Annotated in this window: 104 protein-coding genes, 1 other RNA gene and 1 pseudogene (1 of these 106 only partly in view); 52 read left to right on the forward strand and 54 right to left on the reverse strand. The window is 64.0% G+C overall.

The features are described 5' to 3' along the window. From AAEO60_RS03050 to AAEO60_RS03075, 6 genes and pseudogenes are all read left to right on the forward strand, one after another. Positions 1-2,536 (forward strand): annotated as a pseudogene (locus tag AAEO60_RS03050) (hypothetical protein); the annotation flags it as partial. Between the two features lie 15 nt (positions 2,537-2,551). Then, positions 2,552-3,286 carry an OmpA family protein gene (locus AAEO60_RS03055; protein WP_341672175.1) on the forward strand — a complete coding sequence of 245 codons (735 nt, stop codon included), beginning with the start codon at positions 2,552-2,554 and terminating at the stop codon, positions 3,284-3,286. Positions 3,287-3,301: 15 nt separating this feature from the next. After that, positions 3,302-4,699 (forward strand): TolC family protein, encoded by a 1,398-nt coding sequence (locus AAEO60_RS03060; protein WP_341672176.1) that lies wholly within the window; start codon positions 3,302-3,304, stop codon positions 4,697-4,699. Between the two features lie 29 nt (positions 4,700-4,728). Next, on the forward strand, positions 4,729-6,864 hold the full coding sequence (locus tag AAEO60_RS03065; protein WP_341672177.1) for a type I secretion system permease/ATPase: 2,136 nt from the start codon (positions 4,729-4,731) through the stop codon (positions 6,862-6,864). 4 nt (positions 6,865-6,868) lie between these two features. Continuing rightward, complete coding sequence (locus AAEO60_RS03070; RefSeq protein ID WP_341672178.1) at positions 6,869-7,894, forward strand: cell wall hydrolase; 1,026 nt, start codon at positions 6,869-6,871, stop codon at positions 7,892-7,894. Next, a complete protein-coding gene (locus AAEO60_RS03075) occupies positions 7,891-9,156 on the forward strand; it encodes an HlyD family type I secretion periplasmic adaptor subunit (protein ID WP_341672179.1) in 1,266 nt (421 codons plus the stop codon). The genes AAEO60_RS03070 and AAEO60_RS03075 overlap by 4 nt, the downstream gene beginning before the upstream one ends. Here the strand turns inward: AAEO60_RS03075 and AAEO60_RS03080 are convergent. Continuing rightward, positions 9,102-10,142, reverse strand: a complete 1,041-nt coding sequence (locus tag AAEO60_RS03080; protein ID WP_341672180.1) for a transglutaminase-like cysteine peptidase — start codon at positions 10,140-10,142, stop codon at positions 9,102-9,104. The genes AAEO60_RS03075 and AAEO60_RS03080 overlap by 55 nt on opposite strands. 245 nt (positions 10,143-10,387) lie before the next feature. Here AAEO60_RS03080 and AAEO60_RS03085 point away from each other — a divergent pair, with 245 nt between their 5' ends. The 18 genes from AAEO60_RS03085 to AAEO60_RS03170 all read left to right on the forward strand — a co-directional run bounded on the left by AAEO60_RS03085 (position 10,388) and on the right by AAEO60_RS03170 (position 34,138). After that, complete coding sequence (locus tag AAEO60_RS03085; RefSeq protein ID WP_341672181.1) at positions 10,388-10,960, forward strand: hypothetical protein; 573 nt, start codon at positions 10,388-10,390, stop codon at positions 10,958-10,960. A gap of 211 nt (positions 10,961-11,171) precedes the next feature. Then, a complete protein-coding gene (locus tag AAEO60_RS03090; protein ID WP_423970072.1) occupies positions 11,172-11,393 on the forward strand; it encodes a DUF411 domain-containing protein in 222 nt (73 codons plus the stop codon). 18 nt (positions 11,394-11,411) lie between these two features. Beyond that, positions 11,412-11,810, forward strand: a complete 399-nt coding sequence (locus AAEO60_RS03095; RefSeq protein WP_341672182.1) for a hypothetical protein — start codon at positions 11,412-11,414, stop codon at positions 11,808-11,810. A gap of 124 nt (positions 11,811-11,934) precedes the next feature. Beyond that, positions 11,935-12,207: a DUF5676 family membrane protein gene (locus tag AAEO60_RS03100; protein ID WP_341672183.1), complete on the forward strand. Its 273-nt coding sequence runs from the start codon at positions 11,935-11,937 to the stop codon at positions 12,205-12,207. A gap of 29 nt (positions 12,208-12,236) precedes the next feature. Next, on the forward strand, positions 12,237-14,456 hold the full coding sequence (locus AAEO60_RS03105) for a copper-transporting P-type ATPase (protein ID WP_423970073.1): 2,220 nt from the start codon (positions 12,237-12,239) through the stop codon (positions 14,454-14,456). A gap of 89 nt (positions 14,457-14,545) precedes the next feature. Further along, on the forward strand, positions 14,546-15,805 hold the full coding sequence (locus AAEO60_RS03110; protein ID WP_341673535.1) for an APC family permease: 1,260 nt from the start codon (positions 14,546-14,548) through the stop codon (positions 15,803-15,805). 81 nt (positions 15,806-15,886) lie between these two features. Next, positions 15,887-16,288, forward strand: a complete 402-nt coding sequence (locus AAEO60_RS03115) for a hypothetical protein (RefSeq protein ID WP_341672184.1) — start codon at positions 15,887-15,889, stop codon at positions 16,286-16,288. Between the two features lie 230 nt (positions 16,289-16,518). Next, on the forward strand, positions 16,519-16,914 hold the full coding sequence (locus tag AAEO60_RS03120; RefSeq protein ID WP_341672185.1) for a DUF302 domain-containing protein: 396 nt from the start codon (positions 16,519-16,521) through the stop codon (positions 16,912-16,914). A 253-nt stretch (positions 16,915-17,167) separates the two neighbouring features. Then, complete coding sequence (locus AAEO60_RS03125) at positions 17,168-17,911, forward strand: ABC transporter ATP-binding protein (protein ID WP_341672186.1); 744 nt, start codon at positions 17,168-17,170, stop codon at positions 17,909-17,911. Next, the gene (locus tag AAEO60_RS03130; protein WP_341672187.1) at positions 17,908-20,271 is read left to right on the forward strand and encodes an ABC transporter permease; all 2,364 of its coding nucleotides are present in this window, start codon (positions 17,908-17,910) and stop codon (positions 20,269-20,271) included. The genes AAEO60_RS03125 and AAEO60_RS03130 overlap by 4 nt, the downstream gene beginning before the upstream one ends. Further along, positions 20,268-21,425, forward strand: a complete 1,158-nt coding sequence (locus AAEO60_RS03135) for an efflux RND transporter periplasmic adaptor subunit (protein ID WP_341672188.1) — start codon at positions 20,268-20,270, stop codon at positions 21,423-21,425. Before AAEO60_RS03130 ends, AAEO60_RS03135 begins: the two co-directional genes overlap by 4 nt. 164 nt (positions 21,426-21,589) lie before the next feature. Beyond that, a complete protein-coding gene (locus AAEO60_RS03140) occupies positions 21,590-23,122 on the forward strand; it encodes an acyl-CoA carboxylase subunit beta (RefSeq protein WP_341672189.1) in 1,533 nt (510 codons plus the stop codon). Then, the gene (scpA, locus tag AAEO60_RS03145) at positions 23,119-25,365 is read left to right on the forward strand and encodes a methylmalonyl-CoA mutase (RefSeq protein WP_341672190.1); all 2,247 of its coding nucleotides are present in this window, start codon (positions 23,119-23,121) and stop codon (positions 25,363-25,365) included. Before AAEO60_RS03140 ends, scpA begins: the two co-directional genes overlap by 4 nt. Positions 25,366-25,367: 2 nt before the next feature. Further along, on the forward strand, positions 25,368-27,401 hold the full coding sequence (locus tag AAEO60_RS03150) for an ATP-binding protein (RefSeq protein WP_341672191.1): 2,034 nt from the start codon (positions 25,368-25,370) through the stop codon (positions 27,399-27,401). Between the two features lie 83 nt (positions 27,402-27,484). Next, positions 27,485-28,099: a CerR family C-terminal domain-containing protein gene (locus tag AAEO60_RS03155; RefSeq protein WP_341672192.1), complete on the forward strand. Its 615-nt coding sequence runs from the start codon at positions 27,485-27,487 to the stop codon at positions 28,097-28,099. Positions 28,100-28,125: 26 nt separating this feature from the next. After that, a complete protein-coding gene (locus AAEO60_RS03160) occupies positions 28,126-29,562 on the forward strand; it encodes an efflux transporter outer membrane subunit (protein WP_341672193.1) in 1,437 nt (478 codons plus the stop codon). Further along, complete coding sequence (locus AAEO60_RS03165; RefSeq protein WP_341672194.1) at positions 29,559-30,857, forward strand: efflux RND transporter periplasmic adaptor subunit; 1,299 nt, start codon at positions 29,559-29,561, stop codon at positions 30,855-30,857. The genes AAEO60_RS03160 and AAEO60_RS03165 overlap by 4 nt, the downstream gene beginning before the upstream one ends. Beyond that, on the forward strand, positions 30,854-34,138 hold the full coding sequence (locus tag AAEO60_RS03170; RefSeq protein WP_341672195.1) for an efflux RND transporter permease subunit: 3,285 nt from the start codon (positions 30,854-30,856) through the stop codon (positions 34,136-34,138). The genes AAEO60_RS03165 and AAEO60_RS03170 overlap by 4 nt, the downstream gene beginning before the upstream one ends. A 32-nt stretch (positions 34,139-34,170) precedes the next feature. Here AAEO60_RS03170 and AAEO60_RS03175 read toward each other — a convergent pair whose 3' ends face one another. Genes AAEO60_RS03175 through AAEO60_RS03185 form a run of 3 tightly spaced genes read right to left on the reverse strand, consistent with a single transcriptional unit; the run spans position 34,171 to position 38,410 of the window. Further along, positions 34,171-34,770 (reverse strand): nuclear transport factor 2 family protein, encoded by a 600-nt coding sequence (locus AAEO60_RS03175; protein ID WP_341672196.1) that lies wholly within the window; start codon positions 34,768-34,770, stop codon positions 34,171-34,173. Further along, complete coding sequence (locus AAEO60_RS03180; protein ID WP_341672197.1) at positions 34,770-36,839, reverse strand: PQQ-dependent dehydrogenase, methanol/ethanol family; 2,070 nt, start codon at positions 36,837-36,839, stop codon at positions 34,770-34,772. Before AAEO60_RS03180 ends, AAEO60_RS03175 begins: the two co-directional genes overlap by 1 nt. Next, positions 36,836-38,410, reverse strand: coding sequence for a carotenoid oxygenase family protein (locus AAEO60_RS03185; protein ID WP_341672198.1), 1,575 nt, complete (start codon positions 38,408-38,410; stop codon positions 36,836-36,838). The genes AAEO60_RS03180 and AAEO60_RS03185 overlap by 4 nt, the downstream gene beginning before the upstream one ends. Positions 38,411-38,561: 151 nt before the next feature. Between AAEO60_RS03185 and AAEO60_RS03190 the strand changes: the two genes are divergently transcribed. From AAEO60_RS03190 to AAEO60_RS03200, 3 genes are read left to right on the forward strand one after another with little or no spacing between them, the layout of a single operon-like run. Beyond that, entirely contained in the window at positions 38,562-38,951 is a 390-nt protein-coding gene (locus AAEO60_RS03190; RefSeq protein ID WP_341672199.1) for a protocatechuate 4,5-dioxygenase subunit alpha, read from the forward strand. Further along, positions 38,948-39,802, forward strand: a complete 855-nt coding sequence (locus AAEO60_RS03195) for a class III extradiol dioxygenase family protein (RefSeq protein WP_341672200.1) — start codon at positions 38,948-38,950, stop codon at positions 39,800-39,802. Before AAEO60_RS03190 ends, AAEO60_RS03195 begins: the two co-directional genes overlap by 4 nt. A gap of 15 nt (positions 39,803-39,817) precedes the next feature. After that, entirely contained in the window at positions 39,818-41,278 is a 1,461-nt protein-coding gene (locus tag AAEO60_RS03200) for a lignostilbene-alpha,beta-dioxygenase (RefSeq protein ID WP_341672201.1), read from the forward strand. 121 nt (positions 41,279-41,399) lie between these two features. On the opposite strand, the gene hemN is transcribed toward AAEO60_RS03200, so the two are convergent. From hemN to ccoN, 10 genes are read right to left on the reverse strand one after another with little or no spacing between them, the layout of a single operon-like run. Then, positions 41,400-42,713 carry an oxygen-independent coproporphyrinogen III oxidase gene (hemN, locus tag AAEO60_RS03205; RefSeq protein ID WP_341672202.1) on the reverse strand — a complete coding sequence of 438 codons (1,314 nt, stop codon included), beginning with the start codon at positions 42,711-42,713 and terminating at the stop codon, positions 41,400-41,402. Positions 42,714-42,745: 32 nt separating this feature from the next. Beyond that, positions 42,746-42,982, reverse strand: coding sequence for a hypothetical protein (locus AAEO60_RS03210; protein WP_341672203.1), 237 nt, complete (start codon positions 42,980-42,982; stop codon positions 42,746-42,748). After that, positions 42,979-43,137 carry a cbb3-type cytochrome oxidase assembly protein CcoS gene (gene ccoS / locus AAEO60_RS03215; RefSeq protein ID WP_341672204.1) on the reverse strand — a complete coding sequence of 53 codons (159 nt, stop codon included), beginning with the start codon at positions 43,135-43,137 and terminating at the stop codon, positions 42,979-42,981. The genes AAEO60_RS03210 and ccoS overlap by 4 nt, the downstream gene beginning before the upstream one ends. Further along, positions 43,134-45,242, reverse strand: a complete 2,109-nt coding sequence (locus AAEO60_RS03220; RefSeq protein WP_341672205.1) for a heavy metal translocating P-type ATPase — start codon at positions 45,240-45,242, stop codon at positions 43,134-43,136. Before AAEO60_RS03220 ends, ccoS begins: the two co-directional genes overlap by 4 nt. Next, the gene (locus AAEO60_RS03225) at positions 45,242-45,685 is read right to left on the reverse strand and encodes a FixH family protein (protein WP_341672206.1); all 444 of its coding nucleotides are present in this window, start codon (positions 45,683-45,685) and stop codon (positions 45,242-45,244) included. The genes AAEO60_RS03220 and AAEO60_RS03225 overlap by 1 nt, the downstream gene beginning before the upstream one ends. Next, the gene (ccoG, locus tag AAEO60_RS03230; RefSeq protein ID WP_341672207.1) at positions 45,685-47,139 is read right to left on the reverse strand and encodes a cytochrome c oxidase accessory protein CcoG; all 1,455 of its coding nucleotides are present in this window, start codon (positions 47,137-47,139) and stop codon (positions 45,685-45,687) included. Before ccoG ends, AAEO60_RS03225 begins: the two co-directional genes overlap by 1 nt. After that, positions 47,126-48,037 carry a cytochrome-c oxidase, cbb3-type subunit III gene (ccoP, locus tag AAEO60_RS03235; RefSeq protein ID WP_341672208.1) on the reverse strand — a complete coding sequence of 304 codons (912 nt, stop codon included), beginning with the start codon at positions 48,035-48,037 and terminating at the stop codon, positions 47,126-47,128. The genes ccoG and ccoP overlap by 14 nt, the downstream gene beginning before the upstream one ends. Then, positions 48,030-48,200, reverse strand: a complete 171-nt coding sequence (locus AAEO60_RS03240; protein ID WP_341672209.1) for a cbb3-type cytochrome c oxidase subunit 3 — start codon at positions 48,198-48,200, stop codon at positions 48,030-48,032. The genes ccoP and AAEO60_RS03240 overlap by 8 nt, the downstream gene beginning before the upstream one ends. Further along, on the reverse strand, positions 48,197-48,961 hold the full coding sequence (ccoO, locus tag AAEO60_RS03245) for a cytochrome-c oxidase, cbb3-type subunit II (RefSeq protein WP_341672210.1): 765 nt from the start codon (positions 48,959-48,961) through the stop codon (positions 48,197-48,199). The genes AAEO60_RS03240 and ccoO overlap by 4 nt, the downstream gene beginning before the upstream one ends. Before the next feature lie 11 nt (positions 48,962-48,972). Continuing rightward, positions 48,973-50,631 (reverse strand): cytochrome-c oxidase, cbb3-type subunit I, encoded by a 1,659-nt coding sequence (gene ccoN, locus AAEO60_RS03250; protein ID WP_341672211.1) that lies wholly within the window; start codon positions 50,629-50,631, stop codon positions 48,973-48,975. Between the two features lie 250 nt (positions 50,632-50,881). Between ccoN and AAEO60_RS03255 the strand changes: the two genes are divergently transcribed. The 4 genes from AAEO60_RS03255 to AAEO60_RS03270 all read left to right on the forward strand — a co-directional run bounded on the left by AAEO60_RS03255 (position 50,882) and on the right by AAEO60_RS03270 (position 55,586). Continuing rightward, positions 50,882-51,526, forward strand: a complete 645-nt coding sequence (locus AAEO60_RS03255) for an OmpW/AlkL family protein (protein ID WP_341672212.1) — start codon at positions 50,882-50,884, stop codon at positions 51,524-51,526. Between the two features lie 29 nt (positions 51,527-51,555). Further along, positions 51,556-51,918 (forward strand): carboxymuconolactone decarboxylase family protein, encoded by a 363-nt coding sequence (locus tag AAEO60_RS03260; protein ID WP_341672213.1) that lies wholly within the window; start codon positions 51,556-51,558, stop codon positions 51,916-51,918. Positions 51,919-52,040: 122 nt separating this feature from the next. After that, positions 52,041-53,297 (forward strand): gallate dioxygenase, encoded by a 1,257-nt coding sequence (locus tag AAEO60_RS03265; protein WP_341672214.1) that lies wholly within the window; start codon positions 52,041-52,043, stop codon positions 53,295-53,297. 51 nt (positions 53,298-53,348) lie between these two features. Then, positions 53,349-55,586: a CHASE2 domain-containing protein gene (locus tag AAEO60_RS03270; RefSeq protein ID WP_341672215.1), complete on the forward strand. Its 2,238-nt coding sequence runs from the start codon at positions 53,349-53,351 to the stop codon at positions 55,584-55,586. Between the two features lie 7 nt (positions 55,587-55,593). Here AAEO60_RS03270 and AAEO60_RS03275 read toward each other — a convergent pair whose 3' ends face one another. Further along, positions 55,594-56,538: a FecR domain-containing protein gene (locus AAEO60_RS03275; RefSeq protein WP_341672216.1), complete on the reverse strand. Its 945-nt coding sequence runs from the start codon at positions 56,536-56,538 to the stop codon at positions 55,594-55,596. A gap of 3 nt (positions 56,539-56,541) precedes the next feature. After that, positions 56,542-57,168, reverse strand: coding sequence for a hypothetical protein (locus AAEO60_RS03280; RefSeq protein WP_341672217.1), 627 nt, complete (start codon positions 57,166-57,168; stop codon positions 56,542-56,544). A 41-nt stretch (positions 57,169-57,209) separates the two neighbouring features. On the opposite strand from AAEO60_RS03280, the gene AAEO60_RS03285 reads away from it, so the two are divergent. Together AAEO60_RS03285 and AAEO60_RS03290 are read left to right on the forward strand one after the other, a co-directional pair. Then, positions 57,210-57,383 carry a hypothetical protein gene (locus tag AAEO60_RS03285; protein WP_341672218.1) on the forward strand — a complete coding sequence of 58 codons (174 nt, stop codon included), beginning with the start codon at positions 57,210-57,212 and terminating at the stop codon, positions 57,381-57,383. A gap of 51 nt (positions 57,384-57,434) precedes the next feature. Then, positions 57,435-58,046 carry a LuxR C-terminal-related transcriptional regulator gene (locus AAEO60_RS03290; RefSeq protein ID WP_341673536.1) on the forward strand — a complete coding sequence of 204 codons (612 nt, stop codon included), beginning with the start codon at positions 57,435-57,437 and terminating at the stop codon, positions 58,044-58,046. 242 nt (positions 58,047-58,288) lie between these two features. Here AAEO60_RS03290 and AAEO60_RS03295 read toward each other — a convergent pair whose 3' ends face one another. The 3 genes from AAEO60_RS03295 to AAEO60_RS03305 form a co-directional block, all read right to left on the reverse strand. Beyond that, complete coding sequence (locus AAEO60_RS03295; RefSeq protein ID WP_269101627.1) at positions 58,289-58,714, reverse strand: DUF6152 family protein; 426 nt, start codon at positions 58,712-58,714, stop codon at positions 58,289-58,291. A gap of 86 nt (positions 58,715-58,800) precedes the next feature. Beyond that, entirely contained in the window at positions 58,801-59,667 is an 867-nt protein-coding gene (locus tag AAEO60_RS03300) for a hypothetical protein (protein ID WP_341672219.1), read from the reverse strand. Between the two features lie 21 nt (positions 59,668-59,688). Next, positions 59,689-61,638: an outer membrane protein assembly factor BamB family protein gene (locus AAEO60_RS03305; protein WP_341672220.1), complete on the reverse strand. Its 1,950-nt coding sequence runs from the start codon at positions 61,636-61,638 to the stop codon at positions 59,689-59,691. 383 nt (positions 61,639-62,021) lie between these two features. On the opposite strand from AAEO60_RS03305, the gene AAEO60_RS03310 reads away from it, so the two are divergent. Together AAEO60_RS03310 and AAEO60_RS03315 are read left to right on the forward strand one after the other, a co-directional pair. Next, on the forward strand, positions 62,022-62,558 hold the full coding sequence (locus AAEO60_RS03310) for a DUF6644 family protein (RefSeq protein ID WP_341672221.1): 537 nt from the start codon (positions 62,022-62,024) through the stop codon (positions 62,556-62,558). 13 nt (positions 62,559-62,571) lie between these two features. Next, positions 62,572-63,087: a DUF6644 family protein gene (locus AAEO60_RS03315; RefSeq protein WP_341672222.1), complete on the forward strand. Its 516-nt coding sequence runs from the start codon at positions 62,572-62,574 to the stop codon at positions 63,085-63,087. A gap of 304 nt (positions 63,088-63,391) precedes the next feature. On the opposite strand, the gene AAEO60_RS03320 is transcribed toward AAEO60_RS03315, so the two are convergent. The 9 genes from AAEO60_RS03320 to AAEO60_RS03360 all read right to left on the reverse strand — a co-directional run bounded on the left by AAEO60_RS03320 (position 63,392) and on the right by AAEO60_RS03360 (position 74,433). Next, on the reverse strand, positions 63,392-65,470 hold the full coding sequence (locus AAEO60_RS03320) for an outer membrane protein assembly factor BamB family protein (protein ID WP_341672223.1): 2,079 nt from the start codon (positions 65,468-65,470) through the stop codon (positions 63,392-63,394). A 37-nt stretch (positions 65,471-65,507) separates the two neighbouring features. Further along, on the reverse strand, positions 65,508-67,172 hold the full coding sequence (locus AAEO60_RS03325) for a carboxylesterase/lipase family protein (RefSeq protein WP_341672224.1): 1,665 nt from the start codon (positions 67,170-67,172) through the stop codon (positions 65,508-65,510). Positions 67,173-67,176: 4 nt separating this feature from the next. Next, complete coding sequence (locus tag AAEO60_RS03330; protein ID WP_341672225.1) at positions 67,177-68,283, reverse strand: hypothetical protein; 1,107 nt, start codon at positions 68,281-68,283, stop codon at positions 67,177-67,179. Next, the gene (locus tag AAEO60_RS03335; RefSeq protein ID WP_341672226.1) at positions 68,283-69,410 is read right to left on the reverse strand and encodes a hypothetical protein; all 1,128 of its coding nucleotides are present in this window, start codon (positions 69,408-69,410) and stop codon (positions 68,283-68,285) included. The genes AAEO60_RS03330 and AAEO60_RS03335 overlap by 1 nt, the downstream gene beginning before the upstream one ends. Then, the gene (locus AAEO60_RS03340; RefSeq protein WP_341672227.1) at positions 69,407-70,441 is read right to left on the reverse strand and encodes a hypothetical protein; all 1,035 of its coding nucleotides are present in this window, start codon (positions 70,439-70,441) and stop codon (positions 69,407-69,409) included. Before AAEO60_RS03340 ends, AAEO60_RS03335 begins: the two co-directional genes overlap by 4 nt. Then, complete coding sequence (locus AAEO60_RS03345) at positions 70,441-72,399, reverse strand: outer membrane protein assembly factor BamB family protein (RefSeq protein WP_341672228.1); 1,959 nt, start codon at positions 72,397-72,399, stop codon at positions 70,441-70,443. Before AAEO60_RS03345 ends, AAEO60_RS03340 begins: the two co-directional genes overlap by 1 nt. Positions 72,400-72,537: 138 nt before the next feature. Further along, positions 72,538-73,191, reverse strand: coding sequence for a hypothetical protein (locus AAEO60_RS03350; protein WP_341672229.1), 654 nt, complete (start codon positions 73,189-73,191; stop codon positions 72,538-72,540). Beyond that, on the reverse strand, positions 73,188-73,889 hold the full coding sequence (locus AAEO60_RS03355) for a HupE/UreJ family protein (RefSeq protein WP_341672230.1): 702 nt from the start codon (positions 73,887-73,889) through the stop codon (positions 73,188-73,190). Before AAEO60_RS03355 ends, AAEO60_RS03350 begins: the two co-directional genes overlap by 4 nt. Positions 73,890-73,893: 4 nt before the next feature. Continuing rightward, complete coding sequence (locus AAEO60_RS03360) at positions 73,894-74,433, reverse strand: hypothetical protein (protein ID WP_341672231.1); 540 nt, start codon at positions 74,431-74,433, stop codon at positions 73,894-73,896. Positions 74,434-74,648: 215 nt separating this feature from the next. Between AAEO60_RS03360 and AAEO60_RS03365 the strand changes: the two genes are divergently transcribed. Then, positions 74,649-75,029, forward strand: a complete 381-nt coding sequence (locus AAEO60_RS03365) for a c-type cytochrome (protein WP_341672232.1) — start codon at positions 74,649-74,651, stop codon at positions 75,027-75,029. A 53-nt stretch (positions 75,030-75,082) separates the two neighbouring features. Here AAEO60_RS03365 and AAEO60_RS03370 read toward each other — a convergent pair whose 3' ends face one another. The 7 genes from AAEO60_RS03370 to AAEO60_RS03400 are packed head-to-tail and all read right to left on the reverse strand — an operon-like array spanning position 75,083 to position 84,099. Continuing rightward, positions 75,083-76,066 carry a VOC family protein gene (locus AAEO60_RS03370; protein WP_341672233.1) on the reverse strand — a complete coding sequence of 328 codons (984 nt, stop codon included), beginning with the start codon at positions 76,064-76,066 and terminating at the stop codon, positions 75,083-75,085. Between the two features lie 5 nt (positions 76,067-76,071). Then, complete coding sequence (locus AAEO60_RS03375) at positions 76,072-78,006, reverse strand: outer membrane protein assembly factor BamB family protein (protein WP_341672234.1); 1,935 nt, start codon at positions 78,004-78,006, stop codon at positions 76,072-76,074. Between the two features lie 14 nt (positions 78,007-78,020). Further along, positions 78,021-79,262 carry an FAD-dependent oxidoreductase gene (locus AAEO60_RS03380; protein WP_341672235.1) on the reverse strand — a complete coding sequence of 414 codons (1,242 nt, stop codon included), beginning with the start codon at positions 79,260-79,262 and terminating at the stop codon, positions 78,021-78,023. Further along, positions 79,262-81,379, reverse strand: a complete 2,118-nt coding sequence (locus AAEO60_RS03385; RefSeq protein ID WP_341672236.1) for a PQQ-dependent dehydrogenase, methanol/ethanol family — start codon at positions 81,377-81,379, stop codon at positions 79,262-79,264. Before AAEO60_RS03385 ends, AAEO60_RS03380 begins: the two co-directional genes overlap by 1 nt. Before the next feature lie 60 nt (positions 81,380-81,439). Continuing rightward, a complete protein-coding gene (locus AAEO60_RS03390) occupies positions 81,440-82,297 on the reverse strand; it encodes a kinase (RefSeq protein WP_341672237.1) in 858 nt (285 codons plus the stop codon). Continuing rightward, complete coding sequence (locus AAEO60_RS03395) at positions 82,294-83,259, reverse strand: 2-hydroxyacid dehydrogenase (RefSeq protein ID WP_341672238.1); 966 nt, start codon at positions 83,257-83,259, stop codon at positions 82,294-82,296. Before AAEO60_RS03395 ends, AAEO60_RS03390 begins: the two co-directional genes overlap by 4 nt. 6 nt (positions 83,260-83,265) lie before the next feature. Next, positions 83,266-84,099 carry a beta-etherase gene (locus AAEO60_RS03400; protein ID WP_341672239.1) on the reverse strand — a complete coding sequence of 278 codons (834 nt, stop codon included), beginning with the start codon at positions 84,097-84,099 and terminating at the stop codon, positions 83,266-83,268. A gap of 156 nt (positions 84,100-84,255) precedes the next feature. On the opposite strand from AAEO60_RS03400, the gene AAEO60_RS03405 reads away from it, so the two are divergent. Further along, positions 84,256-85,332: an alkaline phosphatase D family protein gene (locus AAEO60_RS03405; protein WP_341672240.1), complete on the forward strand. Its 1,077-nt coding sequence runs from the start codon at positions 84,256-84,258 to the stop codon at positions 85,330-85,332. A 10-nt stretch (positions 85,333-85,342) separates the two neighbouring features. Here AAEO60_RS03405 and AAEO60_RS03410 read toward each other — a convergent pair whose 3' ends face one another. Genes AAEO60_RS03410 through AAEO60_RS03430 form a run of 5 tightly spaced genes read right to left on the reverse strand, consistent with a single transcriptional unit; the run spans position 85,343 to position 88,980 of the window. Continuing rightward, entirely contained in the window at positions 85,343-86,266 is a 924-nt protein-coding gene (locus AAEO60_RS03410; RefSeq protein WP_341672241.1) for a ketopantoate reductase family protein, read from the reverse strand. Next, positions 86,263-86,799: an NUDIX hydrolase gene (locus tag AAEO60_RS03415; RefSeq protein WP_341672242.1), complete on the reverse strand. Its 537-nt coding sequence runs from the start codon at positions 86,797-86,799 to the stop codon at positions 86,263-86,265. The genes AAEO60_RS03410 and AAEO60_RS03415 overlap by 4 nt, the downstream gene beginning before the upstream one ends. A gap of 21 nt (positions 86,800-86,820) precedes the next feature. Further along, positions 86,821-87,498 (reverse strand): TPM domain-containing protein, encoded by a 678-nt coding sequence (locus AAEO60_RS03420; protein ID WP_341672243.1) that lies wholly within the window; start codon positions 87,496-87,498, stop codon positions 86,821-86,823. Position 87,499: 1 nt separating this feature from the next. Then, positions 87,500-88,357, reverse strand: coding sequence for a TPM domain-containing protein (locus AAEO60_RS03425; RefSeq protein WP_341672244.1), 858 nt, complete (start codon positions 88,355-88,357; stop codon positions 87,500-87,502). Positions 88,358-88,371: 14 nt separating this feature from the next. Further along, complete coding sequence (locus AAEO60_RS03430) at positions 88,372-88,980, reverse strand: LemA family protein (protein ID WP_341672245.1); 609 nt, start codon at positions 88,978-88,980, stop codon at positions 88,372-88,374. A 150-nt stretch (positions 88,981-89,130) separates the two neighbouring features. Between AAEO60_RS03430 and mscL the strand changes: the two genes are divergently transcribed. Then, positions 89,131-89,568: a large conductance mechanosensitive channel protein MscL gene (mscL, locus tag AAEO60_RS03435; RefSeq protein WP_341672246.1), complete on the forward strand. Its 438-nt coding sequence runs from the start codon at positions 89,131-89,133 to the stop codon at positions 89,566-89,568. 126 nt (positions 89,569-89,694) lie between these two features. Then, positions 89,695-90,040, forward strand: a transfer-messenger RNA (tmRNA) gene (gene ssrA / locus AAEO60_RS03440). A gap of 50 nt (positions 90,041-90,090) precedes the next feature. On the opposite strand, the gene AAEO60_RS03445 is transcribed toward ssrA, so the two are convergent. The 4 genes from AAEO60_RS03445 to AAEO60_RS03460 all read right to left on the reverse strand — a co-directional run bounded on the left by AAEO60_RS03445 (position 90,091) and on the right by AAEO60_RS03460 (position 93,918). Then, a complete protein-coding gene (locus tag AAEO60_RS03445; RefSeq protein WP_341672247.1) occupies positions 90,091-90,342 on the reverse strand; it encodes a hypothetical protein in 252 nt (83 codons plus the stop codon). Positions 90,343-90,449: 107 nt separating this feature from the next. Further along, entirely contained in the window at positions 90,450-91,700 is a 1,251-nt protein-coding gene (locus tag AAEO60_RS03450; RefSeq protein WP_341672248.1) for an N-succinylarginine dihydrolase, read from the reverse strand. Then, the gene (locus AAEO60_RS03455; RefSeq protein WP_341672249.1) at positions 91,697-92,710 is read right to left on the reverse strand and encodes an arginine N-succinyltransferase; all 1,014 of its coding nucleotides are present in this window, start codon (positions 92,708-92,710) and stop codon (positions 91,697-91,699) included. Before AAEO60_RS03455 ends, AAEO60_RS03450 begins: the two co-directional genes overlap by 4 nt. Further along, positions 92,707-93,918: a hydrolase gene (locus AAEO60_RS03460; protein ID WP_341672250.1), complete on the reverse strand. Its 1,212-nt coding sequence runs from the start codon at positions 93,916-93,918 to the stop codon at positions 92,707-92,709. The genes AAEO60_RS03455 and AAEO60_RS03460 overlap by 4 nt, the downstream gene beginning before the upstream one ends. Positions 93,919-94,028: 110 nt before the next feature. Between AAEO60_RS03460 and AAEO60_RS03465 the strand changes: the two genes are divergently transcribed. Beyond that, entirely contained in the window at positions 94,029-94,208 is a 180-nt protein-coding gene (locus tag AAEO60_RS03465) for a hypothetical protein (RefSeq protein ID WP_341672251.1), read from the forward strand. Here the strand turns inward: AAEO60_RS03465 and rsmA are convergent. From rsmA to AAEO60_RS03485, 4 genes are all read right to left on the reverse strand, one after another. Then, the gene (gene rsmA / locus AAEO60_RS03470) at positions 94,198-95,037 is read right to left on the reverse strand and encodes a 16S rRNA (adenine(1518)-N(6)/adenine(1519)-N(6))-dimethyltransferase RsmA (RefSeq protein WP_341672252.1); all 840 of its coding nucleotides are present in this window, start codon (positions 95,035-95,037) and stop codon (positions 94,198-94,200) included. The two genes, AAEO60_RS03465 and rsmA, sit on opposite strands and share 11 nt — an antisense overlap. After that, a complete protein-coding gene (gene pdxA, locus AAEO60_RS03475; RefSeq protein WP_341672253.1) occupies positions 95,034-95,927 on the reverse strand; it encodes a 4-hydroxythreonine-4-phosphate dehydrogenase PdxA in 894 nt (297 codons plus the stop codon). Before pdxA ends, rsmA begins: the two co-directional genes overlap by 4 nt. Positions 95,928-95,931: 4 nt before the next feature. Then, positions 95,932-97,293 (reverse strand): peptidylprolyl isomerase, encoded by a 1,362-nt coding sequence (locus AAEO60_RS03480; RefSeq protein WP_341672254.1) that lies wholly within the window; start codon positions 97,291-97,293, stop codon positions 95,932-95,934. Between the two features lie 153 nt (positions 97,294-97,446). After that, the gene (locus tag AAEO60_RS03485; protein ID WP_341672255.1) at positions 97,447-99,702 is read right to left on the reverse strand and encodes an LPS-assembly protein LptD; all 2,256 of its coding nucleotides are present in this window, start codon (positions 99,700-99,702) and stop codon (positions 97,447-97,449) included. Positions 99,703-99,800: 98 nt separating this feature from the next. Between AAEO60_RS03485 and AAEO60_RS03490 the strand changes: the two genes are divergently transcribed. The 4 genes from AAEO60_RS03490 (at position 99,801) to ndk (ending at position 102,802) form a co-directional block, all read left to right on the forward strand. Next, a complete protein-coding gene (locus tag AAEO60_RS03490; protein ID WP_341672256.1) occupies positions 99,801-101,264 on the forward strand; it encodes a leucyl aminopeptidase in 1,464 nt (487 codons plus the stop codon). A gap of 59 nt (positions 101,265-101,323) precedes the next feature. Next, a complete protein-coding gene (locus AAEO60_RS03495; RefSeq protein WP_341672257.1) occupies positions 101,324-101,761 on the forward strand; it encodes a DNA polymerase III subunit chi in 438 nt (145 codons plus the stop codon). Positions 101,762-101,778: 17 nt separating this feature from the next. Beyond that, positions 101,779-102,273 (forward strand): hypothetical protein, encoded by a 495-nt coding sequence (locus tag AAEO60_RS03500; protein ID WP_341672258.1) that lies wholly within the window; start codon positions 101,779-101,781, stop codon positions 102,271-102,273. A gap of 106 nt (positions 102,274-102,379) precedes the next feature. After that, the gene (gene ndk, locus AAEO60_RS03505) at positions 102,380-102,802 is read left to right on the forward strand and encodes a nucleoside-diphosphate kinase (protein WP_341672259.1); all 423 of its coding nucleotides are present in this window, start codon (positions 102,380-102,382) and stop codon (positions 102,800-102,802) included. 13 nt (positions 102,803-102,815) lie between these two features. On the opposite strand, the gene AAEO60_RS03510 is transcribed toward ndk, so the two are convergent. The 3 genes from AAEO60_RS03510 to purM are packed head-to-tail and all read right to left on the reverse strand — an operon-like array spanning position 102,816 to position 106,080. After that, complete coding sequence (locus AAEO60_RS03510) at positions 102,816-104,012, reverse strand: sulfotransferase family protein (protein WP_341672260.1); 1,197 nt, start codon at positions 104,010-104,012, stop codon at positions 102,816-102,818. Between the two features lie 3 nt (positions 104,013-104,015). Continuing rightward, a complete protein-coding gene (purN, locus tag AAEO60_RS03515; RefSeq protein WP_341673537.1) occupies positions 104,016-104,981 on the reverse strand; it encodes a phosphoribosylglycinamide formyltransferase in 966 nt (321 codons plus the stop codon). Position 104,982: 1 nt separating this feature from the next. Then, on the reverse strand, positions 104,983-106,080 hold the full coding sequence (gene purM, locus AAEO60_RS03520; protein WP_341672261.1) for a phosphoribosylformylglycinamidine cyclo-ligase: 1,098 nt from the start codon (positions 106,078-106,080) through the stop codon (positions 104,983-104,985). A 68-nt stretch (positions 106,081-106,148) separates the two neighbouring features. Between purM and AAEO60_RS03525 the strand changes: the two genes are divergently transcribed. From AAEO60_RS03525 to AAEO60_RS03540, 4 genes are read left to right on the forward strand one after another with little or no spacing between them, the layout of a single operon-like run. Continuing rightward, positions 106,149-107,432 carry a heavy-metal-associated domain-containing protein gene (locus tag AAEO60_RS03525; protein WP_341672262.1) on the forward strand — a complete coding sequence of 428 codons (1,284 nt, stop codon included), beginning with the start codon at positions 106,149-106,151 and terminating at the stop codon, positions 107,430-107,432. Between the two features lie 22 nt (positions 107,433-107,454). Beyond that, on the forward strand, positions 107,455-108,063 hold the full coding sequence (locus tag AAEO60_RS03530; RefSeq protein ID WP_341672263.1) for an HdaA/DnaA family protein: 609 nt from the start codon (positions 107,455-107,457) through the stop codon (positions 108,061-108,063). Positions 108,064-108,093: 30 nt separating this feature from the next. Then, the gene (epsC, locus tag AAEO60_RS03535; RefSeq protein WP_341672264.1) at positions 108,094-108,828 is read left to right on the forward strand and encodes a serine O-acetyltransferase EpsC; all 735 of its coding nucleotides are present in this window, start codon (positions 108,094-108,096) and stop codon (positions 108,826-108,828) included. After that, positions 108,828-109,187 (forward strand): DUF2794 domain-containing protein, encoded by a 360-nt coding sequence (locus tag AAEO60_RS03540; protein ID WP_341672265.1) that lies wholly within the window; start codon positions 108,828-108,830, stop codon positions 109,185-109,187. Before epsC ends, AAEO60_RS03540 begins: the two co-directional genes overlap by 1 nt. 17 nt (positions 109,188-109,204) lie before the next feature. Here the strand turns inward: AAEO60_RS03540 and AAEO60_RS03545 are convergent, their stop codons facing one another. From AAEO60_RS03545 to AAEO60_RS03555, 3 genes are all read right to left on the reverse strand, one after another. Continuing rightward, the gene (locus tag AAEO60_RS03545) at positions 109,205-109,867 is read right to left on the reverse strand and encodes a DUF4328 domain-containing protein (protein WP_341672266.1); all 663 of its coding nucleotides are present in this window, start codon (positions 109,865-109,867) and stop codon (positions 109,205-109,207) included. A 102-nt stretch (positions 109,868-109,969) separates the two neighbouring features. Then, positions 109,970-111,025: a hypothetical protein gene (locus AAEO60_RS03550; protein ID WP_341672267.1), complete on the reverse strand. Its 1,056-nt coding sequence runs from the start codon at positions 111,023-111,025 to the stop codon at positions 109,970-109,972. Between the two features lie 69 nt (positions 111,026-111,094). Then, a complete protein-coding gene (locus AAEO60_RS03555; protein WP_341672268.1) occupies positions 111,095-111,766 on the reverse strand; it encodes an HAD-IA family hydrolase in 672 nt (223 codons plus the stop codon). Positions 111,767-111,828: 62 nt separating this feature from the next. Between AAEO60_RS03555 and glmU the strand changes: the two genes are divergently transcribed. From glmU to glmS, 4 genes are all read left to right on the forward strand, one after another. After that, positions 111,829-113,184, forward strand: coding sequence for a bifunctional UDP-N-acetylglucosamine diphosphorylase/glucosamine-1-phosphate N-acetyltransferase GlmU (gene glmU / locus AAEO60_RS03560; protein WP_341672269.1), 1,356 nt, complete (start codon positions 111,829-111,831; stop codon positions 113,182-113,184). Beyond that, positions 113,181-113,492 carry a hypothetical protein gene (locus AAEO60_RS03565; RefSeq protein ID WP_341672270.1) on the forward strand — a complete coding sequence of 104 codons (312 nt, stop codon included), beginning with the start codon at positions 113,181-113,183 and terminating at the stop codon, positions 113,490-113,492. The genes glmU and AAEO60_RS03565 overlap by 4 nt, the downstream gene beginning before the upstream one ends. Positions 113,493-113,509: 17 nt before the next feature. Continuing rightward, a complete protein-coding gene (locus AAEO60_RS03570; RefSeq protein ID WP_341672271.1) occupies positions 113,510-113,959 on the forward strand; it encodes a hypothetical protein in 450 nt (149 codons plus the stop codon). A gap of 115 nt (positions 113,960-114,074) precedes the next feature. Next, positions 114,075-114,208 carry the 5' portion of a glutamine--fructose-6-phosphate transaminase (isomerizing) gene (gene glmS / locus AAEO60_RS03575; protein WP_341672272.1) on the forward strand. It continues 1,705 nt past the right edge of the window, so only the first 134 of its 1,839 coding nucleotides appear in the window; it begins with the start codon at positions 114,075-114,077; its stop codon lies off the right edge, out of view.

The raw sequence follows: 114,208 nt of genomic DNA on the forward strand, positions 1-114,208 counted from the left end.
TACGGGTCAGGGCGAGGTGAACCCGCTGTCTGACACGATCACGATGGCGATCACCGACGATACGGCGGACAGCGATGCGACGCCGGGCCAGATCGTGATCTCGATCGTGGACGACATCCCGGTGCCTGTGGTCGCGGATTCGGCCAGTCTTGCCAACGTGCTAGGTGCGATTGGCACGTTCGATCTCGATGTCGATGATAATGTCGACGACAATCTTGGTGCCGATGGTCGCGGAGGGGTGATCTTCTACAGTGACGGGACGCTGACGGACGACACGATCGATATCCTCGAAGCGCAGAACCTCACTTCGGGCCTGGCGCCGCTTGAATATGACATCCAGAATGGCGGGACCTTGCTCATTGCCACGAAGTCGACCGATAACTCGGAAGTCTTCCGGATCGAACTCGAGCCGACGGGCAATGAAGACCAGTATGTCGTAACGGTCAGCCAAAAGGTGGATGCGACGACTGATGTCGACTTCAACGATGGCGGATACAACTTCGTAGGTGGCAACACTTCGTGGGCGGGTTTCACTGTCCCGGGCGACAATGACAGCCAGGACCTCCTGCTATCGCCGGTAAACGGCGGTTCCGTGAATACGAATGCCAATGAAGGCGGCGTTGACAACAACAACGTCGGAAGCGGCGAAGCCATGCGGGTTGATTATGTCATCGACCTAGTCGGTACTCCCGTATCCGGCGGTGATTTCTATGGAGGAGACGACACCCAGAACTTCGATGGTCACTACACCATCAACGGCGGCTCGGCCTACTTCACCCAGATCACCAGTTCCACAACGGTGACAATCGCTGCGTTCGACGATGACGACAGTGGGACTGTGAAGGACGTCGGTGACGGCGCGCCTGACGCCATCACTGCAATTGCAATTTCTTTCAATAGCGTGACCAGCGCTCAGATCGTCGCGGACGGCACATACAATGTCGGTGGCAACAACTTCACGGTGACCTTCAACGGCGATGGGACTGTCAACGTGGCGGGTGTTCCCTCGGACACGCGGATCGCTGCCTATACTGTGGACGGCTACAATAGCGTCGAATGGGGCCATGGTGGTGGCAACACATTCAAGATCGGCGATTTTGGCGCTTCGGTCGTCACCGATGATCCGATCAGCTTCGACGTGCCGATCTATGTTGTCGATGGTGATGGTGACAGGGTTTCCTCTGGCAATCTGGCAATCACGCTAAATCCGATCGAGCCTGTTGTTGCGCTTGATCTGGATGGTGATGGTGTCGAGTTCCTGGGGACCGATGCAGGTATCATGTACGACCTGAACGGTGATGCGGTTGTCGAAAACGTGGCCTGGGTCGGCCCGGACGACGGCTTCCTGGTGATCGACGCCAACTCTAACGGCGCGGTGGATTCAGCGAGCGAGATCGTCTTCGACAATGGCTCCAACAATGCGTTCGAGTTCCTGGCGGCGCTGGCTGCGAGCGGGGATGCCAATGCGCTTGATCCGGCAGACGCCATCTGGCTCCAATTGGGCGTGTGGCAGGATGCCGACAGCGACGGGGTCTTCGACGCTGGCGAGTTCTTCACCATGGCAGATCTTGGCATTACCTCGATCTCCATCGTGGACGACAGCGTTCGCTTTGCCGACGCCAATGGAGAAGTCGTTGTACACGGTTCGGCCGAGTTCGTGACTGACGGATCCGGCACGCTCGCAGCCGGCTCTTTTGATGTCGTCAACGCTCAGGTCGATCCGGTCAATCAGGCGTCGAATGACAATCCTGCGAATGACGAAGATGCCGTCATGGCCATGCTCTCCCACGGTACGGGACAGTTCGACGGCCGGCCTGTGTCAATCCTGGAAAGCCGCCTGTCGGATAGCTTCATTGTGTCTGCTGCGATGGCAGGCTTCATGGCTGGCATGCCAGTACAGGGTGTGGCGGCTGCCAGTTCTACCCAGTTCATCAGTTCGATGTCGTCGTTCACTCCGCCTTCGCTCGCAGGCGTCGATATGCCTGCGCTGATCGAGAGCTACGGCATGGTCGCCGGTGATGGCAATCTGTTGGGGGTGAGCTCGCTTTCGGCATGGGCTTCGGGCGACGCCCACACGACAAACTTCCGGTCGGCGATCGAGCAGGGACTATCCAATCCCCTCAGCCACTCAAATGGCGAGTCTTCGATCTCTGCCAGCGAACTGGCAGCCGCCGAGCCCGCAATAGAGGCCGCAGCCATATCCTTCGATGGCCAGGACATGGTGGGATCAAGCTTGATGGAAGCCCTTTTGATCATGGGAGGGGCCGACGGTCCGACGAGGCAGTCCGATGCGATGGACCTACTCGCCGCCGAAGAAGTGATGGCAGACGTGCTGGCAGAACGCATGGTTGATGCACTTGTCGAGCAATTCGCTGACCATTCGGCTGCCGGCCATGCCGATGCAGCTGAAGCGGTTGTGGAGCAAATGTCAGCATTCCTCGGGTTCGATGTAACGGGAACGGCAGGTCTGATGACATTCGGAGTAAATGACGTTTCGGTGGACGATGGTGCGGACCATGTATTATTGCATGGTTAAATTGGGGGGAATCTGATGCTTGGAATTCGTTCGTTAACCGCATGGTCTGCTTGTGGTGTAGTTGGTGTAGCGCTGACTGCATCGGCGGCACTGGCGCAGTCGGAAGATTATTCGGAGCTGATGGCTCTTGGTGATTCTGCCTTGGTGGACGAACTGGACAGGCGCTATCAGGCCGGTCTGGCTGCTTCACTCGACAACGCCCTTATCGCCGCGGATGACCCACGCTACCTGTGGGCGCTCGAAACCAAGACCCAATGCGCCATTGCGCTGGGTTTCATGGAATCGTCCACCCGCGATGCGACCAGCATCGCCAATTGTGTCGAGGCGTCCAATCGGATGACCGAAGTGCCGGCGCCGCCTGCCGTGACAGTCATCCCACCCCCACAACCTCCACAGCAACGCCCCGCCTCTTGCGATGACGCGATTGTCGGAATGGTGTTTTTCGATTTCGATTCCGCAGAGTTGCGCCCAGACTCGACTGCAGCGCTTAATTCCGTGGCGGATAACATTTCGGTTTGCGGTTGGAGCGCACTGAGTGTGGTCGGTCACACCGACCAGGCTGGCACAGATGCCTACAACATCGGCCTGTCGCAGGAACGCGCCAATGCCGTGGCAGCAGCCTTGCGCAGCAGAAGCATCGGCGGTGTTCGAATTGAAGTGGCTGCAAGGGGGGAAAGCGAACCTCGGGTCCCATTGGCCGATGGAACGCGAAGCCCGCAGAATCGCCGCGTCGAGATTTCGGCTGACTAGTTGGGGGATGATAAGATGAATGCTTTTTGCAAAATCGCAATCGCCGTCGCCATGACAACCTGCTCGCCGGCAGCTCTGGCGCAGAGTGATGGTGGTGTGCTCTCGATGCGCGAAGTTATCGAAACCGCAATTTCCTCGAATCCCGAGGTGATACAGGCGCAGATGAACACGGAGGCGATCCAGTTTGAGCGTGAGCAGGCGCAATCGCTCTATTTTCCCACGATTGACGTGGAGGCATCTGCCGGACTGCGGAGGCTGGAGAACAACACCCGGCGCACGTTGAATATTTCAGATGACTGGTTGAACCCGCTTGAAGCAAGGGCAAGGGTCGACTGGACGATTGTCGATTTTGGACGCCGTCGGGGCGAACTTCTGCGCCAAGCCGCACGTGTCGATGGGGCATCGCTGCGTGTGGTCGAACGCTCTGAATTCATTGCCTTGCAGGTAGCACGGCAATATCTCAACATCCTGCTGCAGGAACGTATCGTTGCGGCGGCAACCGACAACGTGGTCTTCCACCAGCAGATGGTGGGCAGCCTGTCGGACGGCGTGCAGCAAGGATCCATCAGCGTGGCTGATTTGCAGCAGGCGGAAGAGCGTCTGCAGGCGGCAACGGTCCTTCATGCCGAGGCTGAAGAGGACCTGCAGAACGCGCGCACTTCGCTTCGCCGCCTGACGGGGCTCGATATTGCGCGTGTCGCCTTGCCTGAGACAATGGTGGCAATGTTGCCGGCTAGCAAAGAGGCCGCAATTGGGATGGCCCGCACCGACAACCCGCTTGTTCGCGAGGCGCAGGCAGATGTCGATGCGGCAAATGCCATGGTTACTTCGGCACGAGGCGAGCTTGCGCCGGAAATCGGCATCGATCTTACCGGGCGGATTGGCGAGGATATTGACGGCTTCCAAGGCGAAACCAACGATGTCCAGGGGCGTGTCTATGTTCGCTGGCAGTTGTTCGATGGCGGGCGGCGTTCGGCCCAGGTGCAGGAAATGGTCCGGCGATCGAGCGAGGCGCGCTACCGCCTGCATGATCGGGTGCGAGAAGCCGAAGAGGATGTCACCAATGCCTGGACCGCGATGACGACACAGCAGACGATCGGTTCGGCGCTCGAGCGCCAGTCGCAGGTGAGCGACGATCTGCTGCTGTCCTACCGCAGCCAGTTCAACATCGGGCGACGTTCTTTGCTTGACGTCCTCGATGCGCAGAATACACGGTTCAACACGCAGGTGCGTCGCGAGACTTCGCGCTTTTCCGAGATTTTTGCCCGCTACCAGATCCTGGCGGCAACCAACCAGTTCCTCAATGCACTCGAGCTCTCGCCAGGCGCGGGCGCTGGCATGATGGAACGCGAACGGTTCGATTATGGGCCATCTGTGCCAGCCGAATTGCATGAGCGTCGCTATCCGCGATAGCGGGTTGCGACGAACAAGGAGCATGCAACGTGTACCAGGCAGGAGATTTCTCCGGAGCAGCTGAAAAGGATTCTCTGGTCCTGGCCTTGACGCGGCTTGCGGCACATTTCGGTCTGTCCGACCCGAAAGCACTGTTCGATACGCTGCCCCGCGATGAAGCGGGCATGCTGCCTTTCCACCAGGCGTCCGCGGCCCTGGACCTTGCGGGCATGAACCACGAAGCCACGACCGGCAGGAGGCTCCCGCGCAGACCGGAGGCATATCCGGCGATCGCTCGCATGGAAGCGGGGGTGGCGCTGCCTGTCCTCGAGCTTTCGGGCTCGGACGTGCTGGTCTATCCAGTTGATGCGGACGGGCCCGTCTGGAGTTCTCTGAGCGAGGTCGAAAGCGAGTTTTCCGGCGAGTTCATTAGCGTTGTAGCCAATCCGGATCGCCTGCGTGAACAGGATGCTCCCTGGCATGCGAAAGGTCGATATCACTGGTTCTGGTCGGAACTGCGCAAGGAGCGAAAGGCATTTCGCCCTGTCCTCTTGGCCTCGCTGATCATCAATTCGCTGGCGCTGTCTCTGCCGCTGTTCTCGATGAACGTTTATGACCGCGTGATCCCCAATCGTGCGGAATCCTCGTTGTGGGTACTAGCCACCGGCGTCCTGTTGGCATTTACACTCGAGTTCTTCCTGCGCACGGCACGTACCAATGTCGTCGACCAGATTGGCAGGAAGCTTGACCTGCGGCTGTCGCAGAAACTGTTTTCGCGTGTGCTCTCGACACCGATGAACGGGCGGCGGGGCAGTACAGGTGCCCTGGCAGCGAGGGTAAACGAATACACGCTTGTTCGGGATTTCTTTGCTTCCACGACCATCGTCCTCATGGTCGATATTCTCTTCCTCGTCCTGTTCATCGCTGTCATTGCTTACATCGCAAAGTGGCTGGCAATTGTGCCGGTCATTGCGATGGTACTGATGGCAATCGCGGGCTTCGTCTTGCAGCGCAAGGTTACCGATGCCGCCCGCGATGCGCAGGCCGACCTGGGCCTGCAACAGACTGTGCTGGTGGAATCGATTGCCGGCATGGAAACACTCAAGAGCGTTTCTGGCGAGCGACGGTTGCTGGGCAAGTGGCATTCGCTGGCCCAGGTGAGCAGCCATTCGCAATTGCGCCTGCGCCATATCTCTTCGACGGCCGTCGCATTGGCATCTTCGTTCCAGCAGGTTTCCAGCGTCGCGCTGGTTGTTGGTGGTTATTATCTCTTTGCCGCTGGCGAAATCAGCATGGGTGCGATCATCGCAATTGTCATGCTGGCATCGCGGTCGCTTTCCCCTGCCGGGCAGATCGCCGTACTGCTCACCCGCGGGCGGCAAGCGCGCGAAGCGCTCGATTCGATCGAGGATATGTTCAAGGGCGAGGATGAGCGGCAGGCAGGTAGCATGTCACTGCCTGTAGCACGGTCGGGAGGCTACCGGGTTGAACTCGAGAACCTGTCGTTTGCCTATCCCGACAGTCCCGTAAATTCGCTCGATGGCCTTAGCCTGAAGATCGAACCGGGTGAACGCATCGCGGTTGTCGGCCGGGTGGCGTCGGGCAAGTCGACGCTCGGGCGCGTGCTGTGCGGACTATATCCGCCGAGCGACGGAGCCCTGACCGTAGAAGGCATCGACAGCCGGCAGTTCCGTCCGTCGGAAATGCGCCGGGCCTTTCGCTTCGTCGGTCAGGATGCCAACCTGTTCACGGGTAGCGTGCGCGAGAACATCGCGCTTGGCGCACCAGGGGCAACCGATGAAGAAGTGCTGGCAGCGCTCAATATGAGTGGTGCCGATGCATTCCTGGCACGCGATGCAGCGGGGTTCGACCGCGAAGTGGGCGAACAGGGGCGTCGCCTTTCCGGTGGCCAACGTGCATTCCTTGCCCTTTCGCGCGCATTCGTTTCACCGTTCGAATTGCTTTTCCTCGATGAGCCCACAGGGGCGATGGATGCCAACACGGAGAGCCAGCTGGTGACCCGCCTGCGCGATGTCATCGGCGAACGGCAGACACTTGTTGTTGCCACACACCGCCCGGCGCTCTTCGATGTCTGTGATCGCATCATCGTACTGAACAATGGCCGTGTCGTGGCTGATGGCCCCAAGGCCGAGATCCTGCAAAACCTCGCCGGAAAGGCAGGATAGCGCCATGCTGAGAACGGTCTTGTCCCGCTTATACGGTTCGCATTCGGGCTTGTGGCGATTGCTGATTGGCGGCGTGGCGCTGGCCTTCCTGTCGGCCCCCAGCGTTCCAGTCTCGCTGGACATCTATTTCGCAGGTCGGGTCGTCCCGCAGGAAGAAGCGACGGCGCTGGCAAACGAATTGTCGGCGTTCACGGTCCAGGGCGAAGCCTTGATCGATCAAGATGCGCTGTCTGCACAGGAACGCAATGCCGACATTCCGCTCGCTGCCAGGTTGAGCGATCACATGGCTCCCTTTCGCAGTATCTCCACTCAGTCGGCCAGCTATTCGACCGCGCTCGATTGCCTGACCGAGGCGGTTTATTACGAAGCAGCGAACGAGAGCACATTGGGCAAGCGCGGCGTGGCGCAGGTCATCCTCAATCGCGTGGCTCATCCGGCCTATCCGTCTTCGGTTTGCGGCGTGATCTACCAGGGCTCGTCTGATCCGGTCTGCCAGTTCAGCTACACTTGTGACGGGGCCTTGGCGCGACGGCCGTTGGCCAATCTTTGGCAACAATCGCGCGAAGTCGCGCGGGCTGCCCTCAACGGCTACGTGGAAGAGAGCGTGGGAACGTCCACGCACTACCATGCGGACTATGTACTGCCGTACTGGGCCTATCGACTGGAGAAGGTCCATGTCGAAGGACGCCACATCTTTTACCGCTTGCCCGGTACCGCCGGGCGTTCGGCCAATTTCATGGAACGCTGGAACGGGCGGGAGTACAAGCCTGCGTTCAATCCCGAACGGTTCGCGCAGGTTGATGCGGATATCATCGATGGGGAGGCCGACGATAATATTGCCGCAGGACTGCCGCGTGACATAACTGATCGGCGAGCAGAATATGATGTAGGTGGTCGGCTCGACACTTCGACCGGGTGGAGGCTGTCCATTCCCGATCCGACGACTGCCAGCACCAGTTACCGTGCCGCCTTGGAGGATCAACAGGTTGAGACGGCGTCTCCGCAAGTGGCAGGGGCTATCCAGCCATGAGCATCACTGAAAGGTTCGCAGGCTGGGATGCCAATCGCCGGCTCATTGCGATTTCCTCCGTGGCAATCCTGCTGCTGCTCGTCTGGGCAAGCATCGCGCAGGTCGATGAGATCACGCGGGGGCAGGGCAGGGTAATTCCGTCAAGCCAGGCCCAACTTGTGCAACCCGCCGAGTCCGCGGTCATCGCTGAGATCCTGGTGCGCAGCGGGGAGAGCGTGGTCCAGGGACAGGTGCTTGTGCGCCTGGACGATAGCCTTGCGGCTTCCGAGTTGGGTCAACTCGAAGCGGAGAATGCCCGACTGGCTGTGCGGGCTGAACGACTGGAAGGGGAGGCGGCCGGCTCTCAAATGGGTTGCGAGCCCGGATCGGTCTGTGCCGAAGAGGCGCAACTCCAGCGTGTGCGACTAGCAACGGCACGCAGCCGCGAAGCCGCCCTTGCAGCTGCTGTCGAGCAGCGTCGTCGCGATTTGCAGGAGGCGGAAGCAACTGTGGCATCACTCCAGGAAAGTGTCACGCTGGCGCAGGAGCAGGTCACGATGCTCGAGCCGCTGGCGCAGCAAGGTATCGTCCCGCAAACGGAACTGCTCACCGCGCGGCGTGAATTGGTCGACGTGCGCGGAAGACTATCCGCAGCACGCCAGGCAACAGCACGCGCATCTGCGTCAATCAGGGAAGCCCAGGCGGACTTGCAGTCTGCGCGGCTCGATTTCCGGCAACAGGCGCTGGGCGAGCGTAGCGAAGTTGAAACGCGGATTGCCGTGAATGAAGAAAGCATCCGTGGCGCAACGGCTCGGCGAGATCGGAATGAATTGCGGTCCCCGACGACAGGCATTGTGAACAACCTCCAGATCACGACCGAAGGCGGATTTGTTGGTGCGGGCGAAACGATCATGCAGGTGGTGCCGGTGGGTGATCGCCTGCTGGTGGAAGCCCGAGTGAGCCCCCGCGATATCGGGTTTGTGGCCGTCGGCGATCCCGCAAACGTCAAGGTGACCGCTTACGACTTTGCCACTTACGGCGGTTTGTCAGGAAATGTGGTCGAAGTCTCTGCCGACAGCATCTACGACGAGGTGGAGCGGGAAGCCTATTACCGCGTGCTGATCGAGACCGAGCGCAGCTATGTCGAAAGGGACGGCCAGCAGTTTCCCATCGTCCCCGGCATGATCACTGAAGTCGAAATTATCACCGGAGCCAAGAGCATTTTGGCCTACCTGCTGAAGCCGGTTACCCGTGCGCTGGATAGCGCCCTGTCCGAGAGATAGGAGAGCCGCACTTCGTCCGGTCGCTGCGAGTATGTAAGCGCGGCAGGAGCGGTCCTGCCGTGCAGCCAGGCAGACTCTGTGTTGAAGCTCAATGTTGGCCGGTAGTCGAACGAGACGCTGGCCGGAAGCAGCACGTCCGTAGCATTGTCGAGCATGTAAGGCCTTCCAGCGACACGAACGATCAGAACGGCGTGATCGGAATTGCGCACCAGATCCCGGGCAAGCGTAAGGAACATCTGGCTGCGGTCGAAGCCAAGTGCGGCCAGCATCTGGTATTTCAGGATTGCGAAATCCTCGCAGTCACCGCGCCCGGATTGCAGTGTCTCGTTCGCGGTAGCCCAATAGTCGCGGACGCCGTAGTTCGCGAGATCCTCGGTGTATTGGATGCGGTGGTTAGCCCAGCGATTCACTTGCGACAGCGTGTCCAGATCGACTTGTGCGTTGCCACCGAGGAGTGTTTCCACATTCCGGGATGCCAGGCTTGTAGAGGAAACGCGCTGCCAGTCATCGTTGAAAGGTGTGTTGTGGATGCCGACACGTGAACTGCCGAGAAAATCCTCGGCCGACCTTGGAGCGACAATCGTGACGGCTGGAACTGGGGCGGGAAGGTGAATGTCCAGCGAAATCGCGGCAAGGCAGGACGTCGAGGCGAAAGCCGGAACATCCGATCCGTTTGTGAAAGATGCGGTGGACGCTGCCTCCGGATGGAGCTGCCCTTGCTGCTGTCGGATCATGTCCAACGCGCTGGGTGTTCCACCAAGGATGTCCGACGACTTCGTGACTTGCGCTGCCGGTCGGGCGGCTGCGGCAGGCTCGAAGCGGTGGGGCGTGCAATTGTTGGCCGTCGAATAGGGCGAGGCAGGCTGATCGGGCATCACGAACGCCTGTGCCGTTGCCGGCATCATGCATGAGGTCACGCATGCTCCGATCACCAGCTTGACTAGCCGTGATGCTTTGTTGCGATGGTTTGCCCGATCGAGAGTCATGCAAGCCTGATGGCTGGCATTTCCCTAAGGCCGGGTGGGAGCATGTGGTTACTGACGTGGTAACCGATATTAAAGCGCCATATTTCAATTGGGTATTATGGCCTGAATAGCGCGAAACTTGTAAAAGCTCGAATGGCGTGCTTAATTATTCCCTGCGATTGGGGGGAATTCTGAACTTGGAAATTTCAAGTGCCAGAGGCCGGTTCACAGGGAACTTGATAGGCTGGACCTGCATTGGCTCTGCCTTGTCGGGCATTGCCTTTGGTTTGGTGCTTTCCGTTCTTTTCCCCAGTTCGGTGAAGCTTGATACCCAGGCTTATGTCCAGAGGTCGGCGCTCCCCGAAAGTGGTCTAACGATGCCCCGGATTCTGCATGCCGGCCCCATTCCTGCTGGAGCGGAGGCCGAAGGCCTGGACGGCACGCCGACGTTGGAGCCTTCCGATAGCACTACGGTCGCTGGTACAGATCTTCAGCTTGGAGGCACCTTGCAGGATCGAGGGCAGGTCCAGACGCTGCCTGACGGCCAACAGATGCTGCGCATCAACTTCGACCTGGGTTCGGTTGATGACAACTCGAATGACGTGGAGATTAGCAAGCCAATCCGTTTCAACGGGCAGGAAGTGGGGATTGCAAACCTTGCCATCGACCAGCGTTCGCAACTGCTTGTTTCTTCCGAAGATTTGAGCAACTTTTTGCCCGAGGAACTGTTCGCCCGGATCGATACAGGAGCGACCTATATTGGGTTTGATGACCTGCGGGCTCGCGGGCTTGTTGTCAGCTATGATCCGCTTGCTGATGTAGTCGAGATCGTTTCCTGACAAGAGTAGCGGTGTTGCTCTATTCTTGGAGATGCACAGGCTGACTTCCGGCGAAGTGCGGCGAAGGACGAGGCCTTCGGTCCGAGACTCGTTGCCTCTGGCCAGCTTGCTCCACCACCCATCTCAAACACTTGTCTCTGTTTGCAGGAACCTAGCCCAAGTTCGCGGAACAGGAGGGTTTGCGAGGTCATTTCCTTAACGGGCGCATCCTTTGGCGTGTCTCTCCGGCGATATCAGGGGACTTGTTCAGCACCCGTTTCTGCCGGAGGATATAACCCGCCTACTGCACGAGCGACCGGAGGGCGTTGAAGGACTCGCTCTTCCCGGCATGCCGATCGGCTCGCCGGGGATGGAAATGGGTGATCGCACACAATCCTACCAAGTGTTTGCTTTCGGCAGCGCCGGTAGCAGCGTGTTTGCGAGTTACGAGTAGAACCGAAGGAGAAGGACCATGAAGCGATTGATTGTAGCATTGGCAGCAGGAGGCATGCTTGCCGGACCGCTCGCAGCGCAAGACCAAGATACCACTGCCGAAGCCGAACAGCCGCAGATGTGCGAAATGATGCACAACGGTGAGCGGATGCAGGGCATGATGATGCGCGGCGACGACGGCACGATGACCTGCCAGATGATGGAGCACGGCCAGATGGACCTTGCAAACATGGATCACGGGCACATGCAGCACGGCTCGATGGACCATGGCCAGATGCAGCATGGCTCGATGGACCATGGCCATATGGGGCACGGACAGGCCGCCGAACCCAGCGCGGCCGAAAGTCAGACCGAAACTCCCCAGAGCGATCCCGCCCCGCAGGATCATTCGGCCCACGAAGGCCACACCCCCGGCTGAGTCCCCTGAGGACGGTTATGGAGCGAGCGCCTGAAGAAGAGATCGCGGCGCTCGCTTTCCCCTTAGTTCGGTTGTTCCGGAGAGCCACTCACGCCGCCAGGGGAACTCGAGGAGGAGAAGAACAATGGCGAAATCCGCAATCGGCCAGAGCATCAGGATCTGGGGATGGACACTCAGTTTGTTCCTCCTGATCACCTATCTCGTCTGCATCGCCTTCGGGTTGGTTGCTCCTGAACAGATGCACATGCACCGCGCCTGGGCACCACTCTTGCCTGGCTTCGAGTGGCTGACCGTTTCCGGGTTCATCGCCGGTGCCGTGGGAAGCTTCCTTTATGGCTGGTATGCTGCGATCCTGCTGGTTCCGCTGTATAACCATTTCAGTCGTCGCGCCGGTTAAGACCGCGCATAATCGAGGAGCTTCCCGATATGGCTCACGACCACGAACACGCCGGGCATTGCAGTCATCACACTGACAAAGATGCTCCAAGCGACGGGCGTTACGACACCGTCCCCGAAGGCTACGAGGGAGCGGTATACACCTGCCCGATGCACCCGCAGGTCCGGCAGACGCACCAGGGGTCCTGTCCGATATGTGGCATGGGGTTGGAACTGGAGTCGGCCACAATGGTCGAGGAAGGTCCCAATCCCGAACTCGTCGATTTCACGCGCCGCTTCTGGGTTGGCGCGATTCTGACCGTCCCCTTGCTGGTCCTGACCATGGGGCCGCTGGTCGGCCTCTCCGGCATCCGAGAGTTGTTCGGCGAACGCGCCACGCTTTGGATCGAGTTTGTCCTTGGCACGCCAGTGGTGCTGTGGTGCGGATGGCCATTCCTGGTGCGCGGCTGGAATTCGTTCCGCACGCTCAACCTCAATATGTTCTCGCTCATCGGAATGGGTGTGATCGCGGCCTATGCGTTCAGCGTGGTGGCCGTAATCGCACCGGGAATTTTCCCTGAGGGCTTCCGCGATGCCGAAGGCCATGTCGGGGTCTATTTTGAAGCCGCGGCGGTTATCGTGACGCTGGTCCTGTTGGGGCAGGTCATGGAACTGCGTGCCCGTGAAGGGACAGGCAAGGCAATCCGCGCCCTGCTCGACCTTGCAGCGAAGACCGCGCGCGTCATCCGTGAAGATGGCAGCGAGGAGGAAATACCTCTCGAACATGTGCACGTAGGCGATCGCCTGCGCGTGAGGCCGGGCGACAAGGTGCCGGTCGATGGCGAAGTCGTCGATGGCAGGTCGTCTGTCGATGAGAGCATGATTTCGGGCGAGCCAGTTCCGGTCGAGAAGGTCGCAGGCGATCCCGTCACCGGGGCCACGATCAACGGCACAGGCAGCCTCGTGATCGAAGCCAAGCGGGTTGGATCGGACACCATGCTCTCGCAGATCGTCGAGATGGTGGCTGCTGCGCAGCGTTCGCGGGCGCCGATCCAGAAATATGCAGACGAGGTCGCAGGCTGGTTCGTCCCGGCGGTAATCGGTATTGCCGTGCTCGCATTCATCGCGTGGGCCATCTGGGGACCTGAACCCACCCTCGCTTACGCCCTGGTCGCCGCCGTAGCCGTTCTCATCATTGCCTGCCCCTGTGCGCTTGGTCTGGCCACTCCCATGTCGATCATGACCGCCACCGGCAGGGGCGCGCAGGCTGGCGTGCTGATCAAGAACGCCGAAGCGCTTGAACGCTTCGAGAAGATCGACACTCTGATCGTGGACAAGACCGGCACGCTCACCGAGGGCAAGCCAAGGCTTGTCGCCGTTCTGCCGCAGCCGGGGAAGGAAGAAGACGAAGTCTTGCGAGTAGCCGCATCGCTCGAACGCGGCTCCGAACATCCTCTGGCCGAGGCCATCGTAAATGGTGCCGAGGAGCGAGGCATCGTCCTGACTGAGGCCAAGGAGTTCGAGGCGGTCACCGGCAAGGGTGTGAAGGGCAAGGTCGATGGGCACACGGTCGTGCTCGGCAACAAGGCGATGATCGAGGACCTCGGCCTTGCCGCCGGTGATCTGGTCGAAAAGGCCAACCAGCGCCGCGACGAAGGCGAAACCGTGATGTTCGTCGCTATCGATGGGGCGATTGCCGGACTCGTAAGCGTGGCTGACCCGGTCAAGGAAACCACGCCTGACGCGCTCAAGGCGCTGCATGCCCTTGGCCTGCGCATCATCATGGCGACGGGCGACAACGAACGCACCGCCAGGGCTGTTGCCGCACGGCTCGGCATCGACGAAATCCGCGCCGACGTCCTCCCCGAAGACAAGGCCCGCATCATTCGCGAATTGCAGGATGGCGGAGCCAAGGTGGCCATGGCAGGCGACGGCGTAAACGATGCCCCCGCACTGGCACAGGCCGATGTCGGCATCGCCATGGGCACCGGCGCGGATGTCGCGATCGAAAGCGCGGGCATCACCCTGGTGAAGGGCAATCTCGACGGGATCGTTCGTGCGCGGCGTCTTGCGCAGGCAACCATGAGTAACATCCGGCAGAACCTGTTCTTCGCCCTGATTTACAATGCTGCCGGAGTGCCTGTTGCCGCGGGCATCCTGTATCCGATTGTCGGCATGCTTATCAGTCCGATGTTTGCTGCCTTTGCAATGAGTGCATCCTCTATCTCTGTGGTCCTCAACTCCCTGCGGTTGCGTACGGCCAGACTGTGACGGACGGGCACCAAGATCACACCGATGGTGAGCACTCGCACGGCGGATCGGAAGAGAAGGAAAGCATAACGCTCGGCGGCGCTGTTGCCATGGGCACCGGGGTGATGATCGGCGCGGGTATCTTCGCCCTTACCGGACAAATCGCCGAACTCGCCGGACCATTGTTCCCGCTGTCATTCATCGCCGGTGCCATCGTCACTGCCCTCGCTGCCTACAGCTATATCAAGATGTCCAACGCATGGCCTTCGTCAGGCGGCATCGCGATGATCCTGCAAAAGGCATACGGCCCCGGCACCGTAGCCGCTGCTGCCTCCCTGCTCATGGCGCTTTCGATGGTGATCAATGAAAGCCTCGTCGCACGCACCTTTGCCACCTACGCGCTGCGTCCGTTCGATATGCAGGACAACGGCCTACTGCAGTCGGCATTGGCACTGGCGCTGATCGTGTTCGCCTATCTCGTAAATGCTTCGGGCAACCGCTCGGTGAGCATGGTCTCGATCGTCATGTCCGCGATCAAGATCGGGGGTATCGCAATCTTCGCTGTCGCCGCTCTCTGGATGAGCGGAATTTCCGGTGGAGCCTTCGCCGAACCGACAGGCCCTTTCGGATGGGAAGGGATGGTTGCTTCCGTCGCCTTTTCAATCCTTGCCTTCAAGGGCTTCACGACAATCACCAATAGCGGTGGCGAGATCGTTGATCCGCACCGTAACGTCGGGCGCACGATCATGATTGCCATCGGCATCTGCGTCGTGACCTATCTCCTTGTTGCAGCTGCAGTGGGCGCGAGCCTTGGTATCGACGAAATCGTGGCGGCCCGCGATTACTCGCTGGCGGCAGCTGCCGAGCCCGCACTTGGCCGCGTCGGATTCTGGTTCACGATTGTCATTGCTATCACCGCCACAGCTTCCGGCGTCGTGGCGAGCGTGTTCGCCGTATCCCGTATGCTCACCATGCTTACCGAGATGAAAATGATCCCGCACAGCCACTTCGGAATGAAGGGCAGCCTGCGCAGCCACCTGTTGGTCTACACGGTGGTGGTCGCAGGAGCCCTGGCCGTCCTGTTCGACCTCTCCCGCATCGCAGCCCTTGGTGTGTTCTTCTACCTGGTCATGGATATACTCGTGCATTGGGGTGTCCTGCGCAACTTGCGCAAGGAGATCGGAGCGTGGGCCGAGATCCTGCTGGCAGCACTGGCAGCTGATCTGGTTGTTCTGGGTGCCTTCACGTGGACCAAGGTGCAGACCGATCTGATGATCGTCGTCTATGCCGCACTGGGAATTGCAGTTGTTTTCATCGGAGAACAACTTTTCCTGAGCCGAAGGGAAGCCAACGAAGACCAGCCCGCTTAGCGGCGCAATGGTCGAGCCAGGGAGGCGAGAGTCATTTCGGGTTCCAGACAAGACCGTCAAATAGGTGCAAGCCATCCCGAAGTGTGGCTGGCCGTTCAGGGCTTCCTCGTCGCCTTCCTATGGGAAATGCTCCAGATGCCGTTCTACGTCATGGATGGCATGACGGCATGGGCAGTAACCAAGAGCTGTGCTCTCGCGTCATTCGGCGATGCAGGCATCATGGTCGGTGCCGCATGGATCGCCAACCGCACTACCGGCGGTCGTCTCTGGAAGAAGAGGTCAGACTGGGGGCCTGTTGCGATCTTTCTTGCAATTGGGCTGATGGTGACTGCGGCTGTCGAATGGCTGGCATTGAGAGCCGACTGGGGCTGGCAATATGCCGACACAATGCCCACAATAGCCGGAATTGGCCTTGTGCCATTAGCAATGTGGGTATGTGTTCCGTTATTCTCCATTTTGCTAACAAAGCGTATCTCGAATTAGCTTCCGAATTCCTCGCTCCTGGAACGACCGGGCCGAAAACCGTGCATACTGGACTTTTGCCAATTTGCCCTTGGACGTTCGCGTGAAATGCTCCGAGAAGTCGTATCTCTGCGTGGAACGAAGGGTTGCCGCCAGCGGTTGGATCAAGCAGCAGTCCGAGGATGTACTCGGCTTTCATAGCTACGAGGGCTTCTGACAAACTTCGACGGGAAAAAGATCGGAACTGATGCATGACGTACTACCATTCCACGACCATCGATGCGCCTCTTGACGAGGCACTGGAAAAGGTCCGGAAGGCTCTTGGTGATCAGGGTTTTGGCATCATCAACGAGATCGACATGGCCAAGACACTGAAGGAGAAGATCGGAGCCGACTTTCGGCCCTATCGCATCCTCGGAGCCTGCAATCCGCAATTGGCTTACGAGGCTCTGCAACTCGAGGACAAGGTGGGAACCATGTTGCCCTGCAATGTCATCGTTCAGCAACTGCCGTCAGGCTCCATCGAAGTTGCCGCCATCGATCCAGTGGCATCGATGGCCGCGATCGAGAATGACGCGCTGAAAGAGGCAGCGCAGCGCGTTCGCGACAAGCTCCAAACCGCCATCGATACATTGCGGGATAGCTGACACAATAGGCTCGTCGACGCGATGTCCGCCCATTGTCGCATGGTCTCCGGAAGCGGAAACTCGGCTGGCGGTCCGTTTGTGGCCCTCCGTCGTGACAGCGCCACCGACGTTGACCTTGCGATGTGTCGCCACATGCCGAAGAACTGATGAAATCGGCCTGAGAGTGCGATGAACAGCAACACCACCTAGGGTTATCGGCGATCCTCCTGTATCGTGTTTTGCGCGGTGAATCGCCTGCCGGCCCGGTTCGCGCATGCATGAAGGGAGTGCGCTAGCGATGAAGACCGGCGGCACCGGAGCGGCATTCAGCGGCAAGGGCCTGCGCAAGATCTACGTTACCGGCGAGACCGAGGTGCATGCCCTGCGCGGCGTCGACCTTGCCATCGAGGCCGGCGAGATCGTCGTCCTGCTGGGCCCGTCGGGCAGCGGCAAGTCCACGCTACTCAACATCATCGGCGGGCTCGACCGTCCGACGGAAGGCGAGTTGTTCTACCGCGACCTCCGGCTCACCGGCATGCCCGAAAGCGAGCTGACCCGCTACCGGCGCGAGAATATTGGCTTCATCTTCCAGTTCTACAACCTCATTCCCAGCCTGACGGCTGAAGAGAATGTGCGGCTGGTGACCGACATCGCGGACGAGCCGATGGATGCACTGGATGCGCTGGAACTGGTCGGGCTAGGCGAGCGCGCGCAGCACTATCCGGCGCAGCTTTCGGGCGGCGAGCAGCAGCGCGTTGCGGTCGCCCGGGCGATCGCCAAGCGACCTGGCGTGCTGCTTTGCGACGAACCGACAGGCGCGCTCGATTCCGCGACCGGCGTCCGTGTGCTGGAGACGCTGGAACGGGCCAATCGTGAGCTGGGCACCACGGTGCTGATAATCACCCACAATGCCGGGATCGCGGCGATGGCCGACCGCGTCCTGCACTTCCTGGATGGGCAGATCGCCCGTGTGGTGGAGAACGAGAACACCATCGAACCGGGCGAGATAAGCTGGTGAACGCCCTCGACCGCAAGCTGTTGCGCGATCTGTGGCGCATGCGTGGCCAGGTGCTGGCCATCGCGCTGGTCCTGGCTGCCGCAACCGCGACCTTCGTGCTGTCGGTGGGCGTCTACGGATCGCTCACCGAAACGCGCGACGCCTATTACGCGCGCAACCACTTCGCCGATGTCTTCGCCTCCATGACCCGCGCTCCGCGATCGGTCGTGGCGCGGGTCGGCGAGATCGAGGGCGTGCAGCGCGCCGAGGGCTCAATCAAGCAATTCGCCACGCTCGACTTTCCCGATCGCAACGTACCGGTGCGCGCGCTGATCAATTCGGTGGACGAATTCGGGCGCACGCAGCTCAACCAGGTCACCTTGCGCGCCGGACGGATGCCGCATCCCGGAGAGGCGGGCGAAGTGGTGGTGGATGAGGCCTTTGCCGAAGCCAACGGGCTGGGCCCGGGCGACAGCCTCGAGGCACTGATCTACGGCAGCCGGCAAAGGCTCGACATCGTCGGCGTGGGACTTGCGCCCGAATTCATCTATTCGATCGCACCCGGCGACCTGATCCCCGACAATGAGAGATACGGCATCTTCTGGATGGGCCGCCGCGCGCTCGAGGCGGCGACCGACCGCACCGAGGCGATCAACAGCCTCGCCCTGACGCTGGAGCGCGGCGCCTCGCAGGAGGAGGTGATCCGACGGATTGACCGTATCCTCGATCCTTATGGCGGAACCGGGGCCTATGGCCGCGAGGACCATATCAGCCATGCCTTCCTCGACAACGAGTTGATGCAACTCGACGCGATGACCCGCGTCATCCCTCCGGTCTTCCTGTTCGTCTCGACCTTCCTCGTCTATATCGTGCTGGGCCGGATGATCCGCACCGAAAGGACGCAGATCGGGCTGCTCAAGGCGTTTGGATATTCGGGCCGCCAGATCGGCTGGCACTATTCCAAGTTCGCACTGGCGATTGCCCTGGTTGCGACGCTGCTCGGCTCGCTCGCAGGCATCTGGATGGGGCAGGGAATGACCCGCCTCTACGCCGAATATTACCGCTTCCCCTTCCTCTATTACCATATCTCGCCCGGGGTGTTCCTCGCGGCTTCCGGCCTGTCGCTGGGCTCGGCCGGCCTGGGTGCGCTGGGCGGCATGCGCAGCGCGATCACGCTCGCACCCGCGGTGGCCATGTCACCGCCGCCGCCGCCGGTCTATCGCGCCGGCGCGATCGAGGCGCTGGGCAGGAGGGCAGGCCTTTCCGCCATCGGCCACATGATCGTGCGGCATATCGCACGCTGGCCGGGCCGTTCGGCGATCACTGTGCTCGGCGTGGCGCTTTCACTCGGCCTGCTCTTCTCGACTATGCAGTTCATGGATTCGAGCCGGACAATGCTCGATTCCTTCTTCTTCCGGGCCCAGCGGCAGGACCTGACGGTGAGCTTCACCGAGCCGCGTAACGAAGACGTGCTGTTCGGGCTGGCGCAGATCCCCGGCGTCCTGCGGGTGGAACCGACCCGCGCGATCGCGGTCAAGATGAGCAATGGCAACCTGATCGAACGAACCGCTATCGAGGGCTCGGCGCCCGATTCCATGCTCACCGCGCGGATCGACAGCAGCGGCGCGGAAATCCCCCTGCCCGTGTCGGGCCTGATGCTCAGCCGCCAGCTGGCCGACCAGTTGCAGGTGGGAGCGGGCGATGCGGTCCATGTGGAGATGCTCGGAGGGAGGAGGACACAGCGGATGCTCCCCGTCGCCGGGATCGTAGACGAGTTCATCGGGGCGCGGGCCTATGCCGCGCCGCAGACCATGGAAGCACTGGCCCGCGATCGGGCGCCGGTCGCCTCCGCCTTGCTGCGGATCGACCCTGCCGCACGCGACGCAATTCTGACCGAACTCAAGGAAATGCCCGTGGTTTTGGGCGTAACAGAACGCGATGCCGCGCTGCTCAAGTTCAAACAGATGATTGATGACAACCTCTTCACCATGATGTTCTTCTACGTTGCCTTTGCCAGCGCCATCGCGATCGGCGTTGTCTACAACAGCGCCCGGATACTCTTTTCCGAACGCGCGCACGAGCTCGCGACATTGCGGGTGCTCGGCTACCATCGCACCGAGGTCGGTATCGTGTTGCTGGGCGAACTGGCCCTGCTGGTGGTCGCCGCCGTGCCGCTCGGCTGCGTGATCGGTTACTGGATGGCCCAGTTGATGACAGCCATGTTCAGCTCCGATCTGTTCCGCCTTCCCTTCGCGCCGAGCCGTGCGACATACGGCTATGCTTCGCTGATCGTTCTCGTAGCCGCCCTGGCCACCGCAGCGCTGGTCGCGCTCAGGGTCTTGCGGCTCGACATGATAAGGGTACTCAAGGCGCGCGAATGATGACCGAATTCCTGAAACGCTGGCGCTGGGCGCTGATCGTTGCAGCCTTCCTGCTGCTGGGGATGGTCTATGCCTTCTGGCCTGAGTCCACGCTTGTCGATACGGCCCGGGTCGATCGCGGGCCGATGGCGGTAGGGATTACCGACGACGGGATCACCCGTGCGGAAGAGTATTATGTCGTTTCGGCACCGGTCACCGGCTATCTCGACAGGATCGAGCTGGAAGCTGGCGACATGGTCGCGGCCGGTGCGTTGATCACCCGGATGCGGGGGCGCCCGTCGACCCCGCTCGATCGCCGCAGCGCGGAGGAATTGCGCGGCGCCCTGGCAGCGGCGGAAGCCGCCAGCGCCGCGGCGCGCTCTACGCTGGACCAGTCGCGCCGCGACCTGGCGCGCGCGGAGGAGCTGTCCGAACGCGGCTTTCTCGCCCGCGCACAGCTGGAGGCCTTGCAGACGCGCGTTGCCACCGGCGAGGCGGCGCTGGCGCAGACGCGGGCGGAAATCGTGCGGATACGCGCCCTGCTGAGCCAGCCGGCGGGCAATGCCGGCACCACGCCCGTGCCGGTGCGCGCACCGACAGGTGGTTCGGTGATGTCGGTGATTACCGAGAGCGAAGGCGTGATCGCCGAGGGTGCGCCGCTTGTGACCATCGGCGATCCTTCGCAGATTGAAGTGGTGGTGGACCTGCTTTCGCGCGAGGCGGTGCGCGTTTCGCCCGGAGACAGGGTGGAAATCACCCAGTGGGGCGGACCCGATCCCCTGGTCGGCGTGGTCGACCGCATCGAACCGTTCGGGCGCCTGAAAATCTCCGCGCTCGGAATCGAAGAGCAGCGCGTCAATGTCATCATCACCTTTGCCGACGATGCGCATGCGCAGGCCGCGCGACTGGGCCATGGTTACCAGATCGATGCGACGATCGTCTTGTGGAGTAGCGACGATGCCCTGCGCGTACCGATCGGCGCGCTGTTTCGCGGGGGCGACGGGGCCTGGCACGTCTTTGTGAGCGATGGTGGCCGGGCGCGGGAGCGCGAGATCACACTCGATCACATCAACGACGAGTATGCAGAGGTGACCGGCGGCCTGAGCGAAGGTGAGATCGTCGTCCTCAATCCGGGCAACGCGCTGGAAGACGGCGCGCGCATCAGCGGTCGATAGGGCCCTGTCTGTGCAAGAGCACCTAGTTGGGTGCTGAGGCGGTGAGCTTAGGGCGGGGCCTTGCCCGGACCGCGCCAGCACTTGAATAGTTCTCGACTTAGGGGCGCTCCGATTGACCAAAGCCGTTTCGCATGCAACGGCTTGGCGCACGAAGAGGAGTGCCAATGTCCGCCAATATCGCCGAAATGGAACGTCGCCGTGCAGCCGCCAAGCTGGGCGGCGGGCAGAAGCGGATCGACGCGCAGCATGCCAAGGGCAAGTTGACCGCGCGCGAACGGCTGGAAGTGCTGCTGGACGAAGGCAGCTTCGAGGAAGTCGATACCTACGTCGAGCACGACTGTGTCGACTTCGGCATGGAAGCGCAGAAGATTCCCGGTGACGGCGTGGTGACCGGCAGCGGCACGATCAACGGGCGGCTGGTCTATGTCTTCAGCCAGGACTTCACCGTCTTTGGCGGCTCGCTGTCGAAGCGCCATGCGGAGAAGATCTGCAAGGTGATGGAGACCGCGATGAGGGTCGGCGCGCCGGTGATCGGCCTCAACGATTCCGGCGGCGCGCGGATCCAGGAAGGCGTGGCTTCGCTGGGCGGCTATGCCGACGTGTTCCAGCGCAACGTGCTGGCCAGCGGCGTGGTGCCGCAGATCAGCCTGATCATGGGGCCTTGCGCTGGCGGCGCGGTCTATTCGCCGGCCATGACCGACTTCATCTTCATGGTGAAGGACAGCTCCTACATGTTCGTCACCGGCCCCGAAGTGGTGAAGACCGTCACCAACGAGGTGGTGACGCAGGAAGAGCTGGGCGGGGCGGTGACGCATACCACCAAGACTTCCGTCGCGGACCTCGCGCTGGAGAACGACCTCGAGGCGCTGCTTTGCACGCGCGAACTGATGGGCTTCCTGCCCGCCAGCAACCGCGCCGAACTGCCTGTCCTGCCGACCGACGATCCGTGGGACCGGCAGGAGGACAGCCTCGACATGCTGATCCCGGCCAACGCCAACCAGCCCTATGACATCCGGGAAGTCATCACCAAGGTGGTGGACGACGGCAATTTCTTCGAAATCCAGCCCACCTTCGGCGCGAATATCATCACCGGCTTCGGGCGGATCGAAGGTCGCCCCGTAGGCTTCGTCGCCAACCAGCCGATGGTGCTGGCGGGCGTGCTCGACATCAATGCCAGCAAGAAGGCCGCGCGCTTCGTTCGCTTCTGCGATGCCTTCAACATCCCGATCGTGACGCTGGTCGACGTGCCCGGTTTCCTGCCCGGCACGGCGCAGGAGCACAACGGCATCATAAAGCATGGCGCCAAGCTGTTGTTCGCCTATGCCGAGGCGACGGTGCCCAAGATCACCGTCATCACCCGCAAGGCCTATGGCGGTGCCTACGACGTGATGGCGTCCAAACACCTGCGCGGAGATCTCAACTACGCCTGGCCCACGGCCGAGATCGCGGTGATGGGCGCCAAGGGCGCGGTGGAGATCATCTTCCGCCAGGATCGCGACGATCCGGAGAAGATCGCCGAGAAGACCAAGGAATACGAAGACCGCTTCGCCAATCCCTTCGTGGCTGCCCAGCGCGGCTACATCGACGAAGTGATCTATCCGCACTCGACCCGCCGCCGCATTGCCTCCGGCCTGCGCAGGCTGCGCACCAAGAGCCTTGAGAACCCGTGGAAGAAGCACGACAACCTGCCGCTATGACCGAGAAGCCAACCAAGACCGACTGGCAGGAACGCGCCGCCAAGGAAGTGAAGGACCGCGACCTGACCTGGCAGACGCCCGAGAGCATTGCCGTGCAGCCGCTCTACACGGCGGAGGATGCCGAGGGGCTTGACCCGGGCCTTCCGGGGTTCGAGCCGTTCACGCGCGGGCCCTATGCCTCCATGTACACCGGCCGTCCGTGGACGATCCGCCAGTATGCGGGCTTCTCGACGGCAGAGGAGAGCAACGCTTTCTACCGCCGCAACCTGGCCATGGGGCAGAAGGGCCTGTCGGTCGCCTTCGACCTTGCTACCCACCGCGGTTACGACAGCGACCACCCACGCGTGGTCGGTGACGTGGGCAAGGCGGGCGTCGCCATCGATACCGTGCGCGACATGGAAATCCTGTTCGACCAGATCCCGCTCGACACCATGTCCGTGTCGATGACCATGAACGGCGCGGTGATCCCGGTCATGGCCTTCTACATCGTCGCGGCAGAGCGGCAGGGCGTCAGCGCGGACAAGCTGAGCGGCACCATCCAGAACGACATCCTCAAGGAGTTCATGGTCCGCAACACCTACATCTATCCGCCCGAACCGAGCATGCGGATCGTTTCGGACATTATCGCCTACACTTCGGCCAACATGCCGAAATTCAACAGCATTTCGATATCCGGCTACCACATGCACGAGGCCGGGGCGACCGCCGTGCAGGAGCTCGCCTTCACGATTGCCGACGGCAAGGAATATGCGAAGCGGGCGATGGCAACGGGCCTCGATATCGACGCCTTCGCGCCGCGCCTCAGCTTCTTCTGGGGCATCGGCATGAACTTCTTCATGGAAATCGCCAAGATGCGCGCCGCGCGCACGTTGTGGCACGAGGTGATGGAAGGGCTGGGGGCCAAGAACCCCAAGTCGAAGATGTTGCGCACACACTGCCAGACGAGCGGTGTCTCGCTACAGGAGCAGGACCCCTACAACAACGTCATCCGCACCACGCTGGAGGCTTTGTCGGCGGTGCTCGGCGGCACCCAGTCGCTGCACACCAATGCACTCGACGAAGCCATTGCCTTGCCGACCGACTTCTCCGCCCGCATTGCCCGCAACACCCAGCTGGTGATCCAGGAGGAAAGCGGTGTGTGCAACGTCGCCGATCCGCTGGGCGGAAGCTATTACATCGAGGCGCTTACTGCCGAGATCGCCGACAGGGCCCGCGCGCTGCTCGCAGAGGTCGACGCGGCTGGCGGGATGACCAGGTACGTCGCCAGCGGCAAGCCCAAGGCTGCCATCGAGGAAGCTGCCGCCGCGAAGCAGGCGACAATCGACAAGGGCGAGACCGTGATCGTCGGGGTCAACAAGTACCGCAAGGATCATGAGGACCCGATCGACACGCTCGATATCGACAACCACGCGGTGCGAGCCAGCCAGATCGCGCGGATCGAGAAGGTCCGCCGCAACCGCGACGAGGAGCAGGTGAAGGTGGCGCTCGCCAACCTGACGCGCGGCGCCCGGGTGGACCGCTCGGAGAACGAGGCCCTGCTGCGCGAAGGCCGCGACGAGAAGGGCGTGCCGCTGCCGCCCTCGCAGCTGGAGAAGCTCGCTGCCGACAGCGAGACCAACCTGCTGGCGCTGGCCGTCGAGGCCGCGCGGGCAGATGCCACGCTGGGCGAGATCTCGGCGGCGATGGAAGCGGCCTTCGGGCGCTACGACACCGTGCCCACGCCGGTGAAGGGCGTCTATTCCGCCGCTTACGAGGGTGACGCGCGCTACCGGGCCGTTGTCGAAGGCGTCGAAGCTGTGGGTCGCCGCCTAGGCCATGCCCCGCGCCTGCTGGTCGCCAAGATGGGCCAGGACGGCCATGATCGCGGCGCCAATGTGATCGCCAGCGCCTTTGCCGACATGGGCTTCGAGGTGGTTTCCGGCCCACTGTTCCAGACCCCCGAGGAAACCGCGCGACTGGCGCTGGAGAAAGACGTCGATGCCGTGGGCGCAAGCTCGCTGGCGGCGGGCCACAAGACGCTGATCCCCGAACTGATCGGCCACCTGCGCGATGCGGGCCGGGCGGATATCAAGGTGGTGGCCGGCGGGGTGATCCCGCAGCGGGACTACGACTTCCTCAAGAAGGCCGGGGTGCAGGGGATCTACGGTCCGGGGACCAACGTGGTCGAAGCGGCGGCAGACCTGCTGCGCCTGCTGGGCCACAACATGCCGCCTGCGGGCGATGAACTGGATGTGGCGGAGTAAAGATGTTCAAGAAAATCCTCATCGCCAACCGTGGCGAAATCGCTTGCCGGGTGATCAAGACCGCGCGGCGCATGGGTATTGCCACTGTGGCGGTCTATTCCGATGCCGATGCGCGCGCGCCTTTCGTGCAGATGGCGGATGAGGCCGTGCACATTGGCCCGGCTCCGGCTTCGGAAAGCTACCTGCTGCCCGAAAAGATCATTGCCGCTTGCAAGCAGACGGGCGCCGAGGCCGTACATCCGGGTTACGGCTTTCTGTCCGAGCGCGCCTCCTTCGTCGAGGCGCTGGCTGCGGAAGGCATCGAATTCATCGGCCCGCCGGTGAACGCCATCGCCGCCATGGGCGACAAGATCGAATCCAAGAAGCTCGCCTTGGAAGCGGGCGTCAATGTCGTCCCCGGCTTCGTCGGCGAGATCGACAGCACGGACCACGCTGTCGAGATCAGCAACGACATCGGCTATCCGGTGATGATGAAGGCCAGCGCGGGCGGCGGCGGCAAGGGCATGCGGCTCGCCTACAACGAAAAGGACGTGCGCGAGGGCTTCGAAGCCACCAAGCGCGAAGGTCTCAACTCGTTCGGTGACGACCGCGTTTTCATCGAGAAGTTCATCCTCAACCCGCGCCACATCGAGATCCAGGTGCTCGGCGACAAGCACGGCAATGTGCTCTACCTCAACGAGCGCGAATGTTCGATCCAGCGCCGCCACCAGAAGGTGGTGGAGGAAGCCCCGTCGCCCTTCGTCACCCCGAAGATGCGCAAGGCCATGGGAGAACAGTGCGTCGCGCTGGCCAAGGCCGTGGACTACCATTCGGCAGGCACGGTCGAACTGATCGTCAGCGGGGCGGACCCGACCGGCGAGAGCTTCTACTTCCTCGAAATGAACACCCGCCTGCAGGTGGAACACCCCGTGACCGAGGCAATCACCGGCATCGACCTTGTCGAGCAGATGATCCGCGTCGCCGCTGGCGAGAAGCTGGACATGACTCAGGACGACATAGGCATCGACGGCTGGGCCATCGAGAACCGCATCTACGCCGAAGACCCCTATCGCGGCTTCCTGCCTTCGACCGGACGGCTGGTGCGTTATTCGACGCCGGTTCCGGCTTGGGCGGGCGACCTGCGCGGCGTTGACGGCGTGCGCGTGGACTCGGGCGTGCAGGAAGGCGGCGAAGTATCGATCTTCTACGACCCGATGATCGCCAAGCTGGTGACCTGGGGCGAGACCCGCGACGAGGCGGCAGACCTGCAGGTCGAGGCACTCGACGCAATCGAGCTTGATGGCCTCGGCCATAACGTAGATTTCCTCTCTGCCCTGATGCAGCACCCGCGCTTCCGTGCAGGCGAACTCACCACCGGCTTCATTGCCGAGGAATATCCCGAAGGCTTCGAAGGTGCGGAAACTTCCACGCGGACCATCGGCACGCTGTGTGCGGTCGCTGGCGTGCTCGCTACTGCCGATGCCGATCGGGCACGGCACATTTCCGGCCAGCTCGATGGCCCGCAGCCACCGCCCGGCGACTGGGTGGTGCGCATCGGCGGCGAGGAGCACGAGGTTTCACTGGGCGAAGAAGGCGTGACGGTGGACGGCCACAACGTCGCGCTTGAACTCGAATATGCGCCGGGCGACAGGATGATCGACGTCGCCTTGTTCGCCGCGCCGAGCGAGGATGCCGAACTGGTCGCCCGCTACGGTATCCGCATCAAACCCACCCGGCTCGGCTATCACCTCACCACGCACGGCGCGCAGCATGACGTGCGCGTATTGCAGCCGCGCCATGCCGAACTGGCGCAGCACATGATCGAGAAGGTGCCGCCCGATACCTCGAAGATGCTGCTTTGCCCCATGCCCGGCCTGCTGGTGAAGCTGCACGTGGGCGAGGGCGATGCCGTGGAGGCGGGGCAGCCGCTCGCCACGGTCGAGGCGATGAAGATGGAAAACATCCTGCGCGCCGAGAAGAGCGGCACGGTCGCCACCATCAATGCCGAGGAAGGCGAGACGCTGGTCGTCGACGCCGTCATCCTGGAGCTGGAATAGCAACGCCCCCTTGAAACCCGCGTAACGGCTGGCCCGCAAAGTTGGGGTTGTTTTTGTTCGGTCGAACGAATAATCAACGCAACATGCGGGAAAAGCTGATTAATGCGGCGATCGAGCGATTCGGGAAGCGCGGCTTCGATGCGGTGGGTACCCGTGAGATTGCCGCTGCCGTGGACACGCCCATGTCCTCGATCACCTACCACTTCGGCGGCAAGGAAGGGCTCTACCACGCAGCGGCAGAGCATATCTTCGATCACCTGCGCGACCAGCTGGGAGCGGAGCGCATCGATTTGCCCGGGGAGGACGCCTCTCCGCAGGAACGCACTGATGCCATCTGTGCGATGATCCATTCCGCCGGCGAATTCATGCTGAGCGAGCGCAGCGCCGCCTTTGCCCTGTTCATCGGGCGCGAGCAGCAGAACCCGTCACCCGCGGTCAGTAAGCTGATGCAGACGAAGATCATGCCGCTGATCGAAGCCATGGCGAGTCAGGTCGCCATCCTGCGCCCGGAGCTGTCCGAGCTGGAAGCCAAGGCCGTCACCGTGTTCCTGTTCGGCATGGCGATTACCCTGCGCCATTCGCGCGCATCGCTCAGCCTGCTGATGCAAGCCGAGAACTTCGACGCGGCCACCCGCGCGATGTTGCTCGAACAACTCGACCAATCGGCCCGTGCCATCCTGACCAGGGGGCGTGCATGAGACGGCTCCATTTGCCCCTGGCAGGCATGCTGCTCGCGTTGGGCGGCTGTGTCTCCCTAGCCCCCGAACCGGAAGCGCCCGCTGTCGTCGCGGCCATGCCTGAGGTCTATCAGGAAGGCGCGGACACGGGCGCCTATCGCCCCGCCGCTTGGTGGCACGGGTTCGAAGACCCGGTGCTTGACGGGCTGGTAGACCGCGCGTTCGAGGCCAATCTTGACATTGCCCAGGCCGCTGCACGAGCGGACCGCGCTGCGGCGCAGGCGCGTGTTGCCCGTGCCGGCCTGCTCCCCTCGCTCGAAGCCAGTGCCGGGTCCAGCTACTCGGATACGCCGGTTGCAGGCGGGGCATTTGCCAATTTTCCCGGCGCGCCCACGCGCATCACCAACGAAACCTATTCGCTCGGACTGGCGGCGGCTTACGAGATCGATCTGTTCGGACGGGTGCGCAACGACATGGGCGCTGCACGCTCCGACGCCCTTGCCGCCGGGTACGACCTGCGCGCCGTGCAACTGGCGACGGCCGCGGAAGTCATTTCCGCCTATTTCGACATTGTCGACGCCCGCTTCCAGATCGAGACGACCCTTCGAACCATCGACGTGCTGTCGGAACGCAACGATCGCACAGAGGAACGCTACCTGCGCGGGCTGGCGCAGAGTTTCGAGCTCTACCAGGTGCGCGAGCAACTGCGCAGCGCCGAGGCGAGCTTGCCGGTGCGGGAAATCGCCCTGGCCAATGCCGAGGGGCGGCTCGCCCTGCTGCTGGCCGAATATCCCGAAGCCCTTGCGCCGGCACTCGCCCAGCCCCTGCTGCCGCAACTGGCCTTCGATCCGGTTCCTGCGGGCCTGCCGGCCGACTTGCTCGCCCAGCGACCGGATGTCGCGGCGAATTGGCAGCGGCTGGAAGCAGCACGCCAGCGCATCGGTGCACGGCGCGCCGAACGCTTCCCCGCCCTGCGCCTTTCGGCAAGCACGGGCACGCAGTCGGCCTCTCCGGAAAACGTTTTCGACGTGGGGCAGAACTGGCTGCTGTCGCTCGGCTCGAACCTCGTCGCGCCGATCTTCGACGGGGGACGCATCTCGGCCAATATCGCGGCTGCGCGGGCGACCTACGACGAGGCGGCGGCGGCCTATGGCAACTCGGTGCTCAACGCCTACCGCGAGGCATCGACGGCCATCGACGCCTATGAAGAACAGCGCCAGCGCTACCGCCTGCTTGTCGCGCAGCAGGCCGAAGCGCGCGCCGCGCTGGACCTGCAGGCCCGGCGCTACGAGGCGGGTGTGGGCGACTATGTCGGCTACCTCGATGCCCTGCGCAGCTACCACCAGGTCGAAAGCAGTCTCTCCGCTGCCGGACGCGATGTCGCGCTGGCGCGGCTGGGCGTGCACCGCGCGCTGGGCGGGGACTGGTTCGCCGAGGCAGGCGAAGACGAACAGACGCCGGATGAAAGGGACTGGGCGGAATGAGCAAGCAGGCAAGATGGTCGCTACTGCTGTTGATCGGTGCCGTCGCCATTGCGGCGGCGATGATCCTGCTGCGTCCGCAGCCAGAAGAGCGCGAGGATGTCGCCAGTGTGCCGCTGGTGCAGACGGTTCCCTACGAGGTGTCGAGCGGGGCCATCGAGGTCCACGGATCGGGCACGGTCCTCCCGCGCGAGGAGGTGACGCTCGGAGCCGAAGTTTCAGGACGGCTTGTCTACGTCAATCCAGGTTTCCAGGAAGGTGGCCGCGTGCCCGCCGGTGCCGTGCTGTTCCGCATCGACGCTTCCGACTATGCGAACCGCGTGCGCAGCGCCCGGGCGGATATTGCCGCGCAGGACGTTGCCGTGCTGCAGGCACAGGAGGAAATGGCAATTGCCCGGGCGGAACTGGACCGCTTTTCCTCGCGTGAATCGTCTCGCGCCGAGCTCAACCGATCGATTAGCGGCAATGACTATGCTGCGCGCATCCTGCCGCCCGAAGATCTGCGCTCGAACACGGCACCGCAGCAGGCCGGCAGCGGAGAGGAGCCGAACGTGCTTGCCACGCGCGAACCGCAGCTGCGCTCCGCCCAGGCCGCGCGCGAACGGGCCGAGGCGCAGCTTGCCGACGCACAACTCGCCCTGTCCCGCACCGTTGTTCGCGCCCCCTTTTCCGGGATCGTGCGCAGCGAGAACGCCGCGGTCGGCACCCTGGTGCAGCCGGGGCAGTCGCTGGGCACGCTGGTAGCGAGTTCAACCTACGAAGTGCGGATTTCGCTGACCGAGGCGGAAGCCGCGCTGATCCCCGACCTGTTCCGGGCGGGCGGAAGCCGCGTGCCCGCGCAGGTGATGCTGGACTATGGCGATACGACCTATCGCTGGAGCGCCTTCGTCGACCGGGTCGATCCGATCCTCGATCCCGAGACGCGCACCATCGACGTGTTCCTGCGCGTGCCTGATCCTTCGCGTGGCGGCGTGCCGGTGGGTACCGGTGAAGAGGCCTCTTCGGCTGCCGGGCCGCCCCTGCTGCTGGGTAGCTTTGTCAGCGCCACGATAACGGGCGGCAGCGAGCAGGCTTTCGCGCGGATCCCCCTTGACGCCCTGCGGCCCGACAACCTGGTCTGGGTACTTCGCAGCGGAAAGCTGGAGATCGTTCCGGTCGCGGTGCTGCAGCGGACCGACAGCTATGCCTATGTCACCGGTACCGGGCTGGGCGAGGGCGGCCAGGTGATCACCAGCTCGCTGCGAACGCCCGTCACGGGCATGCAGCTGCGTGCCGAGAGTGGGGACGGCGAAGAGTGAGCGAGTCGCCTGATCTGCCACCTTCGGGTGCGGACGGAACCGGCGATGCGCCGCTGGACCGGTTCGGCAAGCCGGCTACCGACCATGCGCGTGATCGCAAGGGTGTCATCGCCTTCATGGCGCGCAACGGGGTGGCCGCCAACCTGCTGATGATCTTCATGCTGGTCGCCGGTTACGCCGCTTACACACGCATCGCGCAGGAGGTGTTTCCGGAAATCAGCCAGGACGCAGTCACCGTCAGCGTGGTCTACCCCGGTGCCACTCCGGAAGAAGTCGAGGAATCGATCGTCCAGAAGGTGGAAGAAGCTGTCCAGGCAATCGACGATGTGAAGAAGGTGGTCGGCACCGCGTCCGAGGGCGTCGGCACCGTGCGGATCGAGCTGGAGACCGGCGCGGACATCTCCAGGGCGCTGGACGATGTGAAGAGCGAGATCGACCAGATCCAGACCTTCCCGCTGGATGCGGAAGAGCCCGACATTCGCGAAAGTACCACGCGCCAGAGCGTGATGCGGATTGCCCTGTACGGGGACGTGCCCGAGCGCACGCTGAAGGAGACGGCCTACCTGCTGGACGACGAACTCGCGGCCTTGCCCGAGATCAGCTACGTCCAAACCAGCGCGGTGCGTCAGTACCAGGTCTTTATCGACGTGCCGCAGGAACGCCTGCAGGCACTCGGCCTTTCGCTCACCGACATTTCCCGCATAGTTGCCCAAAGCAGCCTCGATAGTCCTGCCGGCTCGGTGGAAACTGCCGAGGAACAGGTGCGTGTGCGCACTGTGGGGCAGAACTATGACCAGCAGGATTTCGAGAACATCATCCTGCGCACGCGGCCCGATGGCGCCATCCTGCGGCTGGGCGATGTCGCCACTATTACCGACGGGTTCGAGGACGCAGACCTGATCACGGAGTTCAACGGACAGCCCGTGGCCTTCGTGGATGTTTACCGCACGTCCGACGAGCGCGTGCTGGATGTGGCTGATGCCGTCCAGACCTACCTTAGAGAAGACTCGGCTCGCGTCCTGCCACAAGGGGTGAGCTACGCCATCTGGGATGACAGTTCGGAACTGTTCAACGATCGCCTGACGATGTTGCTGAAGAATGCCGCCATTGGCCTGGTGCTGGTGCTGGCTGCGCTGACACTGTTCCTCGACATCAGACTGGCTTCGTGGACGGCTCTGGGCATCGGCGCGACTTTTGTGGGCGCGATCTACGTGATCGAACTGATGGGCACGAGCATCAACATGTTCTCGTTGTTCGGCTTCATCATTGCTCTGGGGCTGGTGGTGGATGACGCGGTCGTCGTCGGCGAGAACATCTATTCAGAGCGCGAGCGCGGAAGGTCCGGCGTGGGAGCCGCGATTGCCGGGGCGCAGCGCGTGAAGTTGCCGGTGATCTTTGCCGTTGCCACCACCATAGTCGCCTTTTCGCCGCTCCTGGCGGTCGGCGGAACGATCGGCAAGGTTATGGCGGACATCCCTCTCGTGGTGATCGCCGTACTCAGCCTGTCGCTGGTGGAAGCCCTGCTGATCCTGCCTTACCATCTGAGCCACCTGCCCGCCGCCGGGACCAAGACCAAGAATCGCGTCCTGGCGCGCTTCGAGGCCGTGCAGAAGGGCTTCGACAGGCGCTTGCAGGATTTCATCGACGGCCCGCTGGACCGCGGCCTGAAGTTCGCTGTCGAGATGCCATACCTGGTGCTAGCCGGGGCGGTTTCGCTGCTCATTATTTTCGGTGCGCTGGTGCCGGGCGGTATTATCAAGGCGGAGTTCTTCCCCGAGATCGAGGCAGATGTCGTCTCTGCCTCCATCGAAATGCCCTCCGGAACCTCGGTGGAACGCACGGCTGCGGTGACGGAGCGGATCGAAGCAGCAAGCGCGCGCGCGCTCGAGCGCTTCTCTGACGAGGAGGAGGGCTATGCCGACATCTTTGAGGCGTCCTACACCACCATCGGTCTTATCGCTTCGACGTCCAACCCACTTACGGCCTCGCAGACGCTGCAGCCTAATGTTGCCAACGTGCAGATTGCCCTGATCCCTTCCTCCGAGCGGGATTTCACCGCCACCGACTTCGAACAGGCTTGGCGCGAAGAGATGGGACAGGTTTCCGAAGCGCGCTCGATTTCGATCAGTTCCAGCCTGATTTCTGCAGGGGCACCGGTCAACGTGCGCGTGTCGCATCCTGACCGCGAAGTGCTGGAGGAGGCGACCACCCGCCTGATGGAATCACTGGGCCGCGTCGCCGGCGTGTTCGATATCGAGAGCGATCAGGACGACGGTGTTCGCCAGGTCGACCTGACCCTGAAACCCTCGGCACGTACCCTGGGTATCACCCTGCAGGACCTCGCCGGGCAGGTGCGGGCCGCTTTCTTCGGCGCGGAAGCGGTGCGCGTGCAGCGCGGGCGCGAGGACGTGCGCGTCTACGTCCGCCTGCCCGAGGACCAGCGCAATTCACTGCCTGATATCGGCAACTACCGCGTGCGCGTACCGGGCGGGCAAGTGCCGCTGTCGAGCCTCGCAGACCTGTCGATCACCAACGCGCCGACCACGATCCAGCGTGAAGACGGATTCCGCATCCATACGGTGACTGCCGATCTCGATACCGACGTGGTGACGAGCCAGGAAATGGCGACGCTGCTGTCGAGCGAAGTCCTGCCCGCCATCGCGGCGGACTATCCCGGGCTGCAGTTCGAATTCGGCGGCGAGCAGGAACAGCAAGAGGAAAGCTTCGGCGATATCGGCGGTGCCTTCCTGCTGGCGCTGGCCGGGATCTATGCCCTGCTGGCGATCCCTTTCCGCTCCTACGTCCAGCCCTTCATCATCATGGCTGCCATCCCGTTCGGCATGATCGGCGCGCTGATCGGTCACCTGCTGCTGGGCATTCCGCTCGGGATTGTCTCGCTGTTCGGGGTCATCGCCCTGTCCGGCGTGGTCATCAACGGCGGGCTGGTGATGATCGACTTCATGAACGAAAACCTCGAATCCGGCATGTCGCGCAAGGAGGCGATCATCGACGCAGCCAAGTCGCGCTTCCGGCCAATCATCCTGACCGCGATCACCACCTTCCTGGGCGTCGCGCCGATCACCTTCGAGACCGACCTGCAGGCGCAGTTCCTGATCCCGATGTCGGCCAGCCTCGGCTTCGGCATCCTGTTTGGCACCCTGATGCAACAGCTGCTCGTCCCCGCGCTCGCCATCCTCCAGATGCGCGCGGTCGACCGGTTCAAGCGCTGGTTTGGGCAGGGCGGGGCCGGGGAACAGCCGGAAGCGCCGCTACCCGCCTAGGCCGGGCTTGCGGCGTATCGCTGCTCCGGGACTTATTCCCCGAGGGACTCGCGATAGGCGGCAGCTGCCGCGTCGACATTGTGAACAGGATTGTCCGGGCCGGATTCGCGGCCTTCGATGAACTCGTTGAGCACCACGCGGCGGCTGAACAGCCAGCGGCCATCAACGCGTTCCAGCTCGTCCTCGTAGATGCCGAAGGTGCCCATCTTGAAGCTGTCTTCGGGGCCGTCGTTGGCCATTTCCATCCACAGCGAGGTCGACCAGGCGCGGTCGCCTTCGACGCGGATCACCGATTGCAGCAGCACGTGGCGCAGGGCGGCGGGTTCGCCATCTTCTGTGGTGTAGAACTGGCCGATGCCTTCCTTGAAGCGCGAGACGGCGGCGTAGATTTCCTCGTGGCCGGTATAGGTGCCGCTGGCGAATTCGATGGACCCGTCTTCGGTGAAGGTGGCGATGTAGCTGTCGAGATCGCCGTAATCCATGGCGAAGAGATAGCGCGCCATGAGGTCTTCGATCTCGGCGCGGTCTTCCGCGTAGGTTTCAGGGTAGTCGTATTGCTGTGCCGCCGCGGGGGCGGCGAGGGCGAGGCCCCAAGCAGCGAGCGCCAGGGCGCAGGTCTTCAACACTTTCATCAATTCTCTCCCTGATCGGCATCCCAATCGGCATTGGCCCGCGCGATGAGATAGTGGTGGATGGCTTCCGTCTCTTCGGACGATAGCCTGTCGGCAAAGCTCGCCATCCCGTTCTGCGCCCGCGTCCCGCCGAGCACGATATCGGCAAAGGCGGCGTGGGTATCGGGTGACATGTGGCGCAGGTCCTTCACCCCGCCGCGCGCGGCGTTGCCGTGGCACAGCGAGCAGTTCTCGCCGTAGAGCTGTTCACCCAGTGTGACCTGCTGCGGCGTACCGGTGAGCGGTGGCGGCGGGCTGAGTTCGGGTACGACGAAGCTTTCCTCGGGCATGGGCGGCAGCTGCGCGGTGCCTCCCAAGCGGAAGACCAGCAGACGCGGCGGACCGAGGAACAATTCGGAAAACTGGCTGCGCTCGACATGGGCGAGGCCGCCGCCCCAACCGGCATTGACGGCCACGTACTGCACCCCGTCGACCATGTAGGTGATAGGCGCGGCAATCGGCACGTTCTGCACCGGCATCTCCCACACCTTCTCGCCGGTATCGGCGCGATAGGCGGCGAAGGTGGTGTCGATGGTGCCCTGGAAGACGAGGTTCCCGCCCGTCACCAGCACGCCGCCGCTGCCCTTCTGGGCATAGGGCACGCGCCAGCGTTCGCTCTGCGTCACCGGGTCCCACGCCGAGAGCCAGCCGCGCGAATGGGCGTCGGCATATTCGGCGATCTCGCGCCGGATATCGTCATGCCCGAAGAAGGCGGTGCCCAGGCCGCGACCGTCGGGATCGTAGGTCTCCGCCTCGGCATAGGCCATGTAGGTTTCGGTGACGGGGATGTAGGCGAGGCCGGTCAGCGGGCTGAAGGCCATGGGGTTCCAGTTGTGCGCGCCGCCAGCGCCTGGGCTGACCATGACGGGCACCGTGCTGTAGCGCGCTTCCGGGTTTTCGATGGGGCGGCCGGTTTCCATGTCCACGCCGCTGGCCCAGTTGATCGGGGCAATAGTTTCGGCGCTGATCAGCTCGCCCGTGGCACGGTCGAGCACGTAGAAGAATCCGTTCTTGGGCGCCTGCATGATCACCTGCCGCGTGCGGCCGCCGATTTCGAGATCGGCGAGGATCATGTTCTGCGTGGCGGTGTAGTCCCAGGTCTCTGCCGGGGTGGTCTGGTAGTGCCAGCGATATTCGCCGGTTGCCAAGTCCAGCGCCACGATGGAGGCGAGGAACAGGTTGTCGCCGCCTTCGGGCGAACGATAGCGGTAGGCCCAGGGCGAGCCGTTACCGGTACCGATGTAGACGAGGCCCAGTTCGGGATCGAAAGTCATAGAATCCCAGACCGTGCCGCCGCCGCCGCGGCGCCACCATTCGCCGGTCCATGTCTCCGCAGCGCGTTCCATGGCTAGGTTCTCGAACCCGTCGGCGGGGTTGCCGGGCACGGTGTACCAGCGCCAGGCCATCTCGCCGGTCGCGGCGTCGTAGGCCGTGACATAGCCGCGCACGCCGTTTTCCGCGCCGGCATTGCCGATCAGGACGAGCGCGCGCTCGCCCAGGGTGAAGACACGCGGCGCGCCGGTGATGGTGTAGCCCTGCGACTGGTCCGTGGTCAGTTCGCTCCAGACAGGTTCGCCGGTCGCCGCGTCGATCGCGATCAGGCGGCCATCGAGTGTGCCGACGAAGATCTTTCCGTCCCAAGCCGCCAGTCCGCGCGAAACGATGTCGCAGCAAGCCTCACGCCCGAAGCGTAGGGGCACTTGCGGGTCGTAGCGCCACAATTGCCGCCCGTTGGTGGCGTCATAGGCAGTGACGATGTTCCAGGGTTCGACGTTGTACAGCGTGCGGCCCACCACCAGCGGCGTGGCTTCCTGACCGCGGTCGGTCTGCAGGTCGACGTACCAGGCGAGGCCGAGATCCTCGACCGTGCCGGCATTGATCTGGTCCAGCGGGGAATAGCGCTGCTCGTCCCATGTGCGTCCGGTCGAGACCCACTGGCCCGGTTCAACGCCCGCGCTGTTCTGCGCCCCGGCAATCCCGCCAGCCAGCAGCAGGCCCGCCGCGACGGCGAGCCGGAACTTTCCAATCATCCCTGCGAAGCCCCTTCGATCGCGCTGGCATCGGCCCAGAAGCCGTGCACCTGCCCGACGCACTTGAACGGCATGCGCACCCGCGCGCGCGGCTCGTTCGAGCCGCTTTGCAGGTCGAACAGGATGAGGTCAGAGCGTTCGGATTCTTCCATGCTGGAGCCGATACCGATCAGGTAGCCGTCACCCTCCGGTGCGTCGGGCGAGCGGGGCACGAAACACATCTCGCTGAGCGAATAGCCCGGCACCGACAGCACGCGGCTGGTGCCGGTCTCGTGGTCGATCACCGCCCATCCGCCGTTGGGGCCGGTCGCCAGCAGGAAGCCGTAGCGATATGGCAGCGTGTGGTAGCGGTCGTCCTGCCGCGCGAGCACGCCGGTAATCTCCGGGAAGATCGTCTCCGCCTGGTAGGTGCCCGAACCGTCCGACAGGTCTGCGGTGTAGCGGCGGATGCGGCCGATCGAGCCTTGCGGGTCGAATGGCACCTTGGACGGGAAGAAGGGGAACTGGTTCCCCTCGCCGCCATCCATGTCGACGACGATGCGGTTGCCTTCGTTCCAGCCGCCCATGACGTGGGTGCAGAACAGGTTCGGCCCGGTCAGCCAGCGAATGTCGCTGCCGTCGCCGCCGCGCCGCAGCACGCCGAGGTAGCAGGGCAGTTCGGGGTCATAGCGGAAGTGCGGACCGTTTGCGGCAATGGTCTCCGCATCGGCGGCCATGTTGGTGAGGTAGAGCACGACATAGTCCTGCGTGACGCAAAAATCGTGCATCATCCCGGCGTAGGGCGCCTCGACAGTAACGCTCCAGGTGATGTTGCCGTCGCGGTCCGCGGTGAAGACGTTGACGTCCTTGGAGAGGAAGCCCGTCGCCTCGTAGCCGAAGCCGATGTACTCGCCCGTCAGCGGGTCGATCTTGGGGTGGGCGGTATGCGTCTCGCTCTCCAGCGCGCCGCCGAAGGTGTAGTAGTCGTCCGTGGTCTCCAGTGTCAGCGGGTCCATGGCGACGGGCGGGCTGTCTTCCTTGTAGACCAGCAGCTTGCCGTGATGGACGAACAGCTGGGTGTTGGCCGTGCCGCGGCTGAGGCCTTCGACGCTGGGATCGTCGGTCGGCGGGTTGCGGTACATGCCGAACAGCGACCGGCGCGCTTCGCGCTGGGCCTTGAACCGTTGGTTGCGCGCATAGCGCGTCCGATAGTCGACGTGTCCGTCCTTGATGCGGAACATCGAGACGTGGCCTTCGCCGTCGAAAGGAATGTCGCCTACCCATTCGGGCGGCTTGGGATACTGCGGGTCCGGGCCGACGCGGTAGAAAGCGCCGTCGAGATCAGCAGGCCAGTCGCCTTCGACCTCGCAATCGACAAGGTCCATCTCGGTGCGGTTTACCGCGCCTGCGGCAGCGCCACCGCCTCCGAAAGCGCGCGGGTCTGCGGGAAAATCCACTTGCGGCGCAGGGCCTTGTGCCTGCGCGCTGGCGCCCGGTGCCACCATTCCGGTAAGCAAGGCACCCGTGCCCAAAGCGCTGCCGCCAAGGAATGCGCGGCGGCCGAATCCGGTCGTATTCTTGTTGTCTGACATGAAAGTCCTCCCGCCGATTACTCAGCCGTTTCGGACGGACATTGTCAAACTCTCTTTTGCCGCGAACGGCCTCAATCGCGGGTTTGACCCAGAGCAAAGACAGCCCGCTGGACAAGCGGCAGAAGCGTTCATGCAAACAGGAGACGCAAAAATGTTGCCCTTTTCCAAGTCCAGCGCCCGGGGGAAGCGCGTGATTCCGGGAACGCCCGTCTTCGACGGTGACAGCGCCCAGAACGGCTATGCCCTCAACGCCATGTGCTATTCGTTCAACAGCCAGGCCAACCGCGACAAGTTCGTCGAGGATGAAGAGGCCTACATGGCCGCCTACAACCTCACCGAAGCGCAGAAGGACATGGTCCGCGCCCGTGACGTGCTGGCGATGGTGAACGGTGGGGGCAATGTCTACTACCTCGCCAAGCTGGCCGGTATCCTCGGCCTTAACGTGCAGGATCTCGGCGCATTGCAGACCGGAATGGAGCTGGACGCCTTCAAGCAGAGCCTGCTCGACCAGGGAACCACCGAACGGAGTGTCGCGGCATGAGCACGATCTGCGGAGGCATCTTCACCAGCCACGTGCCCGGCATAGGCAACGCCATTGCCAAGGGCCTGCAGCAGGACCCCTACTGGAAGCCGTTCTTCGACGGGTTCGATCCGGTCCATGACTTCCTCGAACGCGAGAAGCCCGATGTCGCGGTGGTGTTCTACAACGATCACGGCCTGAACTTCTTCCTCGACAAGATGCCGACCTTCGCCATCGGCGCGGCTCCGGAATACCGGCACGAGGACGAGGGCTGGGGCATTGCCTTCCAGCGCCCCTACGAAGGTCACCCGGACTTGTCGTGGCACATCATCGAAGAGGTGGTGGAGAGCGAATTCGATCCTGTCACCTGCCAGTCAATGCTGGTGGACCATGCCGTGGCCGTGCCGTTCGAGCTTTGCTGGCCGGGTAAGGAAGCCTTCCCGATCAAGCTGATCCCGATCGCCATCAATACCGTGCAGCACCCGCTGCCCAGCCCGAAGCGTTGTTACAACCTCGGGCAGGCCGTCGGCCGTGCGATCTCCACCTGGGAAGGTGACGAGAAGGTCGTCATTTTCGGCACGGGCGGCCTGTCGCACCAGCTGGAAGGCGCACGTGCGGGTCATCTCAACCCCGATTACGACCGGTTCTGCCTCAAGAACCTCGCTCCCGATCCGGAGGCGCTGCTGCAGCACTCCTCGCTCGATATCGTCGAGCTGGCTGGCAGCCAGGGTGTGGAGATCATCAACTGGATCGCCGCGCGCGGTGCGCTGACCGGATCGGTCCGCGAACTCGCCAGCAACTATCACATCCCGATCTCGAACACGGCAGCTGCCACCGTGCTGCTGGAAAACAGCGAGACCGTCCGCGCCTAGGAGAGGAGACAGGACATGGTACATTTCCCGAAGGAACCGCTTTACGAAGATGTCCTGCGGCTGGTGCGCCTCGAAGGCGACATCGCAGACCTCGAGATCGATGGTGAAATCCCCGCCGAGATGGATGGCGCTTTCTACCGCGTCCACCCGGACCCCCAGTTCGCACCCAAGGCCGGCGGCGGGGACCAGTTCTTCAATGGCGACGGCATGGTGACCATGTTCCGCTTCAAGGACGGCAAGGTGTCTTTCCGCCAGCGCTATGCGCAGACCGACAAGTGGAAGCTGGAGAACGCCGCCGGCAAGGCGCTGTTCGGTTCCTATCGCAACCCGCGCACTGACGATCCCTCGGTAGCAGGGGAGTTCCGCGGGACGGCCAACACCAATGTGCTGGTGTTCGCCGGCGAGTTGCTGGCGATGAAGGAAGACAGCCCGTGCCTGGTGATGGACAAGTCCAGCCTGCAGACCGACGGCTACACCGACTGGCAGGGCCAGTTGCCGCTGCGGACCTTCGGCGCCCATCCCAAGATCGACGTCGACACCGGCAACCTGTGCAACATCGCCTATGCCTGCGACGGCGACTTGGCGAAGGATGCGCACTATTTCGAAATCGACGAGGAGGGCAATGTCGTGCGCCGCGCCGATTTCGAAGTGCCGTACTACACCATGCTGCACGATTTCTGCATCGCGGGCGACTACATCGTCATCCCGGTTTCGCCCTACAATTCAGACCCTTCGGTGTTGGAGCAGGATCGGCCGCACTTCTACTATGACCGCTCGCTGCCGACCTACCTCGGGGTCATGCGGCGGGACAGCGACGGCAGCGACATGCGCTGGTACAAGCACGACCAGGGCATCTGTTCGTGCCACGTGATGAATGCCTTTGTCGAAGGCACCAAGGTGCATCTCGATACGCCCATATCGCAGATCGGCAGCCTGCCGTTTTTCCCCGACAAGGACGGTGCGCCGTTCGATCCCGAGCTGGCCATGACCGAGCTGGCCCGCATCACCGTCGACCTGACCTCGAACGAGGACGTGGTCGAAAGCGTGACCAAGCTGGGCGAGGCGCCGGGTGAGTTCCCGCGCATCGACGACCGCATGGCGGGCAAGCCCTACAACCATGGCTGGATGATCACCTACGACTTCGCCAAGCCCTATAACGGGCCTCCCGGCCCCTTCGCCGGCGTCATCAACACCCTCACGCACTTCAACCTGGAGACAGGCAAGGAAGAGTCCTGGTGGTGCGGGCCTGACGGGTCGCTGCAGGAACCCTGCTTCATCCCGCGCAGCGCCGACGCGCCCGAAGGCGATGGCTGGCTGGTGGCGCTGGTGGACGACCACGTGCGCAACTATTCGGACCTGTGCGTCTTCGACGCCACCGACGTGACCAAGGGCCCCATCGCCCGCGCGCGCCTGCCCATCCGCTTGCGGCAGGGCCTGCACGGCAACTGGGCTGACCGCGACAAGCTGGCAGCCTGACGCAGACGAGCTTCCCAACCTTGGGCGGCGCGACTTCGGTCCCGCCGCCCATTTTTCATGGGTGCGAGAGATAGCGCGAAAAGGGGAAGTACGGGTGCGGCCCGAAGGACCGCCCGCAGCCTCAGACGGCGGAGCTGAACCGGCGCGGCGAGTGCTGGCGGTAGGGATCGAAGGCGGCAGCGATGCTGCGGGCATAGGGCAGGGCGTTTGACGAAATTGTCAGTTCGCCATTGGCAAAGCCGCACAGGCCCGCTTCGATATAGGGCGACAGGCGCAGCTGCGCTTCCAGCATCAGGTTGGCGTCGATCCGCGCACGGCCACGGCAGAGCAGGGCTTCGATCACCGCGCCGCGGCGCTGGTCATCCGGCGAACGGCGCTTGCCCAATGCCGCCGACAGCTGGTCCTGCGACAGCAGCATGCGGTAGCGGCCGGTATTCTTGTCGTTCTGCGCCAGCAGCGTCGGGAAGCTGCTGATGGCCGATGCCCCAAGGCCGATAAGCACGGGGGCCTGGTCTTCGGTGAAGCCCTGGAAATTGCGGCGCAGGTGGCCGGAATTGGCGGCCTGTGCCAGCGGATCGCCGGGCAGGGCGAAGTGATCGAATCCCACCGGGCTGTATCCTTCGTTGACCAGCTGGCGATAGCCGTCCTCAGCCATGTGGAAGCGTTGCTCCACATCCGGCAGGGCGCTCGCGTCGATCCGCCGTTGGCGCGGGATCATGTGCGGGACGTGGGCATAGCCGAACAGGGCAATGCGGTCCGCGTTGAACTCGGCGGCATGGGCGAGAGAATGGGACACATCGTCCATCGTCTGCCCGGGTAGGCCGTACATCAGGTCGAAGTTGAGCGAGGTAATGCCCGCCTTGCGCAGGATCTCGACGCCCTTGGTAATCATGTCGAGCGGCTGCACGCGGCCGATGGCGACCTGCAGGCGCGGCGTGAAAGTCTGCACACCCATGCTGGCATGGCTCGCGCCCACCTCGCGCAGGACATGCTCCCACTCGCGCGTCAGGCTGCGCGGGTCGAGTTCGACAGACACCAAGGGATTGGTGAAGCCGAACTGCTTGGAGAGGTGCGCGTGGAGGCGCACGAATTCCTCTGGAGCCAGCGCATTGGGGCTGCCGCCGCCATAGGCAATCCGGCGTACCCGCGCCGTTTGCGGCATGCGCGCAGCCACCAACTCGATCTCGCGGTAGAGCGCATCCATGTAGCTGGTGAGGCGCGAGGCGCGGTTGGCCGCGGCCGTGTTGCAGCCGCAGTACCAGCAGATCTTTTCGCAAAAGGGAATGTGGACGTAGAGCGAGACTTCGCCCGTTGCTGTCTCGATGGCCTTGAGCAGGTCCGCTTCGCCGACGTCGTCAGCGAACTCCGCAGCCGTGGGAAAGCTGGTGTAGCGAGGGACCGGGGTCGCGAGCAGTTCTGGGTGATAAGGCCACATGCGAATCTGGGTGGACCAATTGTTGCCCGGGCTCATTGCTTTCGATCAAACGCCTTGCGCCGGTCGCGCGAATGGCACCCTTTGGCGCAGCACGGCGCTGTTGCAGGGCCGCGCGTCGGCTGGCCGTCGACGGGGATGACAAGGGTTCCCCCGCCGCACAGGGCGACGAATGCGCTGCCGGCGCGGCTGCCGCCTTCGGCGCTGCCGACAGGGCCGGTCATCGCCGGAACTAGCGCTACCAGTGCCAGGGCTTCGCCCAGACCGATCATCGCTCGTCCTCCTCGTCTTCGTCGTCGATCAGGATGCGCGAGGCAGCGCCTTCTGGATCGTCGAACTGGCCGTTGCGCAAGGCCCAGAAGAAGGCGGCTAGACCGGCAAGGCCCAGCAGCAGCGCAATCGGCAGGAGGAACAGGACAATGCTCACTTGGCAGCCCTTGCAAGTCGCAGCGAATTGGCGACCACCACCAGCGAGCTGCCGGACATGGCGATGGCAGCGATCAACGGGGTAACCAAGCCGGCAATGGCCAGCGGCACGGCGAACATGTTGTAGAGAATTGCCAAAGCGAAGTTCTGCCTCACCACGCTCATCGTCCGGCGCGAGGCGATGACCGCACGCGGCACTGCCAGCAGCGAATCCTGCACGAACACCATGTCCGCAGCCTGCAGGCCGACATCGCTGGCCGATCCCGGCGCCATCGAGGCATTGGCAGCGGCGAGTGCGGGCCCATCGTTGAGGCCGTCGCCCACCATCAGGACTTGCCGACCCTCTTCGCGCAACTCGGCAACCATGGCCTGCTTGTCTGCGGGACGCACCTCGGCCTGCGCGGCAAGGCCGGTTTCCAGCGCTACGTCGTCGACGGCGGATTGGGTGTCGCCCGAGATTAGCGAGCACTCGATACCTGCGCGTTGCAGGCGTTCCAGCGCTTCGGCGGCATCTGGTCGCAATTCGTCGCTGAACGGGATCGTGCGCGGTGCGGCTCCGCCCATTTGCAGCAGGACGGCAGTCTTGCCGCCACCTTCCGGACGGCGCAGCGCCACCTGCTGGCCGTTCCATTCGGCGAAGACGCCTTCGCCTGGGCGTTCGGTGACATTCGTGAGCGCGGCGGGGGTCTTGCCGGACAGGACCGTGGCCACGGCCTTCGACAGCGGGTGGCGGCTGTGCGAGGCGAGCGCGGGGGCGACTGCGGCCTCGTCCTCGCTGAGACTGGCGACAACGTCGGCATCGGGTTGCGGCTTGCCCAGTGTCAGCGTGCCGGTCTTGTCGAGCAGCACGCGATCGATTGTCGCCATGCGTTCCAGCGCGGAGCCGTCCTTGACCATGATACCGGCGCGCATGAGTGCCCCGCTGGCGACGACCTGGGCCACGGGAACGGCAAGGCCGAGCGCGCAGGGACAGGTGATGATCAGCACGGCGACGCCGATCACCAGCGCCTCGTAAACGCTCGCGCCCGCGACCAGCCAGCCGACTACGGTGAGCGCCGCCAGCGAGTGGACCGCCGGGGCGTAGAGCCGCGCTGCACGGTCGGCGATGCGGACATAGCGGCTGCGATTCTGGGTGCTTGCCTCCATCAGGCGGGCGATCTCGGCCAGTGTCGTGTCGTGCCCCGTGTGGCTGACGCGGACCTCGACAGGGGCCGAGAGGTTGAGCGTGCCAGCCAGTGCCTGCTTGCCCACGGCGAGGGTGATCGGCGCGCTTTCGCCGGTCAGCAGCGACTGGTCGAAGTTGCTGGTGCCGGAGATGATCTCGCCATCGGCGGCCAGCCGTTCGCCTGCGGCAATGCGCATGACCATGCCCGGCTGGAGGTCGGCCGATTCGACATAGCGTGTGCTGCCGTCGTCGCTCACCACCTGCGCGCCGCGCGCGGCCTGGCTCACCAGTGCCTCGACCCCGCTTGCGGCCTTGTCGCGCATCATGGCGTCAAGCACACGGCCCGCCAGCAGGAAGGTCAGCAGCATCAGCGCGCCGTCGAACCATGCATGTTCGCCGCCGACGATCACTTCATAGAGGCTCAACCCGCTGGCGATGATCACGCCCAGCGAGATCGGCACGTCCATGTTGGTCGTGCCCTTCCTCACCGCGCCCCAGGCGGAATTGAAGAAGGGGCGGCCGGCAAAGCCGATGGCGGGCAGGGCGATCAGTGCGGTGATCCAGTGGAACAGCTCGCGCGTGGAGCCCTCCGCGCCAGACCAGACGCTGACCGACAGCAGCATCACGTTCATCGCGGCAAAGGCGGCCACTGCGAGCGGGGCCAGCAGCGGGCGCACGGCGCTGGGCGGCTTTTCGGCGGCCTTCTTGCGCGGCTGGGCCTCGAACCCGATCCCTGCGAGGGCTTCCACCAAGTCGCGGTCGTCGATGGTGGCATCGTGCGAGACGGTGACCATGCGTGAGGACAGGTTTACCCGCGCATCGGCTACGCCCTCCAGCGTGCCGAGGCCGCGCTCGATCTTGCTCATGCACCCCGCGCAATGCATCGAGGGCACGGCAAGGACGCAGGTCTGGAATTCGGGAGCGGGCTCCAGCGCGGTCACTACAACCGCTCCTCTCTCCGCCAGGTGTTGGTGCCGTCATCGAGCTGCAGGCGCAGGATCCAGCGGCCTTCGGGCAGGGCTTCGACGGAGAGGTACTGGCCTTCGCCGATGCGGGTGAAGGTCATGTCCTGGTCCGGCATGCGGCCCACAGGGTGCCGGGCCGTGGCGCTGGCGGTGACAGGATCGGGCGCGCCGCGCACGTCCAGCACCAGCCTCCCGTCAGGCCGCCAGGTGGTGACCGTTTCCCATCCCAGCGCCTCGCTGGCCTCGGCTTCAGCCAACCAGCCGTTGAATTCCTGACTGGCGACGTAGGAATTCTGCACCACGACCCCGCCAAAGGTGCCCGCAGCGAAGGCGGCCATGGTGACGTTCACGGCGATCACCGTGCCGAAGAAAGCGAAGAGGATGCCGGTCATGTGCCAGCCAGTGAAGCGCTTGGCCATCAGTTGCCCTCCGGAGTTACGAAGCGAAGCTCGACCGCGTCGCTTTCCGCCTGTTCGTCTAGCGAAACCGCGCCGAGGCTGAAGCCCGTCGGCTGGGTTCCGCGCGGTGCCATAACATAGACGCGAACGGTTTGCGTGGCGTCAGGCGGCAGGTCCAGGTCGATGCTGCGGGCAGCGTCTGCGTTATTCATGGTATCGGACCACATCAAAGCTCCGTCCAGTCCCTCGATCGAGATGCGGGCCTGCCGCGGACGGCTTTCCATGTTGCGCAGCTTGACGGTGTAATTGTTGCGTATGCTGCCGTCGCTCATCAGCATGTAGGGCGGGTTGCGGTCTGCCGCGCCGACGATCTCGAGATGGTCGCGAGTGCCCAAGGCGAACAGCAAGCCAAGGCCGATGCCGCTCCAGACGAGGAAGTAGAGGACAGATCGCGGACGCAGGATCTTCTTCCATGTCGGACGATGGTCCTGCCCCCTGGTTTCGCCTTCGGAATCTTCTAGCGTGAGATAGTCGATCAGCCCGCGCGGCCGGCCCACATCGTCCATGACCTTGTCGCAAGCATCAATGCACAGCGCGCATGTGATGCAGGAAATGTCCGGACCCTTGCGAATGTCCCAGCCGGTGGGGCAGACGGCGACGCACTGATTGCAGTCGATGCAGTCGCCGAATTCGCCGGGGTTCTTCTCGGCCTTCTTGACGCTGCCGCGCGGTTCGCCGCGCCAGTCCTTGTAAGTGACGGTCAGCGACTTCTCGTCCATCATCGCGGTCTGGATGCGCGGCCAAGGACACATGTAGATGCACACCTGTTCGCGCATGAAGCCACCGAAAATGAAGGTGGTCATCGTCAGGATGAAGACCGTCGCATAGGCGACGAATGGCGCTTCCAGAGTCCAGAACTCGCGCACCAGCGTTGGCGCATCGGCGAAGTACATGATCCACGCGCCACCGGTCCAGAAGGCGATGACGAGGTAGATCGTCCACTTGAACAGCCGCCGCGCGATCTTGGATGCGGTCCACGGCGCGGCGTCCAGCCTCATGCGCTTGTTGCGGTCGCCGTCGACGAAGCGGTCAACGTGCTGGAACAGGTCTGTCCACACCGTTTGCGGACAGGTGTAGCCACACCATGCGCGGCCCACCATCGAGGTGATCAGGAACAGCCCGATGCCGGCCATGATCAGCAGTCCGGCGACGAAATAGAACTCGTGCGGCCAGATCTCGATGCTGAACATGTAGAACCGGCGGTGCGCGAGGTCGATCAGCACGGCCTGGTCAGGGGCGTAGGGCCCGCGATCCCAGCGGATCCACGGCGTTCCGTAATAGATCGCCAGGGTGACGAACATCACCAGCCACTTGAAGCGGCGGAATGGTCCGTCGATCCGCTTGGGATGGACCTTCTTGCGCGCCTGGTAGGTGCCTAGCGGGCTATGGTGGAGCTGCGGGTCAGGGCTGTTCATCGACTTCGATAGCGGGGTCGGCCGCTACCTCCACGAAGTCTTCGCCTCCCCCGAGCGAGTGAACATAGGCTGCCAGCATGCTGATCGTGGCCGGTTCGAGCCGTTCTCCCCAGGCCGGCATCATGCCAAGGCGAGGATTGAGAATTTGGCGTGCCACGGCCTCGCGACTATTGCCGCGCAGCCAGATGGCGTCGTTCAACCGCGGTGCCCCGAACTCGCGGCTCCCTTCACCGGTCGCGCCGTGGCACAGCGCGCAGTTCTCGGCATAGATTACCGCACCGGCGGCGTTGGGTTCGGCAAGATCGCTGAGCGACAGAACGTGGTCGACCAGCGCGTCAAGCCGCTCGCCTTCGATTGCTCCGGCAAAAGCCGGCATCTGGCCGGTGCGTGTTTCGCTGCTGTCCGGTTGCCGGATGCCATGCACGATAGTGTATTCGATGGCGCGGATGTCACCACCCCACAGCCAGTCGTCATCATTGAGGTTGGGGTAGCCCAGTTCCTGGTTACCCGCAGCACCTGAACCATGGCACTGCACGCAGTGGATCTGGAACGCCGCACGACCGCCTGCCACGGCTTGCTGCAACAAGTCGGCATTGTCGGGCAGGCGTTCCAGCGGAGTGACTGCCAGCTCTTCGCGGAACGACTGGCGCGCCATGTCTGCGGCGCTCATTTCCTCGGCCAGCTGGCCGCGACTGGTCCAGCCGAGCACACCTTCGGTGCCTTTCTCGATCAGCGGCCAGGCCGGATAGAGAATGACGTAGATCAGCGCCCACACCACTGTGGCGTAGAAGGTCCACAGCCACCACCGCGGCATTGGCGTATCGAGTTCCTCGATGCCGTCCCATTCATGGCCGACGAATTCGGTGCCGGTCGGTTCGTCGATGCGTTTGTTACCCATCGTTTTCGTCCTTGAAGATCATGTTGGCGGCTTCGTGGTGGCGGTGCTTGGCACTGGGGCGGAAAGCCCACAGCGCGAAACCGATCCACAGCAGCATCATGGCCAGCAGGCCCCAGCTGTCGGCCAGGTGGCGAAGGAATTCGTAGGTCGAGTGATCGGTCATCGGCCGGTCTCCGTCGCCAGTTCTTCCTGCGCCGCGGCGCTGTTCACGTCGACCAGGGTGCCGAGCATCTGCAGGTAGGCCACCAGCGCGTCCATTTCGGTCAGGCGGTCTGGATTGCCGTCATAGTCGCGCGACTGGGCGCCGGGGTAACGTTCCGCGAGGTCGCCTTCCGCCACATCGGGATCGCCCTGGGCAAGCAAGTCCTGCGCTGCGTTCTCGATATCGGTTTCGGTATAGGGCACGCCGACGATTGCCAGTGCTTCCAGCATGGCCGCAGGGTCCGCAATGGTCAGCGAGGTATCGGTGAGGAAGCCGTACTGCGGCATGATCGACTGCGGCACCACGCTTTGCGGGTTCGTAAGGTGCTGCACGTGCCATTCGTCCGAATAGCGACCGCCGACCCGCGCCAGGTCCGGCCCGGTGCGCTTGGAGCCCCACTGGAAGGGGTGGTCGTACATGGACTCGGCCGCCAGCGAATAGTGACCGTAGCGTTCCACCTCGTCGCGGAACGGACGGATCATCTGGCTGTGGCAGGTGTAGCACCCTTCGCGGATGTAGATGTCGCGCCCGGCCTGCTCCAGCGGAGTGTAGGGCCGCATGCCTTCCACTTCCTCGATCGTGTTGTCGATCCAGAACAGCGGGGCAATCTCGACAATGCCGCCGATGGCTACGGTGATGAAGGCACCGATGCCCAGCAGGGTTACGTTGCGTTCAAGCCGGGCGTGGCCGGAGACGGTTTGTTCGACGACGGGATCGGTCATCTCTTGGCTCCTCACTCGGCCGGTTCAGCCACGGCGGGACGGTCCGCTTCGGCATCGTAGGGGGTTTCGGTCATCGGGGCTTCGGTGCGCAGCTTGCCGGCGATCGTCATCCAGACGTTCCAGACCATCACGATGGCACCCGACAGGTACAGCAATCCGCCAAGCGCCCGCAGCGCATACATCGGGTGAAGGGCCGCAACCGTCTCGACGAAGCTGTTCACCAGGTAGCCCGTATTGGGATCGTATTCGCGCCACATCAGGCCCTGGGTCACGCCAGCGATCCACATCGAGGCCGCGTAGAAAACGATACCCACGGTCGCCAGCCAGAAGTGCCAGTTGACCATGCGCAGGCTGTAGAGGCGTTCACGGTTCCACAGGCGCGGGACCAGGAAGTAGACCGCCGCGAAGGTGATCATGCCGTTCCAGCCCAGCGCGCCGGAGTGGACGTGGCCGATGGTCCAGTCGGTATAGTGCGACAGGCTGTTCACGGCCTTGATCGACAGCATCGGACCTTCAAAGGTACTCATGCCGTAGAAGGCGATGGCCATGACCATCATGCGGATGATCGGGTCTGTGCGAATCTTGTCCCACGCGCCGTTGAGCGTCATCAGCCCGTTGATCATGCCGCCCCAGCTGGGCATCCACAGCATGATCGAGAACACCATGCCCAGCGTCTGCGCCCAGTCGGGCAGGGCGGTGTAGTGCAGGTGGTGCGGACCGGCCCAGATGTAGAGGAAGATCAGGCTCCAGAAGTGGATGATCGACAGGCGGTAGGAATAGACCGGCCGTTCGGCCTGCTTGGGCACGAAGTAATACATCATGGCGAGGAAGCCGGCGGTCAGGAAGAAGCCCACCGCGTTGTGGCCGTACCACCATTGCACCAGCGCATCCTGCACGCCGGAGAAGGCGCTGTAGCTCTTCGAGCCCAGCCAGCTGACCGGCACGGCCAGGTTGTTGACCACGTGCAGCATGGCGATGGTCAGGATAAAAGCGAGGTAGAACCAGTTGGCCACATAGATATGCGGCTCCTTGCGCTTTATGATCGTGCCGACGAAGACCACCAGATAGGCCACCCAGACAATCGTCAGCCACAGGTCGACGTACCACTCCGGCTCGGCATATTCGCGCGCCGCAGTGACACCAAGCAGGTAACCGGTGGCGGCCAGCACGATGAACAGCTGGTAGCCCCAGAACACGAAACGGGCGAGGCCGGGAAAGGCGAGACGCGCACGGCATGTGCGCTGCACGACATAGAAGCTGGTGGCGATCAGGGCGTTACCACCGAAAGCGAAGATCACGGCGCTGGTGTGCAGCGGACGCACCCGGCCGAAGTTGAGGTAGGGTTCGAAGTTCAGCTCGGGCCAGACCAACTGCAAGGCGATGAACAGGCCGGCGAGAAAGCCGGCGATGCCCCAGAACACCGTGGCGATGACACCCCAGCGGATAGGATCGTCATCGTAGCGTGAAGGATCTGCCGGGGTGCGCAGCACCCGCCTTGTGGCCGCATCGACTTCGGTCCGCCAAACCGTGGTGATCAGGCCGATAAAAGCGGCCAGTGCCACGATGGTCATCTGGACCGAGAATGCCCAGTCTTGTGCACCGGCAATGGCGACGATTGCCAAGAACAATATGACAAACCAGACGCCGGTCCGCGCCAGTGCATTTTCCATGATTCTACTCCGCTGGGTGTTCCGACTCGCTAGGGATGATCCGCCCTGACAACTTTGATCGCAATCAAAATATTTGAGAAGCGTCGAGAAATATTCGTTCAACCATTGCGCTGAATCAAAGCGCGGCCACCAGATCGGGCGCAGTTCGCCTCCATCCCGTTGAGACTCTGCTGCATCGGGCGGCGAGCACGGATGGAATGGAGAAGTGACGATGAAGACTGCGACGGTTGCCAAACTCGGTGGCGCAGCAATGGCTACGGCCCTGATGCTTGCTGCCAACCCCGCGGCTGCACAGGAAGCAGGCGATATCCAGGTGCGCGTTTTCGCTACGGGCGTGCTGCCCGATGGCGAGATCGACGAGGTCAACCTCGACCTCGTCGGCCTGCCGGCGAACACCCAGACCGAAGCCAGCGACAATGTCGTTCCGACGGTTGCCATCGAGTATTTCGTCTCGCCGGAATTCTCCATCGAGACGATCTGCTGCCTGACGCAGCACGATGTCGACGGCGTTGACGGTGCTGCGGGCACGGAGCTGGTGTCCGACGCGCTGCTGCTGCCGGCGACCTTCACCGCCAAGTACCACTTCAACGCTGGCGGCGTATCGCCCTATGTCGGTGCGGGTGTCTCCTACTTCATCTGGCTGGATGACGAGCCGGGTGCCACGGCAGTCGCGCTGGGCGCTGACGACTTCAACCTCAGCGACGAAGTCGGTTTTGTCCTGCAGGCCGGTTTCGACGTGCCGCTGGGTGACGACGGCTTCGGCTTCTCGGTCGATGCCAAGCGCTATTTCATCGGCACCACCGCGCGCTGGTACGCCAATGGCGTGAAGGTAATCGAGACCGAACATAACCTCGATCCCTGGGTCGTGAGCGCCGGTGTTTCCTACCGCTTCTGATCCACTGACTGGCAAGGGAAGGACATTTTATGGCCACTGACTTCAAGGACTGGCCCGCCATGGCGGCAAACCTGATCCCCGCGATCAAGGAACTGCACAAGGGCGCGCCAGGGGTCATGAAGGCCTTCCGCGAAATGGGTGCCGCCGCTCACGAGGGCGGGGCACTCGATGCCAAGACCAAGGAGCTCCTCGCCGTGGCGATCTCGGTCGCCGTGCGCTGTGATCCGTGCATCTCCTACCACGTGGAAGGGGCCCGCAAGCACGGCGCAACGCGCGAGGAGATTGCCGAGACGATGGGGCTGGCGGTCTACATGGGCGCCGGTCCCAGCGCCATGTACGCGGCGCAGGCCCTGGAAGCCTACGACCAGTTCGCCGAGAAGGCCGCCGGTTGACCTGACCGGTGGCCTTCCGGCCATTCGCCTGATCCGGGCTTGATCTGGCGCAAGGACAGCGCCAGCCGCAACAGCCACTCTGCATCCAGCCGGGCGGACAGGCCCGTTTGAGAGGACAGGACATGGCCCAGATCGTTGGCGGCTTCGCCGTATCGCATTCCCCCACCATCGCCTTTGCGCATGACGCAAAGAAGTTCGACGACCCGGTGTGGAAGCCGATCTTCGACGGGTTCGAACCGGTCAAGCAGTGGCTGGCCGAAACCAAGCCGGACGTGATCATCTACGTCTACAACGATCACATGACCTCGTTCTGGATGCGGCACTACTCGCATTTCGCCATCGGCATCGGCGAGGAATATGCCCCGGCGGACGAGGGCGGCGGGCCGCGCAAGTTGCCGCCGATCAAGGGCGATCCGCAGCTGGCCGAACACCTCGCTTTCGGCATGGTCGCCGACGATTTCGACCTGTCCTACTGGCAGGGCATGGGGCTGGACCACGGCGCCTTCTCGCCGCTCTCGGTCTTGCTGCCGCATTCGGACGAGGACGGCTGGCCGTGCAAGATCGTGCCGCTGCAGTGCGGCGTGCTGGAACTGCCGATCCCCAAGGCCAGGCGATTCTGGAACTTTGGCCGGTCCTTGCGCCGTGCGATCCAGAACTACCCGGCAGACATCAAGGTCGCCATTGCCGGTACCGGCGGCCTGTCGCACCAGGTCCACGGCGAGCGCTGCGGCTTCAACAATGTCGAGTGGGACCACGAATTCATGGACCGGCTCTCCACCGATCCCGAAAGCCTGATCGATATCCCCGTTGGCGAGCTGGTGAAACTGGGCGGCATGGAAGGGGCCGAGATCGTCATGTGGATGCTGATGCGCGGCGCGCTGGCACCCAAGGTCAACGAACTGCACCGCAGTTTCTTCCTGCCGTCGATGACGTCGATCGCCTCGATGGTGTTCGAGGACGCAGAGGAAGACCCGTCACCCGAGACCAAGGAGGAATATGCCAGCCGCATCTATGCCGACGTGGCGCCCGCGCTGGAGCTGGAGGGTACCTATCCCTTCACCATCACGCGCAGTGCCAAGGCGTGGCGGATCAACAATTTCCTCCATTCGATCACCGACCCCGCCTTCCGCGCGCGGTTCAAGACCGACTTCGAGGCGCTGGCCGACGAACACGCGCTGACCGAGGAAGAGAAGACGCTGATCCGCGACCTCAACTGGATCGGCATGATCCGCTACGGCGTGATCTTCTTCAACCTGGAGAAGCTGGCGCCGGTCGTCGGCCTCGGCAACATCGACGTTTACGCCGCGATGAAGGGCATGAGCGTCCCCGACTTCCAGAAGACCCGCAACGCGGCGATCAATTACGACGTCGCCAGCTGATCGCAATTGCCTTCACTCCCGTAGGCCTTAGGGTGCCGTTGAGGGATGGGCATGGCGAAACTGTTTGCGGCATTGCAGCGACTTGGACCCACGCTGGCGGGCGTGCTGGTACTGCTGCTGGTGCTGTTCCTACAGTTCCTCGACACACAGGCGCTGCAACGCCTGCGCTTGCAGGTCTTCGACACCTACCAGGTGATGTCCCCGCGCGAAGACAGCGGGCAGGAACTGGTGGCCGTAGTCGACATCGACGAGGCTTCGATTGCCACGCTGGGCCAATGGCCCTGGCCACGCACTGACCTTGCGACGCTGACCCGGCGACTGGGCGAGGCCGGGGCGACCGTGGTGGCCTACGACATCGTCTTCTCGGAGCCGGACCGGACCTCGCCAGAAGCAATCATTGCGCGGTACCAGCAACTGGGCCGCGGAGAGGGGCTGGATGCCAGCCTTGCCGACCTACCCAGCCACGACGACATTTTTGCCAAGAGCTTCGACGGCGTACCCGTGGTGGTGGGAGCTTTCCTCGATCCGCATCCAATTGGTCGGGACTTCGAGCCCAAGGCGCCGTTCGCGATCAGTGGTTCTTTGCCTTCGCGCGAGGTGCTTAGTTTTCCCGGTGCCTTGCTGCCGATCCCGGAGATCGAAGATGCTGCGTCTGGCGTGGGAACCGTCACAATCGGCAGCGACATTGACCAGATCACCCGCCGTGCTTCCCTCGTGGCGATCCACCAGGACGAACTGGTGCCCCTGCTGGCGCTGGAGGCCGTGCGCGTTGCCCGCGATGCCGGTTCTCCGATCCTGGTGGCAAGCGACGGGACCGGTCAACTGGATGGGCCGGGCGCGGCGGTTGCCATCCGGCTGGCGGACACCGAAATTCCCGTCAACGGCGCGGGCGAGATGTGGGTCCACTTCCACGCCGAGGGCTCGCATGACAACATTTCGGCTGCGGAGATCATTACCGGTGCGAAAAGCGATGCCGAATTGCGTGAAGAAGTGGAGGGCAAGATTGTCTTCGTCGGCGGCAGCGCGCAAGGCCTGCAGGACCTGATCTCCACCCCCTTCGACGACCGCATCGAAGGCGTATCTATCCACGCAGCCGTGGCCGAGCAGATCCTCGAGGGCGACTTTCTCGAACGGCCCGATTGGGCGTTGGCGCTGGAGATTACGCTCACACTAGGGCTCGGCCTGGGACTTGCTTTGCTGTTGCCGCGGATTGGGTCCGTATTTGGCGCGATGCTGTCCCTGGCGGCGATGGCGCTGGCAATTGCGGTCAGCTGGCTGGCTTTCAAGCAGGCGAGTTACCTCCTTGACCCGATCAGCACCCTGCTGGCGATCCTCGTCGTCTACCTCGTCCAGACCGCCTTCGTCTTCTTCCGCGAGGAGCAGCAGCGGCAGTACATCCGCTCGGCCTTCGACCGCTACCTGTCACCCGAAATGGTGCGCCAGATCGCTGCCAGTCCGGATAAGCTCGAACTCGGCGGGGAAGAGCGCGACATGAGCGTGCTGATGTGCGACGTGCGCGGCTTCAGCCGGATTTCGGAGCAGTACAGCCCGAAGGAAGTCATTGATTTCCTGATCGAGTTCCTAACGCCGATGAGCGACATCCTGATGGCCCACAAGGCCACACTGGACAAGTACATCGGCGATGCGATCCTCGCCTTCTGGAACGCGCCGCTCGATGACCCAGACCATGCCGCCAACGCTGCGCGGGCGGCGCTCGAAATGATTGCCGTTACCGACGAACTCAATCGCACCATGCCCGAGAAGGACGGCGTGGTGTGGCCGGGGGAGGTCAAGATCGGCATCGGGATCAATGCGGGCATGTGCTGCGTGGGCAACATGGGGTCCAAGAAGCGACTGGCCTATACCCTGATCGGCGACACCGTGAACGTGGCCTCGCGGCTGGAGGGGCTGACCAAGCAGTACGGCGTGCCGATCATGATCGGCGGTTCGATGGCCGAGCGGCTGCCCGGCTTCGCCATGCTCGAGCTCGACCGCGTGCGCGTTGTTGGCCGCGATGCGCCCGCCACGGTGGTCGCCCTGCTGGGCGACGAGCAGATGGCCGCGCAGCCCGCCTTTGTCGAACTCGCCAAGGCGCATGCCGAGATGCTGGAAGCCTATCGCCGGCAGGATTGGGCCATTGCTGCCAGGTCCCTTGCCTCAGCGCGCGAGCACTACCGAGTGTTCGGGATCGGCGGCCTGCATGACCTCATGGCAGGCAGGATTGCAGAACTGCGCGTCAATCCGCCACCCGCCGACTGGGACGGTGTCTTCCAGGCGATGCAGAAGTAGGCAGGGGCTAGCGAATATCGCTACCGGGACAGACCCGCTGCCCCTCCTCATAATAGCAATTGTCGTTGCCGTCGTCGGTGGTGGCCGTCGAATTGTCATTGTCGTCATCGTCGTCGCTCAGCAGTACGCCCAGCGCCACGGCACCCACGGCAATCGGGATCAGCGCTCCCAGGATACCGCCGCCTCCGCCGCCGCCTGCGCGGGCGACGCGCGGCTGGATCTCGTTCTGGATCTGGACCAGCCCGGGGTCGGAAATGCGGAAGGGGCCGATAGGCGGCACCCCCGCGCGCGGGACGTATGCGGCAAGGCCCGGCTCGTCGAGCACGACAGTGACGCCTGCCGAAGTAACCTCGGCAAGGCCCACGGTCAGCCCGCCAGCAGTCTGGGCTCCCGGACCGCGCAGGACGACCAGCGTGGCTTCGTCCTCGTCGCTGTCCACGTTGCGCATATTTTCGATGAAGGGTTCGTCCTCACCGACTTGCTGGGCCACCTCGCCTGCGAGGATATCGATTGCCGTACCGCGGATGCCGATGCGGGCGGCGGGTGCGTTGACGTCGGCGGTGTTGTTGCCTTCGTTGCTGCCGGAGAAGAAACGCAAGGCTCCGCGCAGGACGCTTACGACGGCTGAACGCCCTTCTGCAGGATCATAAACGACTTCATCGATGCGCAGGCGGGTGCGCTCGCCGATGGAAAAGGTGGAACGGTCAAGCAGCAGGATCTGAGCCTGCGAATTGCTGGCGCTGGCAATGTAGTTGCCCCAGGCAATGCGATCGCGGCGTTCGAGCTGGCGCGCGCGGGCTTCCTGCTGTTCGCGGAATTCGACGTCGCCGATGACGACAGAAGCCGCGCCGACTTCGGTGCGCTGCTGTGCCAGTGCAGGTACGGCGGCAAGGTTGGAAGCCAGCATCGTGGCGGCGGTGAGCGCGGCGACAAGGCGGTTGGGAGTACGCATGGCCTAGTCCTTCTCCCCGCCGTCAGTGTCTTCGGGCTGCTGGGTCGACGAACTGCTGCTGCTCCGCGAAGGCGTGGAGTCGCTGATCGCATTGCTGCCCGAAATGGCATTCGTGCCCGATGCGGATGCAGCGGGTGCCGTAGGGGTTGGCGGCTCCTTGCCCGATACTTCACCTTCGGCCGCAGTCGAAGGCGGGAGAGAAAGAGTCTCGATCGGCTCCGGGTCAGGACTTGCAGCCGGCGCAGGAGCCGGAGCAGGCGCCTGCGGTTCGACGTAGGGACGGCTGCACCGATCGCGCGCATCGGTGATGTTTGCTTCGCCAAACAGGTCTTCGTCCATCTGGCTGATTTCCACCAGGCCGCCCTGGCGATCATCGATGCGGCACAGGTAGACCGCGTGCAGCAGCCGGGCAGAGACGGATTCCGGGTATGCAGCCATCACGCGTTCCAGCGTGGACAGGGCCTCCAGGTAGGCTCCGCGCTCCGCCTGTTCCTGCGCGGCGGCGACGCCGGTGTCTGCATTGGCCGTCAGGTCTGACAGCCGGTCAAGCTCGGCCAGCGACTGGGCGGCAGCCGGGGTGGACAGCATCATGATGACCGGCAGGCAGGCTGCGATATGGAAAATCCGCATGCTACTCCCCTTAGGCACTGAGTTATGTCACATTTTCGCCGATGCAGGCAAGGATTAGCGCCTTCCACACCGGCAACCTTCCTGTGATCGGGCAATGCCTGCGTAGAACCGGCATTGAACACATGGTCTTGATGGTCTCGCGCTCGGGCAATGCGCCGGACCTTGCCGATGTGCAGGCCGATGGCCCGCAAGGTTATGCCCGAATGCTCGGCTAGCATTGTTTTGCCAAGCGGCGATGGTCACGCTAGAAAGCAGTGGTGGAAGGGATGGATCTGCAAAGTTCGGACCCTGCGGTGATCGATCTGGTCGCGGGCAGTCCAGTGGCTTCGGTGGTGAGCGACCCGCGCTTGCCCGATAACCCTATCATTGCCTGCAACGAGGCATTCATGGAGCTGACGGGTTACGACGAGTCCGAAATAGTCGGGCGCAATTGTCGGTTCCTGGCCGGACCTGCCACCGAACCCTGGCTGACCGACGTGATCAGGGAGGGCGTGCGCGAGCAGAAGCCGGTGTTGGTGGAAATCCTCAACTACAAGAAGGACGGCTCGCCTTTCCGCAATGCCGTAGTGGTTGCCCCGGTCTATGATGACGACGGAGAACTTCGCTATTTCTTCGGTTCCCAGGTGGAGCTGGAGGACGATGCGCAGGGGCCAAGCCTGACCCGACGTGCGCGTGCGGCAGAGAAGATCAAGGAACTGTCGCGCCGCCAGCTGGAAGTGCTGCAAATGGTGGCGAGCGGCCTGCGCAACAAGCAGATCGCTTATGAGCTTGGCCTGTCGGAAAAGACGGTGAAGATGCACCGCGGCATAGCTATGGAAAAGCTGGGCGCGCGCAGCTCGGCCGAAATGGTGCGGCTGGCGGTGGAAGCGGGCATCTGACGCCTCCCGCAGGCTAGTCCAAAGCCCGTATTTCTTTTGTCTGCGGGTACTTTATTGCGGTTCCTGCATCGTAGTCGGGTTCGGGGCGCTCTTCCTTCCTTCCCCTCCGCCTCGACTCATCCCAACATTCCTCCCCGACTACGATGCTCCCATCCCGATTGCTGCCAGCATATGGCGAGCACAAAAAGAAACGGCGGCCCCAAGGGACCGCCGTCTCGTTGTTCCGCTGATGCGGTGTGGGCTTAGTTGCCAGCGCGACGGCGGGCAGCAGCCACGGCTTCCGTAGTCGGGTTGCCGAGCGAAAGCTCGCGACCGTTCGGGAAGCGGATTTCGGCAGCCGAAGCGCGGGTGTCGCCATCGCGAGCCTGGAAGGCGTCAACGATGATGTCGGTGCCCGCGGGCAGCGAATTTCTGTTCCAGCCACGACGCAGCAGGGCCGAGGGGGCACCGCCTTCGATACGCCAGCGCTCGGTACGACCGTTGCGCTCCACATCGATGTGAATCCAGGAGTGGGGGTTGACCCACTCGAACATCACGACCTTGCCTTCCAGGCGCACCGGACGGTTGCGGTCGAACTCCGTGGCGAACGAGTGGTGCGCGTAAGCACCTACGCCCGTCACAGCGAGCACGGCGCCGATTGCGGCAGCGCTGAGCTTCTTCATCTGCATGGTTGAACTCCTCAATTGAATCACTTTTATGCTTTGTCAGACGGACGTGAACTTACGTTGACTTTGTCCGAATAGCAATTCCAACATTACTCTGCGATTAAGTCACCGTAGAGCAGGTTCTCGGAAAACGGCACGCACTTGAACTCGAGCAGCTGTGCGTCTTCCTCGACGAGGCGGTACAGCGTCATGTTCATGGTCCAGGGTGCGGTGTAGATCGAGGGATCCTCGATGGTCACCGAATAGTCCATGTGGTCGCCGCTTTCGTCGAGCGTGAACCGCTCCACCACGGTGGCGTGGTTGGTGAGATAGTTGCCCGCCCGGTCAAGCCAGGTGACACCGTCAACCATCACGCCTTCGGGCAGTTTCACGAGGCCGGGGCCCTGCGCCAGGGTGGTGACAACCAGAGTGTCGCCGTCCCACTGGCCGTAGCTGGTGCCCATCCAGGTATCGATCGGCGGGATGCCGACTTCACCCATGTGGATCACGCGGTTGGCCGAAGCATATTCGTAGACCATCAGGATGTCGTCGCCGTCACCCTGCACGATCTGGAACGGGTGCGGCATGTAGGTCGCGCGCGGAATGCCGGGCAGGTAGCAGGCGGCTTCGGGATCGTAACGGATCACGTTTTCCTGGTTGTACTGCAGGCGTTCCTGGGCCTCTTCGTTGTAGGGGATCTCTCCGCCTTCAACCACGCCCAGGCCGGCCGGAACGGCACCGATCGCACCCAGCAGGCGATCGCCTTCTGGCAGCGGGTTCGGGCCCGCGCTGTGCGGTTCGACGTTCCAGTTGGCGGAGTTCATCACCTGCCACACACCATTGAAATTGGGTGCATCGCCGATGCGGTCCATGGCCGCCGCTTCTTCGTGATGATCAGCGAGCGCCGGGCTGCTGCCCAGGCTGGCCACTGCTACTGCCGTTGCGGCGACGGTAGCCAAACGAATAATTCCCCGCATAACCTCTCCTTGGATCCTTGCTTACTGTTCCAAAGCATAGGCCACGATCTGCCCGGAGGCGTTGATCGCGACATATTGCCTGCCGTCGCTTCCCCGATACGAAAACGGGTTGGCGTTGGCGTTACCTTGCAGTTGCGCTTCCCATAGCTGCTCACCACTGTCCGCGTCAAAGGCGCGGAAGCGACGATCATTGGTCGCGCCGACGAAAACGAGCCCACCCGCGGTTACGGTCGGCCCCGCGCTGCCGGCATTACCCTGCACGCGACGCCCCTCGGGAAGCTCGTCATATTGACCCAGCGGAACCGCCCAGGCGATTTCACCGGTATTCGCATTGACCGCCGTTAGGCGTGCCCACGGTCCCTTGTAGCAGGGCAGTTGCACACCGACCGGACGGCCGTTGTCATCATATTCACCCGACAGCGGCGCCTGGAAGCTGAAGAACGGGCCTTTGCCGTCCACGCTGGCGCGGTCGTATTCGGTCTGCGATCCACTGGCGGTGGCATCGAAGCTGTAGGGTTGGTCGCCTTCGACCCGCTCCACCCAGCCGACCAGCGAGGTGTCGAGCGCGTTGACGTAGACCATGCCGTTGGTCGGGTCCGCCGCCGCGCCACCCCAGTTCACGCCGCCGATGCCGCCGGGCAACTGGATGGTCGAACGCGGCGGAGCGCCTGCGGCGCGGTACATGAAGGGCGTGTAGGGGCCGAGGTTGAGGAACCCGCCCGCACGATCCCACATGGCATAGCAAGCCGCCGAATGCTCGGGCGTGGTGTCTTCGGGACCGACGATGTCCTGATAGGTCATCTCCACGCGGCTGAGCGGCGGGGTGAGGACCGGGAAGGGCTGGGTCGGGTGGTAATATTCGCCGGGCACGTCGCCCGGGGGAACGCGGCGTTCCTCGACCGGCAGGACCGGCTCGCCGTCCTCTGCATCGAGCACGAAGAACATCGACGACTTGCCGACATTGGCCAGCGCCATGTGCTGCTCGCCATCGGGCGCGGTCACCGGGATCAGCGGCCCCGCATGGCTCATGTCGATGTCCCAGAGGTCATGGTGCACCGTCTGGAAGTGCCAGCGGTATTCGCCGGTCTCGGCATCGACTGCCACCACCGAGTTGCCGAACAGGTTGGTGCCCGGGCGATCGCCGCCGTAATAGTTGTGCGCCGGCCCGGCGATGGGCAGGTAGACCACGCCATTGGCGGCATCTACCGTCGCGGCAAAACCCCACATGTTGGTGCCGCCGCGGCCTTCGCTGCCGCCGCCCCACGTTTCATGGAAAGGCTCGCCTTCGTCCGGGGTGGTGTCGAATTCCCACACCTGTTCACCGGTGATGACATTGAAGGCACGCGGGTTGCCCGGCGGCCCCTGCGGGTTCTCGAGGCTGGCAGCGCCGATAATCGCGACATGGCCGGTGATGGTGGGCGTACCGCCGTAACCGGGGTTGATGGCAACTGCGCCATTGTCGCCGAAGCTCGTGACGGGTTCGCCGCTAGCCATGTCGAAGGCCATCAGCGTAGAACCGGCTGTCACCAGCAGGCGTGGGCCGTGGCTGGCATCGCCGGGCCAGTAGCCGAGCCCGCGACCGGCGAAGCTCGGCGGCGGGCCGGGCGTGTCGCTGGCGGGAAATTCGTGTTCATGGACCCACACTTCCTCACCCGTGGCAGCGTCGAGCGCGACAATGCGATTGGCTGCAGGGAAGTACATGGTGCCGTCGATCACCAGCGGCACGGCATTGTTGAAGGCGCGATAAGGGTAGGCCCAGGCCTGCTGCAATTCGCCAACGTTGGCGCGGTTGATTTCTGCCAGCGGCGAATAGCGGGTAGCGGCGAGATCGCGGTGAATGGTCTGCCAGTCACCATCGGGAATGGCCTGCGCGCCGACTTCCTGGGCGGCAAGCGGTGCTGTGGCTACGGTCGTGCAAGCAGTGGAACAGGCAAGCGCCAAGGCCATGCCGTAGACCGTGCGTGCGCGCATCTCGTACTCTCCCGAATCACTTGCTATAGGCGATGTCCGGGGCACCGGATTCGCTTTCGTTGATTCTGTCCTAAACGTCCGCACCGCCTTTGACAATGCCTCCAAGTCCCCTGCCTTCCGAGTGACGGGTGGAGCCTGTTGTCAGGAAGGGGTAAGGTCTTGGAATCACGGCGGGTTGCTGCGGGCAAATGGCCGTAAATGCATGGTTTTAGCGGTGCCGGACGGGACGTTTTCGGATAGCGAAACATCACTTGGGCTTGGCGTGACGGCAAATGACCGCTAGCGGGTTTTGCGCTGGATCAAGGCAATTTGTTTTCGGACAGGATCAATTTGCCGGACTTGTCAGCATGTGACTGACAACATGAGGAGGGGAAGAAAAACCCATGTTTGACTTTCTATTCGCCGTCACTGAGTGGCTGCGTACAACGGCGTTGCTCGACTTCGCCTTCTGGATCACGGAGACGCCGCTGAGCCTCTTCATGGTCGAGAACTTCTGGATGGTGCCCGCCGCGCAGGTGATACACATCCTGGCCATCGCTGCGGCTTTTGGTGCTACCTTGATGCTGACCCTGCGTACCTTGGGCGTTTCCGGGGCCGGTTCCACCATCGAGGAAACCAGTGCACGCTATGTGCCATGGATCTGGTGGGGCCTGCTGGTGATCGTCATCAGCGGCCTGCTGATGCTGACGGCCGAACCGCTCCGCAACATGATCAACGCGGTGTTCTGGTTCAAGATGATCTTCCTGGTCGTGACGATCCTGATCACGCTCGGCTTCCAGAAGCGCATTCGCGCCGCTGCAGCCGGTGTCGGGGCGACCTGGGTTGCCGGTGGCGGCACGAAGACGGCGGCAATCGCCATTCTCGTGCTGTGGTCTCTTATCATGGTTTGCGGTCGCTGGATCGCATACGTGCCGGTCTGAGGGGAACTGACCAATGGCTTCTTATTATCCTGAACCGACCAATATCTGGGAATCGATCGAGTACTCCTCGCTCGGCACCTCGATTGCGGAAAGCCTGTGGGCCTTCCCGACGCTGGAGACCATCCACGTCATCGCCCTCGTAACCGTGCTCGGCACCATCTTCGTGATGGACCTGCGCATGCTGGGCGTGGCCTCTGTCGGCCGCGCGATCAGCCAGATCAGCACCGACACCCTGAAGTGGACCTGGATCGGCTTCATCGTTGCCGCGATCACCGGCACGCTGCTGTTCACCAGCAAGGCCAGCACCTACATGGTCAACCCGTACTTCCTGGTGAAGATGGGCCTGATCGTGGCTGCGGGCCTCAACATGCTCTACTTCCACTTCGTCACCTGGAAGAACGTGGACCAGTGGGACCTCACCGACACGCCGACTGCGGCGAAGGTGGCAGCCGTGCTGTCGCTCAGCTTCTGGATCGTGGTGGTGTTCTGCGGCCGCGCAATCGGCTTTACGCTGGGCATCTACTACTGAGGTTCACGAGCCTCGAAACCGAAGAGGGCCGCTCGATCGAGCGGCCCTTTTTGTTTGGACTGCTTGTCTAATGAGCCTGCCTCCGCAGGTTCGTCCTCGCTAGGCGCGCTCCGCTTCGCTGTGCGCCCGCTGCGGGCGGGCAGTCGCCCTTGCCTTCGCTCTGCTCGGTTACTCGAGGTTTAGTGCTTGTCTCGGTTGCGACCAGCGACCGACAGAGCGCGACTGCGCGACCGCAGGTGCCGCGCAGCCCGCAGGGCGGAGCGAATAGCACCGAGGACGATCCGACGGACGTCGGGTCGAAAAACTAGTCGAGCGCAAACACGTAGACCGCGGAGCTGTTCACCTCGGGGACGGGCAGTTCCGGCGTGAAGTTCGGCAGGCCGAAGGCCAGCGGATTGCCCATGCCGGTGACCACGGCGACATATTGCCGCCCGTCGACCGAATAGGTGATCGGGCTGGCATTGGGCACGCCGGAAAGGCTGGTGCGCCAGAGCTGCTCACCCGTCTCCTGGTCATAGGCAAGGAACTCGCGGTCCATCGCGCCGGTAAACAGCAGGCCGCTCGCCGTGGCGAGGATGCCCGCGTTGTAGGGCGCGCGGCGGCGCTGGTCCCAGGTGACTTCGCCATTGGCAATGTCGATGCCTTGCAGGATGCCGAAGTTGCCGTCCGAATCCGGGCGTGCCGAATAGTAGATATCTACCCCGCTCGACAGGAAGCCGCCCTCGGCGCGCGGACGCAGTTCCATGCAGGTATCGCGCGCGTTGACGAACAGCATGGCGCTGCTTTCCACGAAGGCCGTGGGACTCCAGTTGCGGCCACCGCCAGCGTGCGGACACATGAAGACGGACCCGCGATCACGGCCCGGCAGCAGCGCCGGGTCGGCAGTCTTGCGGCCGGTCTCCGGATCAATCGCGGTGATGTAGGTCTGGAAGCCCATGTCGACCGTTTGCAGGTATTCCCCTGTAGCGGCGTCGATGGTGTCGAACAGGCCGTCCTTGCCGCCGGTGATGACGACGTGGCGTTCCTCGCCGTCCACTTCGACATCGGCGATCACGCGTTCGAACACCCAGTCGAGGTCGTACTGGTCGTTTGCCATGTGCTGGAAATACCAGACGAGGTCGCCGGAGCGCGGATCGAAGGCGAGGGTGGAGTTCGTGAACAGTCCGTCGTTGTTCCCGCCGGGGATCACGTCGCGGACGGGGCCGGTGTCATAGGTCTGGGCCACGCCCCACAGGGCAAGGCCGGTCTCGGGATCGTAGCTGCCGCTGGTCCAGACCGAGCCGCCATGGCGTTCCATGTCGGGCAGGCCGTTCCAGGTGTCACCGCCCAGCGTGCCGGTGCGGGCAACGGTGTTGAAGTTCCACAGGTGCTCGCCGGTTTCGGCATCGAAGGCTGCGATGATGGAGCCGCCGTCGCGCTGGCTGGCGAGGCCGATCATCACCACACCGTCTGCCACCAGTGGTCCGCCGTTGCTGCGGGTGCCTTCGGCATCGGGGATGGCGACGTCCCACACAGGCCGCCCGGTGCGGGCATCGAGCGCCATCATGTGCAGGTCGCTGGTGGCCATGATGACCATGTCGTCCCACAGGGCGATGGTCTTCTTGCCCTGCATCAGCGTGCCTTCGGGCATCTGCCGACGATAGCGCCACAGCTGGCGGCCGGTCGCTGCCTCGAAAGCAAAAATCTCTTCGCCATAGGCGTGGACGAACATCACCCCGTCACGCACCAGCGGTTCGGCCATGGTCGGCCCCGGAGGCAGGGCCTGGGCCCAGGCGACGTTGAGGTCGCTCACGTTCTCGGGGGTGATCTGCGTCAGCGGGGAGAAGCCCTGGCCCGACTGGCTGCGCCGCCATGCGACCCAGTTCTCGTCCGCCGGAGCGACCAGTTCGGCCTGGGTGACAGGCGTGAAGTTGTCGAGCGGATTGGCGGGTGGTTCGCGGTGCGGGAACGGATAGCGGCTGGTAATGCCGGGCAGGCCGATCTCCCCGCCGTCCTCGGCGTCATCTGCGGAAGGGGCAGGAATGATGGCAGCTGCCAGCTCGACGCTCGTGTTCCCGCCGTTCTCGGCAATAATCAGCGCAGTCAGTGCCTCGTATGTGGCGCGGTCGAGACGGCCGCCGCCGCCCGGAGGCATGGAGGTGGAGATGTAGTCGAGCAGGTCTGTCGCCGGCAGGTCTCCCCAGCGTGACAGGAAGCCCGGACCGGTCAGCGCTCCGGCGAACTGTCCGCCAGTCAGGTCCGCGCCGTGGCACGCCGCGCAATTGGCAGCATAGGCGGTGCGTCCCGTGTCCTCAGGCGAGGCGAACTGCTGCGCCGAACTTGCACTGGCCAGCGCCACTACCGAAAGGCCCGCCGTAGCGAGCAACCCGACACCGATCTTCATAGGCTTCCTCTCCCCAAAAGCCTGTTGGCAATATCAGCTATTCGATCCCGAGGGGAGTGGCCACGCGGTCCTGGTAGATGGCCGCGTAGAGCTCGGCCTTGAGCGGGCCGATCCACTCGGACACGCCCGAACCGTCGCCATCGAGCACCATGACCTCGTTCGGGCCAAGCTCGTCGACGGAAGGCCAATTGGGCAGGCCGCCGCCATTGGGATTGCCCGTCGCGGCGAAGTTGACCCAGTAGCGCGACACCTGGTCGGCAAAGGCCTCTTCCTCGGGGTTGCCGCACATCAATTCCACCGACGAGCCGCCGGGGAATGTGCGCGGGGCGCAGAGGTTGTCGAACACGTAAGGGATCTCGCCCGTGTGCGCGGCGCCCAGGTCGCCGCGGTCAGGATCGTAGGGCGGATCGTGGCGGAAGTAGTAGTGGTAGGCGTTGACGCCCAGCGCAGCCTGCTGTTCCGCATACTGGCGCATCAGCCAGGTCATGTTGTCGCCAAACGGCTGCGTTGCCGTGACGGCAGCTTCGGCGTCGGTGGAGACCGGGTAGGCCGCCTGGCCAAGTTCGACGTGGTCACCCCAGCGGAAGCCGGCACCCTGGTTCCAGCTTTCCAGCGTGGCGGGCGGGCCGAAGATGCCGGTGAAGCTGCCTTCATCTTCGTTGGATCCGACCAGCACGTCGACCGGCAGTTGCCGTCCCTCGGCGAATACCTTGGCCAGGTCTTCGGGGATGATGTGCCCGTCGATGATCATGCCCTGGCCGGGCAGGTTGGCGTGCACTTCCTCGGCAGGCAGTGCGCGTAGTTCTGCGAGACTGGTGGTGCCGAAGTTTTCCTGCGCCGCGGTCAGCGTGCGCTGCTGCGCGGTCTCGCGCGGCACCATGGTGCCGATGTTGAGGCCCTGGAAAGTGCCGCTCTGCGCGATGGCGCGGGCGAACAATCCTTCTGCAGGCGGAGCGCCCACGAGTGCGGCGTTCATGGCCGAACCGGCGCTTTCACCGAAGATCGTAACGCGCGAGGGATCGCCGCCGAAGGCTGTGATATTGTCCTGTACCCATTGCAGGGCAGCGATGGAATCGCCCAGTGCCTGATTGCCCGAGGCACCGTGTTCGGCAGTCAATTCGGGGTGGGCGAAGAAGCCCAGCGAACCGACGCGGTAGTTGAAGGTGACGACCACGACGCCCTGCCGGGCAAGGAAGTCGCCATGGCTGAAGGGCGACGAACCGCCGCCCTCGTTGTAGGCACCACCATAGAGCCAGACCATGACCGGCAGGCGCGTATTGGCCGTGGTCGCCGGGGTCCAGACATTCAGGTAAAGGCAGTCCTCCGAAATACCCGGGCTATCGGACATGTCGGTGGCAGAATTGACGGGAAAGCGCTGCGGCGCGGGGTTCTGTACGCAGGAATCGCCCCACGTGTTGGCTTCAAGCACGCCGTCCCAATCGGCAGCGGGCTGCGGCATTTCCCAGCGCAGGTCGCCCACGGGCGGCGCGGCAAAGGGAATGCCCTTGAACACCGTGATGCCCGGAGCCTGGTCCGATGCGACACCGCGCAAGAAACCATTCTCGGTCCGCACCGGGCCCTCGGCAATGTAGGGCGAGGGCATGATCCCGCTCACATTGGCCGGAGGCGGTGCGGAGGTGCAGGCGCTCACCCCGGCCAGTGTTGCGGCAGCCAGGGCGAATTTCAGCAGCTTTCCCGTCATGCGCCTAGTTCTCGCCTTCGCCGGCGCCACCTTCGATGTTTTCGACACCGGCAGCAGCAGCGGTGATGTAGTTGCGGACCTGCACGTTGCCTTCGTGGCAGGCGTATTCGAAGAATTCGTATTCGTCGTTACGCGTCCAGTCGAGGCGCGCGGTCCAGCTGTCGGTGAAAACCTCAGGGTCGCTGTAGGTCAGTTCGTAAGCGATTGAATCCGGGCCGGTCATGGTCACGCGTTCCACCACGTTCGCCTGGCGGCTGGTGGGGATGGTGTTGAACGGCGGGACGCCCATGGTGGCCATGTTCAGCGGGCTGGGGCCGCGGTCGAAACCGCTTTCCGAAACGCTGTCGCCATCCTCGATGTTGGTGGTTTCGATCACCATTGTGTTGCCTTCCCACCAACCGATCGACTGGCCCATCCAGGTGCGCACGTTGTCCGGCCAGCGCATGGCATCGGCTTCAGCCTTGTTGGCGACAATCGGGATGACGCGGGCGTCGTGGATCATCTCCAGCGAGATGATGAAGAAGCCCGGCGCCTGCATCACGCGAATGCCGTTGTTGTAGCGGAAGGGGAACATCGAAGCGGGGAAGCCGCGGGTGATGCAGCGATCCCAGGTGTCGAAGTCGCTGACCCAGTCGAAGTAGGTATTGGGCGTCCAGCTGGAACGACCGTTCTGGTAACGCTCCTGCGCCCATTCGGTCATGGCTGGCAGCTGGCCGTCAGCGGGCGAGACCAGCAGCGAGGTGCGGCGGCCCGAAGCGTCGGATTCCACCCAGTGACCCATGCCGATGGTACCGGACTGGTCTTCGGCTTCGTAACGCTCGTCCGAACCGCCCTGCTGCTCCAGCCGCTGGGCATATTCCTCGTCGGTCAGGTAGAAGCGGTCGCCGTAGCGTTCCGGGCGCTGCATCGGCAGGCTGGCGATATTGTCGATCGGGAACATGCCGCGCATGTCGGGATCGCCCCAGCTGGTGCGCGGCGGATCGAAGTCGGTCGGCACCGGCTGCAGCACGGTGGGGTCGAAGCTATTCTCCTGCGCAGTGGCGGGCAGGGCGGTCAGGGCCAGCGCGCTGGCGGTGATGACGGCAAGCGTCTTCAGGGTGTTACGGGACATCATTCACTCTCCTCGGTATTCTCAGTCTGTTGACCAACGCCACGGCTGGCGGGATCCATTGCGGGGGGCGGGCCGGCATCGGGATCGATCGGATCGACCATCCGTCCGCGTTCGTATTCCTGTTCGCGCTGGACGCGATTGGCGACAATGTAATTGCGGACTTGCACATTGCCTTCATGGCAGGCGTACTCGAAGAACTCGTAGCTCTCGTCGCGCGTCCAGTTGACCCGGGTGGTGAAATCCGACTGCCAGATCACCGGGTCCGAATAGTGCATTTCGTAAGTGATGGTATCGGGACCGACCAGGTGGAACCGTTCGGTCACCACGACCTCTGCACTCATCGGCATGGTGTTGTTCGGCGGCACCCCGCGGGTTGCCACATTGAAGGCCGAAGCACCCGGCTGCACGTGGTCGGTCACCACTTCCAGCGTGTTGTGATCGACCCAGCGGCCGCGGCTGTTGCCGAACCAGCCGTCCAGGCCATCCGGCCAGGGCTCGTCCTGTCCCGCTACGGGGATGACGCGCGTCCCCAGCATTTCCAGGTTGATCACCACGTAGCCGGGCGACTGGAAAATGCGGATGCCGTTGTTGTAGCGGAAGGGGAACATCGAAGCAGGGAAACCGCGGGTCACGCAGCGGTCCCAGCTGTCGAAGTCGGTAACCCAGTCGTAGGTCTGGCCCACGGTCCAGCTGCCACGCATCAGGGCGGAGCGGCGCACGCCTTCCGCTGTCCAGTCGGGCAGGCGGCCATTGGCCGGTTCGACGATCATCGAGGTGCGGCGGCTGCCGGCCTCGTATTCGATCCAGTGGCCGAGACCGATGGTACCTTCCTCGTCCTCGTTCTCGTAGGCTTCCTCGAGCGCTTCGACGCGGCCCTGTTCGGCGGCGATCTCTTCCTCGGTCTTCCAGTAGCGGTCGCCGTATTGCGGCGGCCGGTTGACCGGCAGTTCGGCAATGTCATTGAGCGGCCAAGTGCCGCGGAAGTCCGGATCGCCCCAGGAAGTGGTCGACGGCTGATAGTCGTCCGGGACGGGCGGCATGGTGGTCAGGTCGTCCGGCACGCCTTGCGCGAAGGCTGGCGCGGTCAGGACGCTGGCGAGCAGGATTGCGATGGTCTTGCGCATCATTCGCTTTCCCCTGCGGCGGCTTGGGCACGTTCGGCGCGGCTGGCGGTGATGAAGTTGCGGATCTGCACATTACCCTCGTGACAGGCGTATTCGTAGATGCCGAAGTCCTCGTCGCGCTGCCATTCGAGACGTGCGGACCACGGTTGGGTGAAGACTTCCGGGTCTTCCCAGGTGAATTCGTAGATGATCTCGTCAGGACCGGTCATGTGGAACCATTCCACCATGCGGGCAGAGGTGCTGACAGGTGTATCGTTCTCACGCGGGCTGCCGGTGGTGCCGATATTGGTGGCGCTGGGACCGGGGCGGAAGTTGGTCGTTTCGACTTCCAGCGTGTTGTGATCGATCCAGGTGCCGCGGCTGTCGCCCAGCCATTGGCCGATGACGGCGGGGATATGATCGCTGCCGTCGGTCGGTATCATGCGAACTTCGTGCACCATCTCCATCTGGATCGCCACCAGGCCGGGCGACTGGAAGATGCGCATGCCGTTGTTGTACATGAACGGGAACATCGAGGCGGGCAGGCCGCGCGTGATACAGCGGTCCCAGCTGTCGAAGTCGAACCAGGTGTCGAATGGCTGGCCCTGCACCCAGGTGGAGCGCATGGCGTCGGAGCGGCGTTGACCCTCTTCGGTAAAGGCAGGCAACTGGCCGTCGGCAGGCGAGGTAATCCAGCTGGTGCGACGGTTGGCGGGGGCGACTTCGGCCCAGTGGCCGATACCCATGGTGCCGCTCTCGTCCTCGTTCTGGTACCGCTGCTCCAGCGCTTCGACCATTTCGGCACGCTCGTTATACTCGTCCTCGGACAGCAGCTGGCGGTTGCCATATTCGGTCGGGCGCTGCAGCGGCGTGCGGCCGTTGAGGTGGTCGATCGGCCAACCGCCCCGGAAGTCCGGTTCACCCCAGCTGGTGAGTTCCGGCTGGTAGTCGTCCGAAGGCGCGGGCAACTGCGTCAGGTCTTCCTCCTGCGCCCACGCACCGCCAGCGCCGATCAGCGCGGCGGAGGCGAGCAGCAAGGGGAAGGCCTTGCGCATTATTCGCCGCCCTCCGGCAGGGCGAAGGTCACGTAGCGGCTCGGACCCGGCTCGGGCAGGCCGAGGCCGCCGAGGAAGTGGCCAACGCCGCCCACCGGCACTGTAATGTACTGGCGGCCATCGACTTCGTAGACCGCCGGAACGCCTTCGGTGCCGGCGTCGAAGCGATGCTCCCACAGGATTTCGCCAGTGTCGGCGTCGCGGGCGCGGAAGGCGCGGTCGGACGCGGTATTCACGAACAGCAGTCCGCCAGCCGTGGCCACGGGGCCCGAACGCGGGGTCTGTGCACCGACACCGGTAATGCCCTGTTCTTCCAGCGTCAGGATTTCGCCGTTGGGAATGTCCCAGATCTGCTCGCCGGTGTTCATGTCATATGCGGTCAGGTTCGAGAACGGCGGCTTGATCGCCACCATGCCGTTCGACTGCAGCATGAAGTCGACCGGCCAGCGATAGGGCAGGTCCTCGCCTTCTGCGTTGGGCATGGCTTCCAGCGCGGCAGGGCGCGGGTCAGCCTGGATGCGCAGGCCCAGTGGCAGCTCGCGGCTGACCACGAACAGGCGCTGGTTGACCGGGTCGACGGCTACGTTGCCCCAGTTCGCCCCGCCGTTGTGGCCGGGGAAGCCGATGGTGCCCTGGATGCTCGGCGGCATGAAGGGGCCGCCGACGCGCCAGGTCTCGAAACGTTCGCGCAGGGCTTCCTGGTCCGCTTCGGGCAGGTAGGGGTTGATGTCATCGACCGTGAATTCGGTCCGCATGAAGGGTTCTGGCCACGACGGGATCGGCTGGGTCGGGCTGGCCACCTCGCCCGGGACGTCGCTCTGCGGTACGGGCGTTTCGACGATCGGCCAGATCGGCGTGCCGTCGCGGCGATCGAAGACGAACAGGTAACCCCACTTGGTCGCCTGGATCACGATCGGGATTTCCTCACCATCGCGGGTGATGGTCATCAGCTTGGGCGCAACGGGAAGGTCAAAGTCCCACAGGTCGTGGTGGACGGTCTGGAAGTGCCAGATGCGCTCGCCCGTTTCGGCGTCGAGGGCTACCAGCGAATCGGTGAACAGGTTGTCACCTTCGCGGTTGCCGCCAAAGAAGTCATAGCGCGCGGTGCCGGTGGGAATGAAGACGATTCCCAGTTCGGTATCGACCGTGCTTTCCGACCAGTTGTGGCCACCGCCGACCAGTTCATGATCGTTGGCGGGCCAGGTTTCGTAGCCGTATTCGCCTTCGCGCGGGATGGTGTGGAACACCCATTTCAACGCGCCGGTGCGCACGTCGTAGGCCTGGATGTCGGCCGGGGCGCTGGCATAGTCATAGGCGCCAGCGGGCAGGCTCATGATGATGGTGTCATTGTAGATGCGGCCCGGGTTGTTGGTCTGCAGCGGGCCGCCGGGAGGCGTCACATCGTCGGCGAGGGCATCGCGCAGGTCGACGCCGCCGTCGGTTCCGAAGCTGCTGATCACTTCACCGGTCGCGGCATTGACCGCGCGCAGCAGGCCGTTGTTGAGGACCATCAGGCGCTCGTCACCGGCACCATCGGTCCAGTAGTTGATCCCCCGCACACCGATGCGGCCTTCGAGGCTCGATTCCCAGATCTGCTCGCCCGTGGCCGGGTTCAGCGCGACCAGTTGGCCCGCACCGTTGATAACGTACATGCGTCCGCCGGCGACTACCGGGTTGAACAGCGGCGGAGCGCCTTCGCCGGTGGGGAATTCCCAGGCGATCTCCAGCTGGTTCACATTGCTGCGGTTGATCTGACTCAGGCCGGAATACTGCGAGCTGTCTCCGCCGCCGAGATAGCCATCCCAGGTTTCATGGTCGAAGCTGGCACCCGGAATCGAAGAAGTCGATGCCGTCGCGGCGCTGCCGCCGTCAATGGTAGTGCAGGCAGCCATGGCCAGCCCCAGCGTAGTGGCAAGGGCGAGGCGCAGTACCGTGCGGTTGCGATGCGAAATGCTCAAGCGATTGCTCCCAATATCCATCGCGGCCCTGTGGGCCGTCTTTCCGAACAGGTCCTAGCCGGACTCAGTCCGAGTCAACAAGGGTGAAACAGCACCGAAATTGATAAAATCCGAAATTTTCGGACTTATGCAATTTGCTTACTCGGCAGGGGCTTCCTCGGCGTCGCTCTGCATGGAGTGTCCAGCCACGCTGCCCTCGAGAACCTCGGCAGCCCCTTCGAGCGGGCGTTCGGTTTCACCGGCTGCCCCGAAGATGGTGGAAGTGCTCATCGCGCCGCTGGCAGTAAGGGTCAAAGTGACTCTGTCCGTCGAGCGATTCTCCCAGAACCAGCCGTGGATGCCGGTGAAAGCCGGGGTGTAGGTGCCGCCCATCGCCTGGGCATCGCCGATGGCATAGCTTTCCGTTGCTTCGACACCGCCTTCGAAGGGGTGGGCGTGCATGTCATAATGGAGCTCTCCGGTGCCCTCCCAGCGGAAGTTGACCGGGGCGCCTTCGGCAACGGTGTACTTGAACTCGATCGATTCGAACGGGCCGAGCTCGTATTCCCAACTGTCCTGCACACCGTCGAGAGTGGCAGGCGGCGCGTCGGACAGCGTCAGCACTTCCTGCTGCTCCATCCGTGCCAAGCCCCGTTCGTACTCTACGTTCACCGGATCGGCGATCTCGGTCAGGCCCAGCGATTCCCCGACACCGGTCGGGTCCCAGCCGGTTTCCGCCGGCAGGATGACGAATACGGCGAGCGCGGCGCCTGCCAGGGCAACGCCAGCGGCGACGTAGGAGGTTTTGCTCATGACGCGAGGTATCCTTGTATCTGGTATGCGGTCAGCATCACGCCGACCAGGATGAGGGCCACGTTAGCGGCGAAAGCATAGCGCTTGAAGCTTGGGTGTGGCCGCCACATGGCGAACAGCCAGACGACCACGGCCAGGACGATAACCTGGCCAAGTTCGACGCCCACGTTGAAAGCCACGAGGTTGGTCAGCAGGCCGTTCTGCGAAACCTCCAGGTCCATCACCTTGGTGGCGAGGCCGAGGCCGTGGAACAGGCCGAAGACGAAGACGGCCAGCCGGGTGTCGACCTTCCAGCCAATTCTCTTCAGGCCGCCGATATTCTCGACGCCCTTGTAGATGACCGACACCCCGATGATGGCATCGATGATGTAGGCATTGGCACCGGTTTCCAGCAGTACACCGCCGATCAGCGTGATCGAGTGGCCGAGCGCGAACATCGAGGCGTAGATCACCACGTCGCGCAGGCGGCTGAGGAAGAAGACCACGCCGACGAGGAAGGCCACGTGGTCGTAGCCGGTCACCATGTGCTTGGCGCCGAGATACATGAAGGGGATGATCGACGGGCCGTCGATCGACTGGACGAAGGCCTTGTCGCCCTCCGCCACGTCGTGGGCATAGGCGGCGAGCGGCGTCAGCAACAGCAGTCCGGCCAGCGCCAGGGCACCGACCGTGTGGACTGGCAAGGGCCGGTTGGCCATTCCGTTACTCGCTGGCGTCTGGTGCGGTCAGCTCGTCACCCGGACGCATTTGCTGAATGTCGTCAACGCTGGCGCCTTCGGGAAGTTCGGCGGGCGGATACATGCGGTGGCAGGCGCTGCACACGCTGTAGATCGTGCCGCCGACTTCGAACACGGCGTCGGGATCCTGCGCAATGGCGGCTTCCTGAGCCTGGGCCGAAACGTCGACCAGCCCCTGTGAATAGGCCATCCAGTCGTCGCCGCGGCCTTCGGCATAGGCGGGCGTCTTCAGCATTTCGCCCAGCTCGCCGATACGTTCGGCAGCCGCACGGACAGCTTCCCATTCGGCATCATTCTCCGGTGCCCATTCGCGGAAGACGGGCTCGCCGTCGATCAGCTCGCTGGCGGCGCCGACCGACTCCCAGTAGATTTCGGCCGTCGGCTGCATTTCCTGCGCCATCATCTGCTGCGCGGTGCCGAGTGGCGGCACTTCCGGCTCTTCGTTGCAGCTAGCGAGTGCCAGCATGGCAAGGGTGCCTGCGATAATGCCAATTTGCGTCTTCATGCTCGATCCTCTTCCGACATTGCAGCGGATAATAAGCCGTCTTGCTGTCGTCAAACTGACATGCTAGTGGCCTGCTTCGTTGACAATGTCCAGTTTTTTGCAGGGTCAGCCCCGGCGATAAATCTGCGGTAAAGCTTGACTCTGTTAGACCACATATTGACTAGGGCCAACTCTTCGGGCGGCCCGCCCACGAATTTCCAAGAGGTTGTAGACAGATGGCTGTAAAGGCAAACACTATCGGCAAGGTCGCACTGGCGGCGCTCGCCGCTTCGACGTTGGCAATGGGCGTTTCGGGCGCTTCGGCGACCGATGCAGAAACGACCGATGCTGCCGAAGAAGCACCGCTGACCGAAGACCAGATCGCTGCCAGCCGCGCCCTGTTCGGCCAGTACGGTTGCAGTGCCTGCCACCTGTTCGCCGACGCCGGCGGTTCGGGCCACATCGGCCCGGCGCTTGACGGTAATTCCGGCCTGTCGGTCGACTATGTGGAACAGATCGTCACCAACGGCCAGGGCGCCATGCCCAGCTTTGGCGGCATGGTGAGCGAGGAAGAGCTGCACACGCTCTCGCGCTATATCGTCGAGAAAAAGCAGTAAGCTTCGCCGGGCAGACCGATTGAAAAGGGGGCTTCGCGGCCCCCTTTTTCGTGTCAGTTCTCGCCGCGAGCCGTGCGGCTGTTCGGCCCCACCTGCGCGAAGTAGTTGGTCACCCCGTCGGGATCGTTGAGCCACACGGTGGTGAGATCGAACCCGGCGAGCCGGTTGAGCGGATTTTCGATCGTGATGTCCCGATGCGCGCCCCGGGCAGCAGCCATTGCCGCATCGCTGACGACGTACTGGATGCCCGAACTGCCGGTATCGGCAGGCAGGCCTTCACCGACTTCGTACAGCATCACCAACGTTTCGCCGCGTCGGTAGGGGTAGAGGGTCAGGCCCATCACGGGTGCCTCCACGGGATCGAGTTCCTCCAGTCCCACGAAGTCGCGGTAGAATGCGCGGCTTTCCTCCAGGTTCGACACGCCGACACCAACGCCGATGCCGTCATCGGAATGGTCCTGCGCCCCGCTGGCAACGAGGATCACGATGTCGAGACCCGCCGGGTCCCGCACCATCGCCTGCTGCAGGCCGTCCTCGCGGCGGACGAATTCGGGCGCGTCGAAACCGGCTTCGGTGAAGCGTTGGGTGACCACGTCGGCGTCGGGATAGCGGAACAGCAGGAAGCGGATGCCCGTGCCGCCGCGATAGCCGCCTTCGAGGTTGTAGAGGCGGTCGCCCTGCTGGCCTGCCGACAGCTTGACCTGGCCCGAGCCGACGCCGGTCAGGATCATCTGCTGGGTGCTGGTCAGCTGGATCGGGTTGAGCGAGCGCAGCGCCAGCGCGTTGACATAGAAATCGACCATCTGCTGCGTCAGTTCGCGCGGGAAGCGGCGGAAGACGTTTGCCGAATCCTGCCTGAAGATGTCGGCATTGCTCGCCTCAAGCTGCGCTTCGGTCAGTTCGCCGGGAGCGTAGTGCAGGTCCGGACTGGTTTCGAGGATGGCGCCTTCAGGTGTGCGGACAACGCCCGCCTCCTGTGCCGAGGCAGTGCAGGCGGCGAGGGCCGAGGCGGCGATGGTGGTAAGCAGGATGCGCATGGTCTTCATTCCTCCGGGAGTGCCCAGGTGATCAGCGATTCATTGTTGAGCGGGCCGTTGGGGCCCATGACCGGGGCACCGAACCCCGATCCGGCGGCCACCACGGCGATGTACTGCCGTCCGTCCGCTCCGCGATAGCTCATCGGTACGGTCATGGCGGCGTACTGCAGTTCTTCCTCCCACACGATCTCGCCAGTCGCGGCATCGAAAGCGCGGAACACGTTGTCGGCAGTCGCGCCGATGAAGACGAGGCCGCCCGCGGTCACCATCGGCCCGCCGAAGGTGTTGTTGGACCCCGTTTCGGCCTTGTCCTCGCCCAGTTCGGGGGTGGTGCCCAGCGGCGTCGCCCAGGCGATATCGCCGGTGTTGGCGTCGACTGCCACGAGCCGACCCCATGGCGGACGGATGCAGGGCAGGGTAACCGGCCGGCCATCCTCCCCGGTGAAGCTGGCGGAGAAGCTGGAATAGGCCCCCGGACCGGTCAGCGAGCCGCGATCGTAGAGCTGATTGCTGGCAGCCGTGCCGCGGCCATAGTCGCCATCGGGATCGCGCGCCTCGATCCAGCCGATCGAGCCGCTCTCGCTGGTGTTGACGTAGATATAGCCGGTGGTCGGATCGACCGCGCTGCCGCCCCAGTTGGACCCGCCGTTGTGCGGCAGGTTGATGGAGGCGCGCGGTTCGTCGCCTTCCTCGTGCAGGAAGAACGGCGTGAAGGGGCCGGAGTTGAAGAAGCTCCCGCCGTAGCTGTCGAGCAGGGCATGGCAGGCGGCGACGTGTTCGGCGTTGGTGTCTTCTTCCGTCACCACGTCATCGGGCGTCCACCACATGCGCGAAAGCGGTTCCGGCGCGACGGGGATCGGCTGGGTGGGGGAATACCATTCGCCCGGCACGTCGGCGCTGGCGACGAGCATCTCGTTGACGCCGTGCACCGGCTCGCCCGTGCGGCGGTCGAGGATGTACATCAGGCCTGGCTTGCCGGTTTCGGCGAGGGCGGGGATAGTCTCGCCGTCGACTTCGACATCGACCAGCACCGGCGGGGCGGGCAGGTCCCAGTCCCACAGGTCGTGGTGGATGGTCTGGAAGTGCCAGCGGTATTCGCCCGTGCGGGCATCGACCGCGAGGATCGAATTGCCGAACAGGTTGTTGCCCGGACGATCGCCGCCGTAATAGTTGGGGGCGGGGCTGCCGAGCGTCATGTAGATCATTCCGGTTTCGACATCGCCGGTCATGTACCAGACCCACATGTTGTTGCCGGGCCGATCGCGCCAACCGTCGTCGAGCCAGGTCTCGTGGCCGAGCTCGCCCGGCTGGGGCACGGTGTTGAATTCCCACAGCATCTCGCCGGTGCGCGCGTCGTAGGCCTTGGAATTGCCGAGCGGACCACTCGGCAGTTCGGGCGTCGAGGCGCCGATCACCAGCACGTCGCCGAAGATGCTGGGCGGGTAGGAATAGCGCACGTCGAAGCCGACGCGGCCGTTCTCGCCGAAGCTCTCCACGATCTCGCCGGTTTCCGCGCTGATGGCGACGATCTCGTTGCCGCCGTTGTAGTAGAGCCGCGCGCCGTTGTTCGCATCGCCGCCCCAGTAGGTGACGCGGCGGCGGACGGTGGTGCCTTCGACCTGGTGCCGCCAGATCTCGCGCCCCGAATGGGCTTCCAGCGCGACCACTGCATCGCCCAGCGGCAGGTACATGATGCCATCGACCACGCTCGGCACCGTGCCTGCGAGAATCAGGCCGCCGCCGCCGGGACGCAGCCTGAATTCCCAGGCGCGTTCCATGGTGTTGATATTCTCGGGCGTGATGTCCGCCAGCGGTGCGAAGCGTTGCCCTGCGTGGTTGCGGGCGTAGTGCGGCCAGTCGCCGTCTGCCGGTTCCTGCTGGGCCAGCGCCCCGCCGGCCAGCAGCGTGGTTGCAAGAATGGTGGTTATCACCTTGCGCATCGTCATGGGTCCTCTCAGTGGATCTGTCCTTGGCGGCCGCCGATATCGATGGCGACGCGCGGGGTGGGGTCGGCATCGGCCCAGCGGCTGCCTTCGCGCAGCACGTCACCGATAACCTTGTAGGCGAACAGCATCAGCAGCGCGCCGCTCTCGGGATTTTCGTCGAGCGCGCGGATGTGCGCGAGGTCCTGCTGGCGCTTCTCGGGATCGCTTTCCTGCAGCATGCGCTTGTTCTCGGTGGCCGCGGGCGTGACCACATCCCAGAAGATGCGCCGCCGTTCGTCGGAGAAGCGATCGAGCACTTCCTCGTCCTCCTCGCCGCGCAGTATCGCGCCGAGAATGTCAGCGAGGATGACGCCGGTCCAGACGCCCGAGGTCAGGCCCAGCCCGCCGCAGGGGTTGGTGGCATGGGCAGCGTCGCCCGCCAGCAGCACGCGGCCCTTGTGCAGCGTTTCGCCCGCGCGCTGGTGCAGCATGTAGGGGCTGGAGGAGACGATCTCGTAATCCTTGCGCCCCTGCATGAACCACTCGTAGCGTTCGTGGATGCGGTCCTCGTAAGTCTCCAGCGGCAGCGCGCTGTCTTCCATGTAGGTGCAGCGCCACAGCCCGTCGCGGTCGAGTTGGGCGATCACCGCCATGTTCTCCGGATCGCAGACGAAGTTGGCCTGCTCGTAGCCCAGCTCCTTGAAGGGGAACTTCACGTTGGTGGCGACAAAGCGTTCGGGCCAGGTGTGGCCTTCGAACTCGATATCGGCGAGGCGGCGCACCGTGGAGCGCGCGCCGTCTGCCCCGATCAGCCACTTGGCGGTGTAGGTCTGGTCTCCTGCAACGACAGCGATTTCATCTCCCTGGTCGTCGATGGCGGTCACTTCCTTGCCGAACAGGACTTCCACGCCCAGCGCCTGCGCGTGTTCCATGGCGACGCGCGCCACTTCGTGCTGTCCGGCGTGCAGCTGGTAATCGTAGGGAATGCCTTCGACCGGTTCGGTCACGACCACCGAATGATAGCCGAACTCGGGCACATGGGTGCCGAAGTTCCGGTTCTTGAAGCCGATCTCCAGCAGCTCGTCGAGCAGGCCCAACTCCTCCAGGATAATCAGCGTCGAAGGGAAATAGACCGCGGCCCGCGGGCTGTTGATGATGTGGGCTTCCTTCTCCAGCACGCGCACGCTGGCACCCGCCTGGGCAAGCGCGAGCGCGGTGAGCATGCCCACCGGACCTGCGCCGACGATCAGGACATCGGTCGGTTCGGCCATCAGTCGTCTTCTCCTTCTTCGGCTGCGCGCCGGGCGGCCTCGGACAGGACATAGGCACGGATAGCCTCGGATTCTTCGGCGTCGATCCACGGCGCGAAGCTGACCATGCCGTTGTCCGACAGGGCGCCTTCCATCACCACGGAGTTCCACGCGTCGGCATCGGTGGCATAGACGCTGCGCAGCAGGTTGGGGTTGACCGGGCCGTTGTGGCAGATGGTGCAGAAGCCGAGGTAAGCCTGCTGGCCCATGGCGATGGTCGCGGCATCGAACACTTCGTCTGTCGCGGCATAGGGCGGCAGTACCTGTTCGGGCAGCGGGGTGTAGGGCGCATCGCCATCCAGCCGGAATACGAACAGCATACCGTTGGGTGGCGGGCGGCGCATCCAGTCGGCCTGGGTGGCCATCCCCATCGATCCGCCATAACCGGCCATGATGGCGACATACTGCACACCGTCGACGGCATAGGAGATTGCCCCGGCGACGATCCCGCGTTCGGTCTGGAAGTTCCACAGCGGGGTGCCGTCTTCGGCGTTGTAGGCGTTGAAGGTGCCGTCCGGCAGGCCCTGGAACACCAGGTTGCCGCCCGTTGCCAGGGTGCCGCCGTTCCACGGGAAGTCGCGTTCGATCGCCCAGCGTTCTTCCTGCGCCACCGGGTCCCATGCCACCAGGCGGCCCTTGGTGATCGAGGTCAGGTAGGCCCGGCGATCCTCGGGCGTGTCGCCCGGCACCAGCCCGGCTGGCGGGGTGAGGAAGATCACGCCGGTATTCCAGCGGCCGATGTTCCGCGTGTAGTTCACGTCGTCCATGTATGCCGAGGGTGGCTGCATGGCAGGGATGTAGACCAGCCCCGTCTGCGGCGAATAGCTCATCGGGTGATAGGCATGGGCGCCGATGCCGCTGGGCGTGACGAGGTAGGGGGCGTCTGCATAGCGCGCCTCGGGAATTTCCACCGGGCGACCGGTCTCGAGGTCGATCCGCTCGGCCCAGTTCTGCATGGCGTAGGGTTCGGCGGAAATCAGCGAGCCGTCGCGCCGGTCGATCACGTAGAAGAAGGCATTCTTGGGCGCCTGCATCACCACCGGCACGTCTTCGCCGTCGATCTGCATATGGGTCAGCGTCATCTGCTGGGTGGCGGTGTAGTCCCAGGTCTCTCCCGGATTGAGCTGGTAGTGCCAGTTGTATTCGCCGGTGTCCGGATCGAGCGACAGGATCGAGGCGAGGAACAGGTTGTCGCCCTCGCCATTGCTGCGCGCGCGGTGGTTCCACGGGCTGCCGTTGCCGACGCCCACCAGCAGCTGGTCCAGCTCGGCATCGTAGACGACCGAATCCCACACGGTGCCGCCGCCGCCCATCTCCCAGTATTCGCCGGACCAGGTCTCCGCAGCGAATTCTTCGAACACGGCATCAGACGCGGCGCCGTCAGGCCCGTCCACGGGGTTGCCGGGAACGGTGTAGAAGCGCCAGACCAGGTCGCCGCTGTCGGTGTCGTAGGCGGAGATATATCCGCGCACGCCCAGCTCGGCGCCGGAGTTGCCAATGATCACCTTGTCGCGCACCACGCGCGGAGCCATGGTGATGGTATAGGGCTGTTCCTGGTCGACAGTTACGATGTCCCACAGCACGTCGCCGCTGGCGGCATCGAGCGCGATCAGGCGGCCGTCGATGGTGCCGACATAGACCTTGCCTTCCCACACCGCGACGCCGCGGTTGACCACGTCACAGCAGGTATGCGCGCCTTTCGCGCCGTCGACTTCGGGATCGAAATACCACAGCTGCTCACCCGTGGCCGCGTCGAGCGCCATGACCTTGGACCATGCGGTGGAGACATACATCACGCCGTCGACCACGATGGGCGTGGCTTCCTGCCCGCGCGTGGTGTCAAACTCGACGGTGTAGGCGAGGCCGAGCCGGTCCACATTGCCGGCATTGATCTGGTCGAGCGGGCTGAACCGGTCCTCGTTCCAGGTGCGGCCGTGGCTCAGCCAGTTGTCCGGGTCCTCGTCGGCGGCCAGCAGGCGTTCCTGCGTGACATTGCCTGCTTCGGGCTCATCCGCGCAGCCAGCCAGCGCCAGCGCGCCTGCCAGAATCGCAAGTATCGGAACCCGTTGTAGATTCATCCATCCTTCTCCCCGCACGGGAGATTAGGGTGGAGATTCACCAGAGTCTATCGGGCAAAGTCAATTTGTTGGGGCAGTCGGCCGCTGGTCCGGCCCGATGGGGATCACCACGTCGGCGCGGGCGGGCATTTCGTCCAGCATGTGCCGCGTCAGCCGCTCGTAATGGGCGCAGAAACGGGTGAGGGCAGTCGCGTCCATCAGGCCCGGCGCATCGGGGTTGGCTGCTGCCAGCTTGGCTTCCTGCAAGGCGCGGTTGCGGGCGACGGCTTCGAAGCCGTCCACCTTCAGCATCACCAGCAGGTCGATCTGGTCGAACAGGCGGGCATAGTCCCCGGCCAGCCAGTGATTGACCAGGCCGCGCCACAATCCGCCCGGGTCTTCGTCGCGTTCGAGGTCGTTGATCGGCTCGACCAGGGCTTCGGCCTCCTGCGGTCTTGCGCCGACGCACCAGCCCTCCAGCAGGAGGACGTCGACCGGGCCAGTGACCTGTTCACCTGCTTCGGCGCGATCATCGCGAGACTTGTCGAAACGGGGCATGGTCAGCGCACGGCCCGCCAGCATGTCTTCGAGGATCGCCAGCCCCATGCCTATCGCATGGGTGCCGGGAACCCCGCGCGTGGCGAACAGCGGGTGGACCTCGTCGGCCAGCTGCTGGCGCTCGGCCTTGGTCAGGTAAAGGTCGTCGAGCGACAGGGTGACCGCGCGGATCTGCCGCTTGGCGAGCAGGACCTCAAGGAACTTGCACAGGGTCGACTTGCCCGAGCCTTGCGCCCCGTTGATCCCCACCACCAGCGGGGCGCGCGACGCGGGCATGCGGGCGATGCGGGTCGCCAGCGGCTTCCAGTGATTCTCGACAACTTCGGCATAGTCCGCCGGCAGGCCTTCTGCCGCGATCAGGTCGGCAATGGGGTCACTCATGCAACCGGGTCTGGCAGGTCCGCGCCTGCGGCAAAAGCCTCGATATTGGCGAGAGCGCGCATGCCCATGGCCTCGCGCGTCTCGGCATTGGCACTGCCGAGGTGGGGCAGCAGGACGACGTTCTCGAGTCCCAGCAGGGCATCGGGTACCTGCGGCTCCTGCGGATAGACGTCGAGACCCGCGCCAGCGAGGTGGCCGGACCTGAGCGCATCGGCCAGCGCATCGTGGTCCACCACGCCGCCGCGCGCGGTGTTGATGAGGTAACTGCCCGTCTTCATCGTCGCCAACGCCTGCGCGTCGATCAGGTTGGCGGTGTCGCCGCCGCCCGGCACGTGCAGCGAGACGAAGTCGGACTTGGACAGCAGGTCATTCAGGTCAGGGAGGAATTCGGCATCCAGCGCCTTGGCCGCCTCGCTCTCGCGCCGGGCAAAGTAGGCGATCTTCATCCCGAAGCCGTGATGCGCGCGCTCGGCCGTCGCCTGACCGATCCGCCCGAAGCCGACCACGCCGAGCACCTTGTCCTTCAGGGCCGAGCCGATCAGGTGGGTGGGACGCCAGCCGGTCCAGTTGCCCGAACGCAATTCGCGCTCGCCTTCGCCCGCACGGCGCGCGGCCATCAGGATCAAGGTGAGGGCGAGGTCTGCCGTGGCATCGGTCAGTACGCCGGGCGTGTTGGAAACGGCGATACCTCTCGCCTTGGCTGCCGCGAGGTCGATATGGTCGAAGCCGACGCCGTAGTTGGCGATCAGCTTCACCCGGTCCCCACCCGCGATGACATCGGCATCGATGCGGTCCGAGACGGTGGGCGCCAGCGCGTCGAATTCGGCCATGGCAGCAGCGAGCTCGGACTGGCTCAAGGGTTGGTCGGTGTCGTTCAGCACCACGTCAAACCGCTCGCCCAACGCGCATTCGACGGCTTCCGGCCAGCGGCGGGTGACGAGGACGCGCAATCGGTCAGTCATCGGCAATCAGTCATCCTTGTTGATGAACTTGGTTTCGGCCTGGGTCGATGCCGGGCCGGTGTTGCGCTTGTTGATGCCGCCCATCACGCCTTCGGGCATGAACAGCGGCGGGTCGGCTTCGCGCGGCTCCAGCCCGAAGATCGGGAACAGGCCGGGGTGTTCGCCAAGCCCGTGGTACAGCGCGCAGACACGCTCCACCCACGGACGCAGCGGATCGTCGGCAGCCAGCGCCGGGGTCTGCGCCAGCGAGGCCAGCCACAGGAACCCGCCGATTATGCGGTAGTCGGCGTAGTTGGGTGTGCGGCCGCCGAGGAAATCACTCTCCTTCAAGGCGAGGCGCAGCGGTTCGAGCGCGGCGGAGATCGCGGGCAGGCGGTCCTCGCGGCCCAGCTGCAATTCTTCCAGCTTGCCGCCCAGGATTACTTCGCGGGTGGAAGTGACATATTCCTTGTCATGTTCGTAGCAGACGTCGCGGTAGTCGCCGCAATAGCTGCGCATCCACGGGCCGACTGCCGCACCCCAGAACCACGAATCGAGCGCCCGCGTCAGCACGGCCACGCTTTCGTGCGGGATCAGCATGGGGCGGTCGGGATAGGTCTCGTCGAGGTATTCGACAATGCCCCAGCTATCGAGCACCCACTTGCCGTCATCGACGATGGCCGGCAGGCGCTCGGTCATTCCGCCGGTGCGCTCCATGATGCCGGTGAAGCCGCCTTCCACCAGGTCGAGGTCGAACCCCTTGTGGCGCACGGCGAACTTGGTGGCCCAGACAAAGGGGCTGATGGTCGCGCCGGTCGAAACCTGCAGGTCGTAAAGGGTGATCGTGTTGTTCGCTGCCATTGCCGCCTCTCCTTTGGCTGGGGTGTCGCACCCCTTGGCCCGGCGCTAGCTAGCGCGTCATTGGGCAAAGTCAAAGTTGGCGCGCGCCCGCTGGCTGTTTTCTCGGCGCGGCAAAGCTGTCATCGTGCGGTAGCCTTGCTGCTGTGGATGCTGCCGATGCGATTTCTTGCCCCGACCTTGTGCGCACTGGCGCTGGCCTCATGCACCACCTTGCCACCTGCCGAAGCGGGCTGGCCGACCTTGGGCGAGGGGCCGCAGCTGGCGCCTGACACGGTCATCACGCATTTCGCCTTCGGCAGCTGCAACAGCCAGGACCACACCCAGGCTATATGGAGCAGCATTGCTGCCAGTCACCCGCAGGCCTTCATCGCCATGGGCGACAACATCTACGGCGAGACGGGCGAGGGCGAGGGCCCGGTGATGCCTACCCTGGTCGAGGGCTATCGTACCCAGATGACCAGTGCGCCGTTCATGCAACTGCGCCGGGAGGTGCCGATGATGGTGACCTGGGACGACAACGACTACGGCAAGAACGACGGCGGCGCGTCGTTCGAACTGCGCGAAACGTCCGAAGGCCTGTTCGAACACTTCTGGCACATGCCTGCCGAGGTCCGGGGTCGCCCCGGCCTCTACCAGAGCACGACGATCGGCCCGGCGGGGCGGCGGGTACAGTTCATCGTGCTCGACACGCGCTTCTTCCGTTCCGACTTCTTGCGCTGGGGCCCGGAAACGCCCAGCGGGCGCTACACCGTCAACACCGATCCCGATGCGACAATGCTGGGCGCGGCGCAGTGGGACTGGCTGGAGCAGGAACTGGCAGAACCTGCGGACCTGCGCGTGGTGGTCAGCTCCGTGCAGGTGCTGAGCGAGGCGCACGGCTGGGAAGCATGGGACAAGTTACCGCTGGAACGTACGCGCCTGCTCGACATGCTGACTTCGCGTGCCGGAGGCGGGCTAGTGCTTCTGACGGGAGACCGCCACGCTGCCGCCTTCTACGAAACCGAGTGGCAGGGTGAACGGATCACCGAATTCACCGCCAGCGCGCTCAACCGGCCCCGGCCCGGCGGCACGGAGCAGGCCACCGCGCGCGAGCCGGACCCGCTACGGCTGACGCCTTTCATCGGCGAGGCCAATTTCGGCAGCATGGTGATCGACTGGTCGCAGCGCAAGCTGGCCATGGCCATTGTCGCCGCAGACGGAACCCCGGTCGAAACGCTGGTGCGCAGCTTCTAGCCCACCAAGACTAGCCTTGTTTCAGCTTGGCTTCTTCCAGCTTCACGAGGTGCCACAGCGTCTCGAGCACGGGGGCAGCCACACCGGCTTCCTTTGCTGCGGTGACGATGGCCCCGTTGATCGCATCGACCTCGGTCCGGCGACCGGCGTGCAGGTCCTGCAGCATCGAGGGTTCGTGATCGGCATGGTCCGTCATGCTGGTCTCGGTCAGGTCGTAGATCGGCTGGCCGTCTACCATCACGCCGTTGGCGTGGGCCGCCTCGATTCCTTCGGCCACGGCCGACTTGATCGTTGCCCGCGATTCCGGGTTCGCTCCAAGGAACCCCGGCGTGCGGCGCGTTAGCGCGCAGAGCGGGTTCATGGTCGCGTTGAAGATAACCTTGGACCAGATCACCTCGTGGATATTCAGATCGAGCACGGTTTCCAATCCACCAGCGGAGAGCAATCCTGCTACCTGTTCGGCAAAGGCCGGATCGCCGCCGAAGGCGGGATAGAGCTTGGAATAGCCTTCGCCATGGCTGCGCACCCGGCCCGGGCCGACGAGGTCGCTGGGCAGCATGGAGGCGCCCACCATCACCCGGTCATCGCTGACGAATCCCGCCAGCCGCTTGTCGTTGCCAAGGCCGTTCTGCAGGCTGAGGAGGTGGGTGTTCTCGCCGATGGCCGCCGCGATGCCCTCCAGCGCGCCCTGCGTGTGGAAAGTCTTGGTGAAGACCAGCATCAGGTCGACCGGTTCGCTGACTTCGGCGGGCAGGGCAGCACGGATGGGCAGGTTCTCGACACCGCTGCGCAGGTCCAGCTCCAGCCCCTTGGCGTTGATCGTACCGACGTGTTCGGCGTTGACGTCGACGAGGGTGACGTCAGCCCCCGCGCGGTGGAAGGCGGCGCCGAACAGGCACCCCATGGCGCCCGATCCCAGGACGGCGACCTTCATCCGAGCAACTTCGGGCCGAGCAGCATCAGCATGCGCACGTCGATGGCATAGTCACCCGCGCGGAAGTCGGCGATGAACTGTTCGATCTCGCTCAGCTTCACGCGGTGGACGGTGATGTTCTCGCCCTCGACCCCGCCACCGGCAGAAACCTTGGTCAGGCCGCTGGCTTTCAGCAGGGTGAAACTTTCGGTGACCATGCCGGGGGATGAGTAGAATTCGCCTAGCTCTTCCCAGTGATCGGCGATGTAGCCGGTCTCTTCCTCCAGCTCGCGCTTGGCGGCGCTCAGCGGATCGTCGTCCTCACCGCCGGCGTCGTCACCGATGAGGCCGGCCGGCATTTCGAGGCAATTGCGGTTCAGCGGTACGCGGAACTGTTCGATCAGCAGCACTTCGCCATGGTCCACCGCCAGGATGACGGCGGCACGGACTTCACGCGTGCGGGTGGCATATTCCCACTTGCCACGCTTCTTGGTGGCAATCCACTTGCCTTCCCAGGTGGTTTCTTCGGGCGGGAGCGATTTCGGATCGGTCATGCCGAAAGCGCTATCGGAGCCTTACAGCTCGATCAAGCGGTCCGGCAGTTCGTTCTGGTCATCTGCGGCGCGCGGGAAGTGCGGCGCGAGCACCTTGCCCACGTCGCGCACACCTGCGGCGATACCCTCGGCAATACAATCCTTGCGGATTTCCTCGAGCATGTCGGCCATGGCTTCGCCCCAGACCTCGGGCTCGACCAGCTCGGCGATTGCCTCGTCCGCGACGATCTCCGCGCGGTGTTCGCGCATCGAGACATAGAGCAACACACCCGTGCGGCCATGGGTGCGGCGTTCGGCACCGACCTTGAAATGCTTGATCGCGCGGGCGCGGACGCGCAGGCGCTTTACCGGTCCAGGGGTCAGCCAGAAGCGCAGCTTCGGGATCAGCAGGAACAGCCAGACGCCGACGAACTTGAGCAGGCCCAAGCCGACCACCAGGCTGGCAAACTGGCCCATGGTCCAATCATCGCTCCAGCCCCCGCCAAAGAGCAAGTCCCACTTGGACATGGCGAAGTCCGGGAAGGCCACCAGCACGCTCATGGCTGTAAAGCTGGCCACAGCGGCCCAGACGAGCGCGACATCGGAATAACCGTCCGACATCTCCGCAATCACGGGCACGATCTCGCCGCTGGTGCTGAGTTCGGCCTCGGCCACCGCGTCGGAGACGATCTTGTGCTGTGCTTCGTTCAGAATGGGCATATCACCAACCTCCCGAGGCGCCGCCGCCCCCTGACATGCCGCCGCCGAAGCCGCCGAAACCGCCACCGCCGGAGAAGCCGCCACCACCGCCGGAGAAGCCTCCGCCGCCCCAGCTGCTGTGGCCGCCGGATGCACCGCGCGCGATGGCCTTGCCGGCCTCCCACAGGATGATGTTGCCGATCACACCGCCAGCCCCGCCGCGACGATAGCGACGCTTACTGCCGCCCGCGAACATGGGCAGGATGAAGAAAAAGAACAGGAAGCCCAGCCAGATCAGCGTGCCGATGGGGAAGCCGCCTTCGCTGCGCTTGTTCTGTTCGGCAGCCTGCGCGGCTTCCTCGATGGCGATGGCGTCTTCGGGCGAGTTGGCGAGGTGGGCCAGGATGGCATCAACACCGGCGGTCACGCCGCCGTCGAAATCGCCGTTGCGGAAGCGCGGCGTAATAGTGTCGCGGATGATCCTCCCGGCCATGATGCCCCCGAAATAGGGATGGAGGCCGTAACCGATCTCGATCCGCATTTCGCGGTCGTCACGGGAGATCAGCAGCAGCAGGCCCATGTCGCGCTCGGCCCCGCCGATGCCCCATTCGCTGAACAGGGCCGTGGCATAGGGCTCGATGGCCGAACCGCCCAGATCGGGCACGGTGGCAATGATGATCGCCCGTCCGGTCTCGCGGTTATAGTCCCGCAGCCGCGCATCAAGCGCCGCCTCGGTCGCAGGCGAGAGCATGTCCGCCGTGTCAGCGACCGGGCCCTCCGGGCGTTCGGGGAAGTCGTAGTTCTGGGCTGTTGCGGGTACCGCCAGCACTGACAGCATGGCCGCCAGCGCCAGCAGCAAGACGCGTATCGGGTGGGTCACCGTGTCCGCCAACCTCAGCCGTTGCCGGTGATGTTGTTGAACTCGACTTCCGGGTTTTCCTCGGCACCTTCGGCAGCCTGGAAGTATTCCAGGGGCTCCGAACCGTGGATCACGTTCGCGCCGATCGACGACGGGAAGGTGCGGATCTCGGTGTTGTAGTCGCGCGCGGCGTCATTGTAGCGCGTGATCTCGGTGTTGATCATGTTGTTGGCTTGCTCGATTTCCACCATCAGGTCGGCGAAGCGGGCATTGCTCTGCAGCTGCGGATAGGCTTCCACGATCGTACGCAACTGGCCCAGCGCCTGGGTGAGCTGGTTCTGCGCCTGGTTGAAGCGCTGGAACTCTTCCGGGTTCGACAGATCATCGGTGGTGATGTTGATCGAGGTGGCGCGCGAGCGGGCCTCGATCACGCCAGTCAGGATGTTCTCTTCCGAGACGGCGGCAGCTTCGACCACGGCGACGAGGTTGGGGATCACGTCCGAACGACGCTGCAGCGCGGCTTCGACATTGGCCCACTGCGCCTTCGCGGCCTCTTCCTTGGTCGGCACCGAGTTGATGCCGCAGGAGGCGAGGGCAAGGCTGCCGAACACCAGGGTGACCAGCATGGCGATACGTTTGAACATGGCGCGATTTCCTCCGAGAACCCTTAGGTGTGTTGCCTATATGGCACGCCTGCATCCGGTTTCAAGATCGGCAACAGGCACTTGTGCGGCTTTGCCGCCTTTGGCAGAGCAGCGGTACTACCGTTAAACCAAGAGGGAGGGGACCCCCTTATGCTTTCCGATTTCAAGGCCTTTATTGCCAAGGGCAACGTGATGGAACTGGCCGTCGCGGTGATTATCGCGGGGGCCTTCGCCCTGATCGTTGCCAGCATGACAGCAGACCTGATCATGCCGATCGTGGGCGCGGTATTCGGCAACGTCGATTTCAGCGACAAGTATATCGTGCTCGCAGGTGCCGAAATGGTCGAACCGGGCATGTCGCTGGAAGCAGCGCGTGAAGCCGGTGCCAACGTGCTGGCCTGGGGCAACTTCGTCTCCACCGTGATCAACTTCCTGATCCTGGCCTTCGTGATCTTCCTGTTGGTGCGCTATGCCAAGCGCGTGCAGGAACGCTTCGAGAAGGAGGAGGAAGCAGCAGCACCGGAGGAGCCCGCCGGTCCGACCGAGATCGAACTGCTGACCGAAATCCGCGACGCACTGAGGAAGTAAATCCGCTTGTTTGCGAAGCCGCCTCCGCGGCTTCGTCCTCGCCAGATGCGCAGGCAAGCTGTGCCTGCTGCGGGCGGGCGGTCGCCCTTGCGGTCCCGTTGGGACCGTGAGCAGCCCTTCATCCATACACTTCACATTAAGCGGGCAGGCCCTATATGGGACCTGCCCGTTTCGGCGGGATATGGCGATAAATTGCGCCGTGTAATAGGTACAGCGGACCCGGGGGCAGTACCCGGCGGCTCCACCACAACGTGCTGTTATTGCAGCGCTTTATGACGGGGCCGAACCAGGATCGACGTGTGCTGAAAGACGGTGTTTTTGCTCGGGCTGAGTACCCCGTAAAACTGTTCAAAACACACAAGTGCCAACGATAACGAAGCACTCGCTATTGCTGCGTAATCTGACGTCCTAACGGACTGATCTTACAAAGCTAAAGCGCGGTTGGACCCACCGGGCAACAGAAGCGGATTCCGGGGCTCCGGGGGTAGCTAGCAACAGAAACCCCCACCTTACTTCCAAAAACTAGATTTTCTCCGGAATCGCCTTCAGCGTTGCCTTCTCGGCCTTCTCGTATTTCAGGGCGTCGAGGATCTTCGCGCCGGCCAGGAACACCGCGCCGCTGCAGGCGGCCATCAGCATGTACCCGCCCCAGCCGGGAAACTGCGTAAGATAGTGGGTGCCGCGGTCCATCGCGCCCAGCGCGAGGGCATAGATGATCAGGTACGCTTCCCAGCGCGTCTTGATCACGAACAGCCTCTTGACCTTCTGTAGCATCCCTCGCCTTTCTTAACGCTTGGCGGAGCAATTGCCGTGCCAACGGCGGAATTGCGCCATTTCCATGGTTAAGAGTCAAGCGATTGTAAGGCAGGCCGACAGGGTGGTCAGCCGAGTTCCATTATCTCGAGTGCTTCAAGCAGGGCTGCGCGTGCCTTGCGCACCTGTGTCGCCAGCGCCGGATCGCCGATCTGGGCGGTGTCGATCGATTCGGGCCAGTGCGCGGCCACGACCTCTTCCAGCAGGCTGGCCTTGGCCTCGTCCAGCATGAAACGCGGATCGACTGTCGCCGGATCGGCCACCACGCGTAGCCGCAGGCAGGCCGGGCCGCCGCCATTGGCCATCGACTGGCGCACGTCGACCACGTCGACATGGCGGATCGGGCCATTGCCCGCCAGCATGTCCTGCAGCCACGACCAAACGGGTGCGCTTTCGCGGCATTCCTCCGGCACCACCAGCGTCATCTCGCCCGAGGGCGGGGTGAGCAATTGCGCGTTGAACAGGTAGGACGAGATCGCATCGGCCAGCGGAACGCGGTCGGCTGGCACTTCCACCACCTGCACGCCCGGACAGCGCGCCTGGATGGCCTCGTAGGTGCCCTGCCTATCGGCAAAGGCCAGTTCGTGGGTGAACAGCACCTCCTCGTTCGCCACGGCCACCACGTCGTTGTGAAAGGCACCGGCAGCAATGGCATCGGGGTTCTGTTCGACAAACAGCACGCGGTCGGGATCGAGCCCGTGCTTGCGCGCGACTACGCGGCTGGCGTGCTCGTGCTGACGCGCGGGGAAGGGGCCGCCGAACTTGCCGAAAACGAACACTTCCAGCCCCTGTTCGTCGTGGGCGGGTGCGAAGCGCATGTGGTTCGCCGCCCCCTCGTCGCCGAAGCAGGGCGGCACCGGGTCGTGCACCGCGAAGCTGGCACGATCGGCAAAGGCCAGCCGTAACTGTGCCAGCGTAGCGGGCCATTCGTGGCTGCGGTGCGGCATGGTGACGAGGTTGGCGACGGTCAGGTGGCACCTGCCGTCCACCGTATCGGGCGCCGGGCTGACCGTGGCGGCATTGGCCGTCCACATCGAGCTGGCCGACCAAGCGCCAGCCACCAGCGCTGGATCGGTGCTGTCGTCTGCTGCCAGCGCCTCCAGCCATGCGGTGTCCGGACGCGGCAGCGGCAGGAAGAAACCCTGCGCGAGGCCGCGCGCCATGTTGCGGCGCATCTTGGCAATGCCCTGCAGTGCCGCCGCACGCGGATAGCTGGTCGCGCCCGCGTTCTTCGTCGCCGCGAGGTTGCCAAGGCTCAGGCCGGCATAGTTGTGGCTGGGGCCAACGAGGCCGTCGAAATTGATTTCCACCAGGGTCAACGCGCCACGCTCCAGACCATGTCGCCCTTGCCGACCTTGAGCAGTTCCGCAGCCAGGGAATCGATCGCCACGCCGCCTTCGCGGAATTCGCGCGCGCCATAGCAGCAGCGGAAGTCTTTCAGCTGGCCGGCAGCGATCAGCGACTTTTCGCCCTTTTCCAGCTCATCGTCCACGACTTCACCGTAATGAGCGTCAGCAATGCTTTTTACCTTGTCGGTATTGGCCAGCATGGTCGGTCCACCGTCGAAGATGTCGACATAGCCCTGATAGGAAAAACCCTCGTTCTCCAGCATGCGCATGGCCGCACGCCCGCTGGGATGGGGCAGGCCAATCACCTTCTTCGCCGCCTCGTCGAGCATGGCGATGTAGACCGGGTGCTTGGGCATCAGGTCGGCAATGAACTGGTTGCCGTGGATGGCGTTGAATTCGTCCGCCTCCTGGAAACTCATGCCGAAGAACTTGCCGCCGATGGCATCCCAGAACGGCGATCCGCCACGCTCGTCGATGATGCCGCGCAGTTCCGCAAGGATGCGGTCACCGAAGCGGTGGCGATGCGCGGCGATGAACAGGTAACGGCTGCGCGCCAGCAGCAGGCCAAGTCCGCCAGCGCGTTCTCCCGGATGCAGGAACAGGCCGCCCACTTCGCTGGTGCCGCCCAGGTCGTTGCACAGGCTGAGCAGTTCGGCGGTGACGGTGCGATCCAGTTCCTTGGAATACTGGGTCAGCGTGCCGATGCGATAGGAATAGAACGGGTACTGGTGCCCCACGGCCGTGAACAGCTGGCAGGTGCCGCGCACATCGGTCGTCTCGGTGTTTTCCAGGACGAGCACGAAGGTCTCGCCGACGATGTCTTGCCCTTCGCGGTCGAAAGCTGCTTGCGAACCTTCGAGCTTGGCGGTCAGCGAATTGCGGTCAGGGGGCAGGTTGGTGAAACCGCCGCCGGTAAGCTTGGCCATTTCGTAGAGGTGCTGCAGGTCGTCCGTCGCGGCGGGGCGGATCACAAAGGTCACAGAGCATCTCCGGTGGCGAGACGGTGGAGGACAATGGCGGACAGCCGCGCCCGCTCGGTCAGCGAGCTGGCATACATGAATTCGTCCGGCGAATGGATCTTGCCGCCGCGCACACCCATGGTGTCGACCACGGGCACGTGATTGGCGGCGATGTTGTTGCCGTCGCAGACTCCGCCTGTGCTCTGCCAACCGATTGTCTGGCCCAGTTCGGCCCCGGTGGCGCGTACGAGGTCGAACAGCTTCTGCGCCTTGGCATCGACCGGCTTGGGCGGGCGCGAAATGCCGCCGTGGAGCGCGATGCGCAGGTCGTGCTCGGCGGCAAGGGTTGTGATCAGGGCATTGAGGTTGCCGGTGAATTCTTCCGCCGCTTCAGTGGTCTTGGGACGGATGTTGAACCGCAGTACGGCATGGTCCGGCACGACATTGTTCGCCGCACCGCCTTCGATCTTGGCCGGATTCACAGCCATGTCGGCGTGCTGCATGGCCTTCAGCCGCACCGCGCAATCGGCCGCGGCGACAATGGCGTTGCGTCCGTCCTGCGGATTGCGTCCGGCGTGGGCGCTCTTGCCAGTGAAGGTGAGCGCGTAATTGCCGCTGCCGCCGCGCGCGTGGGCGAGCGTGCCATCGGGAAGGGCGCTGGGCTCGTAGGTGAGGGCGGCGAACTTGCCGCGTGCCAGCTCGTCGATCAGCGCTGCGGAGGAGAGCGAGCCGGTTTCCTCGTCCGAATTGATCATCACATCGTAGCCAATCCGGCTGGCCGCCTCGCCGGTTTCCAGCGCCATCAGCGCTTCGGCGATTACCGCGATGCCGCCCTTCATGTCCGCCGTGCCGGGGCCGTTGAGGGTATCGTCGTCGAGCCATTGCTGGTCCTGGAACGGATGGTCGGCCGGAAAGACCGTGTCCATGTGTCCTGTCAGCAGGAAGCGGCGCTCTGCCTGCGGGCGCACTGACAGGACGAGATGGCGGCCATGAGGCTTTTCAACTTCACGGCCTTCCGCGTCGACCACGGTGACCGGGGCAGGATCGCGCAAGCAAACCTCGCCGGGCAAGGGGGAGAAGGCCTCGGCCAGCAGGTCTGCCACCTGCGCCAGTCCATCGAGGTTGCCGGTGCCCGAATTGATCGCCGCCCAGTCCTGCGTGCGGCCGAGCATGCGAGACTGGTCGATCTGGCCGGTCAACGCCATTTCTGATGCTGAAAGTGGTTTCATTCCAAACCGCCTTACGCGCCGCACTGGCAGTGTCAAACCCACTCCCTCTGGGCTTTGCCCCACGATAAGGGATTACCGCCAGGCGTGGAGTATCAACCCGAGAGGCCAGTGTGAACGCAGTCGCCCAGAGTTTCCGCCATGAAGAGCGCGCCAATGTCATCCTGACAGCCGACGTCGTGGATTCGCGCGGCTCGCAATGCGCACGTATTTCGGACCTTTCGCCGCGCGGCCTGCTGGGCGTGACAGCCCTGTCGACTGCTTACCTGATCGTCATCTACGTCAATCTCTGACGCGGTCTCGGGCACTGGCCATCTCCCGGGCGACGGCAACGAAATCGTCAACTGACAGGGTCTCGGCCCGGCGCGTGGATTCGATCCCGCAGGCTTCCAGGGCCTCCAGCGCGCCGGACAGGCCCTTGAGGCTCTGGCGGAGCATCTTGCGACGCTGGCCGAAGGCGGCCTCGGTCAGTTTCTCGAGCACCTTGGCCGAGACGCCTTCGGGCGCCTCGCGGGGGACAAGGTGGACCATGGCGCTCATGACCTTGGGTGGCGGGGTGAAGGCACTCCGGTGCACTTTCATCGCCAGCTTCGCCTCCGCGCGCCACTGGGCAAGCACGGCGAGGCGACCGTAGGTGCCGGTTCCCGGCTTGGCGACGATGCGCTGGGCGACTTCCTGCTGGAACATCAGCGTCAGGCTGGTCCAGGCTGGCGGCCAGTCCTGCCCGCTCAACCAACGTGTAAATAGCAGGGTGCCGATATTGTAAGGCAGGTTGGCGGCAACCGCGAACGGCTCTCCCATCAATTCGGCATGGTCGATGGCGAGCGCATCGTCTTCCACCACGCGCAACTGGCCGGGGAAGGCCTCCTGCAATTCGGCCAGCGCCGGGATGCAGCGGCTGTCGCGCTCGATGGCGGTCACGCGGGCGCCTGCACGCAGCAGGGCGCGGGTCAGGCCGCCGGGGCCGGGGCCGATTTCCAGCACGGCCTTGTCGTGGAGGTCGCCCGGGATGGCGGCGATCCGGTCCAGCAACTGCTCGTCGAACAGGAAGTTCTGCCCCAGCGCCTTGCTGGCCGAGAGGCCATGCGCGGCGATGACTTCGCGCAAGGGAGGCAGGGTCACGCCAGCGCCGCCCGCCGTGCCGCGATCTCGCCCGCCATGCGGATGGCTGCGATCATGGCGTCGGGGCGGGCGATGCCCTTGCCGGCAATATCGAAGGCCGTCCCGTGATCGGGCGAGGTGCGCACGATCGGCAGGCCGAGCGTCACATTCACGCCCTCGTCGAAATCGAGCGCCTTGAGCGGCACCAGCGCCTGGTCGTGGTACATGGCCACGGCCACATCGTAGCTACCACGCTTGTGCGGGGCGAACAGGGTGTCGGCAGGATGGGGGCCGGTGGCGTCGATACCCTCGGTACGCAGCTGGACGATGGCGGGGGCGATGATCTCGATCTCCTCGCGGCCCATGCGGCCACCCTCGCCCGCGTGCGGGTTGAGTCCGGCGATGGCGATACGTGGATTAACGATGCCGTAGTCGGTCTGCATGGCCCGCGCGACCACGCGGGTGCGCTTAACGATCAGGTCCCATGTCAGCAGGCCGGGCACTTCGGACAAGGCGCAGTGCACCGTCATCGGGACAGTCCGCAGGGAAGGACCCGCGAGCATCATTACCGCATCTTGCCGCGGTGCCCCGCAGCTGTCGGCGCAGAACTCCGTCTGGCCGACGAATCCGGGTTCGATTGCGGCAATTGCAGCCTTGGACACCGGGCCGGTGACAACGCCGCTGCAATCGCCTGCCTGCACCATGCCGAGGGCGTCCTCCAGCGCGCGCAGGGCGATCTCCGCCGAGGTCCGATCCGGAGAACCGGTGCGCGCCGTATCTCCGGCCTCGCCCACTATCATGAAGGGCGGGAGTCCCAGTGCATCGCGCCGCTCGCAGATTTCGGCAATAATCTCGGGACCGACCCCCGCCGGGTCACCAATGGTGACAGCAAGCGGGAGTGGTCCGGTCACGGGATCAATTGTACTCGATCACCGCGTCGCGGCGAAGGTCGCGCAGGTAGCGCTGGGCGCGGCGGTTCACGCGTTCGTCTTCCAGCGACATCATGATCTGGTCGGGCGAGGGGCCCTCGAATTCCTCCGGATCGTCGCGGCCGCACAGCATCAGCACGCGCAGACTCCCGCCGGGCTCAAGTTCGCCGAACGGCGGCGTGGTCTGGCCGACGTTGAGCTGCAGCATCAGGTTCTGGAAGGCTTCGGGCAGCTGCCGTACCTGGATCTCGTCGTTGTCCACCGTGGTGGCGCCGATTGCAGAGGCGCGCAGGTTCGCGTCGCCGCAACCCTGCATGTCCTGGATGGCCTCGGCGAAGGCAGCGCCGCGTTCCTCGGCTTCTGCCTGCGAGGCGTTGCCCGGAATACTGAGGCTGATCTGCTTCAGGCTGAGCACGGCATCGCGCGGGTCGGCCATGCCGATCTGGCGCTGGTCGATCATCAGCAGGATCGAATAGCCGCCGGGAATTTCCAGCGGGCCGACCAGCTGGCCGGGCACCATGCCGGCGGCAGCCGCTTCCAGCGTGGGATTCTGCAGCTGTTCGAGCCGGATCCAGCCAAGGTCACCGCCGACAATCGCGCTGGAGGCCTGTGAGTACTGGCGGGCATAGGCGACGAAACTGCCGCCCTGGCGGAGCTGTTCGATGATCTGGTTCGCGTTCGCCATTACCTGGTCACGGTTGGTGGGCGTAGCGGCGAGGTAAATCTCGCCCAGGCGGTATTCCATCGTACCGCGCGATTCGTTCATGCGCTCTACCAGCTCGTTCACTTCGGCCTCGGAGACATTGACGAAGGGGCGGACATTACGGCGCAGCAGGCGGTCCCAAGCCATTTCACCCTGGATCTGCCGCTTCACCGAGCGCGGGCTGGAGCCGATCGAGGCGAGGAAGGCGTCCATCTCGGCCACGGTGAAGCCACGTGCCGACGCGGCAAAGTCGCGGTAGGCGACGTCGATCTCTTCGGGAGTGACGGCCATGTCCTGCGCTGCGGCTTCCTGCACCTGCAGCGTCTCGTCGATCAGGTTGCGAAGCACCTGCAAGCGCAGGCGCTGCACTTCGCTTTCGGGAATTTCGATGTCCTGTGCTGCCAGGATCCAGGCCACACGGTGATCGACATCGGTGCCGGTAATGATGTTGCCATTCACGCGGGCCGTGGCGCGGCGGACATTGGGATCGCCCGGTTCGACGACGAAAGTGACGTCGTCCGGCAGGTTGAAGGCATCGGAGCCCGACACCTGCACGCCTTGCGCCTGCACGCCGCCGGCCAGGGCGGTCGCGGCCAGGGCGGTGGCGGTAGTTAGCTTGAGCAGCTTGTTCGCGATCGTGATCACACTGTTACCTTAATTTGTTTGCTGGTGCTTGTAATGCACCGGGTTGCAGGGTGGCACATGGAATTGCACGGCTGAACCCTGGCTGAGCCGGCACTCCCTAGCCAAATGTCCGTAGTCTGCCAATGCGGCTTGGGGATAGCCGGGTATAGCGGCCTAGTTGAAGCCGAGGTTGCGCAGCGAGAAGTAGATGCGGAAGCTGTTGCCGCTCTGGGCGTCAGCCAGCTGGATGTAGTCGCGCCGCCAGGTGAAACCGAATTCGAGGCAGTCGTCGGCGTAGGCGATGCCGAGGCGGGTGCGCAGGGGTTCGAAGCCATCGGATCCGAAGGTCGGGTCTTCGTTCCGATCCGTCAGGTTGATGACCGCCGAACCGAAGATCGACCAGTGATCGGCGAAGGCCACGCGCCCCGCTACACGCAATTCCTCGCGGTCCTGCAAGTCTTCCAGCGTGAAGTCGATGTCGCGGTTGAGCCGCAGGTAGCCGATTTCGACATAAGTCCGGTCGGAGCCGACCGTCGCGTCCACCTCGTTGCGGCGTACTGCAAGGTTGTCCTTGTCGAGGCGGAAGCGGTGGGTAAACTTGAGGAAGTCCTGGTAGCGCACTTCCGTGCGGCCGACGACGTCGGAGAACTGTTCGTTGAGGCCGGTGCCGTCGGGGAAGAGTGCCTCGTCTGTCAGGCGGTAGGACTGGCCGATGGTCGAATGAATGCGCCAGCCGGGGAAATTCGCCTGCCAGTCCGCGCCATAGGTGATGCGGGCGCCGTCTTCGACCCGGTCGTAGCCGGGGAAGCGGTTGAGCGCGAAGAGGTTGGAATCCTCCAGGTCGATGGCACGCGCGTCCTCGTTGGGAATGTCGAGGTTGCGAATGCTGGGCGAAGCTACGAACTGCACACGCGGCGTCAGGATCTGCGTGCCGCCCATGAATTCGCCGATGAAGGGCCACTTGATGTCGAGCGCGGCCGTGGCCACACCGCGCGCCTGCCAGCCCGCCTCGCCGCGATAGGCAGCGATGTTGGTCAGCAGGTTGTCGCCCGAATGGTAGATATCGCCGCGCACCATGGCCGTCAGCGTCACTTCCTGGCCCATCGGGGTAATGCGCCTGAGATCCCATTGTGCGCGTGCGAAGGCGCGTTGGGTGTCCTGTCCTTCAGATCGGGTGATGGCGAGCGTATTGGCCTGCAGTTGCAGCATTCCGCCAACAACCGGGTCTTCCAGGCGGTAACGCGCGTCGATCAGGGGCAGGGCCAGCGGCACTTCTCCCTGCGGTGTGCTGACCAGCAGGGCCTGCGTCGCCCAGCCGGCCACCGACACGAAAGAGTTGTCGTCCACACGCTGCAATTCCACCACCGAGCGGATGCGGTCTTCGCGGGTGATGTCGTAGCGGCGCAGGAAGGTGCGGTCGCTCGCCACACGGATGGAGCCTTGCGCGGTCCAGTTCTCGTCCAGCTGGAAACGGCCATTGGCGGCGAGATAGCCGCGGAAATCGTTCTGCGAGGTGGGGACGGTCGAGTTGAGCGGGATGCGCGAGCCGTAGGTGGCATAGCCGGTGACCTGATAGGCTCCGTTGCCGGTCAGCTCGCGATAGTGCGCCGACACCATGGGGGCGGCTTCGGTGAAGATATAGCCGGTCACCTCGAGATCGCGGTTGTCGGCGATGCGCCAGTAATAGCTGTCGCTGATCTCGATACCGTTGGATGCGGTCAGGCCGATGTCAGGCACGAAGAAGCCGCTGTCGGCGCTGCCGTCGGCGCGCACGGTCAGGCCGGGCAGCGGCAGGATACGCGCGCCGAACAGTTCGAGATAAGCGTTGCGGAAGCGGATGCGCGAGCTCTCGCTGTCGTAGTAGACGCGCTCTGCCGTTACTCGCCAGCTGGGGCTGCGGTCGCACCCGTCGGCGTCCAGCACGGCGCAAGACGAGTAGACCGCGCGGTCCAGCTCGATATCGCCGTTTTCGGCACGGGTGGCTTCCATCGCCGCCAGTCGCCCGCCCTGGCGAAAGGCCAGCAGCAGGTTGGTCATCGCGCCGGCTTCCAGCTCGTCGGTCAGCACAAGGCGGTCAGTGAACAGCTGGTGGCCGTTCTCGTCCACGAGGCGTACCGACCCCGCAGCGATGATCTCGCCGGTCATGCGGTTCCAGCTGACCTCGTCGGCGCGCACCGACTGGTCGCCCGAGCGCAGCACGACATTGCCGGAGGCGGAGACCGTGTCCGTCGTCTCGTCATATCGCAGCTCGTTGGCTTCAAAGCCGATTTCGCGCGGCACCTCGGTTTCGAGCGGATTGATCGACGCCGAATCGCTTTCGTCCTGCGCCAGTACCGCGTGCGGCGCGGCCACAAGCATTGCGGCCGCAAACCCCACGGCGGGCAAGCGGTGATACAGGGCTTGCTTGGCGATGTGCAGGCCGGGGAGCATGGCTTGCCTATTGCACCGCGCGCCCGTAATCGCAACGCCAGCTTTTGCCGCCTGCACGCTGCGGGCTGGCTGACCCGATCAAATTTGCTGGAGCCTCCATGGATATCGAATTTCGCGACTCCCTTGCCGCTGATGCCCCGCGCCTGGTTGCGCGCCTTGTCGAGCAGGGAAAATTGCCTGACGACCTGCCGCGCGCCACGAAGGAAGGGGCCGAAGCCTCGCGCTTCACCGGCAAGACCGGCCAGGTGTTCGAAACTTTCGTGGAACAGGGCGACACCGTGCAGCGGCTGGCACTGGTGGGCATGGGCAAGAAGAAGGGCAGCGAACACCACGCTGCGCTGGAGCGCGCCGGTTCGGCGCTGACCGCCAAGTTCCTCACCAGCGGCGAGAAGACCTTGGCGATCGACGTGGCGGCTTCCGGCCTCGATGCCGACGAGACCGCCGCCATGCTGATGGGTGCGCGCCTGCGCGCTTGGCGCTGGGACGAATACCGCACCAAGCTGAAGGACGAACAGAAGCGTTCGCTGAAGACCGTGATCGTGGCCGGTGCGCCTGACGGCACCGAAGCCAAGTGGGAAGATGCCGCCGCCGTGGCCAAGGGCGTGGAGTTCACCCGCGAACTGGTCGCCGAACCCGCCAACGTGATCTACCCGCAGAGCTTCGTCGAACGCTGCCAGAAGCGCTTCGAAGGCACGGGCGCGGAAATCCAGGTGCTGGACGAAGACGAAATGCGCACGCTGGGCATGGGTGCACTGCTGGGCGTGGGCCAGGGCTCGCGCCGCGACAGCAAGCTGCTGGTGATCAAGTGGACCGGAGGCAAGTCAGCCGACAAGCCGACCGTATTTGTCGGGAAGGGCGTGACATTCGATACCGGCGGCATCTCGATCAAGCCCGCCGCGGGCATGGAAGATATGAAGTGGGACATGGGCGGCGCCGGTGCCGTGGCGGGAGCCATGCTGGCGCTCGCTTCGCGCAAGGCCAAGGCCAATGTCGTGGGCGTCTGCGGCCTTGTCGAGAACATGCCTGACGGCAATGCCCAGCGTCCCGGCGACGTGGTGAAGACCATGAGCGGCCAGACCGTCGAAGTCATCAACACCGACGCCGAAGGCCGCCTGGTGCTGGGCGACGCGATGACCTGGGCACAGCGCGAGTTCAAGCCGGAGAGGCTGATCGACCTCGCCACCCTGACCGGTGCCATGCTGGTGGCGCTGGGCCACGAGCACGCAGGCCTGTTTTCCAACGACGACAAGCTGGCCGATAGTCTCACGGCAGCGGGCAAGACCAGCGGTGACAAGGTCTGGCGGATGCCGCTGGGTCCCGCTTACGACAAGCTCATCGACAGCCCGATTGCCGACATGAAGAACGTTGGCGGCCGCTGGGCGGGTTCGATCACGGCGGCGCAGTACCTGCAGCGCTTCGTCGAGAAGGGCGTCAACTGGGCGCACCTCGACATTGCCGGCATGGCCTGGGCGGACAAGCCCGGCGCCACCTGGGACAAGGGCGCTACCGGTTACGGCGTGCGCCTGCTCGACCAGTTCATCCGCGATACGGCGGAGGGGTAGGAGCGTGGCTTGCCACGTTCTCTTCCGGTATCAAGCAGCGAAGCGGTAGGCCAACAAGGATGCGCGTCGACTTCTACCAGCTGAGCCGCGATCCTGCGCCTGCCGTGGTGGCCATGCTGGCCGCCAAGGTGCGGCAGGCGGGCGAGCGGCTGCTGGTGGTGGCCGACGATCTCGACCTGCTGGAAGCGACCAGCAAGGCCTTGTGGGAGGCTACGCCCGAAGCCTTCCTCGCCAATGGCATTGCCGGTGACGAGCACGACGCGCGCCAGCCGATCCTGCTGTCGAACGAGGTCGATGCGGTAAACGGGGCGCAGTTCCTGCTGCTGGCGGATGGCCTGTGGCGCGATCCGGGCCAAGGATTTGCCCGGGTGATGATGCTGTTCGACGATACGACGATCGACGGTGCCCGAGCGACCTGGAAGGCGCTGGGCGACCATGAAGGACTGGAGCGCCATTTCTGGCGGCAGGAAGGTGGCAAGTGGCGGGAAGTCGCCTGACCAAGAGGGGAAGTACCATGAAGAAGATTGCACTTTTCGCAGGCGTTGCCTTGCTCGCATCCTGCGGCAGCCCGAATGAGGGCACGATCGAGACCGAAGACGGCGAAGTCACCTACGACATCGACGAGGGCGGCGACGGGATCGACGCCACCTTCACCGGGCCTGACGGCGAAGTCGCGCGCTTTGAATCCGGTCCCAACACCCAAGCCGAATTGCCGAGTGGCTTTACCATCTACCCGGGCGCGACTGTGGTGATGAACCAGACCGTGACCACCAACGATGGCGGCGGATCGATCCTGGTGATGACAGCTTCTGCCAGCGCGGAAGAGGTGATCGAGTTCTACCGCGGACAGGCTTCCCGGGCTGGAATCGACATTGCCAGCGAGATGAATGCCAACGGCACGCGGGTAATCGGCGGCGAGGCTGAGGACGGCACTGCGCTGAGCGTCAGCGCGATCCCGTCGGGCGATGGAACCACGCAGATCCAACTGACAATCGGCCGCGGAAACTAGGCGCAGCAGGTCCTAGTCAGGCAAAGTCTCGCTTGCCCCCTTGCACGGGGCGGGCTAGTGGCGCGCCCGAAATAACCGACAATAAAATCTCGCAAAGGAACTACCCATGGCGGTCACCCGCACCTTCTCGATCATCAAGCCCGACGCCACGCGCCGCAACCTGACCGGCGCGGTCACCAAGATGCTTGAAGAAGCCGGCCTGCGCGTCGTTGCTTCGAAGCGCATCCGGATGACCCGCGAACAGGCCGAAGGCTTCTATGCCGTTCACAAAGAACGCCCCTTCTTCGGTGAACTGTGCGATTTCATGACCAGCGGCCCCGTCGTGGTGCAGGTGCTGGAAGGCGAAGACGCCGTGAAGCGCAACCGTGACATCATGGGCGCCACCAACCCGGCTGACGCCGCCGAAGGCACCATCCGCAAGACCTACGCCGAAGGCATCGAAGCCAACTCGGTCCACGGTTCGGACAGCGAAGAAAATGCCGCGATCGAAATCGCCTTCTTCTTCAAGCCGGAAGAAATCGTCGGCTAACCAGCCCGACTGATCATTTCGGGGCGAAAGCCCCGTAATCCAGCGAATGCGAGCGGTGCGATGCGCCGCTCGTTTTCGTTTGTTCGGCCTGCATTGCTGCGCGCGCGGCCAGAGTGAAGTCCAGCCCGAGCACTTCGTAGATGCGCGCCATTTCGCCTTCCCAATCGCTGTCGAGGGCGGTGAATTCAACGCGCGCAAGCGGGCCGGTGAAATTTGCGAGGGCTGCTCCCATCCGCTCCTCGCGAAGGTCGATCTTGCGCGCGGCTTCCTGTTCGATCCAGGCGTAGTCGACCTCGTCCGACTGGATCGCCATCTGGTTGGCCACCAGCGATGCGGCGCTGCGGACCATGTCTGCCTCGTCGCGCCGGGTCATGATGACGCGGGCCTCGGGAAACTCTGCAAGGAGGGCGGGCAGGTCCTCGGCGAATTGCGGCACCTTGAGCACGCGCGGGCGCTCGGCATTGCCGTGGAAATGGGCGTCGGTGCGCAGGATGCGGCCAAATTCGCGGTAGACCGGCGCGGGGTCGCGGTCCTCGGAGAAGGCTGTGAAGGCGGGGATGCGCCACTGTGCCTCGTAGGCGCAGTGATCGAGCGCACAGGCGAGCCAGCCCAGTTCCTCGTCGGGTCGGGTCGTGCCGAAGGGGTGGATGGTATCGAGCCACGGATCGAGCCTGCGGGCGATCGCCAGTGTCAGGGCAGACCACGCCGGGCGCGTGTCGGGACGGCGCGGCACGGGGTGCCAGCTGTCGCAGAACCGCGTTGCCGCCAGCGCCGGATCGGAGGCCAGCAGGCGGTGCACGCGGGTGGTGCCCGAACGCATCTGGCCGACGATGATGATGGGCGGGGCGAGTTCGGTCTCCAGCACCTCGGGACGCTCGCGCCAAAGGACGCCCAGTTCCAGCCGCTGCCGGATCACCCGCACCAGCTGGCCGTGGGCAATGGTCAGGCCAAGCGCGTTGAGCCGAGCTTCGGATTGCAGCGACTCACTCAGCACCTCCAGCCGCAAACGGAAGTCGGCCATGTCGGCTTCGCAACGCGGTCCCATTTCGCCTTCTGCCGTGGTTTCGCGCAGGGCCTTGCCCCACAGCGCATCGGGATCGAGCGATGGTTTCTGCGACAGCCCGCGACGCCATGCCGCTTCCAGCCACCCGTTGAACCGCTCGACATGCGGCGAGCGGGCAAGGGGGTGGGAGCGGGCAGGAGGGGCCATGCGTCAGAACTGGTCCGCGATGTCTTGCATCTTGGTCAGCCGTTTGGGAGCAACCGATCGCCAGCTGCGCTCCAGCCATTCCGCAACATGGTCCCAGTCCACACCGGGGCGATTGAGGATAATCCCCACCCAGCCGCTGGCACCGTAGTAGGCGGGTTTGAAATAGGTTTCCGGCGCGGTTTCGACCAAGCCTGCCAGTTCGTCCGGCCCGCTGGTCTTCACCATCACGCAGATGTGCTCGCTGCCATGGTGCTGGTCGTTGAAGTAAGCAAAGTACTTGCCGCTCTTGCCGCCGGTGCGCCAGCCGGGGGAACCGTGGCTTTCGCGTTCCTCGACCTCGGGCAGGGCCATGGCCAGCTCGTGCACGCGCTCCAGCAGCCAGTCGGCGCGGAAGTGACGCCCGACATAGTCTGCCACCATGCGCGGGTAGAGCTGGTATTCGGCCAGGATCACGCGGCGCGCGAGGCTGTCCGCCGTATCGGTCGGCAGGATCGCGACGGGCAGCTGGCCCAGCAGGGGGCCGCCGTCGAGTTCGGGCGTCACCACATGGACCGAGCAGCCGCCGAACTTCTCGCCTGCGTCGATGGCGCGCTGGTGTGTGTCTAGGCCCTTGAACTTGGGCAGCAGGCTGGGGTGGGTGTTGACCATGCGGCCTTCCCAGCCGGTGACGAAGTCCTCGGTCAGGATGCGCATGTAGCCGCATAGCGCGAGGTATTCGGCGCCGCTGTCGCGCAGGGCCTTGTCCATCACCTGCTCGTGCTCGCGGCGGCCAAGGCCGGTGTGCGGGTAAGAGAAGGTGGGAATACCCTCGGCCTCGGCAATCTTCAGGCCGGGGGCGTCAGGCACGTTGGAAGCGACGAGGACGATCTCGTAGGGGCAATCAGGCAGGCGCGACTGGAACAGCAGGGCCGACATGGTCGTGCCGTTGCCCGACAGCAGGCAGGCGATTTTCGCCTTCTGCTGTCCCATATCAGGCATCGTGATCCGCTTGCCAGTCGTCCTTGCCGGACCATGTTCCAGCCGATCCGCGCACGGTGCAGCCGCGCTGTCCGGCGACGATCTCGCCGACGCGGAAGACCTGCTCGCCAGCTTCGGTGAGTGCGCTGGTGACGACATCGACATTGTTTGGCGTCACCGCCAGCACCATGCCGACACCGCAGTTGAAGGTGCGCGCCATTTCGCCCGGTTCGATGTTCCCCTGCGCCTGCAGGAAGGCCATCAGACCCGGCTGCTGCCAGGCATCGGCGTCGACCACGGCGCGGGCGCCTTCGGGCAGGACGCGCGGGATATTTTCCAGCAGGCCGCCACCGGTGATGTGGGCAAGCGCATCGACCTGGCCGCTGCGCACTACGGGCAGCAGGTTCTTCACATAGATGCGCGTGGGTTCGAGCAGGGTCTCCACCAGCAGGCGGTCCTGGTCGAACAGGGCGGGGCGGTCGAGCTTCCAGCCCTTGTCTTCGGCAAGCCGTCGGACCAGCGAGAAGCCGTTGGAGTGCACACCCGACGAGGCAAGGCCCAGCAGCACGTGGCCGGGCGCGACTTTCTCGCCGGTCAGCTGCTCGCCGCGCTCCACCGCGCCGACGCAGAATCCCGCAAGGTCGTAGTCACCCTCGGAATACATGCCCGGCATTTCCGCGGTCTCGCCGCCGATCAGGGCGCAGCCGGAGATCTTGCAGCCTTCGGCAATGCCCGCGATCACCGCCTCGGCGACGCCGTTCTCCAGCTTGCCAGTGGCGAAGTAGTCGAGGAAGAACAGTGGCTCTGCCCCCTGCACGATCAGGTCGTTCACGCACATGGCGACAAGGTCGATGCCGACGGTATCGTGGCGGCCGGTGTCGATGGCGAGCTTCAGCTTGGTGCCGACGCCGTCATTGCCGGCGACCAGCAAGGGGTCCTTGTAGCCCGCCGCGCGCGGATCGAAGAAGCCGCCGAAGCCGCCGATTTCGCCGTCTGCACCGGGGCGCATGGTGGCTTTCACCAGCGGGCCGATGGCCTTCACCAGCCGGTTGCCAGCCTCGATCGAGACCCCGGCCTGCTCGTAGGTATAGGATTGTTTGTCCGAACTCATGCCCCCGCCATAGTCTTTCGGGCTTGGATTTCCACTCGCCTTTGGGCAAAAGGCTGGCGATTTCCCCGATGACAACACTTTCCCTCCCCTTCCGCCCCCGTGGGACCCGCTTTCCCGCCACCCTTGGCGTGGTCGCTTTCGTGTTGCTGGGCGTAGTGGCCGTGGCCTCGCTGATGGCGCAGGTCGGCGGCGACCGCGGGATCGCACCCGTTGCCAGTAGCGCCGACATCGACGTCAGCGGGATCGAGGTGAATGTCCGGGGCGAGAGTGCCGAAGACGCCCGCGCCAACGGCTGGCGAGAGGCCCAGCGGCTGGCGTGGGAGCAGCTTGGCGGTCCCGAAATCCCGGATTCGCGGCTCGATTCGCTGGTCTCGGCCATCGTCGTCGAAGAGGAAAGCATCGGTCCGCGTCGCTACATCGCGCGGCTGGGTGTCATCTTTGACCGCCAGCGTGCGGGAGCCCTGCTTGGTGCCAGCGGCGCACAGGCGCGTTCGGCCCCGATGCTGACGCTGCCGGTGATGATTACTGGCGGCACGCAGACCATGTTCGAATATCGCAACGTGTGGCAGCGTTCCTGGGCGGAGTACCAGTTTGGCGACAGCTCTATCGACTATGTCCGCCCGGATGGCTCGGGCGAGGATTCGCTGCTGCTGACCTATGGCCAGACCAGCCGCCGCAGCCGCGTATGGTGGAATGCCATCCTCGACGAATTCGGTGCCGCCGACGTACTCATCCCCGTCGCCAACCTGCAGTATGATTGGCCCGGCGGCCCGGTGAGCGGCACTTTCACCGCGCGGTACGGCCCCGACAACCGCTTCCTCGACAGCTTCTCCATGCGCGCTGCGAGCTCGGAAGAGCTGCCAGCCATGCTCGACCGCGCCGTGGAGCGCTTCAACCAGATTTTCGAGGCCGCGCTTGCCGATGGCACATTGCGGCCAGATCCGACGCTGACCCTCGACAATATCGAGATCAGCCCCGAAGTTCGCGCCCTGCTGGACCAGGCCCGCGCGGCCGAGGCTGCTGCTGTCGCTGCAGCGGCAGAGGTCGAGGTGAACTTCACTCCGACCACAGATGGTGCTGCGGAATCGCCGGACCCCGTCCAGACGGCATCGCCCACCGCGACCTATACCGTGCAGGTGGCAACGCCCAATGCAGCCTCGTTCGACGGCGCACTTTCCAACCTGCGCGGCACGCCGGGTGTGAGCCGGGTCACCGTGGGCTCGACCGCGATCGGCGGCGCTTCGGTCATGAATGTGACCTATTCGGGTGACCTGTCCTCGCTGGCAGCTGCCCTGCGCGCGGGCGGTTGGGCAGTGAACGAGGGCCAGAACGCGCTCGGCATTTCGCGCTAGGCGCCGGGCGGGAGGTGTCCGCATGAGTCAGATCGCGCTTCCCCTGTCTGGCGGCGGCCAAGGCCCTGCGCGAATCGTTGTGGGAAATGCCAACGCCCACGTTGCCGAAGCCTTGCAGGCTCCGGAGAACTGGCCGTTCCGCACCGCCGTGCTCACCGGTCCGCCGCGGTCGGGTAAGTCGCTGCTGGCACGCTGGTTTGTGGCGAACGGCAAGGGGGATGCGCTCGACGACGCACAGGCCATGCCGGAGGACGAGGTCTTCCACCGCTGGAACCGTGCGCAGGAGCAGGGAACGCCCCTCCTGATCGTCGGTGGGGAGCCCCCGTGGGAAATCACCTTGCCGGACCTCAAGTCCCGACTCGGCGGCTCCTTGCAGCTCGAAATCGGCCAGCCTGACGACGACATGGCGCGCGAATTGCTGCTGTCGCTCGCCGACGAGCGCGGGCTGCACCTGCGCGCGGATGCGGCGGACTATCTGATCCCGCGCGCTTCTCGCTCACAGGCAGATCTCGAGCGGCTGGTCGCGACAATCGACCGCTTGTCTCTGGAGAGAAAGGCCCCACCTAACCTCGGTATCTGGCGTGCTGCACTGGAAGCGGTGCACGGGCCGGAGGAGCCGCGCTTGATCTAGGCCGGTTTTAATGGGAAACTGGCACTTGCGATGTTTGACAGACTGATCGCCTATCTGGACTCGGTCCATGCCCGTGACCCGGCGCCCCGTTCGCGCTGGGAGATTCTGTTGTATCCGGGCGTCCTGGCGCTCGGCCTGCACAGGGTGGCGCACTGGCTGTTCGAAGCGAAGATGTTCTTCCTCGCCCGCTTCATGAACCATTTCAGCCGCTGGCTGACCGCGATAGACATCCATCCCGGTGCCAGGATCGGCAAGAACTTCTTTATCGATCACGGCTTTACCGTGATCGGCGAAACTGCCGAGATCGGCGACAACGTGACCATCTACCAGTGCGTAACGCTGGGCGGCACCAATCCCACCAACGGCAAGGCCGGCAAGCGCCACCCGACCCTGTGCGACAACGTCATCATCGGTTCGGGCGCGCAGGTTATCGGGCCGATCACCGTGGGCGAACGCGCCCGCGTGGGGGCCAATGCCGTGGTCACCGACGACGTGCCCGAAGGCGCGACAATGGTCGGCCTGAAGGCGCGGTCGACGCTGGTTCCGGCAGAGGAATGGATCAAGGAGTTCATCCCCTACGGCACGCCGTGTGACGAACCTTGCGAAGGCACGGGCGCCGTTGGCCGTGATTGCGTTGAAAAGCTGGAAAGCGAGATCAAGACGCTGCGCGAGCAGGTCGAAGCCTTGCAAAAGGCCCTGCCAGCCCCGGCCGAGGGCGGGGAAGACCTGTTCTCCGCCAAGCGCAAGAGCGGTACGGAGAGTTGATGGGCTCCTCTGGCGGCATGCCCAATGTCGTGGCCTTTCCCGGCCAACGTGTTCCCTCACAGGTCTGTTTCGACCGCCTCGAGCTCACCCGTATCCTCGATCTTTACGGCCGTATGGTCGCCGCGGGCGAGTGGCGCGATTACGCCATGGACTTCACCAGGGACTGCGCCACCTTCGCCGCCTTCCGCCGCACCGCAGACGTGCCGCAGATGCGGCTGGAGAAGCGTCCCGCCCTGCACCAGCGGCAGGGCATGTGGGCGCTGTTTGGCGAACAGGGGCAGGTGCTGAAGCGTGGCCACGAACTTGCCAACGTCCTTGCTCCGCTCGAGCGCCGCCTGATGAAGGTGGTGGAGGGCTAGGCGCCCCAGTCGGAAGGTCAGTCGAAGACGTCCGCCTGGCTGACGTGTTCGAGGTCAGTCTGCGCCCGCGTTACCTTGGCCACGGTCTGCGCCATGAACCAGGCCGATCCCACCATGAACAGGCCGAAGAGCAGGAACAGACCGATCGCGGCGAAGGCCGGCATGATCACGTAAAGCCCGGGAATGCTTTCGAGGTAGAGCACTGTGATGATCGCGGCGAGGAAGATGAAGGCAGCCCAGTTGCAGGTGTACCAGCTGGTCACCGGTCCGGCGCTGGTGGCAGCATGCCATTCTGCCTTGCCAATGCTGCGGTTGTAGAGTTCGCGCGTCGAGGCGAAGGGGACCCAGAGGTTGACGAAGGGAATGAAGAAGGACGCTGTCGCCCAACCTGGCGAGTAGTTCAGGCCAGTTACTCCGCCGTCGTGCAGGTTGCGGTGCGCCTGGTTCACCCAGATCGCCACCAGCACGATCGACGCCACGAACGATCCCAGTTGCACGATGCCGATGATGCCAATGACAATGGTGTAGCCCACCGCATTGCCGATTGGCATTTGCGGGAGCAGGAACACGAGGCCCAGCTGCACCACGAAGGCCAGCAGGACCGAACCGACATATGTCAGCAGGGCGATCCGGGTGGCCGTGCCAAGTGTACCCAGCGTGCGAATTCCCGAATCCATCATGCGCCCCTTCCATCCCTACAGGTCCACCGCGATAACTGGCGCAATTCGTGTCTTGCGCCAAGAGCTTAGCGGCGGCGGACCTGTGGGAAATATCGGATAGCGTCAGGCCGGCTGGGTGACGGGGCTGGCGATGGGCAGGCGGTTCTGCAGGTCGCCCGGCAACTTCCCGACTACGCCCGCACGGATCGACGGCCAGAAGGCCGACAGCATCAGCAGGGCCGAGCCGATCACCAGCGCGGTTAGCGCCACGCTGAGTTCCACCATGCCGTATTCGCCGAACAGGCTCGACAGGGCGAAGAGCACATAGGCGAGGGCCGAAACCAGCAGGGCGCGACGGTCGATGGCGAGGGCGACAACGCCGAATACCACATAGACCGCCAGCACCATGGCGACACCGCCAAGGCCGACCACGTCGCCCTGGGTAATACCCAGCCAGTGGAACAGCGGGTGCGCGATCATGGGTGCCGCCAGCAGATGCAGCCAAAAGGCCACGTCGCTGCGGCGCGTTTCGCGGCCACGGTCGCTGATGTCCCAGCGCATGGCAAAGGTGAAGACGCCGAGCCCACCGGCAAAAACCAGCGGCAGGATCAGGTTCTCGGGCGAGGTGAGATTGGCGGGCCCGATTGCGGTCACGATCAGCGCGATCAGGGTCGCCACCGTCGTGGCCGCCATGGCCGCGATAGTGATCGGTACCATGAACCGGCGCCAGTGCAGCCACGCCGCGATCGCGCCGGACAGGAATGCGCCCGCGCCAATGAGTCCGGCGAGACGACCGTTATCGTCGACATTAGTCTCACTGAGCACTTCGATGGGTGCCGCGACCACGCCGCCGACGAAAGCCAGCAGCAGGATGATCGAGGGCAGCGCCATGCGGCGGCGCTTGGTGAAAAACTCGGACATGAACCATGCTGCGGCTGCCACCAGTACGCCGGCGAGGCCGGGCATGATCGCGCTGCCGATGCCCGCCATGGCGACCAACAGCAGGATGGCCGCGATGGTGACGAAGATATCGTTGAACGAATTGACGAGACGGAAATTTTCCTCGTCGGTGACGGGCATCTTGCGCATGTGCGCAACGTGCGCACGCAGCGCCGAAGCTGCCTCCTGGGAAATTGCGCCGCCCGCTACCGCGTCGCGCAGGTCTTGTTCGCTGTACATGAGGTCCTCCCCCGTTCGTCCCGGCGCGGAAGGTAGCCTACTGTGTTAAGATGTCAACACACCTGCCAGTCAGAGCGATTCGAGCGTACCAACCAGCTGGTTGAAGTGGTCGATCACGGCATCGGCGCCCAGTTCGGCGACGGGCACGTCATGGTAGCCATAGCGGTAGGCGATCGCCGGAATGCCGGCGTTACGCGCGGCGTTTACGTCGAAAGTGGAATCGCCCACCATGACCGCGCTGCCGCCGCCGCAGTCGCGGATTGCGCCCAGCAACATGTCCGGCTTGGGCTTGGCCTTCTCGCGGCCCAGCGAATCTCCGCCGTAGATTGCGGTAAAGCGCCTCGTCAGGTCCAGTTCGTCCAGCAGCTGCTTGGTGGGGCCTTCGGACTTGTTTGTGCAGACCGCCAGCTTCACGCCGCGATCGTCCAGCTCGTCCAGCGCGCCCAGCACGCCGTCGAAAGGCACGGTGTTGTCGGCGATATGGGCCCAGTAGTGCTGCAGCAGGGCGTCGCTCAGTTCCTCGAAGCGCTCTTCGCTCACGGGACCGCCGGTGATATTCAGCCCGCGCTCGAGCATGGCCATGGCCCCGCCGCCGATCAGCTGGCGCACCTGCGCCGGCGACTGCGAGGGCCGGCCCTCCATGACCAGTGCATGGTTCAGCGCCGGGCACAGGTCCAGACTGGAATCGACCAGCGTGCCGTCGAGGTCGAACAGGACAATATCGAATGGAAATGTAGCCATGGTGTGCGGCGTCTGGCGCAGAGATGTGGAAACTGCAATCAATTGCTGGCATGGCGCTCGCCATGAGCGAACGACCGATTGCCGCCATCGTCCTTGCCGCAGGCAAGGGCACCCGCATGAAAAGCAGCCGCCACAAGGTCTTGCACGCCGTGGCCGGGCGCCCGATGATCGAGCACCTGCTCGCCAGTGTCGGCGAACTTGCCCCGCAAAAGCTGGTCGCCATCGTCGGTGAAGCGCGCGAACAGCTCGAAGCGCAGCTGGCCGGGCGCGCCGACTTTGCCGTGCAGGAACCGCAGCTTGGCACCGGCCACGCGGTGCAGCAGGCAGAGGCTGCCCTGGCTGGTTTCGAGGGTGACGTGCTTGTCCTCTACGGCGACGTGCCCTTCGTGCAGGCTGCCACGATGCAGGCGATGATCGCGCGGCTGCGTGCAGCCGATGCCCCGGCCGCCGTGGTGCTGGGGTTCGAGCCAGACGATGCACTCCGTTATGGCCGGGTGATCGCCCAGCAGGGCCGGATCCTGAAGATGGTCGAATACAAGGACGCCAGCGAGGAAGAGCGCGCCTGTACCCTGTGCAATTCGGGATTGCTGGCCGTGCGATCAGAGGACCTGTTCGACTTGCTTTCCCGCGTGAAGAACGAGAACGCGCAGGAAGAGTACTACCTGCCTGACATCGTCAACATCGCCATTGCCGACGGCCGCAACTGTGCGGTCGTGACCTGTGACAGCGCCAACGAGGTGGCAGGTATCAACAGCCGCGCCGAACTGGCGGCGGCAGAGGCGCAGTGGCAGGCCTACAAGCGCGAAGAGGTGATGGCCGAAGGCGTCACCCTGCGTGCGCCCGAGACGGTGTTCTTCAGCTGGGATACCGCGCTGGCGGCAGATGTGGTGGTGGAGCCCAACGTGGTATTCGGTCCCGGCGTGACCGTCGCCAGTGGCGCGGTGATCAAGGCCTTCAGCCACCTTGAAGGCGCGAGCGTTGGTGAGGATGCCGAAGTCGGCCCCTATGCCCGCCTGCGTCCCGGTACCAAGCTGGAGAGGGGCAGCAAGGTCGGCAACTTCGTCGAGATCAAGAAGGCGACACTCGGCGAGGGAGCCAAGGCCAACCACCTCACCTACCTTGGCGATGCCACGGTGGGCGCCGGCGCCAACATCGGCGCGGGCACGATTACCTGCAACTACGACGGCTATTTCAAGCACGAGACAAAGATCGGCCCGCGAGCCTTCATTGGCTCCAACAGCGCTTTGATCGCCCCGGTCAGCATCGGTGCCGATGCCATCGTTGCGGCGGGCAGCGCGGTCAGCCGCGACGTCGCTGACGGCGAACTTCGCATGGTCCGCGCCGAACAATTGGTGAAGCCGGGCTGGGCCGACCGCTTCCACGACGCGATGAAAAAGAAGAAGGCAGACAAGAAGTGACTGATCGCTACGACGGCAAGCCCTTCCTCCGCCTGCTCGACAGCTACGTGATGGACGCCATCGGCCACCTCGACGAGGCCAATGCCAATTGGCTGACCGAGGCCGAACCGCACTTCCGCCACACCTTTGGCGAGCAGGGCAGCTGGCGCGAGATCGTCGAGGCGCGGATGCAGTTTCCCGACGGAATGCCTGCGGCCATCCGCGAGCTGTGGGACAAGGGCCGCGTGAAGGCGCGCGCCGCCAACGGCGTCGAGCCGACGCCCGGCCAGTTCACCCGCCAGTTCGTAGACAGCAATTTTCCCCATTGAGACCAGCAGGAGCGAGCATGTCCGCACCCGAGATCACCGACGAACAGATAGCCCTGCTGCTGCAGGCCAGCCGCGAGTTTGCTTTCGAGCAGATGGCTGCAGGCAAGCGCGTGCTGCCTTTCGGGACCCGCGTGAAGACCGACGGCGAGATCGAATTCGTCTCGCTTGCCCCGGAGGGTTCCGAGGAACCGGTGGACGTTATCTATGGCGCGACGCGGGATGCAATCGCCAGCGAGGCACGCGAGGGCAAGCTCGTCGCGGCCAGCCTGGTGGCTGCCGTGGAACTGGCGGAGCCGCAGGACGGTTTCGACAAGGCGATCCGCATCCACCTGGAGGCGCCGGGCTTCGTGCGGCAGGTGCTCTCGCCATTCTCCGTCATCGAGGCCGAAGAGGGTGAAAAGGAAGGCCAACTTGATCTCGGCAGCCTGATTCCCTTGATGGCCGAGGCGGAATTGTTCACTGGCTGACGCAATGCATCATGCGTTCAGCCAGCCCTTGGCAGGGACGCACCTGCAATCCTAAACGGATTGCCAACCATCGGCGGCTAACCGGCCAGCTGAACCAGCAGGGATTATCGCGGGAATGTGCGGAATTATCGGAATCGTCGGCCAACATGAAGTCGCCGGCCGACTGGTCGATGGCCTCAAGCGGATGGAATATCGCGGCTACGACAGCGCCGGGGTCTGCACCGTGCACGATGGCCAGCTGGTGCGCCG

It is taken from the genome of Aurantiacibacter gilvus, assembly GCF_038289935.1.
Taxonomy (GTDB): domain Bacteria; phylum Pseudomonadota; class Alphaproteobacteria; order Sphingomonadales; family Sphingomonadaceae; genus Alteraurantiacibacter; species Alteraurantiacibacter gilvus.

Bases quoted from the DNA above. Each gene is read 5' to 3' on its own strand.
- AAEO60_RS03055 (WP_341672175.1), top strand. From the start codon at position 2,552: ATGCTTGGAATTCGTTCGTTAACCGCATGGTCTGCTTGTGGTGTAGTT.
- AAEO60_RS03060 (WP_341672176.1), top strand. From the start codon at position 3,302: ATGAATGCTTTTTGCAAAATCGCAATCGCCGTCGCCATGACAACCTGC.
- AAEO60_RS03070 (WP_341672178.1), top strand. From the start codon at position 6,869: ATGCTGAGAACGGTCTTGTCCCGCTTATACGGTTCGCATTCGGGCTTG.
- AAEO60_RS03075 (WP_341672179.1), top strand. From the start codon at position 7,891: ATGAGCATCACTGAAAGGTTCGCAGGCTGGGATGCCAATCGCCGGCTC.
- AAEO60_RS03080 (WP_341672180.1), bottom strand. From the start codon at position 10,142: ATGACTCTCGATCGGGCAAACCATCGCAACAAAGCATCACGGCTAGTC.
- AAEO60_RS03095 (WP_341672182.1), top strand. From the start codon at position 11,412: ATGAAGCGATTGATTGTAGCATTGGCAGCAGGAGGCATGCTTGCCGGA.
- AAEO60_RS03100 (WP_341672183.1), top strand. From the start codon at position 11,935: ATGGCGAAATCCGCAATCGGCCAGAGCATCAGGATCTGGGGATGGACA.
- AAEO60_RS03105 (WP_423970073.1), top strand. From the start codon at position 12,237: ATGGCTCACGACCACGAACACGCCGGGCATTGCAGTCATCACACTGAC.
- AAEO60_RS03110 (WP_341673535.1), top strand. From the start codon at position 14,546: ATGGGCACCGGGGTGATGATCGGCGCGGGTATCTTCGCCCTTACCGGA.
- AAEO60_RS03120 (WP_341672185.1), top strand. From the start codon at position 16,519: ATGACGTACTACCATTCCACGACCATCGATGCGCCTCTTGACGAGGCA.
- AAEO60_RS03125 (WP_341672186.1), top strand. From the start codon at position 17,168: ATGCATGAAGGGAGTGCGCTAGCGATGAAGACCGGCGGCACCGGAGCG.
- AAEO60_RS03135 (WP_341672188.1), top strand. From the start codon at position 20,268: ATGATGACCGAATTCCTGAAACGCTGGCGCTGGGCGCTGATCGTTGCA.
- AAEO60_RS03140 (WP_341672189.1), top strand. From the start codon at position 21,590: ATGTCCGCCAATATCGCCGAAATGGAACGTCGCCGTGCAGCCGCCAAG.
- scpA (WP_341672190.1), top strand. From the start codon at position 23,119: ATGACCGAGAAGCCAACCAAGACCGACTGGCAGGAACGCGCCGCCAAG.
- AAEO60_RS03150 (WP_341672191.1), top strand. From the start codon at position 25,368: ATGTTCAAGAAAATCCTCATCGCCAACCGTGGCGAAATCGCTTGCCGG.
- AAEO60_RS03155 (WP_341672192.1), top strand. From the start codon at position 27,485: ATGCGGGAAAAGCTGATTAATGCGGCGATCGAGCGATTCGGGAAGCGC.
- AAEO60_RS03160 (WP_341672193.1), top strand. From the start codon at position 28,126: ATGCTGCTCGCGTTGGGCGGCTGTGTCTCCCTAGCCCCCGAACCGGAA.
- AAEO60_RS03165 (WP_341672194.1), top strand. From the start codon at position 29,559: ATGAGCAAGCAGGCAAGATGGTCGCTACTGCTGTTGATCGGTGCCGTC.
- AAEO60_RS03175 (WP_341672196.1), bottom strand. From the start codon at position 34,770: ATGAAAGTGTTGAAGACCTGCGCCCTGGCGCTCGCTGCTTGGGGCCTC.
- AAEO60_RS03180 (WP_341672197.1), bottom strand. From the start codon at position 36,839: ATGATTGGAAAGTTCCGGCTCGCCGTCGCGGCGGGCCTGCTGCTGGCT.
- AAEO60_RS03185 (WP_341672198.1), bottom strand. From the start codon at position 38,410: ATGTCAGACAACAAGAATACGACCGGATTCGGCCGCCGCGCATTCCTT.
- AAEO60_RS03190 (WP_341672199.1), top strand. From the start codon at position 38,562: ATGTTGCCCTTTTCCAAGTCCAGCGCCCGGGGGAAGCGCGTGATTCCG.
- AAEO60_RS03195 (WP_341672200.1), top strand. From the start codon at position 38,948: ATGAGCACGATCTGCGGAGGCATCTTCACCAGCCACGTGCCCGGCATA.
- AAEO60_RS03200 (WP_341672201.1), top strand. From the start codon at position 39,818: ATGGTACATTTCCCGAAGGAACCGCTTTACGAAGATGTCCTGCGGCTG.
- hemN (WP_341672202.1), bottom strand. From the start codon at position 42,713: ATGTGGCCTTATCACCCAGAACTGCTCGCGACCCCGGTCCCTCGCTAC.
- AAEO60_RS03210 (WP_341672203.1), bottom strand. From the start codon at position 42,982: ATGATCGGTCTGGGCGAAGCCCTGGCACTGGTAGCGCTAGTTCCGGCG.
- AAEO60_RS03225 (WP_341672206.1), bottom strand. From the start codon at position 45,685: ATGGCCAAGCGCTTCACTGGCTGGCACATGACCGGCATCCTCTTCGCT.
- ccoG (WP_341672207.1), bottom strand. From the start codon at position 47,139: ATGAACAGCCCTGACCCGCAGCTCCACCATAGCCCGCTAGGCACCTAC.
- ccoP (WP_341672208.1), bottom strand. From the start codon at position 48,037: ATGGGTAACAAACGCATCGACGAACCGACCGGCACCGAATTCGTCGGC.
- AAEO60_RS03240 (WP_341672209.1), bottom strand. From the start codon at position 48,200: ATGACCGATCACTCGACCTACGAATTCCTTCGCCACCTGGCCGACAGC.
- ccoO (WP_341672210.1), bottom strand. From the start codon at position 48,961: ATGACCGATCCCGTCGTCGAACAAACCGTCTCCGGCCACGCCCGGCTT.
- ccoN (WP_341672211.1), bottom strand. From the start codon at position 50,631: ATGGAAAATGCACTGGCGCGGACCGGCGTCTGGTTTGTCATATTGTTC.
- AAEO60_RS03255 (WP_341672212.1), top strand. From the start codon at position 50,882: ATGGCTACGGCCCTGATGCTTGCTGCCAACCCCGCGGCTGCACAGGAA.
- AAEO60_RS03260 (WP_341672213.1), top strand. From the start codon at position 51,556: ATGGCCACTGACTTCAAGGACTGGCCCGCCATGGCGGCAAACCTGATC.
- AAEO60_RS03265 (WP_341672214.1), top strand. From the start codon at position 52,041: ATGGCCCAGATCGTTGGCGGCTTCGCCGTATCGCATTCCCCCACCATC.
- AAEO60_RS03270 (WP_341672215.1), top strand. From the start codon at position 53,349: ATGGCGAAACTGTTTGCGGCATTGCAGCGACTTGGACCCACGCTGGCG.
- AAEO60_RS03275 (WP_341672216.1), bottom strand. From the start codon at position 56,538: ATGCGTACTCCCAACCGCCTTGTCGCCGCGCTCACCGCCGCCACGATG.
- AAEO60_RS03280 (WP_341672217.1), bottom strand. From the start codon at position 57,168: ATGCGGATTTTCCATATCGCAGCCTGCCTGCCGGTCATCATGATGCTG.
- AAEO60_RS03285 (WP_341672218.1), top strand. From the start codon at position 57,210: ATGCAGGCAAGGATTAGCGCCTTCCACACCGGCAACCTTCCTGTGATC.
- AAEO60_RS03290 (WP_341673536.1), top strand. From the start codon at position 57,435: ATGGATCTGCAAAGTTCGGACCCTGCGGTGATCGATCTGGTCGCGGGC.
- AAEO60_RS03295 (WP_269101627.1), bottom strand. From the start codon at position 58,714: ATGCAGATGAAGAAGCTCAGCGCTGCCGCAATCGGCGCCGTGCTCGCT.
- AAEO60_RS03300 (WP_341672219.1), bottom strand. From the start codon at position 59,667: ATGCGGGGAATTATTCGTTTGGCTACCGTCGCCGCAACGGCAGTAGCA.
- AAEO60_RS03305 (WP_341672220.1), bottom strand. From the start codon at position 61,638: ATGCGCGCACGCACGGTCTACGGCATGGCCTTGGCGCTTGCCTGTTCC.
- AAEO60_RS03310 (WP_341672221.1), top strand. From the start codon at position 62,022: ATGTTTGACTTTCTATTCGCCGTCACTGAGTGGCTGCGTACAACGGCG.
- AAEO60_RS03315 (WP_341672222.1), top strand. From the start codon at position 62,572: ATGGCTTCTTATTATCCTGAACCGACCAATATCTGGGAATCGATCGAG.
- AAEO60_RS03320 (WP_341672223.1), bottom strand. From the start codon at position 65,470: ATGAAGATCGGTGTCGGGTTGCTCGCTACGGCGGGCCTTTCGGTAGTG.
- AAEO60_RS03325 (WP_341672224.1), bottom strand. From the start codon at position 67,172: ATGACGGGAAAGCTGCTGAAATTCGCCCTGGCTGCCGCAACACTGGCC.
- AAEO60_RS03330 (WP_341672225.1), bottom strand. From the start codon at position 68,283: ATGTCCCGTAACACCCTGAAGACGCTTGCCGTCATCACCGCCAGCGCG.
- AAEO60_RS03335 (WP_341672226.1), bottom strand. From the start codon at position 69,410: ATGATGCGCAAGACCATCGCAATCCTGCTCGCCAGCGTCCTGACCGCG.
- AAEO60_RS03340 (WP_341672227.1), bottom strand. From the start codon at position 70,441: ATGCGCAAGGCCTTCCCCTTGCTGCTCGCCTCCGCCGCGCTGATCGGC.
- AAEO60_RS03350 (WP_341672229.1), bottom strand. From the start codon at position 73,191: ATGAGCAAAACCTCCTACGTCGCCGCTGGCGTTGCCCTGGCAGGCGCC.
- AAEO60_RS03355 (WP_341672230.1), bottom strand. From the start codon at position 73,889: ATGGCCAACCGGCCCTTGCCAGTCCACACGGTCGGTGCCCTGGCGCTG.
- AAEO60_RS03360 (WP_341672231.1), bottom strand. From the start codon at position 74,433: ATGAAGACGCAAATTGGCATTATCGCAGGCACCCTTGCCATGCTGGCA.
- AAEO60_RS03365 (WP_341672232.1), top strand. From the start codon at position 74,649: ATGGCTGTAAAGGCAAACACTATCGGCAAGGTCGCACTGGCGGCGCTC.
- AAEO60_RS03370 (WP_341672233.1), bottom strand. From the start codon at position 76,066: ATGCGCATCCTGCTTACCACCATCGCCGCCTCGGCCCTCGCCGCCTGC.
- AAEO60_RS03375 (WP_341672234.1), bottom strand. From the start codon at position 78,006: ATGCGCAAGGTGATAACCACCATTCTTGCAACCACGCTGCTGGCCGGC.
- AAEO60_RS03380 (WP_341672235.1), bottom strand. From the start codon at position 79,262: ATGGCCGAACCGACCGATGTCCTGATCGTCGGCGCAGGTCCGGTGGGC.
- AAEO60_RS03385 (WP_341672236.1), bottom strand. From the start codon at position 81,379: ATGAATCTACAACGGGTTCCGATACTTGCGATTCTGGCAGGCGCGCTG.
- AAEO60_RS03390 (WP_341672237.1), bottom strand. From the start codon at position 82,297: ATGAGTGACCCCATTGCCGACCTGATCGCGGCAGAAGGCCTGCCGGCG.
- AAEO60_RS03395 (WP_341672238.1), bottom strand. From the start codon at position 83,259: ATGACTGACCGATTGCGCGTCCTCGTCACCCGCCGCTGGCCGGAAGCC.
- AAEO60_RS03400 (WP_341672239.1), bottom strand. From the start codon at position 84,099: ATGGCAGCGAACAACACGATCACCCTTTACGACCTGCAGGTTTCGACC.
- AAEO60_RS03405 (WP_341672240.1), top strand. From the start codon at position 84,256: ATGCGATTTCTTGCCCCGACCTTGTGCGCACTGGCGCTGGCCTCATGC.
- AAEO60_RS03410 (WP_341672241.1), bottom strand. From the start codon at position 86,266: ATGAAGGTCGCCGTCCTGGGATCGGGCGCCATGGGGTGCCTGTTCGGC.
- AAEO60_RS03415 (WP_341672242.1), bottom strand. From the start codon at position 86,799: ATGACCGATCCGAAATCGCTCCCGCCCGAAGAAACCACCTGGGAAGGC.
- AAEO60_RS03420 (WP_341672243.1), bottom strand. From the start codon at position 87,498: ATGCCCATTCTGAACGAAGCACAGCACAAGATCGTCTCCGACGCGGTG.
- AAEO60_RS03430 (WP_341672245.1), bottom strand. From the start codon at position 88,980: ATGTTCAAACGTATCGCCATGCTGGTCACCCTGGTGTTCGGCAGCCTT.
- mscL (WP_341672246.1), top strand. From the start codon at position 89,131: ATGCTTTCCGATTTCAAGGCCTTTATTGCCAAGGGCAACGTGATGGAA.
- AAEO60_RS03445 (WP_341672247.1), bottom strand. From the start codon at position 90,342: ATGCTACAGAAGGTCAAGAGGCTGTTCGTGATCAAGACGCGCTGGGAA.
- AAEO60_RS03460 (WP_341672250.1), bottom strand. From the start codon at position 93,918: ATGAAACCACTTTCAGCATCAGAAATGGCGTTGACCGGCCAGATCGAC.
- AAEO60_RS03485 (WP_341672255.1), bottom strand. From the start codon at position 99,702: ATGCTCCCCGGCCTGCACATCGCCAAGCAAGCCCTGTATCACCGCTTG.
- AAEO60_RS03490 (WP_341672256.1), top strand. From the start codon at position 99,801: ATGGATATCGAATTTCGCGACTCCCTTGCCGCTGATGCCCCGCGCCTG.
- AAEO60_RS03495 (WP_341672257.1), top strand. From the start codon at position 101,324: ATGCGCGTCGACTTCTACCAGCTGAGCCGCGATCCTGCGCCTGCCGTG.
- AAEO60_RS03500 (WP_341672258.1), top strand. From the start codon at position 101,779: ATGAAGAAGATTGCACTTTTCGCAGGCGTTGCCTTGCTCGCATCCTGC.
- ndk (WP_341672259.1), top strand. From the start codon at position 102,380: ATGGCGGTCACCCGCACCTTCTCGATCATCAAGCCCGACGCCACGCGC.
- AAEO60_RS03510 (WP_341672260.1), bottom strand. From the start codon at position 104,012: ATGGCCCCTCCTGCCCGCTCCCACCCCCTTGCCCGCTCGCCGCATGTC.
- purN (WP_341673537.1), bottom strand. From the start codon at position 104,981: ATGGGACAGCAGAAGGCGAAAATCGCCTGCCTGCTGTCGGGCAACGGC.
- purM (WP_341672261.1), bottom strand. From the start codon at position 106,080: ATGAGTTCGGACAAACAATCCTATACCTACGAGCAGGCCGGGGTCTCG.
- AAEO60_RS03525 (WP_341672262.1), top strand. From the start codon at position 106,149: ATGACAACACTTTCCCTCCCCTTCCGCCCCCGTGGGACCCGCTTTCCC.
- AAEO60_RS03530 (WP_341672263.1), top strand. From the start codon at position 107,455: ATGAGTCAGATCGCGCTTCCCCTGTCTGGCGGCGGCCAAGGCCCTGCG.
- epsC (WP_341672264.1), top strand. From the start codon at position 108,094: ATGTTTGACAGACTGATCGCCTATCTGGACTCGGTCCATGCCCGTGAC.
- AAEO60_RS03540 (WP_341672265.1), top strand. From the start codon at position 108,828: ATGGGCTCCTCTGGCGGCATGCCCAATGTCGTGGCCTTTCCCGGCCAA.
- AAEO60_RS03545 (WP_341672266.1), bottom strand. From the start codon at position 109,867: ATGATGGATTCGGGAATTCGCACGCTGGGTACACTTGGCACGGCCACC.
- AAEO60_RS03550 (WP_341672267.1), bottom strand. From the start codon at position 111,025: ATGTACAGCGAACAAGACCTGCGCGACGCGGTAGCGGGCGGCGCAATT.
- AAEO60_RS03555 (WP_341672268.1), bottom strand. From the start codon at position 111,766: ATGGCTACATTTCCATTCGATATTGTCCTGTTCGACCTCGACGGCACG.
- glmU (WP_341672269.1), top strand. From the start codon at position 111,829: ATGAGCGAACGACCGATTGCCGCCATCGTCCTTGCCGCAGGCAAGGGC.
- AAEO60_RS03570 (WP_341672271.1), top strand. From the start codon at position 113,510: ATGTCCGCACCCGAGATCACCGACGAACAGATAGCCCTGCTGCTGCAG.